At 64.0% G+C, this 115,343-nt stretch carries 100 protein-coding genes and 1 pseudogene (1 of these 101 cut by a window edge); 51 read left to right on the top strand and 50 right to left on the bottom strand.

Features of this window, described 5'->3' with window-relative positions:
* The 7 genes from BMW76_RS03985 to ugpQ form a co-directional block, all read right to left on the bottom strand.
* On the bottom strand, positions 1-1,130 hold the 5' portion of the coding sequence (locus tag BMW76_RS03985) for a sensor histidine kinase (protein WP_090863207.1). 994 nt of this gene lie to the left of the window's left edge; only the first 1,130 of its 2,124 coding nucleotides appear in the window; its start codon is at positions 1,128-1,130; its stop codon lies beyond the left edge, outside the window.
* Between the two features lie 3 nt (positions 1,131-1,133).
* Positions 1,134-2,414 (bottom strand): dicarboxylate/amino acid:cation symporter, encoded by a 1,281-nt coding sequence (locus tag BMW76_RS03980; protein WP_090863205.1) that lies wholly within the window; start codon positions 2,412-2,414, stop codon positions 1,134-1,136.
* Between the two features lie 383 nt (positions 2,415-2,797).
* On the bottom strand, positions 2,798-3,871 hold the full coding sequence (locus BMW76_RS03975; RefSeq protein ID WP_090863202.1) for an ABC transporter ATP-binding protein: 1,074 nt from the start codon (positions 3,869-3,871) through the stop codon (positions 2,798-2,800).
* A gap of 14 nt (positions 3,872-3,885) precedes the next feature.
* Positions 3,886-4,725, bottom strand: a complete 840-nt coding sequence (locus tag BMW76_RS03970; protein WP_090863199.1) for an ABC transporter permease — start codon at positions 4,723-4,725, stop codon at positions 3,886-3,888.
* Positions 4,722-5,663 carry an ABC transporter permease gene (locus BMW76_RS03965; protein WP_090863196.1) on the bottom strand — a complete coding sequence of 314 codons (942 nt, stop codon included), beginning with the start codon at positions 5,661-5,663 and terminating at the stop codon, positions 4,722-4,724. The genes BMW76_RS03970 and BMW76_RS03965 overlap by 4 nt, the downstream gene beginning before the upstream one ends.
* A 120-nt stretch (positions 5,664-5,783) precedes the next feature.
* The gene (locus BMW76_RS03960) at positions 5,784-6,890 is read right to left on the bottom strand and encodes an ABC transporter substrate-binding protein (RefSeq protein WP_090863193.1); all 1,107 of its coding nucleotides are present in this window, start codon (positions 6,888-6,890) and stop codon (positions 5,784-5,786) included.
* Positions 6,891-6,961: 71 nt separating this feature from the next.
* Entirely contained in the window at positions 6,962-7,726 is a 765-nt protein-coding gene (gene ugpQ / locus BMW76_RS03955) for a glycerophosphodiester phosphodiesterase (RefSeq protein ID WP_090863190.1), read from the bottom strand.
* A 311-nt stretch (positions 7,727-8,037) separates the two neighbouring features.
* Here ugpQ and BMW76_RS03950 point away from each other — a divergent pair, with 311 nt between their 5' ends.
* A complete protein-coding gene (locus BMW76_RS03950) occupies positions 8,038-8,811 on the top strand; it encodes a DeoR/GlpR family DNA-binding transcription regulator (RefSeq protein ID WP_090863187.1) in 774 nt (257 codons plus the stop codon).
* 178 nt (positions 8,812-8,989) lie between these two features.
* Here the strand turns inward: BMW76_RS03950 and lipA are convergent, their stop codons facing one another.
* The 3 genes from lipA to BMW76_RS03935 all read right to left on the bottom strand — a co-directional run bounded on the left by lipA (position 8,990) and on the right by BMW76_RS03935 (position 11,163).
* On the bottom strand, positions 8,990-9,979 hold the full coding sequence (gene lipA, locus BMW76_RS03945) for a lipoyl synthase (RefSeq protein WP_090863184.1): 990 nt from the start codon (positions 9,977-9,979) through the stop codon (positions 8,990-8,992).
* Between the two features lie 13 nt (positions 9,980-9,992).
* Complete coding sequence (gene lipB / locus BMW76_RS03940) at positions 9,993-10,760, bottom strand: lipoyl(octanoyl) transferase LipB (RefSeq protein WP_090863181.1); 768 nt, start codon at positions 10,758-10,760, stop codon at positions 9,993-9,995.
* A 76-nt stretch (positions 10,761-10,836) separates the two neighbouring features.
* A complete protein-coding gene (locus BMW76_RS03935; protein WP_090863178.1) occupies positions 10,837-11,163 on the bottom strand; it encodes a DUF2917 domain-containing protein in 327 nt (108 codons plus the stop codon).
* Positions 11,164-11,261: 98 nt separating this feature from the next.
* On the opposite strand from BMW76_RS03935, the gene BMW76_RS03930 reads away from it, so the two are divergent.
* A complete protein-coding gene (locus BMW76_RS03930; protein WP_090863175.1) occupies positions 11,262-12,284 on the top strand; it encodes a transcriptional regulator GcvA in 1,023 nt (340 codons plus the stop codon).
* 28 nt (positions 12,285-12,312) lie between these two features.
* Here BMW76_RS03930 and BMW76_RS03925 read toward each other — a convergent pair whose 3' ends face one another.
* From BMW76_RS03925 to BMW76_RS03885, 9 genes are all read right to left on the bottom strand, one after another.
* Positions 12,313-12,582 carry a DUF493 family protein gene (locus BMW76_RS03925; protein ID WP_090863172.1) on the bottom strand — a complete coding sequence of 90 codons (270 nt, stop codon included), beginning with the start codon at positions 12,580-12,582 and terminating at the stop codon, positions 12,313-12,315.
* An 89-nt stretch (positions 12,583-12,671) separates the two neighbouring features.
* Entirely contained in the window at positions 12,672-13,892 is a 1,221-nt protein-coding gene (locus tag BMW76_RS03920; protein ID WP_090863169.1) for a D-alanyl-D-alanine carboxypeptidase family protein, read from the bottom strand.
* Positions 13,893-14,269: 377 nt separating this feature from the next.
* Positions 14,270-14,914 (bottom strand): alpha/beta hydrolase, encoded by a 645-nt coding sequence (locus tag BMW76_RS03915; RefSeq protein WP_090863164.1) that lies wholly within the window; start codon positions 14,912-14,914, stop codon positions 14,270-14,272.
* Positions 14,915-14,955: 41 nt separating this feature from the next.
* A complete protein-coding gene (locus BMW76_RS03910) occupies positions 14,956-15,279 on the bottom strand; it encodes a (2Fe-2S) ferredoxin domain-containing protein (RefSeq protein ID WP_090863161.1) in 324 nt (107 codons plus the stop codon).
* 197 nt (positions 15,280-15,476) lie between these two features.
* A complete protein-coding gene (locus BMW76_RS03905) occupies positions 15,477-16,637 on the bottom strand; it encodes a VanZ family protein (protein WP_090863158.1) in 1,161 nt (386 codons plus the stop codon).
* A gap of 30 nt (positions 16,638-16,667) precedes the next feature.
* Complete coding sequence (locus BMW76_RS03900) at positions 16,668-17,294, bottom strand: ABC-type transport auxiliary lipoprotein family protein (protein WP_090863156.1); 627 nt, start codon at positions 17,292-17,294, stop codon at positions 16,668-16,670.
* Positions 17,295-17,312: 18 nt separating this feature from the next.
* Positions 17,313-18,275 carry an MlaD family protein gene (locus tag BMW76_RS03895; RefSeq protein WP_090863155.1) on the bottom strand — a complete coding sequence of 321 codons (963 nt, stop codon included), beginning with the start codon at positions 18,273-18,275 and terminating at the stop codon, positions 17,313-17,315.
* A gap of 76 nt (positions 18,276-18,351) precedes the next feature.
* Positions 18,352-19,242, bottom strand: a complete 891-nt coding sequence (locus tag BMW76_RS03890; protein WP_090863151.1) for an ABC transporter ATP-binding protein — start codon at positions 19,240-19,242, stop codon at positions 18,352-18,354.
* Positions 19,239-20,378 carry an MlaE family ABC transporter permease gene (locus tag BMW76_RS03885; protein WP_090863148.1) on the bottom strand — a complete coding sequence of 380 codons (1,140 nt, stop codon included), beginning with the start codon at positions 20,376-20,378 and terminating at the stop codon, positions 19,239-19,241. The genes BMW76_RS03890 and BMW76_RS03885 overlap by 4 nt, the downstream gene beginning before the upstream one ends.
* A gap of 170 nt (positions 20,379-20,548) precedes the next feature.
* On the opposite strand from BMW76_RS03885, the gene BMW76_RS03880 reads away from it, so the two are divergent.
* The 3 genes from BMW76_RS03880 to BMW76_RS03870 are packed head-to-tail and all read left to right on the top strand — an operon-like array spanning position 20,549 to position 22,611.
* Positions 20,549-21,454, top strand: coding sequence for a biotin--[acetyl-CoA-carboxylase] ligase (locus tag BMW76_RS03880; RefSeq protein WP_090863145.1), 906 nt, complete (start codon positions 20,549-20,551; stop codon positions 21,452-21,454).
* Positions 21,451-22,332: a type III pantothenate kinase gene (locus BMW76_RS03875; protein WP_090863142.1), complete on the top strand. Its 882-nt coding sequence runs from the start codon at positions 21,451-21,453 to the stop codon at positions 22,330-22,332. The genes BMW76_RS03880 and BMW76_RS03875 overlap by 4 nt, the downstream gene beginning before the upstream one ends.
* A gap of 39 nt (positions 22,333-22,371) precedes the next feature.
* Positions 22,372-22,611, top strand: a complete 240-nt coding sequence (locus tag BMW76_RS03870; RefSeq protein WP_090863139.1) for a hypothetical protein — start codon at positions 22,372-22,374, stop codon at positions 22,609-22,611.
* A gap of 48 nt (positions 22,612-22,659) precedes the next feature.
* Here BMW76_RS03870 and rfaE2 read toward each other — a convergent pair whose 3' ends face one another.
* From rfaE2 to BMW76_RS03840, 6 genes are all read right to left on the bottom strand, one after another.
* Positions 22,660-23,142 (bottom strand): D-glycero-beta-D-manno-heptose 1-phosphate adenylyltransferase, encoded by a 483-nt coding sequence (rfaE2, locus tag BMW76_RS03865; RefSeq protein WP_090863136.1) that lies wholly within the window; start codon positions 23,140-23,142, stop codon positions 22,660-22,662.
* A 188-nt stretch (positions 23,143-23,330) separates the two neighbouring features.
* Positions 23,331-24,209, bottom strand: coding sequence for a ferritin family protein (locus tag BMW76_RS03860; RefSeq protein WP_090863603.1), 879 nt, complete (start codon positions 24,207-24,209; stop codon positions 23,331-23,333).
* Between the two features lie 557 nt (positions 24,210-24,766).
* A complete protein-coding gene (locus tag BMW76_RS03855) occupies positions 24,767-25,540 on the bottom strand; it encodes a PhaM family polyhydroxyalkanoate granule multifunctional regulatory protein (RefSeq protein WP_090863133.1) in 774 nt (257 codons plus the stop codon).
* 289 nt (positions 25,541-25,829) lie between these two features.
* A complete protein-coding gene (locus BMW76_RS03850; RefSeq protein ID WP_407668884.1) occupies positions 25,830-26,681 on the bottom strand; it encodes an enoyl-CoA hydratase/isomerase family protein in 852 nt (283 codons plus the stop codon).
* 91 nt (positions 26,682-26,772) lie between these two features.
* Positions 26,773-27,981: an ABC transporter substrate-binding protein gene (locus BMW76_RS03845; RefSeq protein WP_090863127.1), complete on the bottom strand. Its 1,209-nt coding sequence runs from the start codon at positions 27,979-27,981 to the stop codon at positions 26,773-26,775.
* Between the two features lie 208 nt (positions 27,982-28,189).
* Positions 28,190-29,182, bottom strand: coding sequence for a fumarylacetoacetate hydrolase family protein (locus BMW76_RS03840; protein ID WP_090863124.1), 993 nt, complete (start codon positions 29,180-29,182; stop codon positions 28,190-28,192).
* Positions 29,183-29,346: 164 nt separating this feature from the next.
* Here BMW76_RS03840 and BMW76_RS03835 point away from each other — a divergent pair, with 164 nt between their 5' ends.
* The 7 genes from BMW76_RS03835 to BMW76_RS03810 all read left to right on the top strand — a co-directional run bounded on the left by BMW76_RS03835 (position 29,347) and on the right by BMW76_RS03810 (position 37,566).
* The gene (locus BMW76_RS03835) at positions 29,347-30,237 is read left to right on the top strand and encodes an IclR family transcriptional regulator (protein ID WP_090863601.1); all 891 of its coding nucleotides are present in this window, start codon (positions 29,347-29,349) and stop codon (positions 30,235-30,237) included.
* Positions 30,238-30,388: 151 nt separating this feature from the next.
* Entirely contained in the window at positions 30,389-31,606 is a 1,218-nt protein-coding gene (locus BMW76_RS03830) for a DUF3108 domain-containing protein (RefSeq protein WP_090863121.1), read from the top strand.
* Between the two features lie 221 nt (positions 31,607-31,827).
* The gene (gene pcaD / locus BMW76_RS03825) at positions 31,828-32,616 is read left to right on the top strand and encodes a 3-oxoadipate enol-lactonase (RefSeq protein ID WP_090863118.1); all 789 of its coding nucleotides are present in this window, start codon (positions 31,828-31,830) and stop codon (positions 32,614-32,616) included.
* A gap of 117 nt (positions 32,617-32,733) precedes the next feature.
* Positions 32,734-32,991: a BTH_I0359 family protein gene (locus BMW76_RS03820; RefSeq protein ID WP_087734231.1), complete on the top strand. Its 258-nt coding sequence runs from the start codon at positions 32,734-32,736 to the stop codon at positions 32,989-32,991.
* 326 nt (positions 32,992-33,317) lie between these two features.
* On the top strand, positions 33,318-34,391 hold the full coding sequence (locus BMW76_RS41770; protein WP_245763113.1) for a homocysteine S-methyltransferase family protein: 1,074 nt from the start codon (positions 33,318-33,320) through the stop codon (positions 34,389-34,391).
* 39 nt (positions 34,392-34,430) lie between these two features.
* A complete protein-coding gene (metH, locus tag BMW76_RS03815) occupies positions 34,431-37,178 on the top strand; it encodes a methionine synthase (protein WP_281248487.1) in 2,748 nt (915 codons plus the stop codon).
* 181 nt (positions 37,179-37,359) lie between these two features.
* Entirely contained in the window at positions 37,360-37,566 is a 207-nt protein-coding gene (locus BMW76_RS03810; RefSeq protein ID WP_090863115.1) for an acid-shock protein, read from the top strand.
* A gap of 228 nt (positions 37,567-37,794) precedes the next feature.
* Here the strand turns inward: BMW76_RS03810 and BMW76_RS03805 are convergent, their stop codons facing one another.
* A complete protein-coding gene (locus BMW76_RS03805; protein ID WP_090863112.1) occupies positions 37,795-38,121 on the bottom strand; it encodes a DUF1840 domain-containing protein in 327 nt (108 codons plus the stop codon).
* Between the two features lie 422 nt (positions 38,122-38,543).
* Between BMW76_RS03805 and argS the strand changes: the two genes are divergently transcribed.
* From argS to BMW76_RS03770, 6 genes are all read left to right on the top strand, one after another.
* Positions 38,544-40,328 (top strand): arginine--tRNA ligase, encoded by a 1,785-nt coding sequence (gene argS / locus BMW76_RS03795; RefSeq protein ID WP_090863106.1) that lies wholly within the window; start codon positions 38,544-38,546, stop codon positions 40,326-40,328.
* Between the two features lie 90 nt (positions 40,329-40,418).
* The gene (locus BMW76_RS03790) at positions 40,419-41,222 is read left to right on the top strand and encodes an SPOR domain-containing protein (RefSeq protein WP_090863103.1); all 804 of its coding nucleotides are present in this window, start codon (positions 40,419-40,421) and stop codon (positions 41,220-41,222) included.
* 152 nt (positions 41,223-41,374) lie between these two features.
* Complete coding sequence (locus tag BMW76_RS03785) at positions 41,375-42,013, top strand: thiol:disulfide interchange protein DsbA/DsbL (RefSeq protein ID WP_090863099.1); 639 nt, start codon at positions 41,375-41,377, stop codon at positions 42,011-42,013.
* A gap of 24 nt (positions 42,014-42,037) precedes the next feature.
* Positions 42,038-42,808, top strand: coding sequence for an SDR family oxidoreductase (locus BMW76_RS03780; protein WP_090863096.1), 771 nt, complete (start codon positions 42,038-42,040; stop codon positions 42,806-42,808).
* Positions 42,809-42,811: 3 nt separating this feature from the next.
* The gene (locus BMW76_RS03775; protein ID WP_090863093.1) at positions 42,812-43,624 is read left to right on the top strand and encodes a helical backbone metal receptor; all 813 of its coding nucleotides are present in this window, start codon (positions 42,812-42,814) and stop codon (positions 43,622-43,624) included.
* Positions 43,625-43,844: 220 nt separating this feature from the next.
* Positions 43,845-45,440 carry an ABC transporter substrate-binding protein gene (locus BMW76_RS03770; RefSeq protein WP_090863090.1) on the top strand — a complete coding sequence of 532 codons (1,596 nt, stop codon included), beginning with the start codon at positions 43,845-43,847 and terminating at the stop codon, positions 45,438-45,440.
* A 139-nt stretch (positions 45,441-45,579) separates the two neighbouring features.
* Here the strand turns inward: BMW76_RS03770 and BMW76_RS03765 are convergent, their stop codons facing one another.
* Positions 45,580-46,653, bottom strand: a complete 1,074-nt coding sequence (locus BMW76_RS03765; protein ID WP_090863087.1) for an MBL fold metallo-hydrolase — start codon at positions 46,651-46,653, stop codon at positions 45,580-45,582.
* A 203-nt stretch (positions 46,654-46,856) separates the two neighbouring features.
* Here BMW76_RS03765 and BMW76_RS03760 point away from each other — a divergent pair, with 203 nt between their 5' ends.
* The 7 genes from BMW76_RS03760 to BMW76_RS03730 all read left to right on the top strand — a co-directional run bounded on the left by BMW76_RS03760 (position 46,857) and on the right by BMW76_RS03730 (position 53,693).
* Positions 46,857-47,306 (top strand): MerR family transcriptional regulator, encoded by a 450-nt coding sequence (locus tag BMW76_RS03760; protein ID WP_090863599.1) that lies wholly within the window; start codon positions 46,857-46,859, stop codon positions 47,304-47,306.
* A gap of 197 nt (positions 47,307-47,503) precedes the next feature.
* Entirely contained in the window at positions 47,504-49,327 is a 1,824-nt protein-coding gene (aceK, locus tag BMW76_RS03755) for a bifunctional isocitrate dehydrogenase kinase/phosphatase (protein ID WP_090863597.1), read from the top strand.
* Positions 49,328-49,383: 56 nt separating this feature from the next.
* On the top strand, positions 49,384-50,160 hold the full coding sequence (gene can, locus BMW76_RS03750; protein ID WP_090863595.1) for a carbonate dehydratase: 777 nt from the start codon (positions 49,384-49,386) through the stop codon (positions 50,158-50,160).
* Positions 50,153-51,346 carry an acetyl-CoA C-acetyltransferase gene (locus tag BMW76_RS03745; RefSeq protein WP_090863084.1) on the top strand — a complete coding sequence of 398 codons (1,194 nt, stop codon included), beginning with the start codon at positions 50,153-50,155 and terminating at the stop codon, positions 51,344-51,346. Before can ends, BMW76_RS03745 begins: the two co-directional genes overlap by 8 nt.
* Before the next feature lie 50 nt (positions 51,347-51,396).
* A complete protein-coding gene (locus BMW76_RS03740) occupies positions 51,397-52,074 on the top strand; it encodes an SDR family oxidoreductase (protein ID WP_090863081.1) in 678 nt (225 codons plus the stop codon).
* A gap of 28 nt (positions 52,075-52,102) precedes the next feature.
* Positions 52,103-53,233: an acyl-CoA dehydrogenase family protein gene (locus BMW76_RS03735; protein WP_090863078.1), complete on the top strand. Its 1,131-nt coding sequence runs from the start codon at positions 52,103-52,105 to the stop codon at positions 53,231-53,233.
* A 13-nt stretch (positions 53,234-53,246) separates the two neighbouring features.
* Complete coding sequence (locus tag BMW76_RS03730) at positions 53,247-53,693, top strand: YchJ family protein (RefSeq protein WP_090863075.1); 447 nt, start codon at positions 53,247-53,249, stop codon at positions 53,691-53,693.
* A 420-nt stretch (positions 53,694-54,113) separates the two neighbouring features.
* Here the strand turns inward: BMW76_RS03730 and BMW76_RS40995 are convergent, their stop codons facing one another.
* Entirely contained in the window at positions 54,114-54,284 is a 171-nt protein-coding gene (locus BMW76_RS40995; RefSeq protein ID WP_177200296.1) for a hypothetical protein, read from the bottom strand.
* Between BMW76_RS40995 and BMW76_RS03725 the strand changes: the two genes are divergently transcribed.
* On the top strand, positions 54,235-55,518 hold the full coding sequence (locus BMW76_RS03725) for a dienelactone hydrolase family protein (RefSeq protein WP_090863073.1): 1,284 nt from the start codon (positions 54,235-54,237) through the stop codon (positions 55,516-55,518). The genes BMW76_RS40995 and BMW76_RS03725 overlap by 50 nt on opposite strands.
* Positions 55,519-55,574: 56 nt before the next feature.
* On the opposite strand, the gene BMW76_RS03720 is transcribed toward BMW76_RS03725, so the two are convergent.
* Both BMW76_RS03720 and BMW76_RS03715 read right to left on the bottom strand, forming a co-directional pair.
* Positions 55,575-57,434 carry an alpha/beta hydrolase family protein gene (locus BMW76_RS03720; RefSeq protein WP_090863070.1) on the bottom strand — a complete coding sequence of 620 codons (1,860 nt, stop codon included), beginning with the start codon at positions 57,432-57,434 and terminating at the stop codon, positions 55,575-55,577.
* A 36-nt stretch (positions 57,435-57,470) separates the two neighbouring features.
* Positions 57,471-57,743, bottom strand: coding sequence for an acyl carrier protein (locus BMW76_RS03715; protein WP_090863067.1), 273 nt, complete (start codon positions 57,741-57,743; stop codon positions 57,471-57,473).
* A gap of 867 nt (positions 57,744-58,610) precedes the next feature.
* Between BMW76_RS03715 and bioA the strand changes: the two genes are divergently transcribed.
* The 5 genes from bioA (at position 58,611) to BMW76_RS03690 (ending at position 63,661) form a co-directional block, all read left to right on the top strand.
* Positions 58,611-59,957, top strand: a complete 1,347-nt coding sequence (gene bioA, locus BMW76_RS03710) for an adenosylmethionine--8-amino-7-oxononanoate transaminase (RefSeq protein WP_090863593.1) — start codon at positions 58,611-58,613, stop codon at positions 59,955-59,957.
* A complete protein-coding gene (gene bioF, locus BMW76_RS03705) occupies positions 59,957-61,141 on the top strand; it encodes an 8-amino-7-oxononanoate synthase (protein WP_090863064.1) in 1,185 nt (394 codons plus the stop codon). Before bioA ends, bioF begins: the two co-directional genes overlap by 1 nt.
* The gene (gene bioD / locus BMW76_RS03700; RefSeq protein WP_090863061.1) at positions 61,138-61,857 is read left to right on the top strand and encodes a dethiobiotin synthase; all 720 of its coding nucleotides are present in this window, start codon (positions 61,138-61,140) and stop codon (positions 61,855-61,857) included. The genes bioF and bioD overlap by 4 nt, the downstream gene beginning before the upstream one ends.
* Positions 61,858-61,894: 37 nt before the next feature.
* On the top strand, positions 61,895-62,953 hold the full coding sequence (gene bioB, locus BMW76_RS03695; RefSeq protein ID WP_090863058.1) for a biotin synthase BioB: 1,059 nt from the start codon (positions 61,895-61,897) through the stop codon (positions 62,951-62,953).
* A 393-nt stretch (positions 62,954-63,346) separates the two neighbouring features.
* A complete protein-coding gene (locus tag BMW76_RS03690; protein WP_090863055.1) occupies positions 63,347-63,661 on the top strand; it encodes a hypothetical protein in 315 nt (104 codons plus the stop codon).
* A 46-nt stretch (positions 63,662-63,707) separates the two neighbouring features.
* Here BMW76_RS03690 and BMW76_RS03685 read toward each other — a convergent pair whose 3' ends face one another.
* Positions 63,708-64,310: an RBBP9/YdeN family alpha/beta hydrolase gene (locus tag BMW76_RS03685; RefSeq protein ID WP_090863591.1), complete on the bottom strand. Its 603-nt coding sequence runs from the start codon at positions 64,308-64,310 to the stop codon at positions 63,708-63,710.
* A 201-nt stretch (positions 64,311-64,511) separates the two neighbouring features.
* Here BMW76_RS03685 and BMW76_RS03680 point away from each other — a divergent pair, with 201 nt between their 5' ends.
* From BMW76_RS03680 to BMW76_RS03650, 7 genes are all read left to right on the top strand, one after another.
* Positions 64,512-64,958, top strand: a complete 447-nt coding sequence (locus BMW76_RS03680; protein ID WP_177200301.1) for a VOC family protein — start codon at positions 64,512-64,514, stop codon at positions 64,956-64,958.
* Between the two features lie 23 nt (positions 64,959-64,981).
* Positions 64,982-65,923, top strand: coding sequence for a 2-hydroxyacid dehydrogenase (locus tag BMW76_RS03675; RefSeq protein WP_090863053.1), 942 nt, complete (start codon positions 64,982-64,984; stop codon positions 65,921-65,923).
* A gap of 222 nt (positions 65,924-66,145) precedes the next feature.
* The gene (locus BMW76_RS03670) at positions 66,146-67,072 is read left to right on the top strand and encodes a hydroxymethylglutaryl-CoA lyase (RefSeq protein ID WP_090863050.1); all 927 of its coding nucleotides are present in this window, start codon (positions 66,146-66,148) and stop codon (positions 67,070-67,072) included.
* 20 nt (positions 67,073-67,092) lie between these two features.
* Positions 67,093-67,623 carry a YbaK/EbsC family protein gene (locus BMW76_RS03665; RefSeq protein ID WP_090863047.1) on the top strand — a complete coding sequence of 177 codons (531 nt, stop codon included), beginning with the start codon at positions 67,093-67,095 and terminating at the stop codon, positions 67,621-67,623.
* On the top strand, positions 67,620-67,868 hold the full coding sequence (locus BMW76_RS03660) for a DUF1289 domain-containing protein (RefSeq protein ID WP_090863043.1): 249 nt from the start codon (positions 67,620-67,622) through the stop codon (positions 67,866-67,868). Before BMW76_RS03665 ends, BMW76_RS03660 begins: the two co-directional genes overlap by 4 nt.
* Positions 67,865-68,335 carry a MaoC family dehydratase gene (locus BMW76_RS03655; RefSeq protein WP_090863038.1) on the top strand — a complete coding sequence of 157 codons (471 nt, stop codon included), beginning with the start codon at positions 67,865-67,867 and terminating at the stop codon, positions 68,333-68,335. Before BMW76_RS03660 ends, BMW76_RS03655 begins: the two co-directional genes overlap by 4 nt.
* Positions 68,332-69,252, top strand: coding sequence for an MBL fold metallo-hydrolase (locus BMW76_RS03650; protein WP_090863035.1), 921 nt, complete (start codon positions 68,332-68,334; stop codon positions 69,250-69,252). The genes BMW76_RS03655 and BMW76_RS03650 overlap by 4 nt, the downstream gene beginning before the upstream one ends.
* A 240-nt stretch (positions 69,253-69,492) precedes the next feature.
* Here BMW76_RS03650 and BMW76_RS03645 read toward each other — a convergent pair whose 3' ends face one another.
* Complete coding sequence (locus BMW76_RS03645; protein WP_090863031.1) at positions 69,493-70,392, bottom strand: DMT family transporter; 900 nt, start codon at positions 70,390-70,392, stop codon at positions 69,493-69,495.
* A 113-nt stretch (positions 70,393-70,505) separates the two neighbouring features.
* Between BMW76_RS03645 and BMW76_RS03640 the strand changes: the two genes are divergently transcribed.
* Entirely contained in the window at positions 70,506-70,991 is a 486-nt protein-coding gene (locus BMW76_RS03640; protein ID WP_090863028.1) for an Lrp/AsnC family transcriptional regulator, read from the top strand.
* A gap of 37 nt (positions 70,992-71,028) precedes the next feature.
* Here the strand turns inward: BMW76_RS03640 and BMW76_RS03635 are convergent, their stop codons facing one another.
* Positions 71,029-71,919: an alpha/beta fold hydrolase gene (locus BMW76_RS03635; RefSeq protein ID WP_090863025.1), complete on the bottom strand. Its 891-nt coding sequence runs from the start codon at positions 71,917-71,919 to the stop codon at positions 71,029-71,031.
* 276 nt (positions 71,920-72,195) lie between these two features.
* Between BMW76_RS03635 and BMW76_RS03630 the strand changes: the two genes are divergently transcribed.
* Positions 72,196-73,155: an NAD(P)H-dependent flavin oxidoreductase gene (locus BMW76_RS03630; RefSeq protein WP_090863022.1), complete on the top strand. Its 960-nt coding sequence runs from the start codon at positions 72,196-72,198 to the stop codon at positions 73,153-73,155.
* Positions 73,156-73,217: 62 nt separating this feature from the next.
* On the opposite strand, the gene icmF is transcribed toward BMW76_RS03630, so the two are convergent.
* From icmF to BMW76_RS03610, 4 genes are all read right to left on the bottom strand, one after another.
* Positions 73,218-76,592: a fused isobutyryl-CoA mutase/GTPase IcmF gene (gene icmF / locus BMW76_RS03625; protein ID WP_090863019.1), complete on the bottom strand. Its 3,375-nt coding sequence runs from the start codon at positions 76,590-76,592 to the stop codon at positions 73,218-73,220.
* Between the two features lie 141 nt (positions 76,593-76,733).
* The gene (locus BMW76_RS03620) at positions 76,734-77,672 is read right to left on the bottom strand and encodes a LysR family transcriptional regulator (protein ID WP_090863016.1); all 939 of its coding nucleotides are present in this window, start codon (positions 77,670-77,672) and stop codon (positions 76,734-76,736) included.
* A gap of 201 nt (positions 77,673-77,873) precedes the next feature.
* Positions 77,874-78,953, bottom strand: coding sequence for a porin (locus tag BMW76_RS03615; protein ID WP_090863011.1), 1,080 nt, complete (start codon positions 78,951-78,953; stop codon positions 77,874-77,876).
* A 516-nt stretch (positions 78,954-79,469) separates the two neighbouring features.
* Positions 79,470-79,856 carry a hypothetical protein gene (locus tag BMW76_RS03610; RefSeq protein ID WP_322789258.1) on the bottom strand — a complete coding sequence of 129 codons (387 nt, stop codon included), beginning with the start codon at positions 79,854-79,856 and terminating at the stop codon, positions 79,470-79,472.
* A 743-nt stretch (positions 79,857-80,599) separates the two neighbouring features.
* On the opposite strand from BMW76_RS03610, the gene BMW76_RS03605 reads away from it, so the two are divergent.
* The 8 genes from BMW76_RS03605 (at position 80,600) to BMW76_RS03570 (ending at position 89,361) form a co-directional block, all read left to right on the top strand.
* On the top strand, positions 80,600-81,622 hold the full coding sequence (locus tag BMW76_RS03605; protein ID WP_090863005.1) for a bile acid:sodium symporter family protein: 1,023 nt from the start codon (positions 80,600-80,602) through the stop codon (positions 81,620-81,622).
* Positions 81,623-81,926: 304 nt separating this feature from the next.
* Positions 81,927-83,765: an EAL domain-containing protein gene (locus tag BMW76_RS03600; protein ID WP_090863587.1), complete on the top strand. Its 1,839-nt coding sequence runs from the start codon at positions 81,927-81,929 to the stop codon at positions 83,763-83,765.
* A gap of 428 nt (positions 83,766-84,193) precedes the next feature.
* Positions 84,194-85,180 carry a LacI family DNA-binding transcriptional regulator gene (locus BMW76_RS03595; RefSeq protein WP_090863002.1) on the top strand — a complete coding sequence of 329 codons (987 nt, stop codon included), beginning with the start codon at positions 84,194-84,196 and terminating at the stop codon, positions 85,178-85,180.
* On the top strand, positions 85,177-86,451 hold the full coding sequence (locus BMW76_RS03590) for an AGE family epimerase/isomerase (RefSeq protein WP_090863000.1): 1,275 nt from the start codon (positions 85,177-85,179) through the stop codon (positions 86,449-86,451). The genes BMW76_RS03595 and BMW76_RS03590 overlap by 4 nt, the downstream gene beginning before the upstream one ends.
* Positions 86,452-86,469: 18 nt before the next feature.
* Positions 86,470-87,396: a carbohydrate kinase family protein gene (locus BMW76_RS03585; RefSeq protein ID WP_090862997.1), complete on the top strand. Its 927-nt coding sequence runs from the start codon at positions 86,470-86,472 to the stop codon at positions 87,394-87,396.
* A 175-nt stretch (positions 87,397-87,571) separates the two neighbouring features.
* Entirely contained in the window at positions 87,572-87,793 is a 222-nt protein-coding gene (locus BMW76_RS03580; protein WP_087734270.1) for a hypothetical protein, read from the top strand.
* A 102-nt stretch (positions 87,794-87,895) separates the two neighbouring features.
* Positions 87,896-88,141, top strand: a complete 246-nt coding sequence (locus tag BMW76_RS03575) for a hypothetical protein (protein WP_090862994.1) — start codon at positions 87,896-87,898, stop codon at positions 88,139-88,141.
* A 281-nt stretch (positions 88,142-88,422) separates the two neighbouring features.
* Entirely contained in the window at positions 88,423-89,361 is a 939-nt protein-coding gene (locus tag BMW76_RS03570; protein ID WP_090862991.1) for an ion channel, read from the top strand.
* A 50-nt stretch (positions 89,362-89,411) separates the two neighbouring features.
* On the opposite strand, the pseudogene BMW76_RS03565 reads toward BMW76_RS03570, so the two are convergent.
* Positions 89,412-90,028, bottom strand: a pseudogene (locus tag BMW76_RS03565) (glutathione S-transferase family protein).
* Between the two features lie 354 nt (positions 90,029-90,382).
* Between BMW76_RS03565 and BMW76_RS03560 the strand changes: the two are divergent.
* Positions 90,383-93,976 carry an indolepyruvate ferredoxin oxidoreductase family protein gene (locus BMW76_RS03560; protein WP_090862988.1) on the top strand — a complete coding sequence of 1,198 codons (3,594 nt, stop codon included), beginning with the start codon at positions 90,383-90,385 and terminating at the stop codon, positions 93,974-93,976.
* 65 nt (positions 93,977-94,041) lie between these two features.
* On the opposite strand, the gene BMW76_RS03555 is transcribed toward BMW76_RS03560, so the two are convergent.
* Positions 94,042-94,746, bottom strand: a complete 705-nt coding sequence (locus tag BMW76_RS03555; protein ID WP_090862985.1) for a copper homeostasis protein CutC — start codon at positions 94,744-94,746, stop codon at positions 94,042-94,044.
* A 36-nt stretch (positions 94,747-94,782) separates the two neighbouring features.
* Positions 94,783-96,057: a sensor domain-containing phosphodiesterase gene (locus BMW76_RS03550; protein WP_090862982.1), complete on the bottom strand. Its 1,275-nt coding sequence runs from the start codon at positions 96,055-96,057 to the stop codon at positions 94,783-94,785.
* Between the two features lie 84 nt (positions 96,058-96,141).
* Between BMW76_RS03550 and BMW76_RS41620 the strand changes: the two genes are divergently transcribed.
* Both BMW76_RS41620 and BMW76_RS03540 read left to right on the top strand, forming a co-directional pair.
* Positions 96,142-96,390 carry a hypothetical protein gene (locus BMW76_RS41620; RefSeq protein WP_218162525.1) on the top strand — a complete coding sequence of 83 codons (249 nt, stop codon included), beginning with the start codon at positions 96,142-96,144 and terminating at the stop codon, positions 96,388-96,390.
* Between the two features lie 66 nt (positions 96,391-96,456).
* Positions 96,457-98,121: a Na+/H+ antiporter gene (locus BMW76_RS03540; protein WP_090862975.1), complete on the top strand. Its 1,665-nt coding sequence runs from the start codon at positions 96,457-96,459 to the stop codon at positions 98,119-98,121.
* Positions 98,122-98,181: 60 nt separating this feature from the next.
* Here the strand turns inward: BMW76_RS03540 and BMW76_RS03535 are convergent, their stop codons facing one another.
* The 10 genes from BMW76_RS03535 to BMW76_RS03490 all read right to left on the bottom strand — a co-directional run bounded on the left by BMW76_RS03535 (position 98,182) and on the right by BMW76_RS03490 (position 114,335).
* Positions 98,182-99,489 carry a solute carrier family 23 protein gene (locus BMW76_RS03535; RefSeq protein ID WP_090862972.1) on the bottom strand — a complete coding sequence of 436 codons (1,308 nt, stop codon included), beginning with the start codon at positions 99,487-99,489 and terminating at the stop codon, positions 98,182-98,184.
* Positions 99,490-100,017: 528 nt separating this feature from the next.
* A complete protein-coding gene (locus tag BMW76_RS03530) occupies positions 100,018-104,934 on the bottom strand; it encodes a response regulator (RefSeq protein ID WP_090863585.1) in 4,917 nt (1,638 codons plus the stop codon).
* Positions 104,935-105,146: 212 nt separating this feature from the next.
* The gene (locus tag BMW76_RS03525; protein ID WP_090862968.1) at positions 105,147-106,730 is read right to left on the bottom strand and encodes a response regulator; all 1,584 of its coding nucleotides are present in this window, start codon (positions 106,728-106,730) and stop codon (positions 105,147-105,149) included.
* Positions 106,727-108,172: an ATP-binding protein gene (locus tag BMW76_RS03520; RefSeq protein WP_090862965.1), complete on the bottom strand. Its 1,446-nt coding sequence runs from the start codon at positions 108,170-108,172 to the stop codon at positions 106,727-106,729. The genes BMW76_RS03525 and BMW76_RS03520 overlap by 4 nt, the downstream gene beginning before the upstream one ends.
* Before the next feature lie 256 nt (positions 108,173-108,428).
* A complete protein-coding gene (locus BMW76_RS03515) occupies positions 108,429-109,598 on the bottom strand; it encodes an ATP-binding protein (protein ID WP_090862961.1) in 1,170 nt (389 codons plus the stop codon).
* Positions 109,583-110,008, bottom strand: coding sequence for an anti-sigma regulatory factor (locus BMW76_RS03510; protein WP_090862958.1), 426 nt, complete (start codon positions 110,006-110,008; stop codon positions 109,583-109,585). Before BMW76_RS03510 ends, BMW76_RS03515 begins: the two co-directional genes overlap by 16 nt.
* Positions 110,009-110,027: 19 nt before the next feature.
* Positions 110,028-110,384, bottom strand: a complete 357-nt coding sequence (locus BMW76_RS03505; protein ID WP_090862954.1) for an STAS domain-containing protein — start codon at positions 110,382-110,384, stop codon at positions 110,028-110,030.
* A 9-nt stretch (positions 110,385-110,393) separates the two neighbouring features.
* A complete protein-coding gene (locus tag BMW76_RS03500; RefSeq protein ID WP_090862951.1) occupies positions 110,394-111,257 on the bottom strand; it encodes an STAS domain-containing protein in 864 nt (287 codons plus the stop codon).
* A 256-nt stretch (positions 111,258-111,513) separates the two neighbouring features.
* On the bottom strand, positions 111,514-113,229 hold the full coding sequence (locus BMW76_RS03495) for a tannase/feruloyl esterase family alpha/beta hydrolase (RefSeq protein ID WP_245763111.1): 1,716 nt from the start codon (positions 113,227-113,229) through the stop codon (positions 111,514-111,516).
* Positions 113,226-114,335 carry an OpgC domain-containing protein gene (locus tag BMW76_RS03490; RefSeq protein ID WP_090862948.1) on the bottom strand — a complete coding sequence of 370 codons (1,110 nt, stop codon included), beginning with the start codon at positions 114,333-114,335 and terminating at the stop codon, positions 113,226-113,228. The genes BMW76_RS03495 and BMW76_RS03490 overlap by 4 nt, the downstream gene beginning before the upstream one ends.
* Positions 114,336-115,343: the final 1,008 nt, after the last annotated feature.

Below are 115,343 nucleotides of genomic sequence, written 5' to 3'. Positions count from 1 at the left end.
CCCGTCACGATCGTCGCGTAACGCGCGTCTGCATTGACGGGATCGATGGGCGCCATCGTGATGAGCCGCCAGTCCGGCTCGCCGATCGCGCGCGTCGACGCGAGAAAACGCGGCGCATAGCGTCCGCCGCCGATGCGCACGATCTGCGCACCGCCTTCGAGCGTACGCACGACCGTCATCGGCAGCGGCGCGATCGGCTGACGCGCGTACTGGCGCGTGTCGTAGATCGACGCGATCACATCGCTCGAAAGCGGCTTGACCGTGTGATATTTCCACGCAGGCACCGATGACAGAAAGATCACGCCATGATCGTCGGTGACGATCAACGGTTCGGACGCATCCGCGCCCTGGAACCATTCGAGATTCAGCTTGATGACGGCAACGCCCACAATCTTGTTATCGCGTCGTACCGGCTGCGAAATGTAGTAGCCCGGATCGAGCGATGTGGTGCCGATGCCGAAGAAGCGTCCGACCTTGCCCTTCTCGGCCTCGACGAAATACGGCCTGAACAGATATTCCTGGCCGATGAAGCTGTCGCGCTCATTCCAGTTGCTCGCCGCCACGCAGCGGCCCGCCGCCGTGATGATGTACGCGACATTCGCACGGGCGCGGCGATTGAGGTCTTCGAGGTATTGATTGGCGCGCGCGACGTTGTCCTCGTCCGGTGTCACGAGCACGTCCTGCACGAGCGGATGCTCGCCGAGCAGATAAGGAAGCGATTCGTAGCGCTCGAGCGTGCTTCTGAGCGCGTTCGTCGTGCGATCGGCGCGCACGGCGGCGTTGCGCCGCAGCGTATCGATGCCATGCTGCCACGTGATGTTCCACGTGAGCCCGCAGGCTGCCACGAGCCCGGCAACGAGCGCGAACAGGATCAGCAGGCGGCGCGTCACGATGGCGGAAGTCGTTCGATGGGGATCGCCTATTGTGGCATATCGCGTTGCATCGTCGCTTTCGTCGCGTGCATCGCGTTCGTTGAGCTGGTCGAGCCCATCGACTCCATCGCACGCATCGAAGCCGTCGGGCGCCTCGGCGCCCGCAAGACCATCGGATGCATCAGGCGGCGAGTCATCGGGCGCTGCCGCATTCGTTGCGAGCGGCGCCGCGTCATGTTGCCGCGGCGCCGCCTTCATGGCTCAGACCTCAGCCGCTTCGGTGACGGACACATCCCGACTCAACGCGGCGCGCAGCTTCGAGCGATCCAGTTCCTTTTCCCATGCCGACACCACAACCGTCGCCACGCCGTTGCCGACAATGTTCGTCAGCGCGCGGCATTCGCTCATGAAGCGGTCGATGCCGAGAATCAGCACCATGCCCGACAGCGGAATCGTCGGCACGACGGCGAGCGTCGCGGCGAGCGTGATGAAGCCTGCGCCCGTCACGCCGCTTGCGCCCTTCGACGTCAGCATCGTCACGGCGAGCAGCGTCAGTTGCTGGCCCCACGTGAGGTCGGTGTTGGTCGCCTGCGCGATGAAGAGCACAGCCATCGTCATGTAGATGTTGGTGCCGTCGAGGTTGAACGAGTAGCCCGTCGGCACGACGAGACCCACCACCGAACGCGAGCAGCCGAGCTTTTCGAGCTTCAGCATCAGTTGCGGCAGCGCCGCTTCCGACGAGCTCGTGCCCAGCACGATCAGCATCTCTTCCTTGATGTACGCGACGAAGCGCAGGATGTTGAAGCCCACCATCCGCGCGATGATGCCGAGCACGACGACCACGAACACGATCGACGTCAGATAGAACGTGCCGATCAGCTTCAGCATCGGCAGCAGCGAGCCGATGCCGTACTTGCCGATGGTGAACGCCATCGCGCCGAACGCACCAATGGGGGCGAGCTTCGTGATGATGCCGACCATGCCGAACAGAATGCTCGACAGGCTTTCGATGAAGCTCGTCACCGGTTTGCCGCGCTCGCCGATATGCGCGAGCACTGCGCCGAACAGCAGCGCGACCAGCAGGATCTGCAGGATTTCGCCTTGCGAGAACGCCGACACGAGCGTGTCCGGAATGATGTGCATCAGGAAGTCAACCGTCGTCTGGCCATGTGCCTTCGCGGCATACGACGCAACTTCCTTGCCGTTGAGCGTGGCGGGATCGACGTTGAAGCCGACGCCCGGCCGCAGCAGGTGCGTCGCGGCCAGGCCGAGAATCAGTGCGAACGTCGAGACGATTTCGAAGTACAGCAGCGCCTTGCCGCCCACGCGCCCGACCTTCTTCATGTCTTCCATGCCGGCGATACCCGTCACGACAGTACAGAAGATGATCGGCCCGATCACCATTTTGATGAGCTTGATGAAGCCGTCGCCGAGCGGCTTCATGTCGGTGGCGAGCGACGGATAGAAGTGCCCGAGCGCAATGCCGATGATGATCGCGACGATCACCTGCACGTAGAGGACTTTATAAAAGGGTTTCTTCACGATGGTGTTCCTGCAATGGAGTAAAGCCAGGGTGGACCGAAGGCCGGCCACGTAACGCATGAGGTACGGTCAGACGTTCGTCATGCGCGGTGAACAAGCCCGCGACAAGACGACGAAATCAGAGGGACCAGAACAGGAACTCGGGCATCGTTGTCTCCTATCGACCAGAGTTGGCGCGTGAGCGCGTTACTCTGCTTTGTAGTGGATGGGCCATTGCGGCCGCACGTCTACTTCGCAAGGTCGATGCCAGCGCCCGCAACGGGCATAGCGCATTGATTTACAAGGCCATTTCGCGTTGACGATAAAACGATGCTTCCGGGTTTCCGGAAATCCGGAATGTGGGCGTCCGGATTCCCGAACGCCCTTATCGACAGAACCCAGGGCTAACCCTGAACCCCTTCTTCGAGCACGAGCAGGTTCTCATGCGAGAAACCGAGCGCAACGGGCTGGCCGCGTTCGGGCAAACGGCGGTTCGGATCGTTGAAGATGTCGAGCGAAATCACTTCGTCCTTCACGCGTGTCCGGATGCGCACGATCGCGCCGAGGAAGCTCACCTCTTCGACCGTCGCCGTCAGCGTATTGCGACCCGCGGCGGGCGCTTCGAGCACGATCGCCTCGGGACGCAGCGCGAGCATCCGCTTCTTGCCTGCATCGCCGACGGGCAGCGTTTGCGTCGTGCGCAATTCCTGGCCGTCGACGGCCATGCGTCCCGTCGACGGATCGATCACATGTCCCGACAGGATGTTCAGCGTACCGACGAACGACGCGACGAAGCGCGTGCGCGGATAGTTGTAGATCTCGAGCGGCGTGCCGACTTGCTCGACGCGCCCCTCGTTCATCACGACGATGCGGTCGGAAATCGACAGCGCCTCTTCCTGATCGTGCGTGACGAAGATCGACGTGATGCCGAGCTCGCGTTGCAGCGCGCGAATGTCCTGCCGCAGCGAAATGCGGATCTTCGCATCGAGCGCGGAGAGCGGCTCGTCGAGCAGCAGCACTTGCGGCTTGCCCGCGAGCGCGCGCGCCAGCGCGACGCGCTGCTGCTGCCCGCCCGACAGTTGCCACGGATAACGTTCGCCGAGATGCGGCAGCTTGATCAATTGCAGCATCTCGTCGACGCGCTGTTTGATTTCGCTCTGCGGACGATGCGCGACCTTGAGCCCGAAGCCGATGTTCTCGGCGACCGTCATGTTCGGAAAGAGCGCATACGCCTGAAACACCATGCCGACCTTGCGCTGCCGCGTGCGCAGATGCGTGACGTCGCGGCCGTCGAGGCGGATCGTGCCGCGCGTCGGCGTCTCGAAGCCGGCGATCATGCGCAGCACCGTCGTCTTGCCGCAGCCCGACGGCCCGAGAAACGTGATGAATTCGCCGCGCTCGATCTGCATGTCGAAGTGATGCAGCGCCATGTTTGCGCCGAATGTCTTGTGCAGGCTGTCGATTTCAAGAAACGCCATGACGGTGCCTCGAATTAGGGCTTTTGCGCAGCGAGCGTGCGCACGGAGCCGAACACCTGGATCAGCCCCATCGACGCCCACGTGACGGCAAACGCGATGATCGCGAGCGCAGACGGCTCGTAGGCGCGGTTTGCGCCGATCAGTTGCAGATACGGACCGAATGCCGGACGGTCCAGCAAACTCGCAATCGTGAACTCGCCGATCACCACAGCAAAGGTGAGAAACGCACCGGACAGAATGCCGGAGCGGATGTTCGGAAAGATCACCTTGAAGAGAATGGTCGGCCAGTTCGCGCCGAGGCATTCGGCTGCTTCCGTCAGCGAACGGATGTCGACGGCGCGCAGCCCGGCATCGACGGCGCGATACATGTACGGCAGCGACAACGTCACATAGCCGAACACGAGCAGCAGATCGGTCGCGCGTTCGTTCGACGTCAGCGGCAAGATCGAGCTGCTGTTGTAGATGCGCAGATACCCGAACACGATCACGATCGCGGGAACGACCAGCGGCAGCAGCGTGATGAACTCGACGATGCCGCGCAGCTTCGGCAGACGCAACTGCACCCAGTACGCAGTCGGCACGACGAGCAGCACGCCGACGACGATCGTCAGCAACGCCATCAGAATCGAATAGCCGAACGACGCCTGAAAATGCGAGTCGGAGAGCACGACCTGGTACGCGTCGAAACTGTACGTGCCGCGCCGCATGCGCAGACTGAATTCAAAAGTCGCGAGCAGTGGAATCAGGAAGTACAGGGAACCGACGATCATCGCAGTCCATGCGCCAACACGCGACTGCGCGTTCGATTGTGCGTTCCTTTGCGTGTGCGATCGGCTGCCCGATTGCGTGCTCATCTGCGCCCCCTTTCGGCGCGCGAACGCAGCCAGATATAGCCGCCGTTCGACAGCCCCGTCACCAGAATCATGCCGAGTGCGAGCGCATAGCCGAGGTTCTGGTTGTGCAGCACGTCGCCGCGAATCTGTGCGTAGAGCAGGATCGTCACGATGTTCAGCGAGCTGCCCGTCAACGCATACGCCGTCGCGACCGCGCCGAACGAGTTCGCGAACAGCAGCAGCGTCGCGCCCAGCACGCTCGGCCACAGCACGGGCAAGGCCACATAGCGCCAGTACTGATACGCGGTGCCGCCCAGGCAATCGCACGCTTCGCGCCACTCGCGCTTGAGGCCGTCGAGCGCGGGCGTGATGATCAGCACCATCAACGGGATCTGGAAATACAGGTAGGTGATCGTCAGGCCCCAGAAGCTGAGAATGCTGAAGCCCGTCGAATAGAGATTGATGCCCGTGTACTTTTTCAACAGCACCGTGACCAAGCCGACGCGCCCCAACGTGCAGATGAATGCGAACGCGAGCGGCACGCCCGCGAAATTCGAAGCGACGCCCGAGAACGTGAGCAGCGTCGGCCGAATCCAGCCAGGCAGCCTGCCATGCACGGCCGCCCATGCGAGCAGCGAACCGAGCACCGCGCCGCCGAGCGCCGATGCCGCGCTCACCTTGAAGCTGATCCAGTACGCGTCGAGCGTGCCTTCCTGGAACAGGTCGCGCATGTTGGCGAGCGTGAAGTGGCCTTGCGCGTCCTGAAACGCGCCGACCATCAGAAAGCCCGTCGGCAGAATAAGGAACAGCAAGGCGAAGACGAAGAACGGCATCACGCCGATCCATGTCCATAGCGGCGACGACCGGCCCGGGCCGTCGACCTTCGGCGCGGGCGCCGGCACGGACGGAACCATCAGGTCCGCCTGACCGCCTGGCCCGGCTTCCGATGAAGCGCTCATCAACTTACCCTCGCTCACCCTCGAACAGACACGCTTGCCCTGTGTCGCGTGACATCATCGCCGTCGCGGCAGGCGATGCGGGCGGCGCAACGCGGCCCGCATCGCAACGTCATGCTGCGCTTACTTGACGTTCGCGCCGACAACCTGGTCCCACTGCTTCGTCACGACGTCCTTCGTCGCGTCCTGTTGCTGCAAGGTCGGGAACACAGCGCTCTTGTACGCGGACGCGGGCGGCAGTTTGTCGAGCAGCGTCTGTGGCACCTTCTTCTGCGAGACCAGCTCGTTATAGCGGATCGGATGGCAGTAGCCCGTCAGCCAGCCTATCTGGCCTTCGTCCGAATACAGGTATTCCATCCACAGCTTCGCCGCGTTCGGATGCGGCGCGTACGCGCTGATCGCCTGCACGTAGACGCCTGCGACGACACCCGTCTTCGGCACGACCACGTGCACCTTCGGGTTGCCCTTCAGCGTGTCGCGGTCGGCGAGCGCGTTGTAGTCCCAGCGCACGATGATGGGCGTCGTGCCTTGCGCGAGCGAAGCCGCCTTGCCGATCACGGGAACGAAGTTGCCGCTCTTGTTGAGATCGGCGAAGTACTTGAGGCCAGCCTGGCCGGCCTTGCTTGCGTCGCCCTTCGCGACGGAGAGGCCCGCTGCGTACACGCCCTGGATCGCCTGATTCGCCGAGCGCGGATCGCCCGCGAGCGACACGGCGTTCTTGTAGTCGGCCTTTTGCAGATCGCTCCAGTCGGTCGGTACCTTGTCGATCATGTCCGCGTTCACTTCGAACGCGAGCACGCCGTAGTAGTCGCCGTACCAGTAGCCTTCGGCGTCTTTCGAATCGTCCGGAATCGACTTCCACGTCGACACCTTGTACGGCTGCAGCAGACCTTGCGCCTTCGCGGCGGGACCGAACGAAAGACCGACGTCGATCACGTCGGGCGCCTGCGGACCCTTGTTGCCCTTGTTCGCCTTGATCGCTTCGATCTCGTCGCCGGAGCCCGCATCCGGATTCAGCTCGTTGATCTTGATTCCGTACTTCTTCTGGAATGCCGCAATCATCGGGCCGTAGCCGCACCAGTCGTGCGGCAGCGCGATCACGGTGAGTTGCCCCTCCTGCTTTGCGGCGGCAACGAGCGCATCGGAAGGCGCCGCTACCGCATTGCTCGCGGCCGTCACGCCGGCCAGCGCCGACATCGAAAGCAAACAACGTAACGTGGTCGGTTTCATGGTCTTCTCATCCTCTGCCGAAAATTGCTACGTTAGGAAAACGGGTTATCGACGTCTGTGTCTCTGCACACTTAGCTGACGACGTCCTCGCCGATCATATCGAGGCGATCGGTACAAATCATGTCGACGCCCCACTTCGCGAGTTCGCGTGCGCGCGCCGGATCGTTCACCGTGTACGCGAGCACGCGCAGCCCGGCATCGCGCATCGCGCGGACGTTCTGCTGGGTCAGATGCCTGTGGTTCGCATGCAGCGAGACGCACGCGAGTTCGCGCGCGATGCGCAGCCAGTCGCCGGGCAGTGCATCGAACAGCATGCCGCGCGGCAGCGACGGCACGGCATCGCGCGCGGCTTTGAGCGCGTCGAACGAGAAGGAAGAAAGAAGCGGCTTCCGTGCGCGCCACAAGTCCTTCGCGGCGAGCGCGACGAGACGCCCCGTGATCTCGTCGCGGCCCGGACAAGGTTTGATTTCGATGTTGGCTGCGATCGCTTCGCGCTCGCAGCGCGCCGCCACTTGCGCCAGTGTGGGAAGACGTTCGTCCTTGAAGCGCGCATCGAACCACGCGCCCGCATCGAGCGATGCGAGCTGTTGCCACGTGTGTTTCGCAGCGGGGCCGCGGCCATTGGTCGTGCGGTTGAGATCGTCGTCGTGCAGCAGAAAGACTTGATTGTCGCAGGAGAGCTTCGCGTCGAACTCGATCATCCTGTAGCCGAAACGGATGCACGCGTCGAAGCCTGAAAGCGTATTCTCCGGCGCCAGCTTGCCGCCAATTCGATGCGCGACGAGCCGTTGATAAGGCCAGTCTGCGGATAGTGCCTGATCGATCCCGTTGCTCATCGTGTGTGCCTTCACAATGATCTGATGGAACTGCAGCCTGCGTGGTGCGCCCGTCGATTGTGACGGCTTACCTTATTCTGAGGATCGCGAATGTTTGGTTTGTTTCAAGTCGGGCGCAAATGCCTCAGAATGCGAAGGCTAAATACAAATACCCAAACTTGCAAGCTCCCAAAAAAGTACAACCCAAAAGTACACACGCATCACGTCGTTATGCGCTTTGACATCGGTCCGACACAATGGATTGATAGTCATCCCGTACGTAGAAACGCGGCAGTCGCGCAACCTCAAAGAACAGGCGAGGAATATCACGCATGTGGCAGGAAGATCGTCATCAGAGAATACGCGCGCTGCTGTCCACACTCAATCGCGTATCGACGGAGCGCATCATGGCGGACCTCGGCGTATCGCGAGAAACGGTGCGGCGCGACCTGCTCGATCTCGAAGCGCTCGGCGAACTTCGGCGCGTGCATGGTGGCGCGATCAAGCCCGCCGACGAAGCGCCCATCGCCGAGCGTGCGCAGACACATGTGAAATCGAAGAAGGCCATTGCAAAGGCCGCGACGAATGTCGTTACAAGCGGACAGACGCTCTTCATCGACGCGGGCACGACGACCGCGGCACTCGCCGACGAACTCGCGAAGCTTGCGAACCTCACCGTGATCACCAACTCGATCGACGTCGCGATGAAGATGCGCGGCGCGCCCGAGCAGCGCGAATCGTGGGCCAACGAGGTCATTCTGTTGGGCGGTTCGATCAGCGACCGCGCGTTGTCGACGACAGGCGATACGACCATTCTCGACATCCAGCGTTATCGCGCGGACATCGCGCTGCTGTCACCCGTCGGCGTCGACCCGAAGTATGGTGCTACGAACTATGACCGCGCGGAAACGGAAGTCGCGCGCGCGATGGTCGGCAACGCGGACAGCGTCGTGATACTCGCGGACTACAGCAAGGTCGGGCAGCATAGCCGCATCGCGTATTGCGCGCCCGAAAAAATCGACCTGCTGATTACCAACCAGAAAGCGGCGGACGTCGCGGCATTTGCGCAATTGAAGCGCAAAGTGGGCAGGGTGATTCTCGCGTGACTTTGCAGTTGGTCCCGTCCGGTTTCGTGTCGCGTAACTTTGCCCAGTTGTATTTTTGTGCGCTTTGAAGATCGCGCCTTCGCAAGGTGTTCGCGCACGCCGCTGTGAACCGCGTCACAACAAAAAGCCCGCATTTGCGGGCTTTTCTGCTTCAACCGTTTTCTACTACAGCAAGCGTTCAGACCACGCCGGCATCGTGCGCCTGCACATCGGCGTGATAGCTCGAACGCACCATCGCGCCGACAGCCGCATGCGTGAATCCCATCTTGTACGCTTCTTCCTCGTACATCTTGAACGTGTCGGGATGCACATACGCGCGCACGGGCAGATGATGTTCCGACGGCTGCAGATACTGGCCGATCGTCAGCATATCGACGTTGTGCTCGCGCAGATCGCGCATCACCTGCAGGATTTCTTCTTCCGTTTCGCCGAGACCGACCATCAGGCCCGACTTGGTTGCGACGTCCGGATGCAGCGCCTTGAAGTCCTTCAGCAGCTTCAGCGAATGCGCGTAGTCCGAACCCGGACGCGCTTCCTTGTACAGACGCGGCACCGTTTCGAGGTTGTGGTTCATCACATCGGGCGGCGCGGCATTCAGAATGCCAATCGCGCGATCGAGACGACCGCGGAAATCCGGCGTCAGGATTTCGATGCGCGTTTCCGGCGACAGCTCGCGCGTCTTCTGGATGCATTCGACGAAGTGCGCCGCGCCGCCGTCGCGCAAATCGTCGCGGTCCACGCTCGTGATCACCACGTACTTCAGCTTCAGCGCGGCGATCGTGCGCGCGAGATTGCCCGGCTCTTCGGGATCGAGCGGATCGGGACGGCCGTGGCCGACGTCGCAGAACGGACAGCGGCGCGTGCACTTGTCGCCCATGATCATGAACGTCGCGGTGCCCTTGCCGAAGCATTCGCCGATGTTCGGGCAGCTCGCTTCCTCGCACACCGTGTGCAGATTGTGCTCGCGCAGAATCTGCTTGATCTCGTAGAAACGCGAATTGCCCGTCGCCGCCTTTACGCGAATCCAGTCGGGCTTCTTGAGTTTTTCGATCGGAACGATCTTGATCGGAATGCGCGCAGTCTTGGCTTGTGCCTTCTGCTTCGCGGTTGCGTCATAAGGCGCCGGAGTGGCGTTGGAAGCGGCGGGATTGGCGGTAACGTCAGTCATTCGTTCGTTCCAGTCAGGCGGCGATGGCGCCCGCCTGCGGTTGGCCGACGGCTGCGGGACGGCCGTCGATGTTGGCGATGAGGCTTGCTGCCAGGGTCCGGGCTACGTCGTCCCAGCCGGCTGCGACGCCGAGCGTCGCCATGTCGACTGTTTCCAGCCCCGCGTAACCGCACGGATTGATGGCGAGAAACGGCTGCAGGTCCATGCTCACGTTAAGACTCACACCGTGATAGCTGCAACCGTTACGGATCTTCAGGCCCAGCGCGGCGATCTTCGCGCCGACGTGCAGCCCTGCATCCGGCTGCTCTGGCGCGACATAGATACCCGGCGCGCCGGCCTTGCGTTCTCCGGCGAGATTATACGCCGCGAGGGTGTCGATTACGGCCTGCTCGATCCGCATCACCAGTTCGCGCACCATCAGCTTGCGGCGGCGCAGGTCCAGCAGCAGGTACGCGACCACCTGGCCGGGACCGTGATACGTGATCTGTCCGCCGCGATCGACCTTGACGAGCGGAATGCTGCTGTCGGCAGCGAGCAGATGCGCGGGGTCGCCGGCCTGGCCCAGCGTGAAAACGGGAGGATGTTCGACGAGCCAGATTTCGTCTGAGGTTTCCGGCGTGCGGGCGTCGGTGAACGCACGCATCGCGTCGAAGCTGGCCTGATAGTCCTCCGAGCCGCGCCAGCGCACCGTCACCGGCTGCGCGAGATACGCTTGCGCAGCGATGTCAGGCTGACTGGAACTCGGAGCGACAGGGGACGATGAAACCGGCGTGGCACACATGATTCCGGGAGTTTACCGAAAACCTGCGCGCCTCGCCGGCCCGGAGGACAATAAGCGGGATCGAAGCGCGGCGCGATCAGACGGTACGCCATCCCGAGCGAAGCCACGCGCCAAAGCGTTCGCTGACGCGGGCAAACCAGTTGAACGCCTTCTCGTTGGCACGCGTCGGCACGAGGAAGGCCACGCGCGCCTGCGAGCCCCGCTCGACCGACAGCCACAGCCGCTCGCCGCGCCGCAGACGCAGCGTCTTGCCCGGTTCGAGCCAGTAATCTTCGACATCGTCGCTGCGCGTCACCCACACCGCGCCGCCCGAGACGGCCAGCCGCGTGCTGCGCGTGACCTTCATCGGAACGGTTTCGCCCGCTACGATTTCAAACGTGATGCTAGAGGAAATTTCTCGCATGATGGCCTCGCCAAAAATCGTTTCATGGCTACAATCGTAGGCGTGGCAAGGGTTTACGCCAAACGATCATTTTTCACGGCTTTGTGAGAAAAATTGCGATGGATCTTCGTCAACTGCCGGCACTGAACGCGGTCAAGGCCTTCGAGGCTGCCGCCCGTCACGAGAGCTTTTCGCGCGCCGCCGACGAACTGTTCGTCACGCACGGTGCCGTGAGCCATCAAATCCGCGGGCTGGAGGAAGAACTGGGCGTGAAGCTCTTCGTTCGCGACGGCAAGCGCGTGCGGCTCACCGATGTCGGCCGCCGTTATGCCGCGCAGGTGCGCACGGCGCTGGTGTCGCTCGCGGAAGCCACGCGCGAGATTCGCGCCGGAGACCGCGACCGCCGACTCGTCGTGTCGATGCTGTCGTCGTTCGCGGCGCGCTGGGTGACACCGCGCATCGGCAGCTTCATCGAGGCAAATCCGCAGTGGGATCTCGAACTGCTGTCGACCAACGCGCTGACCGATTTCGCCCGCGATGACGTCGATGCCGCGATACGCTTCGGCTACGGCAACTATCCGGGGCTGCATACCGAGCTGCTTCTCGAAGAGGTGTTTTTCCCGGCCTGCTCGCCGACTTTCAACGGCGGCAATCTGCCGAAAACGCCCGCCGATCTCGCCAACGTGACGCTGCTGCGCTCAGATGACGAACTGTGGCGCCCGTGGTTCGACGCGGCCGGGCTCGCCGACTGGCCCGAGCCGAAGCGCGGCGTGCTGTATCAGGATTCGTCGAATCTGCTGCAGGCGGCCATCGACGGCCAGGGCGTCGCGCTGACGCGCCGCTCGCTGGCGATGCACGAAATAGCGGCTGGGCGGCTCCTGCGGCTTTTCGATGTCGACGCGCCGAGCCCGTGGCAGTACTTCTTCATCTGTCCGCCGCAGATGCTGCAGACCGCGCGCGTCAAGGCGTTCCACGACTGGGTGTTCGACGAAGTGGCGCGCTTCAGGAAGCTCTTCGAAAAAGTGTGCACCGAAAACGCGATGCGCTCGGCGATACAGAAGACGCAGGGAAACAAGGAGACGCAGACAGCACCGGACGCGTTGCACGTCCAGCTTCCAGCAGCGGCGCAGACGGAGCGCTAGCGCGCTGCCGTCTGTGCTTCAAAGCGCGTTACAGCACGACCTTCACCATCGGGTGGCCGGTCAGCGCCCGATAGATATCGTCGAGATGCTCGCGGTTCAGCGCGCGCACCGTTACCGTCAGGCCGGTATAGTTGCCGCCGCTCGACGGCCGCACTTCGACACGCGTCGCGTCAAAACCGCCGTCGAACCGGCGGATTACCTCGACGATCGTCGTCTGGAAATCCGGGTGCGACTTGCCCATCACCTTGATGGGGAAATCGCAGGGAAAATCTATCAATGATTCGTTCACGGGACTCATCCTCGACTCCTTCACTCACCGCACGCAATCACCACATATGATTGCGCGCGGAGAAAAAGTAAGCCGCAGATCCTGTTCTTGTTGCCGGCTTACTTCTTCTTGTTGAACATCAGCATCATCGAATCCCACACACGGCCGACGATGCCCGCCTGCGGCACAGCCTGCAGCGCGACCAGCGGAACCTGCGCAAGCGTCTTGCCGTCGGCGACGAACTTCACGCTGCCGACCTGCTGGCCTTCCGCGATCGGCGCGATCAGCGGATCGGCGTGCTCGACCTGCGGCTTGACCTTGTCGCCCAAGCCCTTCGGCAGCGTGATGTACTGATCGGACTTCACGCCGAGCTTCACCGTATCCTGCGAGCCCTTGTAGACGCGCGGCGTCTCGATGACCTGGTTGGACTTGTACAGACGCACCGCGTCGTACGCGGAATAGCCGTAGTTCAGCATTTTCAGGCTGTCCTGCACGCGGTCGTGCTCCTTCTGCTCGCCCATCATCACCGTGACGAGGCGGCGCGACGCATCGGGCACGCCCGCCAGCGGACGCTTCGCGGTCGCGATCAGGCAGTAGCCGGCCGCCTGCGTGTGGCCCGTCTTCAGGCCATCGACGGTCGGATCGATCCACAGCAGACGGTTGCGGTTCGGCTGCTTGATCTTGTTATACGTGAATTCCTTGACCGAGAAGATGTTGTAGTAATCCGGGTAGTCGCGGATCAGCCGCGCGGACAGGATCGCGAGGTCGCCCGCCGTCGTGTAGTGCTGCGCATCGGGCATGCCGTTCACGTCCGAAAAGTGCGTGTGCGTCATGCCGAGCTTTTGCGCTTCCGCGTTCATCAAGTTGACGAACTGCGATTCGCTGCCGCCGACCAGTTCCGCCAGCGCGATCGCCGCGTCGTTACCCGACTGCACGATCATCCCGTAGACGAGGTCGTGCACCGTGACGGGCTTGTTCGCCTCGATGAACATGCGCGATTCGTCCGTCTTCACGCGGCGCACCGCTTCGCTCGGATTGATCGTCTGGTCCATGGTGATCTTCTTCGTGCCCAGCGCCTCGAACACCAGATACGCCGTCATCAGCTTGGTCAGCGACGCCGGCTCGACGCGCTCATCCGGATTGCCCGACGCGAGCACCTGGTTGCTGGTTGCATCGACGAGCACCCACGAGCGCGCGTTCACGCCCGGCGGCGGCACCTGCGCGAACGCGCTGCCGGCGACGAGCGCAGCGGGCAGAACGAGCCCCAAAGCCAGCTTGCTGGCGACGGTTTGCGGAATGAAAGAAGCGAGGCTGGAATGGCCGGGGTTCGAAAGGCGCATAGGATCGGTTCGGACAGAAGTATGTTCTGGGCGCGCAAGGACGCGCAGTTCGGATGTTCGCGTGATGCCGGATTCGCAGGCGCCGCCGCGCGCAAGCGGTGCGGCGTCGATTTGACTACTCGTCAGACTATCGGTTCGCGCAGCGCGCCTCGCATCTCGCGCCGAATCCGCCATCCAGACCCACGGACAGGCGATTCGATCCACCAGACGGGCAACGCTGCGCCAAAAAAAGAGCGCTCATTATACAAGCGGCCGCCTGACAATTTGCCTTGAGTTTGTGGTGCCTCAACGAGTTTTTCCCGCAATTGCGCGGGTTTTATGACGACAAAGGGCGGCACGCGGCCGCCCTTGTTTTGTCATGCGCGAACGCGTGCGAATCAGCGCCACGCGTCGACGATGATCCGCTTGAGGATATGCAGCTTGCGATGCAGGAAATGCTCGGCGCCTGGAATCACGATGACGGGCAGTTCTTGCGGACGCGCCCAGTCGAAAACCGACTGGATGGGCACGGTGTCGTCGGTTTCGCCGTGGATGACGATCGTGTTTTCCGGCACGGGCGCGACATCCCAGCGGCTCGCCGCCGTGCCGACGAACACCATCCGCTCGATTTCCTTGCCCTCTTCGCGCAACCGCGCGGCGACGTGCGACAGCACGAACGTGCCGAACGAAAAGCCCGCGAGCACGAGCGGCAGATCGGCCTGGCCTGGCTGCGCGCGCATATGCTCGAGCACGGCGAGCAGGTCGTCGCGTTCGCCGATGCCGGCGTCATGCGTGCCTTGCGTTTCACCGACGCCGCGAAAATTCGAGCGGTACGTGACGTAGTTCAGCTGAACCAGCGTGCGCGCGATCGTCTGCGCGACCTTGTTGTCCATCGAGCCGCCGAACAGCGGATGCGGATGCGCGACGAGCGCGATGCCGCGCGGCGCGGCGTTGGCGTCGCGCGTCGCGTCGGGTGCGTCGAGCGCGACTTCGATCTTGCCCGCCGGGCCGTCGATCAGATACTTCTTCGTTTGTGCATTCATCTTGTGGTGTCGCTGTTGTCGCTATCGGGGCGCGGCGGGCATCAACGGTCCATCAGCAGACGCTCGACGATCTTGCCGTTCACGAGATGCGAATCGACGATCTCGTCGATATCGGATTGATCGACGTATGTGTACCAGACACCTTCCGGATACACGACGATGGTCGGCCCTTCCTCGCAGCGATCGAGGCAGCCGGACTTGTTGATGCGCACCTGGCCGGGGCCGGCGAGGCCGAGCTGCTTCACGCGTTTCTTCGCGTACTCCTGCATTTCCTGCGCGTTGCAGTTCGCGCAGCTCGGACGCGACGCGCCCGGCTCACGCTGGTTCAGACAGAAAAAGACGTGATACTTGAAGAAAGAATCCATGATGACTGGCGAGTGAAATCCGTTGACGTCGCGCCGCGTGCGGGTCGTGCAGCGCGCTGGGCAGCATGAGAAGAGGTTCCGTCGATTATAACGACGGGGCTCGAACGCCGCAGATCGCACGGCGCACGCCGCAGGCAAATCGCAGATCGCATGCCGATGTCCATGCGCGCTACGCGGCGATCCGCGATGCGCGCCCTTCACGCCCGCGACCCGCGCCTTCTCGCCAGCAATGCGTGTTCCGCCGACAGCCCGACCCACACGAGCACCGCATACGGCCACATCCATGCGAGCCAGCGCGCGAGTCCGTTGAAGTGCAGATAGCGCCCTTGCCGCCAGTCCGCGAGCACGACATCGAAATACGGATTGACGGGCAGCAGATTGACGAACACGAGCGAAACGGCGAGCGCCATCACGACGAGCGCCGCACGCGAACCGCGCGGCAGTTTCAGCGCCAGCAGCATCGCAACGAAACCGCTCGCGAGACCGATCAGCGCGCCCGGCGTCGCCCAGTTGAACGCGAGACCCGATTGCGATTGCAGGAACGTCGCACCCGCCTTGACGACGAGCGCCGCCACGACGAACGCGATCAGGAGCCGCGCGCGCGGTGCCCGCTCGCGCATCGGCAGCGACGCGAGCGCACCCGCCGCCAGCAGATTGAGCGCGGTGATGATGGCTTCCCACGCATCGTCGGGCAGCCACGACGCGACGAACGCGGGCCACGCCTGCACATGCCAGGCTGCGGGCGTCCATGCGAGCAGCGCGTCCTGCATCGTCGAATCGAAGCGCAGCCACAGATCGCGCGGCCACGCGCCAAGGCCGAACAGCAGCGGCGACGGATACATCGTCGCGAATGGCCACAGCGCCGCGAGTCCGATCACAGCCGTGCGATCGCGCTCGAACCACAAAAAACGGATGCGGCGCAGCATGCCGCGATCGAGCAGCGCGCCCGTCAGCGGCGACATCAGCGTCGCGCCGAGCAGCGCGCCGAGCGCATTCGCGGCGAGATCGAGGTTCGACGCGACGCGTGTCGGCAGCCAGGTCTGCACCGCCTCCATCACGCCCGACAGCAGCGTGCCGACCCCGAACGCGATCGCTACAGCCAGCGCACCGCGCCAGCGCGGATAGACAGCGAGCACGACGAGCGCGCCGAACGGCATGTAGCCGAGCACGTTCGTCACGACGTCAAAGGCCGTCAGAAACTGCGGAAAAGGATCGAAGAGATAGTCGAGCGGACCGATGCCGAGCGAGCGCCAGCCCATGAACGGATACCACGATCCATAGACGATGAGTGCCGCATAGAGCACGAGCGCCTGCCTCGCAAACGCCGACGGCCGGCGCTGCCACGGCTTGTCAGCCATCTGGCGCTCCCATGACCGCGCGCCCGTCCGTCATTGCTGCGCGACGAGCGCCTGCACGCCAAGCCACGCGGAAATCTGCGCGACGAGATCGTCGGTGGCGGCTGCGAGCGCGCGCGCGCCGCCCGCGGCGTCGGCCGAACTCGACGGCGCGCGCGCGAGGAACGTGCGCTGCCCGACCACCTTGCCGTCGACGAACAGCGTCGTGCGCGCAGTGACGGAGCCGTGGCTTTCCGACTGGCCGTCGAAGTCCTGTTCGAATTCGTCGAGGTCCACCCTCAGCACGGGAGCGTGCACGCCGTCACCGCCCGTGAGCACCGTGCCGCGCGACGACAGCGCATTGCGCAGCCGCTGCGTCAGCAGTTGCGCGGGCGGCATCGTCCAGTGGCTGGTCGCGTACGAGGCCGTCTGCTGCGAGTCCGCATACGTGAGGCGATAGATGAGCTTGTCGGAGTCGAGCGTGGCGGGCGCCGTGACATCGAGCACCTTGATCGCCGGCATCGTGCCCGTGCTCCCCGGCAGCGGCGCCGGGCCGAGGTCGTAGCGGATATCGGCGAGCGCGGCCGGGTTGCCCGCGCAACCGGCCAGCACGCCGAGCGCGAGCAGCACTCCGCCGAGCGCTGCGCGCGTGATGAAGAGTCGGTGATTCGAACGTGACATTGCGTATTCCTTTGAAATTCATTTTGCCGCGCGCACCGCCGGCCACACGAAGCCCGGCTCGCCCGGGCCGGGCGCAGCAGGCGGCGCGCCGAACAGCACGCTGTTCGGCGTGCTGCTGAACGTATCGGCGGCGCGGTCGACGGAGCGCACGGCCGTGCGCACGTCTTCTGCCAGCGAGTTGACGCGCGGCAGCGTGTCGTAGCCGACGCGCGCCGACACATCCTGCAGCGTCGCATTCATCGCCGTCAGCGCATCGCCTGCCTGCTGCGCGGCCGTGCCGACCTTGTTCAGCGTGACGTTGAGCGGACCGTCCGCGCGATTGAGGCTCGTGATCATCCGGTTCGTCGATACGAGCGTCTGGTCCAGCTGGTTCAACGTGCCCGGCAGCTTGCCCGCTGCCGGTCCCATTTGCGCCGTGAGCGTCGCGACGCCATCGGCTGCGTGTTGCAGGCTCGCCGCCGTCGCCATCAGCTGGGCGCGCATTTCCGGCGAAAGCAGCTCGTCGACGTCGCGCACGGTCTTTTCGAGCTCACGCAGCAGCACATCGCCGCGCGACTGCAACTGGTCGAGCAGGCCCGGACGCATCGGCATCTGCGCGACGTTCTTCGGCGACGACGCGAGCGGCCTCGTGTCGTGTCCCGTGTCGTCGAGCTGGATGAACGCGAGGCCCGTGACGCCCTGCAGGCCGAGACTGCCGAACGTCGAATGCGTGATCGGCGCGTTCTTGTCGACGAGGATGCGGATCAGGATCTGTCCCGGATGCGCGCGATCGAATTTGATCGACTGCACCTTGCCGACGTCGAGGCCGCGATATCGTACCGCAGCATCCGGGTACAAACCTGTGACATTGGTCCGCGCAATCAGATCGAAAGGGATGCGCACCGATCGGTCGACGTTGAAGAAAAACGCCGCCACACCGATCGCAATCGCCATCACGACTGTGAAGAGCCCGGCCCAGAAGGCGTGTGATTTGTTTTCCATGGTCAGGTTCCCTGGTTCGCAGCGGGTTGGCGGCCGGCTACGCGGGCGCTTTCACGACCGCGTGTGGTTGCCGGACTCACAGCGCGGTGCGCAGCGGAAGCGCTTCCGCCGCGGGCTCCAGCGCTTCGTGCGGCAGCTTCGCGCGCCGCTCCGGCGATAACCCCTGCAACGCGAGCCGCCCGCGCAGCCCGAGAAAATATTCGCGGATGAACGGATGATCGACGCCCGCCACTTCCTCGACGGGTGCCGCCACGACGACCTTGCGATCCGCGATCACGGCGACGCGCGTCGACAGCGCGACCATCGTATCGAGATCGTGCGTCACCATCACCACCGTGAGGCCGAGCGCGCGATGCAATGCGCTGATCAGCTCGACGAATTCGTCGGATGCCTGCGGATCGAGGCCCGCCGTCGGCTCGTCGAGGAACAGCAGCTCCGGTTCGAGTGCGATGGCGCGCGCAATGCCCACGCGCTTGACCATCCCGCCCGACAGCGCCGCCGGCATCTTCGACGCGTGCTTGCACGGCAGCCCGACCATTTCGAGCTTGAGCATCACGATGTCGCGCAGCAGGTCTTCGGGCACCTTGCCGAGCTCGCGCAACGGCTGCGCGATGTTGTCGAACACCGACAGCGACGAGAACAGCGCGCCGTGCTGGAACAGCATGCCCGAGCGCACGCGCATCAGCGCCGCTTCGTCGTCGTCGAGCCGGGCGATGTCCTCGCCGAACACCTTGATCGTGCCCGAAGTCGGTTTTTCGAGGCCGAGAATCTGGCGCATGAGCGTCGTCTTGCCCGAGCCCGAGCCGCCGACGATCGACACGATCTCGCCGCGCCGCACGTCGAAGTCCAGATGGTGATGGACGATGTTGCGGCCGTAGCGCGTGGTGAGATTGCGCACCTCGATCACGGTTTCCGCGATCTGCGGCAGCGGCTGGTCCCGTACGGCGGAGGTAAGCGGCGCGATCATGACAGCCCCACGTTCTGAAAGAGAATCGCGAACACGGCGTCGGCGAGGATGACGACCGTGATCGACGTGACAACCGATGTCGTCGTGCCCTCGCCGAGACTCTGCGAGTTGGCCTTGATGCGAAAGCCGAAGTGACAGCCGACGATCGCGATCAGCATGCCGAACACCACGCCCTTGCCGAGCCCGATCCACAGATTCGCGACGGGCACGACGCCCGGCAGTGCGCGCGCAAAGTACGACATGTCGATCTGCAACACGAGCTTCGCGGCCAGCGCGCCGCCCGTCAACGAGACGATGTTCGTCCACATCACGAGCAGCGGCATCGCGAGCGACAGCGCGAGCACGCGCGGCAAAATCAGACGCAGGCCGTGCGGAATGCCCATTACGCGCATTGCGTCGAGTTCTTCCGTCACGCGCATCACGCCGATCTGTGCAGTGATCGCCGAACCGGAGCGGCCCGCCACCAGGATTGCCGACAGCACGGGGCCCAGCTCGCGCAACACCGACATACCCAGAATGTTCACGATGTACTGGTTCGCGCCGAAGAGCCGCAGCTGCTGTGCGGACAGATAGCTGAGCACAATGCCGATCAGGAACGCGACGAGTGCGGTGATGGGCAGCGCCTGCGTGCCCGCGCTGTAGACGTTCGCCGAAAACTCCTTCCACGGCGCGAGCTTCGGGTTGCGCGCGATCGACAGCAGATCGAGAATCACGCGCCCGAACATCGCGACGCCGCCATACAGATGCTCGAAGAACGCGAAGATGCCGAGGCCGAGCTGCGTGAACGGATCGAAGCGGCGCACGGGCTCGGGGTTCTCGCGCACGGTGTCGAGCAGCGCGATGCGCTCGAAGATATCGCGCTGCGTATCGTTGAGCGCGACGAGATCGGCGGGCAGCTTGTAGCCCCACACGCGCCACAGCGCCTGGCCACCGACATGATCCATCCGCTCGACTTGCGACAGATCCCATTGCGCGACATGCGCGCGGCTGGCGATCAGTTCACGCAAACGCGGCAACGCCCTTTCGTGCACGCGGTCACGCGCCAGCGCGAGCGCAGTCCACTGACCGGACAGGCGCACGATCTTGCCCTGGCTGCCTGCCGCGACTTCGAGTCCGGGAGGAGTGTCGTAGTTCAAGGATCGCTGAAATGGGGTTATCGGATTAACGGGCATTGTAGCGAAGCCACCGCTATTGGGCCCTGGTGGTATGCCTCGTACCGGCGCGAGTTCTGGCGGGGCAGCCGGAGGATAGCGGAATGGGTCACGACCCGATCACGATGACAGACTCAGTGGCTAAAATACGGCTCATGAATACCCCTAACTCATCCAGCGCCTCGGGCGACTGGCGAATCGACCGGCAGCGCGCCGTTGCCTTGTTCGGTCCGGCCGCGCACGACTGGCCCATCGAGATCGTCGAAGAGACGGGCTCGACCAACGCCGACCTGATGGCGCGCATGAAAGCGCTGCCACGCGAACCGGGCGCGCTCGCGCGGCCTGTCGTGCGCGTCGCCTATCTGCAGACGGCGGGACGCGGCCGGCGCGGCCGCACGTGGTATGCGGAACCCGGCAATGCGCTGCTGTTCTCGGTCGCTTGCGTGCTGCCGCGGCCGCTCGAAGGACTCGCGGGGCTAAGCCTCGCCGTGGGCGTGGCGCTCGTCGACGGCTTGCGTTCGCTGCCCGTCGCGGGCCCTGGCCAGATCGCGCTGAAGTGGCCGAACGACGTGCTGCTCGAAGGCGACAAGCTCGCCGGCATCCTGATCGAAACGGCGTGGAGCACGGCGGACGCCAGCGCCGTCGTGATCGGTATCGGCACGAACGTGAAGGGCGCGGACGAACTCGCCGCGAAAGTCGGCGCGCTCAACGCGGACGTGCCCGCGCAGGCACGCGGCGCGGCGCCCACGGCCCTCTCGCGCGCGCTGCCGAACGCGAATCTCACCGATACCCTCGCCGCCGAGCTCAACGCGCTCGAACCGGCATTGCAGCGCTTCGGCGCGGAAGGCTTCGCGCCGTTCCGGCAACGCTGGAACGGCTGTCACGCCTACGCGGGGCGCGATGTCGTGCTGTTCGAGCAGGGCGTCGAGATCGGACGCGGCGTTGCGGCAGGCGTCGACGATCTCGGTCAGTTGCTGCTCGATACGCCATCCGGCCAGCAGGCGATCGCGACGGGCGACGTGTCGCTTCGTCTCGCGGACGAAGGCAGCGGCGTCGCATGAGTGGCGCACCGTATCTGCTGATCGACGCCGGCAATAGCCGGGTCAAGTGGGCGCTCGTTCAGGCCGATGGTACACAGACGCACTCGGGCGCGTTCGCGCATGGTGGCCAGTTGGTCAAGGGTACGGGCGATCCCTTGCAGTCAAGGCATGAGCCGGACTGGTCGACGCTGCCTGCGCCGGGTTCTGCATGGTTATCGAACGTCGCTGGCGACGCCGTCGCGCGCCGCATCGACGCATTCATCGACCGATCTTGGCCCGCTCTGCCACGCACGACGATCCGCTCGGCTGCGCAGCAGTGCGGCGTCACGAACCGCTACACGACGCCGTCGCAACTCGGCAGCGACCGCTGGGCGGGCATGATCGGCGCACGCGCGGCATTTCCGGGGGAACCGCTGCTGATTGCGACGTTCGGCACCGCGACGACGCTGGAAGCATTGAACGCCGACGGCGTGTTCGTCGGTGGATTGATCGCGCCGGGCTGGTCGCTGATGATGCGCTCGCTCGGCGAGCATACGGCGCAACTGCCGACACTCGACGCAATCGCCGCGCGCGGCCTGCTCGCCGGCGACGCCGACGGCGGCACCGCAAGCACAGGCGAACATGCGAATCGCGCCGCGTGGTTCGCGGTCGATACGCCGCGCTCGTTGTCGTCGGGATGCGCGTTGGCGCAGATCGGCTTCGTCGAGCGGATGTGGCGCGATCTGCAGGACGAATGGAAAGTACCCGTGCGGCTCGTCGTCAGCGGCGGCGCCTCGGGTGAACTCGCGCAGGCGCTGAGCGTACCGCATACGCGTCACGATTCGCTCGTGCTGGCGGGACTCGCGCTGATCGCGGCGGAGGCTTCGGCCAGTTCGCTACGGGACGCCCGCCCATCCTGAACACCGAAAACTGGACCGACAATGGTGGAGACCTCAACGATGCTGCGCTGGCTAATCGCCCTGCTCCTGCTCGCCAACATCCTCGCGTTCATCACGATGCGCGGGCTGTTCGGCCCGTCGCCCGCGGCGGGGCCTCGCGAACCGAATCATCTGGGCCGGCAGGTGCGTCCTGACCAGTTGCGCGTGTATCCGATGTCGGCGGCCGACTCGACGGATCTCGCCGTCGTCGGCGGACCCGCGCCCATCACGCCTGTCGCCGCTTCGGCGCTGAAGCAGTAAGAGCGGCTGGGTCGAAAACGCGCGGGCCGGATCGTCACCGCGTCGCCCTTAACCCTGCGCGCGCACTTTCTTGAGGAGCGCCGTCGTCGAACGGTCGTGTTCGAACGGAATCGCCAGCGCCTTGCCGCCCCAGCCGCGCACGAGTGCGGATTCCGGCAGTTTGTCCATGTCGTAGTCACCGCCTTTAACCAGCACGTCGGGCCGCAAAGCGTCGATCAGCGCAACGGGCGTCTGCTCGTCGAAACGCACCACCCAGTCGACGCTTTCCAGCGCCGCCAGCAGCGCCATCCGGTCGGCTTCGTTGTTGATCGGGCGGTCGTCGCCTTTGCCGAGCATACGCACCGACGCATCGCTGTTCACGCCGACGATCAGCGTCGCGCCCAGCGCCTTCGCGTCCGCGAGATAGGTGACGTGCCCGCGATGCAGGATATCGAAAACACCATTTGTGAAGACCACGGGTCCTGGCAGCGAAGGGCGAAGTTGTGCGAGGGCCTCACGCGTCGTGAGCTTGCGTTCGAAAGTAGCGGCCATGTGAGAAGTCGTTTAGCGGATGTGCGTCGAGTGTATTCGAATCGCCTCGTGCAGCCGCAGAAGGACTGAACGGCGGCGACGCGTGGATTTAAAGCCCAAAAGAAAACGGCCCGGCGGGTTTTCACCTGCCGGGCCGTGCCGTTTCTGTGCCGCGCGCGGTGCGTTCAGCCGACGGCGCGCCGCCCCTGTCAGGCCGGTTGCTGATGCGCAGCCACCGGCTGTTCAGCCTGGAGGCGCGTCACCACTTCCTTGCGATAGCGGTTCAGTTCCTGAGCCGTACCGAACGAGCGCTCGAACAGGATCGACAGGTTGTGCAGAATGCGTTCGACCACCTTCTTCTCCCAGCCGTCGTCGAAACGGATCTGCTCGTCGAGCCAGCGTTCGAGCCACTCCGGATCGGGCAGACGCGATTGCACGGTATCGCGCGGGAACAGCGACTGGTTCACGTGCAGATTCGTGGGATGCAGCGGCTTTTCGGTGCGACGCGCGGAAGCCATCAGCACGCCGATCTTGGCGAACGACGCGCGCGCGACATCGCCGAAATTCGTCAGCGCCTTTTTCATGTAGCGCAGATACGCGCCGCCATGACGGGCTTCGTCGCGCGAAATGGTTTCGTAGATGTGCTTGATGACGGGCTCGGTATGCCATTCAGCCGCGCGGCGATACCAATGGTTCAGGCGGATTTCGCCGCAGAAGTGCAGCATCAGCGTTTCGAGCGGCGGCGCCGGATCGAATTCGAAACGGACTGCGTGCAGTTCTTCTTCCGTCGGCACCAGATCGGGCTTGAAGCGGCGCAGATATTCCATCAGCACCAGCGAGTGCTTCTGCTCTTCGAAGAACCACACGCTCATGAATGCGGAGAAGTCGCTGTCGTGGTGGTTGTCGCGCAGGAACATTTCCGTGGCGGGCAGCGCCGACCATTCGGTGATCGCGTTCATCTTGATGGTCGCCGCCTGCTCGTCAGTGAGCAGCGACGCGTCGAATTTGTCCCAGGGAATGTCCTTCTCCATGTCCCATCGAACGGACTCGAGCGATTTGTAAAGTTCCGGATAAAGCATGGTGTTCATGATCCCACCCCTGTTCTGCGCAAGGCGACGTCTGTTATCTGTTGCTACTTTGCTGCGGATGAACGGAAATTCCGAAGCGTCGGGAACTTTCGCCGTCATCAGCGCAGCCTTCAATTTTACGCGGTAATCGGCTGCCAAGATGCAGGCTTTGGCAAAAGAACTACTGCGGCTCGTGATGCGCACACGGATTTCATGCCTCGAGTGCGCGGCCAACCGTGGGTGAGGGAGAACCTGTGCCTGAGGTCGTGCCAGCTTGCGGCCTGGACGGCAGCATGGGGTCCGCGATGGACGCTCCGGCACCGTATCGGCACCGGCATGGGCGGCGAATCTGTCGCTGATGCGACGTTGCTCGCGCGCTCCCGCAGGCCAGAAAAAGCTTACACGATGATAGCACGCGAGGCTGCACGGCCCTGTTCCCGGGCCGTCAGGACGCGCTTTGAATTGACGTAAAGCAACGCCGGCGCACGCTATCCACACGGATTCAACTGGATGTGCTAGCGCACCGCACGCGTTTTAAAGCGGTCGTATCGCTTTGCCGCGATACGACCGCCACGACCTCATTCGGACGCCGATGAAGTTTTCTTCGCCGCTGATCCGCCCGTTGCGCGCTTCGCAGCCGGGCGTTTCGCGGCGGGACGCGGCCCGTCCCCGTCGTCGGCGGCTTTCGCTTGCGCTGCGGCGTCCGCTTCGGGGCCGGAGTCTGGGGCATCGTCTGGTTCGAGATCGCTCGGTTCGATTCCCGCGCCCGCTTCCGATGCGCCTGTCGCCGTCGTCGCAGCCGGCTGCGCCATCGCGAACTGCGCGATCTGGTTGAACTGCGCCTGCAGCAGATTCCACCAGCCCGACGCATCGAACGCGGGCGGCGGCGTCGCCTCGCCAGCTTCCTGCGCGCTTGCGGCAGGCTGCGGCTCCGGCTGCTTCGGCTGCTCGGGCTGCTCCGGCTGCTTCGGCTGCACGTCGGCTGCGGGCTGCGTCATCGCCTGCTGCGCAAATGCGCCGAACGCGCGCAGCGTCGAGAGCGTCGCGCGCTGTACTTCGAGCGCCTGAATCGCCGATTGCAGCATGTTCAGATTGAGCTTGAGCCATTGCTCGACGGCGCGCATGTCGGTGATGCGCTTGTCGAGTTCCTCGACGTTGGTGAGCGGCGCCATCATGTCGGACATCATCGACAGCGATGGCACGATGCCCTGCGCCGCGCCCGGATGCGTGCCCGGAAACGCAGCGCCGAACGGCGTGAGACGCATCATGCCCCACATGCGGTCGAGCATTTCGGCGGGCGGGAAACCGGGAAAGCCTGGAAACGGTGGCGTCGAGCCTGGTGTGTCGGTCATTGCGGTTCTCCTTGATTTCCTGAGTTCGGTTCCAGCGTGCGGCATAGGCATGCTGTTCGATCATACCGCGCGCCGTTTGCGGCTGGCCCCGCGAATTGCTGCCGATTAAATGCCTCGTTGGGTGCCTGGTTGGGTGCCCGGTTGTGTGCCCGGTTGGGCGCACTTATCGTGCGCTTCTGCCGGTGATGGTTTTGCGTTTCCCTAAAGCAGCATTCGCCGATTCGCGGCCGCAAGGAATGCTCCTGCACCAGCATCGCCGACGATCAACGCAGTTGCCGCCGCGCCATCGTCAGAACGGCTCCTTGCCCGAAAAATCCGGCGCGCGCCGTTCGCGCAGCGATGCCACGCCCTCCTGCACGTCCGGTCCCGCGAAGCCCATGAATTCCAGCGCCAGCGATGTGTCGAACGCCGGCCCCGCCGAGCGCAGCCAGTTGTTCAACGCGTACTTGGTCCAGCGAATCGCCGTCTGCGAACCATTTGCGAGCTTGCGCGCGACTTCGAATGTCTTCGGCAGCAGATCGTTGTCGTCGACGGCGAGCGATACGAGGCCGATCCGCTCGGCTTCCTCACCGCTCACCGGCTCGCACAGCATCAGGTAGTACTTCGCTTTCGCCATCCCGCAGAGAAGCGGCCACACGATCGCCGCGTGGTCGCCTGCCGCGACGCCCAGACGCGTGTGCCCGTCGATGATGCGCGCCGATTTCGTCGCAATCGAAATATCGGCGAGCAGTCCCGCGACGAGCCCCGCGCCCACAGCCGGTCCGTGCATCGCCGACACGATCGGCTTGCTGCAATTGATCACGTTGTAGACGAGGTCGCGCGCTTCGCGCCATACGCGCGTGCGCACATCGAAGTCGTTGGCCATGTCTTCGACGAGACCCAGGTCGCCGCCCGCCGAAAAGCCCTTGCCCTCGCCGCGAATCACCACGACGCGCGTCTCCGGATCGCGATCGACGTCGCGCCAGATGTCGGCGAGTTCGCGATGCATGTTCGCGTCAGCCGTCGCGAGATTGCTCTTGTTCGTGCCCTCGCCGCTCATCACGATTTCGAGGATGCCGTGCGCATGCCGTCGCACGCGCAGCGACTTGTAGTGCGCGTAAAACGCGGGTTCGACCGATTGCGATTCCGATTCGTGAGACATGGCTGACATCCGTAAGAGCGACGCGTCGGCGTCGGAACACACTTCACGCACGCGGCGCAGCCGACGCTGCGCCGCGCGAGCACACCGCGTTCTAGCGCGGCTGATACACCCACTTCGCGCTGCGAATCTCAACCATCACGCGCGCGCGCTGATCGAGGCCCAGGTGATCCGTCGTGCTCATGTTGACGACGCCGTTCGTGTCGGCGAGACCGCGTGTCGCTTCGAGCGCATCACGCAACGCGCGGCGAAACTCGACCGTTCCGGGCGCGGCCGATTTCAGCGCGACGGGAATCGCGTTGTTCAGCAGCATGCTCGCGTCCCACGCATACGAGCCGAACGCCGATACGCTGCCCGGCCCGCGCAGCTTCTCAAAGTGCGCGATGTAATCGAGCGCGAGACGCTTCGAAGCATAGTCCGCGGGAAGCTGCGATGCGACAAGCACGGGACTCGCGGGCAGGAACGTGCCGTTGCAATCGGCGCCGCACACGCGCAGGAAGTCGTTATTGCCGACGCCGTGGTTATGGTAGATCTTGCCCTTGTAGCCGCGCGAAATCAGCGTCTTCGGCGGCAGCGCGGCCGGCGTGCCCGCCGCGCCCACGACGACGGCATCCGGGTTCGCCGCCATGATCTTGAGGATCTGACCGGTGACGCTGGGGTCGGTGCGGTTGAAGCGCTCGTTGGCCACCACGCTGATGTGATGGATCTGCGCGAACTTCGCGACTTCCGCGTAGAACGTCTCGCCGAGCGCATCCGCCTGGCCGATGTACGCGAGCGTCTTCACGCCGTGCTGGCTCGCGTGCTCGGTAATCGCGGACGCCATCATCGCGTCCGTTTGCGGCGTCTTGAACATCCAGTGCCGCTTCGCATCGACGGGCTCGATGATCTTCGCCGACGACGCCAACGAAATCGCAGGCGTTTCACCTTCGGCGATCACGTCGATCATCGCAAGCGAGTTCGGCGTGATCGACGAGCCGATGATCGCATCGACATGATTTTCGGAGATCAGCTTCTTCGTGTCCTGCACGGCTTGCGTGGTATCGGATGCATCGTCGAGCACGATGTATTCGATCTTCTGGCCGGCGACTTCTTTCGGAAAGAGCGTCGAGGTATCGCGCGCGGGAATGCCGAGCGATGCGGCCGGTCCCGTCAGCGACAGCACGAGGCCGATCTTCACCTGCGCGAATGCGAGTCCAGGCAGAAGAGAAAGCGTGGCGCCGAATACTGTGCGCCGGCCTGTGGCGCGAGAGTTCGTAAAGCGCTCGCGCAAAGTTGAAAATGCAAACGTCCCGTATCGCGGCATGCCGTGTCTCCTTTTTTGTGCGTTCTGCGATGCTGCGTGGCTTGCGCTGTCCGGCCATCGGAACATCAGCGGCTGCGAGACTCGATGGCTCCGCGCGAGCGTCAGTGTAGCGGCGCGCGCGGCGCTATCGGCATCGGGCGAAACCCTTTCGGTTCGCTCGACTCGATGCATGCATGACGCGCTTCGGCACGTCATGCACGATGCCCTCTCACTGCGCGTCTTCGAGCGGCGCAACGGCCTGATCGATCGAACCGAAAATCGACTTGCCTGCTTCGTCGAACATCTCGATCTTCACCGTGTCGCCGAACTTCATGAACTCGGTTTGCGCCGCTCCGTGCTCGATCGTTTCGAGGCAGCGCTTCTCGGCGATGCAGCAGTAGCCGCGCTTCGCATCCTTGTTCGAGACCGTGCCCGAGCCGACGATCGCGCCCGCGCGCAAGTTGCGCGTCTTCGCCGCATGGGCGATCAGCTGGCCGAAGTTGAACACCATGTCGGTGCCCGCATCCGGCTGGCCGATCTTCCTGCCGTTCCAGTGAACGATCATCGGACGATGCACGCGGCCTTCGCGCCATGCGTCGCCGAGTTCGTCGAGCGTCACGGCAACGGGCGCGAACGACGTCGCGGGCTTGCTCTGGAAGAAGCCGAAGCCCTTCGCCAGTTCGGCGGGAATCAGGTTGCGCAGCGACACGTCGTTGACGAGCGTCACGAGCCGGATGCTCTTCAACGCCTGCTCGGGCTTCGTGCCCATCGGCACATCGCCCGTAATGACGGCGACTTCCGCCTCGAAATCGATGCCGAACGCTTCCGACGCGCACACGATGTCGTCCTTCGGTCCAATGAAATCGTCACTGCCGCCCTGGTACATCAACGGATCGGTCCAGAACTCGGGCGGCATTTCCGCGCCGCGCGCGCGGCGCACCAGCTCGACGTGGTTCACATACGCGGAGCCGTCCGCCCATTGGAACGCGCGCGGCAACGGCGCCATGCATTCCTTCGCGTCGAATGAAAACGTGTTGCGCGCGCGGCCTTGATTCAACTCGTCGTACAGGTCGCGCAGTTGCGGCGCGTAGAAGGTCCAGTCATCGAGGACGCGCTGCATCGTTGGCGCGATGGTGTCGGCGATGGCGGCCGTATGCAGGTCGCGCGAAACGACGATCAGTTGACCGTCGCGCGTGCCGTCCTTCAGCGTGGCAAGTTTCATGGCGGGAAAGCGTATGGATGACGATAAGAGGAATGTATTCTACGATGGTGAATCGGCGCGGCCCAAGCGGACGCCTCATGCGGGCTTTTGCACATCGCGACGCGCGCCTGGTTTGCGTCGTTTGCCCGCTGCCGTTTTCACATTCACTGCCCGACCCGTTGCCTATGTCACCGACTGCCCGTTCAACTTCGATCCGCCAGGATGCCGAATCCGCCGAACCGCTCGATTCCGTCGACGACGATGCCGTCGATCAGCGCGAAGCCGGCGAGGAAAAACTGCGCTCGGGCATCCAGTCCATCGAAGTGGGCTTCCGTCTGCTCGAGGTGCTCACGCACGAACCGCGCGCGATGATGCTGCGCGACCTCGCGCAGCGCGCAGGCATGAGCCCGGCGAAAGCGCACCGCTATCTGGTGAGTTTCCAGCGCCTGGGCGTCGTCGCGCAGGACCCGCTGACGGGTCGTTACGAACTCGGCGGCTTCGCATTGCAACTGGGGCTCGCGCGGCTTGCACGCGTCGACGGCGTGAAGCTCGCGCGCGTTGCACTCGCCGAACTGCGCGACCGGCTCGACATGACGGTGGGCATCGCTGTGTGGGGCAACCAGGGGCCGACCGTCGTGCACTGGATGGAATCGAGTTATCCCGCGAAGGCATCGCTGAAACTCGGCGATGTGATGCCGATGCTCAGTTCCGCGACGGGGCTGCTGTTCGCCGCCTATCTGCCGCGTGGCAAGACGGCCGCGATGATCGAACGCGAGCTCGCACAGACGCAGCGTTGGGCGACGGCCAACACACCGACCACGCCGGAGGACGTCGAGCGCGTGCTCGAAGACGTGCGCGCGCATGGCGCGGCCCGCGTCGAAGGCATGTTGCTGCCGACCATACACGCGTTCTGCACGCCCGTCTTCGATTCGAACGGCGATCTCGCGCTCGGGCTGATCGCGCTGGGTCACGAGGGCGCATTCGACATCGCGTGGGGCGGCGCAGTCGATACCGCCCTGCGCGAGTGCGCGCAGAAGCTGTCATACGAACTCGGGTATAGTCCGGCGCCCCGATAGACCGATAGAGCTTCAATCACACGATGAGCCGCGCGACGAGGCGCACGACAACCCGCACGAAGCCCCCCGACAACCCGCACGATGAACGCGTGACGGCGGCGCCCGGTCGAAACGTCTTTAACCGCGTTCTGCGTTCAACATACTGCTTCCCATGTCGTCTCCATTCGCTGTCCGCACCGTTTCGTCGCATGCGCAACTCGCCGCAGCGCAGCGCCGTTCGTCGCGGCTGCGGTGGACGGGCGTGCTCGCGGCTGTCGCCGGCGCGCACCTGATCGCCGCACTGTGGTTCGAACGGCATCACGACACGTTCAAACCGGTCGCGCCGGAGCATGTTCCCGTGCAGGTCGCGCTGCTCAAGCCCGAGCGCATCGAAACGCAGGCTGCCGGCTCTCCGCCGCCCGCCATCGCGAAGCCCGCTCCGCCCAAACATGGTGCTCAGGCGCCGCGCGAGCATGTGCTGACGGCGACACGTCCGCAACCGTCGAAAGTGCCCGCGACTAACGAAGCCGCCAGTGCGCCTGTCGGTGCTTCGGCCGCTTCGGATTTAGTGGCCTCCGCTGCGGCAGCCCTGGCCGCCGCGAACCATGGACCCGGCATCGGCCAGGGCAACACGCCACAAGCGACGCCTGGCGTGAAGTTTTCCGTGCCGCCATCGGGCGATCTGCAATACGACACGTTCTACAACGGCGTGCGCAATCAGCCTGGCACGATTCACTGGACGAGCGATGGCCGCTCGTACGATATGGTCGTCTCGGTGCCTCTACCGTTTGTCGGCACGTTCAGCTATTCGAGCCACGGGCGCGTCGACGCATTCGGTCTCGCCCCCGATCAGTACGTCGAAAAGCGCGGCCGTCGCGGCGAAGATGTGACCACGTTCCATCGCGATACGAAGCAGATTGGCTTCACGCGCACGCCCGCTACATTGGCGCTGCCCGACGGCGCGCAGGACCGCTTCAGCATGGTGATGCAACTGGCGAGTCTGGTGCGCGGCGACCCGGATGCCTATCAGCCAGGCGTCACGCGGCAGTTCTACGTGACGGATAACGATAGCGGCGAGATCTGGCCTATCGAGACGATAGGCGACGAAACCGTGCGCACCGGGCAAGGATCGATCGATGCGCGGCATTTCATGCGGCTGCCGCGCCGCGAAAACGATCGCCGGCGCATCGACGTGTGGCTCGCGCCGTCGCTCGGCTGGCTGCCGGCGCGCCTCGTGCAGACGGAGCCGAACGGCACGCAGATCGAACTCGTATGGCGCGGCAAGCTCGCGCCGCCGGATGTCAACGACGCCTCTTCTTCGGACGACAGCTCGTCGGGCAGCGCCCAACCCTCCGTCACCGATCCCGGCGCGGGACCGGAAAAGCCCTGATGCAAGCAGGCTCTTGGCGCTGCGGGATACTTAACAATCGAGGCCGCACTCGTCTTCAGAAACTTCTGCCGCGTGCATGAATCGCACGACGAGCAGCGCTCATCACACGAACGTTTCATGCGCATCCCATGATGCGAATTGAACGACCCGGCGAACGACCCGGATCGCATGAGCGGTTGATTCACTCGTTCTTTCATTGCGACAACATTTATGGAGTCCGCATGCAAACCAATGTGAATGGCATCGATACGCGCTACATCCTGAGCAATGAAGGTGGAGGCCCCTGGCTCACGTTCGTTCATCAGCTAGGCGGCGATCTGTCGATATGGGATCAGCTCGCCGGTTTCTTCCGCGACGAGTACACGGTATTGCGCTACGACGTGCGCGGTCACGGGCAAACGGCCGTATCCGACAAGCAGTTCAGCGTGGCGGATCTGTCACAGGATCTGCGCGCGCTGCTGGATGCGCTTGGCGTAAAGAAGACGCATCTGGTCGGCATGTCGATGGGCGGCATGATCGCGCAGCAGTTCGCGCTCGATAACCCCGATCGCGTGGATACGCTGACGCTGACCGACACGCACGCCGCCACGCCATCCGACGGCCGCGCGCTCTGGGAGCAGCGCGCGGCAATGGTGCGCAACGAAGGCGTCGGCGCGCTCGCGCAAGCGACAATGGAACGCTGGCTGACGGCCGGCTTTCGCGATGCGCATCCCGAAGTCGTCGAACAGATTCGCGAGGTATTCGAGAACACTTCGTCTGAAGGTTATGCGCATGCGTGCCTTGCACTGCGCGATTTCGACGTGAGCAGTAGACTGAAGGAGATCACCCTTCCCACTCTCGCAGTGGCTGGACGCCACGATGCAGGCACGCCACCTGCTGCTACACAGGCAATAGCGGATGCCATCCGGGGAGCGAGATTCGAACTGCTAGACGCGGCTCACCTCGCACCGATTGAGCAATCACAACGTTTTACTGCTTTGCTTGAATCGTTTTTGCAGAAACTGGTCTAACAGACAGGTCCGGAATCTTTAACGCGTCAAGCCGGACCCACCCCTTGAATTCCAAACCATGGGCTCCATCTACGGTGCAACACTGGCCCGGAGCCATCGGAAAGAAGGAGTGTCGCCATGCAAATGATCTACAACAGCCCCAACTATTGTGTCGTCGAATTCCCGCCGCAGGACGGGCATATCGCGATGAGGTCCGGTGGGTATGAGATCGTCGACAAGAACACGCAGCGCGAGATTTACATCGACGGCGTGATGGCAGCCAGTTTTCGCGAGCACGTGCAAAAGCTCATCGAAGACGAACCGACGCTAGACGAAGTGGACGAATTTCTCGGTCAATTCGACAGCCTGATGAATCAGCCGGTCATTCTTCACTGACCCATCGGCGCAACTGACGCCAACTCCAGGCGACACGTCCCCAATCGACCCCGCCCGGCTTGCCCGGCGGGGTTTTTCGTTTTTGGCCCTTTCGCTTTTGTCCGCGAGGTGCCCGTCTCGCGGCGCGCCGCGCCAGGCAAGGCGAGCGCGCCGCGCAAACAGCGAAAGATATACTGCCCGCGCTCCATTGGCAGCAACCGGCGGGCCTTGCGCCCCAAGCACGGGCCGCAAAGCCGCGTCGCGCGGCGAGTTCGCGGCCATCCGGCTACAATATTGAGTTTCCTGAAAAAGTCGGCAGAGCCTGCCGGCACGAGCGCGATCAGACCATGAACCAGCCCGCCAAGTCAGCCCCATCAGTCGCCAACGCCGGCGCCGCGTACACGCGCGGCGCGGCCCTGCCCGCGTTGCTCGAATCGCGCATCCTGATTCTGGACGGCGCGATGGGCACGATGATCCAGCGCTACAGGCTCGACGAAGCCGCCTATCGCGGCGAGCGCTTCAAGGACTATGCGCGCGACATCAAAGGCAACAACGAGTTGCTGTCGATCACGCAGCCGCAGATCATCAGCGAGATTCACGAGCAGTACCTGGCTGCGGGCGCCGACATCATCGAGACGAACACGTTCGGCGCAACGACCGTCGCGCAGGCCGACTACGGAATGGAAGAGCTCGTCGTCGAGATGAACCGCGAATCGGCGAAGCTCGCGCGTGCTGCATGCGACAAGTATTCGACGCCTGACAAGCCGCGCTTCGTTGCCGGCGCAATCGGGCCGACGCCGAAGACGGCGAGCATCTCGCCCGACGTCAACGATCCGGGCGCGCGCAACGTCAGTTTCGACGAACTGCGCGCCGCGTACTACGAGCAGGCGAAAGCGCTGATGGAAGGCGGCGCGGACCTGTTCCTCGTCGAAACGATCTTCGACACGCTGAACGCGAAGGCCGCGCTCTTCGCGCTCGACGAGCTGTTCGACGACACGGACGAGCGCCTGCCCATCATGATCTCGGGCACGGTGACGGACGCATCGGGCCGCATTCTGTCGGGACAAACGGTCGAAGCGTTCTGGAATTCGCTGCGCCATGCGAAGCCGCTCACGTTCGGCCTGAACTGCGCGCTGGGCGCCGCGCTGATGCGTCCGTACATCGCGGAGCTGGCGAAGCTGTGCGACACCTATGTGTCGTGCTATCCGAACGCCGGCCTGCCGAATCCGATGAGCGACACCGGCTTCGACGAACTGCCCGCCGATACGTCGGGCCTCCTGAAGGAATTCGCGCAAGCCGGTCTCGTGAACATCGCGGGCGGCTGCTGCGGCACGACGCCGGAACATATCGCCGCAATCGCGAAGGCGCTGAATGAAGTGAAGCCGCGCAAGTGGCCGAGCCAGTATCGCGACGCCGCCTGAAGCACATCAACGCTGCACGGCCGGCCGCCCGCAGAACCCATTGAAGCAACGACGAAACACGCAAAGACCATGACCGATCACACGATGCGCCTCTCCGGCCTCGAGCCGTTCAACGTCACTTCGGGGACGCTCTTCATCAACGTCGGCGAACGCACCAACGTGACGGGCTCGAAGGCATTCGCGCGGATGATCCTGAACGGCCAGTTCGACGAAGCGCTGGCCGTCGCGCGCCAGCAAGTCGAAAACGGCGCACAGGTCATCGACGTGAACATGGACGAAGCGATGCTCGATTCGAAAGCGGCGATGGTGCGCTTCATGAATCTGATCGCGTCGGAGCCGGACATTGCACGCGTGCCGGTCATGATCGACTCGTCGAAGTGGGAGGTGATCGAAGCGGGCCTGAAATGCGTGCAGGGCAAGGCGATCGTCAACTCGATCTCGCTGAAGGAAGGCGAAGAGAGCTTCCGCCACCAGGCGAAGCTGATCCGCCGTTACGGCGCGGCGACCGTCGTGATGGCATTCGACGAACAGGGCCAGGCCGACACGTTCAAGCGCAAGACGGAAATCTGCAAGCGCTCGTACGACATTCTCGTCAATGAAGTGGGCTTTGCGCCCGAAGACATCATCTTCGATCCGAACATCTTCGCCATCGCGACGGGCATTGAAGAGCACAACAACTACGCCGTCGACTTCATCGAAGCGACGCGCTGGATCAAGCAGAACTTGCCGTATGCGAAAGTGAGCGGCGGCGTGTCGAACGTGTCGTTCTCGTTCCGCGGCAACGACCCGGTGCGCGAGGCGATCCACACCGTGTTCCTCTACCACGCGATTCAGGCGGGCATGGACATGGGCATCGTCAACGCGGGCCAGCTGGGTGTGTACGCGGACCTCGACGCCGAATTGCGCGAGCGCGTCGAAGACGTGGTGCTGAACCGCCGCGAAGACGCAACCGACCGCCTGCTCGAAAGCGCCGACAAGTTCAAGACGGGCGCAGCGAAGAAAGAAGAGAACCTCGAGTGGCGCAACCAGGGCGTCGAGCAGCGTCTCGCGCATGCGCTCGTGCACGGCATCACGAACTTCATCGTCGAAGACACGGAAGAAGCGCGCGTCAAGATCATGCAAGGCGGCGGCCGCCCGATCAACGTGATCGAAGGCCCGCTGATGGACGGCATGAATATCGTCGGCGACCTGTTCGGCCAGGGCAAGATGTTCCTGCCGCAAGTCGTGAAGTCCGCGCGCGTGATGAAGCAGGCCGTCGCGCATCTGATTCCGTTCATCGAAGAAGAAAAGCGCCAGCTCGCCGAAGCGGGCGGCGACGTGCGCGCGAAAGGCAAGATCGTCGTCGCGACCGTGAAGGGCGACGTGCACGATATCGGCAAGAACATCGTTTCCGTCGTGCTTCAGTGCAACAACTTCGAAGTGGTCAACATGGGCGTGATGGTCCCGTGCAACGAGATTCTCGCGAAGGCGAAAGTCGAAGGCGCGGACATCATCGGTCTGTCGGGCCTGATCACGCCGTCGCTCGAAGAAATGGCCTACGTCGCGTCGGAAATGCAGCGCGACGATTACTTCCGCGTGAAGAAGATTCCGCTGCTGATCGGCGGCGCGACGACTTCGCGCGTGCATACCGCCGTGAAGATCGCGCCGCACTACGAAGGCCCTGTCGTGTACGTGCCGGATGCGTCGCGGTCGGTGTCGGTGGCGTCGAATCTACTGTCCGACGAAGGCGCAACGAAGTATCTCGACGAGCTGAAGGCCGACTACGACCGCATCCGCAATCAGCACGCGAACAAGAAGGCCCAGCCGCTCGTCACGCTCATAGAAGCCCGCGCGAACAGGACGAAGATCGACTGGAGCGCGTATCAGCCTGTGAAGCCGAAGTTCATCGGCCGGCGCGTGTTCAAGAACTTCGATCTGAACGAACTCGCGAACTACATCGACTGGGGCCCGTTCTTCCAGACGTGGGATCTAGCCGGTCCGTATCCCGCGATTCTCAACGACGAGATCGTCGGCGAATCGGCACGCCGCGTTTTCTCGGATGCCAAGTCGATGCTCGCGCGCCTGATCCAGGGCCGCTGGCTCACGGCGAACGGTGTCATCGCGCTGCTGCCCGCGAACACGGTCAACGACGACGACATCGAAATCTACACGGACGAGTCGCGCAGCGAAGTCGCGCTGACGTGGCGCAACCTGCGCCAGCAAAGCGTGCGTCCCGTGGTGGACGGCGTGATGCGGCCGAACCGGTCGCTCGCCGATTTCATCGCGCCGAAGGATTCGGGCGTCGCCGACTATATCGGCATGTTCGCGGTCACGGCGGGCCTGGGCGTCGACGCGAAGGAAAAGCAGTTCGAGCAGGATCACGACGACTACAGCGCGATCATGCTGAAGGCGCTCGCCGATCGCTTCGCGGAAGCATTCGCCGAAGCGATGCATGCGCGCGTGCGCCGCGACCTGTGGGGCTATGCGCAAGGCGAAAATCTGTCGAACGACGATCTGATCGGCGAGAAGTATCGCGGCATCCGTCCCGCGCCCGGCTATCCGGCCTGCCCGGATCACCTCGTCAAGCGCGACATGTTCACCGCGCTGCAAGCCGACGAGATCGGCATGAGCGTCACCGAATCGCTCGCGATGCTGCCCGCCGCGAGCGTCTCAGGCTTCTATCTCGCGCATCCCGACAGCACTTATTTCTCGGTCGGCAAGATCGGCCAGGATCAGTTGGAGGACTACGCGCGGCGCATGTCGCTGTCGAAGGCGGACGCAGAGCGCGCGCTCGCGCCGCTGCTCTGAGCGGAAGCGGCGGACGGCAGGACTATATCGCTGGCCAGAGGCTGAATATTTTCAGTTGAAAGGCCCAGCGAATATTTTCGGCTTTGTAGACTGAAAACGCTTCATCCTGCCGAACCTGCCAGACGCGACCGTAAAAACGCGTCGACTCAACGACTTGCAACCGTCAACGGAGAGAAATCGTATGAAGAAGCTGACGCTGATGTTGATCGCGTTATCGCTCGCCGCCGTCGCGCCGCTCGCTGGCGCGCAACCTCAGGCCCCCGGCGGATCAAGCTCAGTGAGTTCGTATTCGCCGCCCACCGTCACTCACGTGAAGAAGCCCAAAAAGAACAAGATGAAGAAGGGCGCATCCGCTCCCGCGACCGTGCCGGAAGGCGCAAGCCAGTAACGCGCGAGGGCTGCGTCACGGCGAAAAACGCAACAAAAAAGCCCATCGCGAGATGGGCTTTTTTGTGGGCTGGAAGCGGCAGATGCGCGCTCGGCCCGGAATCGGATTCCGGGTATGCGCGGCCAAATACGACGCCGCGCAAGACAGCGCGCGCTGCACCGAGCGGGAATCACATGACAAAGGACAAAGCCGCCTCAGCGCAGCCTCACCGGTGCGATCGAAAGCCGCTCAGATCCCCCAGACGATGTCCGTATTTTCCTTCTGCGCAGCGCGCAGCATATCGAGGAACGGAAATGCGCGTTGCGCGAGGCCAATCGGAATCTCGTGAGTGTCGTGGCCTTCCTCCCCTTCGTGGAAGTGGCCTTCATGCTCGGCGCGTTCCTGCTTGTCGGTCACGATTGCTGCTTCGAGCTTCGAGATCGCAACGCCGAGTTCGTCGTGATTGATTACACCGCGCGGGCCGAGCCGCTTGCCGATGATTCCCAGCAGATATTGGGCGAGATTCTCCAACATCACCACATCGGGGGCGGAGCGGCACTTGAAAGTAATCAGCATGACTGTTCCCTTTTCGTTATGTTGGCTTCTCCCACGGCCGGCCGCATGATGCTCGTCACGGTCAGCCGCACGGGTTCCGTTGGCGCGCCGGCTGCTTGCTCGGGTGTTGCCGGTGGCCACGGCCCCTGCTGGGCATCTCATTGGACATATTAGCACCTGCTAAAATCCGGCTTGACGGAAAAAGCTCGCCGCCGTGCGTCCGGGCACGCTGCATTCGCCGTGCCGCTTCGCCGCAGCGCGTGTCCGGCTATTCGGCACGGCGCGCGCCGCGAAGCGATCGCCGCCCTGGCGCGCCGCCGCAGCGTCACGCTCGCGACGCGCATCCGGCGCCCAAGCGCGTTGCACGCCGTCACCGGCCTGTTTCCGCGCCGTTCGCGGCGCTGCCCGCTTCATCGGACTGCCTCACTGGACTCGCAACAAGCATGCTGCCTGCACACAAACAAACTCTCGAAACCCTGCTGACCGACGTCGTCAAGCAGGTCGCCCAGGCCACTCAAGGTGAATCCGAAGCCGCGTTCGTCGCGCCGGCCATCACGCTCGAACGACCGAAAGTTGCCGCGCACGGCGACGTCGCTTGCAACGTCGCGATGCAGATCGCCAAGCCGCTGCGCAGCAACCCGCGCCAGCTCGCGCAACAGATCGTCGATGCGCTGCTCGTGCATCCGCAGGCCAAGGGCCTCGTCGATAGCGCCGAAGTGGCCGGTCCGGGCTTCATCAACTTGCGTCTGTCGGCTGCTTCGAAGCAGGCCGTGATCGCCGCGATCTTCGAGCAGCGCGACGCCTTCGGCCGCTCGGCGCGCGACGCGGGCAAGCGCGTGCTGGTCGAGTTCGTGTCGGCGAACCCGACGGGCCCGCTGCACGTCGGACACGGCCGCCAGGCCGCGCTCGGCGACGCGATGTCGAACGTGCTCGCGTCGCAGGGCTATGCCGTGCATCGCGAGTTCTACTACAACGACGCGGGCGTACAGATCGGCAACCTGGCGATCTCGACGCAGGCGCGCGCCCGTGGCCTCAAGCCCGGCGACGCGGGCTGGCCCGAAAGCGCGTACAACGGCGAATACATCGCCGACATCGCGCGCGACTACCTGAACGGCGAAACCGTATCGGCAAGCGACGGCGAGCCCGTCAAGGGCGCAGGCGACGTCGAGAATCTCGAAGCGATCCGCCGTTTTGCCGTCGCCTATCTGCGTCATGAGCAGGACATGGACCTGCAGGCGTTCGGCGTGAAGTTCGACCAGTACTACCTCGAATCGTCGCTGTACAAGGAAGGCCGCGTCGAGAATACGGTGAAGGAGCTGATCGACGCCGGCAAGACCTACGAGCAGGACGGCGCGCTGTGGCTGCGCACCACCGACGACGGCGACGACAAGGACCGCGTAATGCGCAAGTCCGATGGCACGTACACGTACTTCGTGCCCGACGTCGCCTATCACGAGACGAAGTGGCAGCGCGGCTTCACGAAGGTCATCAACATCCAGGGCTCGGACCACCACGGCACGATCGCGCGTGTGCGCGCCGGTCTGCAAGGGCTCGGCATCGGCATTCCGAAGGGCTATCCCGACTATGTGCTGCACAAGATGGTCACGGTGATGCGCGACGGCCAGGAAGTGAAGATCTCGAAGCGCGCGGGCAGCTATGTGACGGTGCGCGATCTGATCGAATGGTCGGGCGGCGCGCTGCCGGGCCAGGAAGCGGCGCCCGATCTGCTCGACGAAGAGACCATCCGCCGCGGCCGCGACGCCGTGCGCTTCTTCCTGATTTCGCGCAAGGCCGATACGGAGTTCGTGTTCGACGTCGACCTCGCGCTCAAGCAGAACGACGAGAACCCCGTGTACTACGTGCAGTACGCGCACGCGCGCATCTGCTCGGTGATCAGCGAATGGAAGTCGCGCTATGCCGCGGACGAAGCGCTGCTGCCGTTCGTCGATCTGTCGCCGCTCGGCAGCGAGCGCGCGATGGCGCTGCTGCAAAAGCTCGCTGAATTCCCCGACATGCTGACCCATGCCGCCGACGAACTCGCGCCGCACGCGGTCGCGTTCTACCTGCGCGATCTCGCCGGCGAATTTCACTCGTTCTACAATGCCGAACGCGTTCTCGTCGACGAAGAAGCGCCGCGCAATGCGCGCATCGCGCTGCTCGCGGCGACGCGCCAGGTGCTGGCGAACGGCCTCGCCGTGATCGGTGTGTCGGCACCCGCCAAAATGTAATCTCCACGCGCTTTAATTAAGACGTCAGGCGGATGGCCGTCGCTATAATCGACGGTCATTCCAGATTTCCTTTTGCAGGTGAAACAGACGATGGCAAAACCACGCCGCACAACGAAGCAATCGAAACAGACCGGGGGCACTTTTCTCGGTATCGTGCTGGGCCTGATCGTCGGCCTGGCCATCGCGGTGGTGGTGGCGCTCTACATCACGCGCGCGCCCACGCCGTTCGTCGCGAAGGTCGCGCCGCCCGCCGCATCCGATGCCGGTGCAAGCCAGCCGCAGTACGATCCGAATCGTCCGCTGCAAGGCAAGAGCCCCGGCCAGCCGGTGCCGCAAGCCGCGCAGCCCGCGCCGCCCAACACCGCGCCCGGCCAGACCACGAACCAGTCGCAGACTTCGGGGATGCTCGAAGAGCCGCAGATCGTCGAAGTGCCGCCGTCGAACAACGGCGTCGCCGTCCCGCCGAAGCCCGCTCAGGACAATGGCGCGAACGCGAACAACGGCGCGAGCAACAGCAACACGATGGCGATGAACCAGCCGCGCAAGCCGCCGCAAGCGACCAGCGCGCCGGGCATCGCGAACAACGCACCGAATCAGCCGAAGGCCGGCTCGACGCCGAATGCGAACGGCACGCCGCCCTCCGCCGCCGACGTGAACACGGGCTATCTGCTGCAGGTCGGTGCGTACAAGACGGCTGCCGATGCGGAACAGCAGCGCGCGCGGCTCGCATTCCAGGGCTTCGAATCGAAGGTCACGCAGCGCGATGCCGGCGGTGTGACGTACTATCGCGTTCGTATCGGCCCGTTCTCGAAGTTCGAGGAGATGAACACCACGCGTCAGCGCCTGTCCGATGCGGGCGTCGACACCGCCGTCATCCGCTTCACCAAGCAGTGATTCTCACGCAGTAACGGGTTGTCACGCGCCGCCGCTGAACCTTCAGCGCGCGGCGCGAGTCTCATGTGCGGCAGACGCCTGCCGTCGAACCGTTGCGGTCGCGCCGCGCCAAAGCCCGCCACCGTTACTTCCCCTGATTGGGTTCACAAAACATGAAAAAACTGCTGAGCATTCTTTTCCTCTCTCTCGGCCTCGTCGCGAGCGCGGCGCAAGCAACGCCTGCCGCGCCCGTCGCCGGCAAGGACTTCACGGTGCTGTCCACGCCGCAGCCCGTCCAGGAGCCCGCCGGCAAGATCGAAGTCATCGAATTCATGTGGTACGGCTGCCCGCACTGCAACGAATTCGATCCGTACCTGGAATCGTGGGTCAAGAAGCAGGGCCCGGACGTCGTGTTCAAGCGCGTGCCCGTCGCGTTCCGCGACGATTTCATTCCGCACTCGAAGCTCTATCACGCGGTCGACGCGCTCGGCCTCGCGAACCAGCTCACGCCGACCATCTTCCACGAGATCCACGTCAACAAGAACTATCTGCTGACGCCGGAAGAGCAGGCCAAATTCCTCGCGAAGAACGGCGTCGATTCGAAGAAGTTCATGGACGCATACAACTCGTTCTCAACGCAGAGCGCGGTCCAGCGTGACAAGAAGCTGATCGAGGACTTCCGGATCGACGGCGTGCCGACGCTGGCCGTGCAGGGCAAGTACGAAACGGGTCCCGCGCAGACGAACAGCCTGCCCGGCACGCTCCAGGTGCTCGATTACCTGGTCGGCCAGGTTCGCGCGAAGAAGATGTAATTCCATTCACGCGCGACGGCCGGTATGAGTACACCGCTAAAGGTTTTCATCACCGGCGCGTCGAGTGGCATAGGCGAAGCGCTCGCCGCCGGATATGCGCGGCGCGGCGCGATTCTCGGCCTCGTTGCCCGTCGCGGCGACGCTCTCGCCCGCTTCCGGCAGTCCCATCCCCAGAATGCGATCTCCGTGTATTCCGTCGATGTACGGGACGCGGATGCGCTCGGTCGTGCCGCGCAGCAGTTCATCGCGGAACACGGCTGCCCCGACATCGTGATCGCGAACGCGGGCATCAGCCACGGCGCCGTGACGGGCCACGGCGATTTGCAGGCGTTTCGCGACGTGATGGACGTGAACTACTTCGGCATGGTCGCGACGTTCGAGCCATTCGCTTCGGCGATGATCGCTGCGCGCAAGGGCACGCTCGTCGGCATCGCCAGTGTCGCGGGCGTGCGCGGGCTGCCGGGCTCGGGCGCGTACAGCGCGTCGAAGTCTGCGGCGACGAAGTATCTCGAAGCGCTGCGCGTCGAGATGCGGCCGCTCGGCGTATCGGTGGTCACGATCGCGCCCGGCTATATCCGCACGCCAATGACCGAGCGCAATCCGTACCCGATGCCCTTCCTGATGGACGCGGACCGCTTCGCCGAAAAGGTCGCCGATGCGATCGCCCGGAAAACGCGCTTCGCGATCTTCCCGTGGCAGATGCGTTTCGCGGCGATGCTGTTGCATGTGCTGCCGCGCTGGCTGTACGACGCCATCTTCGAAAAGGCCCCGCGCAAGCCGCGCGCCGCCCGCTGAATCATGATCTCGCGTGCTGTCGATGCAGCCGGTATCGAGCACGCGAAAGCGGGCAGCGGCGCGCGTATCGTGTCGCTGGTGCCGAGCATCACCGAACTTCTCTTCGCATTGAAGCTCGACGCGCAGATCGTCGGGCGAACGGGCTTTTGCGTCCATCCGCGCGACAAGGTGCGCAAGGTGCCGAAAATCGGCGGCACGAAGGCGGTGAAAATCGATGCCGTGCGCGCGCTGCAACCCACTCATGCAATCGTCAATATCGACGAGAACGAGCGCGGAACCGTCGAACGGCTGCGCGAGTTCGTGCCGCATATCGTCGTCACGCATCCGCTTGCGCCGACCGACAATCTCGCGCTGTACGCGCTGCTCGGCACGATTTTCGACCGTGAGAACGAAGCGCAACAGTTGGCCATCGCGCTTCAGACGCAACTCGATGCAGCCGCTTCGCGCGCATGGCCACGGCAAAACGTGCTTTACGCGATCTGGCGCGAGCCGTGGATGACGGTCGCGCGCGACACCTATATCTCGGCGATGCTGCGCCTCGTCAATTGGCAAACGTCGCCGGCCGTGCAAGGCGGCGATAAAGGCGCGGCCCGTTATCCGTCGTTCGATTTCGACGCCGCGTGGCTCGATGATGTCGATCGCGTGCTGCTGTCGAGTGAGCCGTATCGCTTCACGCAGCAGCATTGCGACGCGCTCAAACAGGATGCGCGCCTCAAAGGCAAACGTATCGAGCTGATCGATGGCGAGATGGTGTCGTGGTACGGCTCGCGCGCAATCGACGGCATCGCGTATCTTTTGCGCTACGCCAGCCGCTAGCGCGAACGCGCAACCATATCGTTATGCGGATTCAATTGTTGTCGCTGCCGTAAGCGTTCGATAAGCTTGCGCCAGAGTCGGCAGAATATGACGCACTGCGCCGGCGCTGAATCCGTTTCAGAATGAAAATGCGTGAAGTACCTGCCCGGAGCGCGCGCAGTGCACGACAGAATGCACGACGCCGCCCCGCCACGAAGAATTCGAAATTCCGGGAGATCTTATGCGTTTCAAGCTGCTCGCCGCCACGACGCTGACGGCCCTCGCCATCGCACCTGCGCTGACCATCGCAAAACCGCTTACCGTTTGCACCGAATCGAGCCCCGACGGGTTCGACGTCGTTCAGTACAACTCGCTCGTCACGACCAACGCATCGGCGGATGTGATTTTCAACTCGCTCGTGTCGTATGACGAAGCGGCGAAGAAAGTCGCGCCGTCGCTCGCCGACAAGTGGGACGTGAGCGCCGACGGCCTCACGTACACGTTTCATCTGCATCCGAACGTGCAGTTCCAGACCACCGATTACTTCAAGCCGACGCGTCCGCTGAATGCCGACGACGTCGTCTTCACGTTCGACCGCATGCTCGACGACAACAATCCGTGGCACAAGGTGGCGGGCGCGAGCGGCTTTCCGCATGCGCAGTCGATGGGGCTCGTGAAGCTGATCAAGTCGGTATCGAAGGTCGACGACAACACGGTGAAGTTCGAACTGAACGAACCGAACGCGACCTTCGTGTCGATCCTCACGATGGGTTTCGCGTCGATCTATTCGGCCGAATACGCGGACCAGTTGTTGAAGGCCGGCAAGCAGGCCGATCTGAACGCAAAGCCGATCGGCACTGGGCCGTTCGTGCTGAAGAGCTATACGAAGGACTCGATCATCCGCTATGAGGTGAACCCGTCGTACTGGGGCCCGAAACCGAAGATCGACCGGCTGATCTACGCGATCACGCCCGATGCCGCCGTGCGCGCACAAAAGGTGAAGGCGGGCGAATGCCAGATCGCGCTGTCGCCGAAACCGCAGGACGTCGCGGATGCGAAGAAGGACAAGTCGCTCGCCATCGTGGAAACGCCCGCGTTCATGACCGCGTTCGTCGCGCTCAATACGCAGAAGAAGCCGCTCGATAACCAGAAGGTGCGCGCCGCGCTCAACATGGCGTTCGATCGCACGTCGTACCTCAAAGCCGTGTTCGACAACACCGCGACGCCCGCGAACAATCCGTATCCGCCGAACACGTGGAGCTACGACAAGGCAGTGAAGCCGTGGCCGTACGACACCGACAAGGCCAGGAAGCTGCTCGCCGAGGCAGGCTACCCGGACGGCTTCTCGACGACGATCTGGGTGCGTCCGACTGGCAGCGTGCTGAATCCGAATCCGAAGGCGGGCGCCGAAATGCTACAGGCCGACTTCGCGAAGATCGGCGTGAAGGCAGAGGTGAAGGTGATCGAATGGGGCGAGCTGATCAAGCAGGCCAAGCAGGGACAGCACGACACGCTGTTCATGGGCTGGGCCGGCGACAACGGCGACCCGGACAACTATCTGTCGCCGCTCTTCAGCTGCAATGCGGTGAAGTCGGGGATCAACTTTGCGCGCTACTGCGACCCGGAGCTCGACAAGCTGATCGAGCAAGGCAAGCAAACCGCCGATCAGAGCAAGCGCACGAAAGCGTATCAGGCCGCGCAGCAGATCATCCACGATGAGGCGCTGTGGATTCCGCTCGGTTATCCGACGGCGACCGCCATCACGCGGACGAACGTGCACGGGTATCACGTCAGTCCGTTTGGTCGGCAGAATTTTGGGGCGGTGGTGGTGCAGTAGAAGCCGTCGTTCACGAAACGGTCTGCATTTGGCGGCCCGAGCGCAATCGCGTTCGGGCCGTTTTGCATTCGGCAGCGGCCGGGATGTGCGATCACGCAAGCGCGCGAGTGTTAACGGCGCACGCGATAAGCCAGCGCTCTTATTGCATATCGAACCGGATCACCCCGTCCGCGCCCTGCACGCGCTTCATTTCCCCTTCGAGCCACAACAGATGCAGGTGCGCGAGTGCTTCGCCCATCGCAAACGTCATCTGATGGATATCGAGTTCGCGCTTGAACATGATCGGGACAATGTCCGCCGCGCTGCACGGCTTCTGCGCACAAGCGGTGCGCACTTCAGCCAGGCGTGCCGCGTGATGGTCGCGCAACTGAAGGACGCGCGTATGCAGCCCGCGAAACGGCTTGCCGTGGGACGGCAGCACTAGCGTGTCCGCGGCCATCGTTTCATAGCGGCCGAGCGAACCGAGATACAGCGCAAGCGGATTGCCTTCCGGCTCGATATCGAACACCGATACGTTCGTCGAAATGCGCGGCAGCACCATATCGCCGGAGATCAGCACGCGGTCCGCTTCGGCGTGCAATGCGCAATGCTCGGGCGAATGACCGAAGCCCGTCACGACGCGCCATGTGCGCCCGCCGATCGTCAGCGCATCGCCTTCACGCATGCGCCGGTATTGGCGCGGCACCGACGGCACCAGGTTCGAGTAGTAGCTCTGGCGATTGCGCAGCTTGTCCAGCGACGCTTCGTCCGTCAGCCCATGCCGCGCGAAATGCCGCGCCGCGCCCTCGCCGCCCGCATTCGAGCCGTCGCCTGCCGCCATCACGCGGCCGAGCATGTATTCGCCGAGCGTGATCCACAGACGCACATTCCAGCGCTTCTTGTCGCCGCCTTCGCACAGCCAGTCCGCGAGACCCAGGTGATCCGGATGACAGTGCGTGACGATCACGCGCAGCACGGGAAGACCTTCGAGCATCGTATCGAACAGCGTCTCCCAGTTCGCGCGGATTTCGTCCGAAGCGATCCCGCAATCGACGATCGTCCAGCCCTGCTGCCCGTCGATCTCGTCGCGCAGCAGCCAGAGATTGATGTGATCGAGCGCGAATGGCAGCGGCATGCGCAGCCAGTAGACGCCGGGCGCGACCTCCTGTGTCGTGCCGGCGGCGGGCATCCTGTCGGCGAAAGGGTATTCGAGTTGGTGTTCGAGAGCATTCATCGCGGGGCTTTCCTCCGTCGGCGGCGCGACGCATCGGTGAACCGGTGAATGGCGAACCGTATGCGCCGTGCAGCGCGGGTTGCGCTTTATTCAGGTTGACGATAACGTAAACGTCGATTCTAACGTTCAATCCGTTTTTGTGCCCGGCCGGGCGAAAAGCCCGACAGACCGGACATGCCGGACGATTCGATGAACAGCCGATGATGAACACGCAATACACGATCACCGAACTGGCCCGCGAATTCGACGTGACGCCGCGCGCGATCCGTTTCTACGAGGACCAGGGTTTACTCTCGCCGAGCCGCGAAGGATCGAGCGGACTGCGCCGCGTGTACTCGGGCCGCGACCGCACGCGGCTCAGGCTCACGCTGCGCGGCAAGCGGCTGGGCTTTACGCTGTCGGAAATCCGCGCGTTGCTGGATCTGTACGATTCGCCGACGGACACCGTTCCCCAGTTGCAGGCGTTTCTAGCGACGGTGATCCGGCATCGCGAAGTGCTCGAACGTCAGCGCGAAGACCTGAACGCGACGCTCGAAGACCTCGCGCAATACGAAGCGCAAGCGCGCGTGCTGCTCGAAAGCGGCATGCGCCGCAATGGCTATGACGAAGCGGCACAACTCGCGCACGCAGAAGCATCGAAAGAAAAAACCTGAGCAGGAGATCGGGCGACATACACGATAGTTGGCGCGGCTTTGCGTGAAGATGTGCCGAACGCCCCGCAACACGCTTCAAAAGACGATGCGTCGGCGCTGCGCCCGAAGGCCTGATGCGGCCTGAAGGCGTCTCGCAGGCTCACCCGGGCGATACAATCGCGGGTGTCTTCACGACATTGAATGAATGCACGGTCGACATGAATCACTTTCCCAAACTGCTGTCGTCACAGATCGGCTTCGACGTCGCGGAGACGCTGCTCGAGGGCTTCGACCGGCATTACCACATCTTCCGTGAAGCCGCGATTCGCGCGAAAGACCTGTTCGAAGCCGGCGACTGGCATGGCCTGCAAAAGCTCGCGCGCGATCGCATCGCGTCGTATGACGATCGCGTGCGCGAATGCATCGAGAAGCTCGAAGACGAATACGACGCGGAGAACATCGACGACGACGTGTGGCAGCAGATCAAGCTGCACTACATCGGTCTCTTGACGACGCACCGCCAGCCCGAATGCGCAGAGACGTTCTTCAACTCGGTGTGCTGCCACATCCTGCACCGCTCGTACTTCAACAACGATTTCATCTTCGTGCGGCCCGCGATCTCGACGGAGTACATCGAGAACGACGAGCCCGCCGCGAAGCCGACATATCGCGCGTATTACCCCGGCAAGGACGGGTTGGCCGTCACGCTGGAGCGCATCGTCACGAACTTCCAGCTGAACCTGCCGTTCGAGAATCTCGCGCGAGATGTCGACTGCGTGATCCAGTCGTTCCGCGACAACTTCGGCACCTTCAACAATGAAGCACCGAATTTCCAGATTCACGTGCTGTCGTCACTGTTCTTCCGGAACAAGGCGGCGTACATCATCGGCCGCGTGATAAACGGTGACGCGATGGTGCCGTTCGCGCTGCCGATCCATCACGTGAAGCCGGGCCTGCTCGCAGTCGATGCGCTGCTCTGCCGGCGCGACCAGTTGCTGATCATCTTCAGCTTTTCGCATTCGTACTTCCTCGTCGATATGGAAGTGCCGTCCGCGTATATCGAGTTTCTCGGCAGCATCCTGCAAGGCAAGCCAAGGGCGGAAATCTATACGTCGGTGGGCTTGCAGAAGCAAGGCAAGAATCTCTTCTATCGCGATCTGCTGCGGCATCTGAAGCATTCGAGCGATCTGTTCATCGTCGCGCCCGGCATCAAGGGCATGGTGATGCTCGTGTTCACGCTGCCGTCGTTTCCGTACGTGTTCAAGCTGATCAAGGATTCGTTTCCGCCGCCCAAGGACACGACGCGCGAAAAGGTGCAGAACAAGTATCAGCTCGTGAAGCGTCACGACCGTCTGGGCCGCATGGCCGATACGCTCGAATATTCGAGCGTCGCGTTGCCGCTGTCGCGCCTCGATGACGCGCTCATTCGCGAACTGGAAAGGGAAGCGCCGTCGATGCTCGAATACGAAGGCGACAATCTCGTCATCAAGCATCTGTATATCGAGCGCCGCATGGTGCCGCTCAACATCTTCCTGCAACACGGCACCGACGCCGACATCGATCATGGCATCAAGGAATACGGCGACGCAGTGAAGGAACTGATGCAGGCGAACATCTTCCCCGGCGACATGCTGTACAAGAACTTCGGCGTGACGCGGCATGGGCGCGTCGTGTTCTACGACTACGACGAGATCGAATATCTCACCGACTGCAACGTGCGCGCCGTGCCGCCGCCGCGCCATGAGGAAGACGAGATGTCGGGCGAGCCGTGGTACACGGTCGGACAGCACGACATTTTCCCGGAGACGTACGGCACGTTTCTGCTCGGCGATCCGCGCGTGCGCGAATCGTTCATGAAGCATCACGCGGATTTCTTCGAGCCATCGCTGTGGCAAAGGAACAAGGACTCGATTCTCAAGGGCGAATTGCCCGACTTCTATCCCTACGACCGCAGCCTGCGCTTTTCCGTCCGCTATCCGGAACGGTTCGCTGCGGATCGCGCCGCCGATGCGGATCTGGCGCGCGCCGTGCGCGTCGCATGAACGCACAGCGTCCGCCATCGGACAAACAGACACAAGCTATCTACGTCGAAACGATCATGAACACGAACACGCCTTCCGCCCCTCATCCTCTTGCGCATCTGTTCCAGAACAACGATGCGTGGGTCGCACACAAGCTCGAAGAAGACCCCGAATTCTTCTCGCGGCTCGCGCATCAGCAGGCGCCCGAATATCTGTGGATCGGCTGCGCGGATTCCCGCGTGCCCGCCAATGAAATCATCGGCCTGCCGCCGGGCGAAGTATTCGTCCACCGCAACATCGCGAACGTCGTCGTGCATACGGACCTGAACTGTCTGTCGGTGATCCAGTTCGCCGTCGATCTGCTGAAGGTCAAGCACATCATGGTCGTCGGCCACTATGGCTGCTCGGGCGTCGGCGCGGCGCTGCTCGGACGGCGCGTCGGTCTCGCCGACAACTGGCTGCATCACGTGCAGGACGTGCGCACGAAGCATGCGGCGCTGCTCGAGGAATGGCCGATGGGCGAAGCGCGGCATCGGCGTCTCGTCGAACTGAACACGATCGAGCAGGTGGTCAACGTGTGCCGCACGACGATCATCAACGACGCCTGGGCGCGAGGCCAGGACCTCACCGTTCACGGCTGGGTGTACGGCGTGCATGACGGCCGTGTGCGCGATCTCGGCATGACGGTGAAAGAGCCGGCAGCGCTCGAAGGAATCTATACGAATTGCGTCGCGGCCGTATCGGCGAGCCGCGCGCATACAGCAGACAACGACATGGTCGCCGCCGATGCCGCGCAGCTCGGCGGTGTGGCCGCTGTCGTCCACGGAGTCATCAAGGAGCTGAAACATGAGTGAGACAAACCACGACCCGATCGTCATCGTTTCCGTCGCGCGCACGCCGATGGCGGCGTTCCAGGGCGAGCTCGCATCGCTGACGGCGCCGCAGCTCGGCGCCGTCGCGATCAAGGCGGCCGTCGAGCGCGCGGGCCTCAAGCCCGAGCAGATCGACGAAGCCGTGATGGGCTGCGTGCTGCCCGCCGGCCAAGGCCAGGCGCCCGCGCGTCAGGCCGCGCTCGGCGCGGGCCTGCCGCTGTCGACGGGCTCGACGACCGTCAACAAGATGTGCGGCTCCGGCATGCGCGCCGCGATGTTCGCGCACGACATGCTGACGGCCGGTTCCGTCGACGTGATCGTCGCGGGCGGCATGGAGAGCATGACGAATGCGCCGTATCTGCTGCCGAAGGCGCGCGGCGGAATGCGCATGGGCCACGGCCAGGTGCTCGATCACATGTTCCTCGACGGCCTCGAAGACGCCTATGACAAAGGCCGTCTGATGGGCACGTTCGCCGAGGAATGCGCGGCGTCGTTCGACTTCACGCGCGAGGCACAGGACAAGTTCGCCATCGAATCGCTGATGCGCGCGAAACGCGCGAACGAAGACGGTTCGTTCGCGTGGGAAATCGCGCCCGTCATCGTCGAAGGCAAGAAAGGCAGCGTCACCGTCGAGCGCGACGAGCAGCCGTTCAAGGCGAACCTCGACAAGATCTCGACGCTCAAGCCGGCGTTCAGCAAGACGGGCACGGTGACGGCCGCGAACTCGTCGTCGATCAGCGACGGCGCGGCAGCGCTCGTGATGATGTGCGAATCGACGGCGAAGAAGCTTGGCGTGACGCCGCTCGCGCGCGTCGTCGGCCACTCGACGTTCGCGCAGGAGCCGGCGAAGTTCACGACGGCGCCCGTCGGCGCGATCCGCAAGCTGTTCGACAAAAACGGCTGGAAGGCGGCGGACGTCGATCTGTACGAGATCAACGAGGCGTTCGCCGTCGTCACGATGGCCGCGATGAAAGAGCACGGCCTGCCGCACGACAAGGTGAACGTGAACGGCGGCGCCTGCGCGCTCGGCCACCCGATCGGCGCATCGGGCGCGCGCATTCTCGTCACGCTGATCGGCGCGCTGAAGAAGCGCGGGCTGAAGCGCGGCGTCGCGAGCCTGTGCATCGGCGGCGGCGAAGCGACGGCGATGGGCATCGAGCTCGTCTAACTCTTGTTCCAACGACAGCGCGCGGCAATCCGCGCGCAAGAGGACACGTCATGAAGACCGTGTTGATCGTAGGCGCGTCGCGCGGCATCGGCCGCGAGTTCGTGAAGCAATACCGGCACGACGGCTGGCGCGTGCTCGCCACCGCGCGCGACGACGAATCGCTCGGCGAACTCGTCGCGCTCGGCGCCGAAGCCTTTTCGCTCGACGTCACCGATCCCGAGGAAATCGCCGCGCTCGGCTTGAAGCTGGATGGCGAGCGGCTCGATACGGCCGTGATCGTATCGGGCGTGTACGGGCCGCACACGGAAGGCGTGGAGACGGTCAGCGCGCAAGACTTCGACTTCGTGATGGCGACCAACGTGCGCGGACCGATGCAGCTGATCCCCGTTCTGCTCCCGCTCGTCGAGGAAGCGCGCGGCGTGCTCGCCGTGCTGTCGAGCCGCATGGGCAGCATCAACGAGACGACGGGCACGACGGGCTGGCTGTATCGCGCGAGCAAGGCGGCGCTGAACGACGTGCTGAAGGTGACGTCCGTGCAGACGCGCACGGCCACCTGCGTCTCGCTGCATCCGGGCTGGGTGCGCACGGACATGGGCGGCGCCAGCGCCGCCGTCGATCCGGCGCACAGCGTCAAAGGCATGCGCGAAGTGCTGGCGCAGGCGGCGAGCACGCCGCATCACTTTCATGGCCGCTTCTTCCAGTACGACGGCACCGCGCTCGAATGGTGAGCATCACACTAACCGGAGAGGCATTCGCATGCTGCTCGATCAGGACCATCTGATGATCCGCGACGCGGTTCGCACCTTCGTGCGCGAAGCCGTGACGCCAAACGCCGCGCAATGGGACCGCGACCGCGCGTTTCCCGCCGACGTGCATCGCCAGCTTGCGGAGCTCGGCGCGTATGGCGTGCTCGTGCCTGAAGAGTACGGCGGCGCCGGGCTCGACGCGCTCGCGCTCGCCGTGATACTCGAAGAAATCGCGGCAGGCGACGGCGGTACGTCGACGGCGATCTCCGTCAACAACTGCCCCGTGTGCAGCATTCTGCTGACGTATGGCAACGAAGCGCAGAAGCGCGACTGGCTCACGCCGCTTGCACGTGGAGAGATGCTCGGCGCGTTCTGCCTCACCGAGCCGCAGGCGGGCTCGGATGCGTCCGCGTTACGCACCACGGCCACGCGCGACGGCGACTTCTACGTGCTCAACGGCGTCAAGCAGTTCATCACGAGCGGCAAGAACGGCAACGTCGCGATCGTGATGGCCGTCACCGACAGGAGCGCCGGCAAGCGCGGCATCAGCGCATTCATCGTGCCGACGAATATGCCGGGCTACGTCGTCGCGCGCCTCGAAGACAAGCTCGGCCAGCATTCGTCGGACACCGCGCAGATCGTCTTCGACAACTGCCGCGTGCCGGCCTCGAATCTGATCGGCGCGGAGGGCGAAGGATATCGGATCGCGCTGTCGGGCCTGGAGGGCGGGCGCATCGGCATCGCTGCGCAGAGTGTCGGCATGGCGCGCGCGGCGCTCGATGCAGCCCTCGCGTACGCAAGGGAGCGCGAGAGCTTCGGCCAGCCGCTGTTCGCGCATCAGGCCGTGCAGTTCCGTCTCGCCGACATGGCGACGCAACTCGAAGCGGCACGCCAGTTGATCTGGCACGCGGCATCGCTGAAGGATGCGGGCCAGCCCTGTCTCACGGAAGCGGCAATGGCGAAGCTCTTCGCGTCGGAAGCGGCGGAGCGGATCTGTTCTGCCGCGTTGCAGATTCACGGCGGCTACGGCTACTTGAGCGATTTCCCCGTCGAGCGCATTTATCGCGATGTGCGCGTGTGCCAGATCTACGAAGGCACGAGCGACATCCAAAAGATCCTGATTGCGCGCGGGCTGAACTGAACACCAATCTTTCATGACAGCACCAGCGAAGAAACGCCCTGTCGATTGTCCTTGCGGCGGCGCCGCGCCGGATCGGCGCGAAACCGGCAAGCCACCGCGTTTCGCCGACTGCTGCGGCCGCTACATCGACGGCGGCGCCGCCGCGCCTACCGCGCTCGAACTGATGCGCTCGCGCTATAGCGCCTACGTGCTCGGCGAGGCCCGATACTTGCGCGACACGTGGGCGGCGCAAACCTGTCCCGCCGATCTCGACGTCGACGCCGATGCAACCGATGCGCCGCGCTGGCTGGGTCTGCAGATCAAGCGCTACACACCGCTCGACGATGCGCACGCCGAAGTAGAGTTCGTCGCGCGCTACAAAGTGGGCGGACGAGCGCATCGGCTGCATGAATCGAGCCGTTTCGTCAGGGGTGAAGATCAGCGCTGGCGTTATGTCGACGGCGATGTGAGCGATCGCTGACACTCAGGCTTCGATAACCGCGCGATAGCGTCCGCAGCAAGTGTTCACATCACTCAAAAAGGGGCGGATTCCACAACAAAATCATGGTGTTGGATCGACACCACGTCCCTCATAAACGCTTCCTCTACGAATCCGCCAACGGCCCGCGCAGAGCCGTTGCACACGCATCGAGGCACACTCGCAATTGGTTCCGCAAGGGGTTTGTACTGAATTGCACAAATATAAATTGTCGTGCCAGTATGAGTCCCACAGATGTTGCAGCGCTCCGTAGCGAGGTGGCGGACCACCGCTCCCGCAGGATGTCCAGATGCATCGCCGGCTGATACTTCGGTCCGGCAGGCAGCCAGGGACATCGCGAGGCGCTCACCCGACGCGTGGGGTCGCGTCTATCGGCTTCGGTTCATCCAAATGCTGTCCTGGTCAGTCTGCCTGCGCGACGAGCGCAGCGTATATGGATTTTTGGGCCTTGATTTGGCGTGTAATCGCGGTGCAATCAGCCCGTAAGGGAAGTTTCAGGCGTTTTTGAAAGTAGGTGTTGCGGATGGCGTTCAGCAAAGTTCTGACAGTTTGTGCGATGTCGGCGGCCTTCATGGCCTGCGCTGTTTCGTTCGCGCACGCCGATCCGCTCGCACAAGCCGATGGCCCGCTGAGCCGCGCAAACGTGCAGCGCCTCGCGCTCGACGACGGCTATCTGCCCGTCGTCAAGCTGAGCGAGCAGATCATCCGCATTCCCGTCGGCGCCGACGGCAACGTCACCCTCGAAACGACAGTCTACAAACCGGACGGCCCCGGCCCGTTCCCGATGCTGGTCTTCAATCACGGCAAGATTCACGGCGATCCGCGCACACAGACGCGCAGCGATCCGATGTCGCTTGCGCGCGAGTTCGTGCGCCGCGGCTATGTCGTCGTCGCGCCGAACCGTCAGGGTTTCGCCGATTCGGGCGGCACGTACATACAGGACGGTTGCGACGTGACGCGCAACGGTCTGAGCCAGGCCGCCGACGTCGCCGCGACTGTCGACTACATGTCGAAGCAAAACTACGTCGACGCGCAGCACGTCATCGTGGCAGGCACGTCGCACGGCGGTCTCGCGACGATCGCCTACGGCATGGACCCTGCACCCGGCGTGCGCGCGCTGATCAATTTCTCTGGCGGCCTGCGCCAGGACGCCTGCTCCGACTGGCAAGGCAATCTGGCGCGCGCATTCGGCACGTACGGCGAGAAGACGCATGTGCCTTCGCTGTGGCTGTACGGCGACAACGATTCGATCTGGCCGTCGTCGCTGGTTTCGCGGATGTACACCGCTTACACCGAACATACGCATGCGTCGGGCGTCAGCGCGAAGATGGTCGATTTCGGCTCGTACAAGAACGACGCGCATCGTCTCGTCGGCGATCGCGACGGCGTGCGCATCTGGTGGCCGTCCGTGGAAGCGTTCCTCGCGCGCGTCGGCATGCCGACAGGCGTCCAGTATCGCGTCGCCGAGCCGACGCAGCCGAAAGCAACGCACTTCGCGTCAATCGATTCCGTCGACGCCGTGCCTTACGTCGATGAGGCCGGCCGCGCCGGATATCGCAACTTCCTGCACCAGTATCCGAGCCGCGCGTTTGCAGTGTCGAATTCGGGCGCGTGGTCGTGGGCGGAAGGCGGCGACGATCCGATGTCGGTCGCGGTCTCGAACTGCCAGAAGCAGAGTTCGGACCCGTGCCATCTCTACGCGGTGAACGACAACGTCGTCTGGAAAGACCCGTCGACTCAAACGGCCGACGCGGACAACGAATCCGCGCCTAAGGACGGCGGCAAGCCGGCTCTCGCCAGCCGCTGATTCCGCTGCGCTGCGCGCGTCAGTGCTTCTCTCTACGCATCGCGCGCCAGCGTCAATCATCCGACCTGCTCCGCCTTCCCGATACGCGCCGTGATGGTGTCCATCATGCGCGTCTCCCCTTGCAGCGACAAAGGCATCGGCGCCTGAATCTGCTCGCGCAGGAATTGCTCGAAGAGGTTCACCGTCGCGTCGCGCGCCGCCGTGGAAAAGAGCGCGTGATCGAGCCTGTCGATGATCGTCACGCTGGTCCGCGCGAGCTTCGTCAGCTCGCTGCCGCGCGGGCCGAAATGCAGCCCTAGATCGTCGAGCCCCGCATCCATCGCGCCATACACGAGCGCCGTCCGCGCGTTCTTGCGCGCGAGCCCGGCGGCCAGCCGGCGCACGTCCCCCGCCTGCGTCCGCAACCCGAACACGCGCTCGAGCGGCGCCGCGAGCGCCACGGCAAGCCGCTGACCGATGCGGCTCGCGACGTGGCTCGCGATCGTCCCCGCGTCGCTTTTGCCCGTCAGCAGCCGCCGCCATTTCGCGAGGCTGCGCATCGAGCGCGAGTACACGCGCATCGGCGTGTGGCGTACGCGCGCATCCGAGCGCGTCTGCGGCCACACAAAATACGGCAGATTCACGCCCATGCAGCCGACGACATTCGGATGCGCGAGCGCCGCCTGCAGCGAAACATAGGCTCCCGTGCACACGCCGAACACCACGACGCGCGAATGACCTTGCGCGGCGAGCCAGTCGACGGCCGCGAGCGTGTCGTCGACGGCGTGATGCGCGTAGATCTCGTCGAACGTCAGCGAAGGATCGCGCACGCGACTATCGCCCAGCCCGCCGATATCGATCCGCAACGTGGGCACGCCCACGTTCGCGAGACGCTGCGCGAGCAGCACGGAAAGCCGTCCATCGCCGACGTGATGAACGCCGCCCGTATTGGGCAGCAGCACGGCGGGCGCATCGTCGAGCGCGCGGCGCGGACGGCACGACATGCCGAACAATCCGTCGCCGAAAACCACGGGCACGCCATAGCCATCGGCGAACGGAAGTTGCAGCGGCGCGCGCGCCGGCAGCACGTCGCCCGGAGCCGGAGGCAGCCGCGTGGCACGAGGCTGCGTGTGGAGCCACGTCAGCACGCTGTCGAACGCGTCGCGCGGTGTCGTGCTGAAGCGCGGATCGACGAGCAGCCGGTTATACGACGCGAACGTCTGCACGTCGACGTGCGCGCCCAACCGACGATAGTGCACGGCGAGCCGCTCGACGCGCGGATTGTCGTACACGTCCTGCAACAGGATGCGCGGCGCGGGCGCGCGTTCGCCGCTCAACGTGAGGTCCAGCGCGCGCAGCCGTTCGAGCGTCTCGCCGTAAAGGCGAAAGCCATATGCGCCGATCGAGCCGTCGTCGGACTCGCGCACGCTGTCCATGCCGTCGGGCGTCGTCAGCCAGGTCTGATGCTGCAGTTCGAGTTCACGGATATATGCGCGTCCCGATATAACGGGCGCGAGCAGCACGATCTGCTCGACACCGCCGATGCGCTGCGCCGCCAGCGCGGCCAGCGCCGCGCCCAGCCGCAGTCCGCACAGCACGAGCCGCTGCACGCCTGTCGCCGCGCGCAGCCGCACCGCTGCCGCTTCGATGCTCGCGAGCCACGCGCCGATACGGTCGGGGTCCTGCTCGACGCCGATTGAATCGCCAGTGCCGGGATAGTCGAAACGCAAGGCTGGCATTCCGCACAGCGCGAGCGCTTCGGCGAGCTCCCGCCAGCCGCGATGCGCGCACAGCGCGTCGTAGCCGAACGGACTGCACAGCACGACGCCGACGCGTGCCGTCTGACGGGCGCGCGCGTCGGCCGCTTCGTGCAGCCAGCCGAAGCACCCGTCGAACACCACGGGCTGCATGGTATGCGGGCGCATCATCGCGGACATGTCGTCCGTCGCGAGGGAGAGAGGCGAACATCTGCGTCAGCGGCCATGAACGGCCGCCTGCTCGCGTGAGGTTTTCGGCAACAGGCGGCCGAGTTCATCGGCCAGCGCGCCGATGCTCTGGAACAGCTCGCGCGATATCGCTTGCGCGGGTATCTGAACGCCGAACACCTCTTCGACTTCCAGCATCAACCGCACGGCTCCCATCGACGACAGCCCCGCTTCGTAGAGGTCGTCACCATCGCCAAGCGTTTCGACGGAAACATCGAGGCATCCCGTTCGCGCAAGGATGCGGCGCAAAGTTGTCTTCATCGGTGCTCCCAATATTGCGAAGTCGTCTGCACGCGCGATGCGTCGAGGCATCGGCGAGTATTTGGAGCGGACTGCTCCCCCGTGGTCGTCGACGGCTGGGTGATCGCCGCGTACCGGTCGCGCTGCCGTTCTCATGCGTGCATGAAGCCCCCATGACAGCACCGCGAACCACTAGCCTGCTTACAACAGCGTAAGCAAAATGATAGGTATCGCTTACAGCCGCTTATGTGCGCTATCCCTCGCAAGAATTTAGGTGCGGATTAACTTCACACGATATTCGTCCACACGCGGAAGAACGCCTTGGCGACTCGATCCGGAAGACCGTCGACGGGACAAAAGGCGCAGATCGTCAGCATTCCGGATATCTCCGCCTGACCATAGGCTCATTAACGTGCGCACCTTCTACCGTATTCCGCGACACCGGCAAAAAATGCACTGACGCAGCCGGGATTTTTTTCGCAGGGGCGCTAAGACTTTGCCGTCGTCATCTACGGTCTTCTGCGGACTTTCTGACGGAATGGCTGCGAGTTGTCGCCAACCACGGAAAATCGCGCGCGCACCCTTGAAAACACGGTGTTTTCCGATAGTGCATCGCAGCGGATATCGCGCTAATCTCACTCCCGCTGTCGCAAGGAAGCGCACCGTCGAGGCACCGCGAACGGGTGCCACGCGTCGCGGCGACAGCACATCCGGCGTGCCCAGGACGCCCGCGATCGTCGAGCACCGACGATGCCGCCGCATGTTCCCGTCGCCGGATTCAAGGCGGACGTTCACCGTCCCGATTCGCCAGCAGCATTTGCATGACCGACACGCGAGACGCGCCGCGCCCAACGCCCGCGCCTTGCCCGGTTCATGGTCGGAGTTGTTTTGAATACACAAGTAACGGAAGACTGGGTCGCCCGCAGCCTGCGCGCCGTGTGGCATCCCTGCACGCAGATGAAACATCACGAGCGCTATCCGCTCGTGCCCGTTTCGCGTGGCGCCGGCGCGTGGCTTTACGATCGCGACGGACATCGCTATCTCGACGCGATCAGTTCGTGGTGGGTCAACCTGTTCGGCCACGCGAACCCGCGCATCAACGCCGCGCTGAGAGATCAGCTCGACACGCTCGAGCACGTGATGCTCGCCGGCTGCACGCACGAGCCCGCCATCGAGCTGGCCGAACGTCTCGGCGCGCTCACACAGAATACGCTCGGTCACGCGTTCTTCGCGTCCGATGGCGCGTCGGCCGTCGAGATCGCGCTCAAGATGAGCTTCCACTCGTGGCGCAATCGCGGCTACGACTACAAGCGCGAGTTCGTCTGCGTCGCGAACAGCTATCACGGCGAGACGATCGGCGCGCTCGGCGTCACGGATGTCGCGCTCTTCAAGGATGCGTACGATCCGCTGATCCGCAACGCGCATGTCGTCGCGTCACCGGATGCGCGTTTCGCGCGCGACGATGAAACGGCCGCAGACGTCGCACAACGCGCGCTCGAAGACGTGCGCTCGCTGTTCGAAGCGCGCTCGAACAACATCGCCGCATTGATCGTCGAACCGCTCGTGCAGTGCGCGGCGGGCATGGCGATGCACGACCCGTCGTACATCGCGGGCTTGCGCGCGTTGTGCGACCGCTATGGCGTGCATCTGATCGCCGATGAAATTGCCGTCGGCTGCGGACGCACGGGCACCTTCTTCGCGTGCGAACAGGCGCACGTGTGGCCGGATTTCCTGTGCCTGTCAAAAGGAATCAGCGGCGGCTATCTGCCATTGTCGATCGTGCTGTCGCGCGACGAAATCTTCGCGGCCTTCTACGACGACGACACCACGCGCGGCTTCCTGCATTCGCATTCGTACACGGGCAATCCGCTCGCGTGCCGCGCGGCGCTCGCGACACTCGATCTGTTCGTCGCCGATAACGTGCTCGGCGCGAACGCAACGAAGTCGGCCGCGCTGCGTGCGGCGCTCGAACCGCTCGCGCAGCATGCGCATGTGCGCAATCTGCGTCAGCGCGGCACGATCATCGCGTTCGATGCCGAAATCGACGACACCCACGCCGCCAGGACGTTCTCACGCCGCTTCTTCGAAAACGCGCTGAAGCGCGAACTGCTGCTGCGCCCGATCGGCACGACGGTGTATCTGATGCCGCCGTACATCCTCGACGAAGAAGAAATTGCGCTGCTCGCCGAACGCACGCGCGCGGCCTTCGAAGCGACCTTGGCGGAGGCGCGCTGATGCAGTTGCTCGACACGCTCGAACAAGGGCTGAAGGATATCGACGCGCTTGGCCTGCGCCGTCGCCGCCGTACCATCGACTCGCCGTGCTCCGCGCACATGACCGTCGACGGCCGCGACATGATCGGCTTCGCGAGCAACGACTATCTCGGGCTCGCCGCGCATCCGCTGCTCGTCGCCGCGATGACGGAAGGCGCGCGCCGCTACGGCGCGGGCAGCGGCGGGTCGCATCTGCTGGGCGGCCACTCGCGCGCGCACGCGCAAGTCGAAGACGATCTCGCGGCCTTCGCGGGCGGCTTCGTCGACAGTCCGCGCGCGCTGTACTTCAGCACCGGCTATATGGCGAATCTCGCGACGCTCACGGCGCTCGCCGGACGCGGCACGGCGCTGTTCTCCGACGCGCTCAATCACGCGTCGCTGATCGACGGCGCACGCCTCTCCCGCGCCGAGATCCAGATCTATCCGCACGCGGACGCCGAAGCATTGAGCGCAATGCTCGATGCGTCGGACGCCGCCGTCAAGCTGATCGTCACCGACACCGTGTTCAGCATGGACGGCGACGTTGCGCCGCTCGCGCGTCTGCTCGAACTCGCGGAAGAACATGGCGCGTGGCTCGTCGTCGACGATGCGCACGGCTTCGGCGTGCTGGGTCCGCAAGGACGCGGCGCCGTCGCCGAGGCCGCGCTGCGCTCACCGCATCTGATCTCGATCGGCACGCTCGGCAAGGCGGCGGGCGTGTCGGGCGCGTTCATCGTCGCGCACGAAACGGTGATCGAATGGCTCGTGCAGCGCGCGCGGCCGTATATCTTCACGACGGCATCGGTGCCCGCTGCCGCGCATACCGTGTCGGCGAGCCTGCGTATCATCGAAGGCGTCGAGGGCGACCAGCGCCGCGCGCATCTGCGCTCGCTGATCGAACGCACGCGCGAGATGCTCAAGCGCACGCCGTGGCTTCCCGTCGATTCGCAGACGGCCGTGCAGCCGCTCGTGATCGGCGCGAACGAGGCGACGCTCGATGTGGCCGCGTCGCTCGATCGCGCGAATCTCTGGGTGCCTGCGATCCGTCCGCCGACAGTGCCCGAAGGCACGTCGCGTCTGCGCATTTCGCTGTCGGCGGCGCATTCGCACAGCGACCTCGATCAGCTCGAACATGCGTTGATGAAGACGGCGGAAACACTCGCATGAGCCGCGCACTGTCTCTCTTCGTGACGGGCACCGATACGGAAATCGGCAAGACGCTGGTGTCGGCGGCGCTGCTGCGCGGCTTCGCACGCGACGGCTTGCGCGCAGCCGCGATGAAGCCTGTTGCAGCGGGCGCCTCGATGGCGGACGGCGTGCTGCACAACGAAGACGCCGATCAGCTGGATGCCGCCGCGAACGTGCTGCTGCCGCCCGACATCCGCACGCCGTTCATGTTGAAGGAACCGGCCGCGCCGCACATCGCCGCCGTGCAGGAAAACGTCACGCTCGACATCACGCGCATCGTCGATGCGCACCACGCGGCGGTACAAATGGCCGATGTCGTCGTCGTGGAAGGCGTCGGCGGCTTTCGCGTGCCGCTCACCGATGCACACGATACCGCCGATCTCGCCGTCGCGTTGAATCTGCCCGTGGTGCTCGTGGTGGGCATGCGGCTCGGCTGCATCAGCCATGCGCTGCTGACGGCGGAAGCGATCGTCGCGCGCGGACTGCCCATCGCGGGCTGGGTCGCGAACCGCGTCGATCCCGCAATGCAATTCGCCGACGAGAACATCGCCGCGATCCGCGAGCGGCTCGACCGCCAATACCGCGCGCCGCTGCTCGGCAGCGTGCCGCATCTGAGCCCTGCGTCGCCGGACATCGCCGCGACGCATCTCGACACCGCCCGACTGTTGCAGACGCTGCGTGCCGCGCAGCGCTGAAGGTCTTCGAAAAAACGAATCATCAAGGATGGACCCCATGAGCCATATCAACACCGCCCCTCTGCCCGTCACGCCGTCTCAGGCAGCGGCCGCCGCTGACTCAGCCGCCGCGCGCTGGCGCGTCGCGGATGTCGTCGCGCTGTACGAACTGCCGTTCAACGATCTGCTGTTCCGCGCCCAACAGGTGCATCGCGAGCACTTCGATGCGAACACCGTGCAGCTGTCCACGCTGCTGTCGATCAAGACGGGTGGCTGCGAGGAAGATTGCGCGTACTGCCCGCAATCCGTGCATCACGATACGGGACTGACGGCCGAAAAGCTGATGGACGTCGAAGACGTGCTGGCGGCCGCGCGCGTGGCGAAGGAAAACGGCGCGACGCGCTTCTGCATGGGCGCCGCGTGGCGCAATCCGAAGGACCGCCACCTCGAACCGATCAAGGACATGATTCGCGGCGTGAAAGGGATGGGCCTCGAAACCTGCGTGACGCTCGGCATGCTCGAAACACATCAGGCGCAAGGTCTGCGCGAGGCGGGGCTCGACTACTACAACCATAATCTCGATACGTCGCCGGAGTTCTACGGCCAGATCATCTCGACGCGCACCTATCAGGATCGACTGGAGACGCTCGAGCGCGTGCGCGACGCGGGCATCAACGTGTGCTGCGGCGGAATCGTCGGCATGGGCGAATCGCGCCGCGAACGCGCGGGCCTGATCGCGCAGCTCGCGAACATGGAGCCGTATCCGGAATCGGTGCCGATCAACAATCTCGTGCAGGTCGAAGGCACGCCGCTCACGGGCACGGAAGCGCTCGATCCGTTCGAATTCGTGCGCACGATCGCCGTCGCGCGCATCACGATGCCGCGCGCGATGGTGCGCCTGTCCGCAGGCCGCGAGCAGATGGACGAAGCGCTGCAGGCGATGTGCTTTCTCGCCGGCGCGAACTCGATTTTCTATGGCGATCAGTTGCTGACGACCAGCAACCCGCAGGCGGAAGCCGACCGCAAGCTGCTGGAACGGCTCGGCATTCGCGCGGAAGCCGCGCAGCAGATGCCGCTCGAACGCAGCGGATGCGAGCATGGTTGCGACGGGCATTGAACGTCGGGTCTGTGCCCTCGGGTCTGTGCCCTCGGGTCTGTGCCCTCGGGTCTGTGCCCTCGGGTCTGTGCCCTCGGGTCTGTGCCCATTAGCCGGCGCGATTGAACTGCATCATTCAGGAAAAGCCGCTTCGCATAATCGAAGCGGCTTTTTTCGTTGTTCTCGCGTTCAAGAAAAACCGCGACCCGGCGCACGACTTTAGGACATACCGAGAGCGATTCCTACGCCTTCCGGCCAGGTTTTCCGACACGTCGATTGCACGTACGATCGGTTCACAGAGTGGCTCGTGAATCGTGGATTGCCACGCTGCGGCACAACTTGCACTCGTCGGTCTGTCGAGTGTCTGATCAAACAAAACCCTGCGTAGGAAGGAATTTGCTTAGGATGATGCGAATGGAAACGATGGAAAAACCTGTCGCGAAGCGCCACTTCCACGCGCTTCGCCTGATTCACGGCGGTATCAACATGGAGGCACGAATGACTCGGGCTGAAACGACGATCGAACACATTCTCCAGGACCTCGAAGACCTCAAGCGTGAAGTGCGCGAGCTGAAGGTCTATGTGGATGAACGCTTCCGCCTGTTCGAAGCGAAGATGGATGCGCGTTTCAGCGCGCTGGAATCCTCCATGCGCACCGAGTTCCGTCTGTTGTGGGCCGCGAACTTCGCGCTCGCCGGAATCCTCGCCAAAGGCTTCCACTGGATCTGAGCGCAGCGGCACTGCGCCCGCCGCGCTCATGCGTGTCCCAGTGCGCTCAGTTCGATGCCTGCAAGTCCGGCTCCGGCGCTTCGTCACGGAACCGCAGCGGCGCGGCGCAATGAGCGAGCGTGTCCACAAAGTATTTCGCGCGCGGCCACGGTCCAAAGCCCGCCGCTGTGTTGATGTGGCCCGCGTCGCCCAGATTGACGAACGCACTGCCCAGATGCCGCGCCAGTTCGCGCGCATCGGCAACGGGCATCCATGGGTCCGTCTCGCTGCCGATCAGAATCGACGGCACGCCAAGGCGTCGCGCGTCGAACGCCCCCGCGAACTCGAATTTCTTCGGGCTGGCCGGCGCGACGAACAACACACCCGCGATATCGGCCACGTGCACGCCTTGCAGTAACGCATGCACGGTCGCAAGACACCCGAAGCTGTGCGCGGCGAGCACGAACGGTCCGCGCTCGCTCGCGAGCAGTTCGCGCACGGCCTTGGCCCACTGGGCGAGGTTCGGCGCTTCCCAATCCGCCTGCTCGACGCGCAGTGAGCGCGAAAACTGGCGCTCAAGCCAGCTCTGCCAATGCGCGCCCTCGCTGCCATGCAGGCCCGGCACGGTCACGAGCCGTGGCGGCCAGATCGATCGGGTGCACGAAAACATGATTCTTTCCTCGTCGCCGAAATCCTGGAAATCATTGTCGCGTGCGCAACGGACCGCTTGAACCAATTTTTCGTGCTTTACATATCCCCACGCGCTGCACCGGCCCGCGTTCGGACGCTGGCCCCGCTTCACGCCCGCCGGAACGCGCGCGAACGGCGGCGAAAAAGTAGAATGAAGCCTATCCATAAGAGGAGTGGCCCCATGTCGCAGACTTCGTCCGCAACGCCACGTGCGCTGCAGCCCTTTCATCTGGCATTTCCCGTCACGAGCCTCGAGAACGCGCGCGCGTTCTATGGCGATCTGCTCGGCTGCGCGGAAGGCCGCAGTTCGCCGGAATGGGTCGACTTCGATTTCTTCGGCCACCAACTGGTCGCGCATCTTTCGCCGGAAGAAGCGGGCCACAAGAGCGTCAATCAGGTGGACGGCGACAATGTTCCCGTGCGTCACTTCGGCGTCGTGCTGACCATGGACGACTGGCATGCGCTCGCGGAAAAGCTCCGCGCGGCGGGCACGACGTTCATCATCGAGCCGCATATTCGCTTCAAGGGCGAAGTCGGGGAACAGGCGACGATGTTCTTTCTCGATCCGTGCGGCAATGCGCTCGAGTTCAAGGCTTTCGCGGACATCAGCCGGCTGTTCGCCAAGTGACGGCAACGCTCACCCTCTCACGCATGAAAGTCCTGTTCTATACGCCGCAATCCGATACCGCCGCCTGGCTGCACGACCTGTCGCGCGCGCTGCCCGATGTCGACTTGCGCGAGTGGCAACCGGGCGACGATGCCCCTGCCGATGTCGCAGTCGTCTGGCGGCCGCCGCGTGAAATGCTCGCGGGCCGCAACGATCTGCGCGCGATCTTCAACATGGGCGCCGGCGTCGATGCGATTCTTGCACTCGAACGAGAGTATCCCGGCACGTTGCCGCGCGGCGCGCAACTCGTGCGTCTCGAAGACACGGGCATGGCGCAGCAGATGGCGGAATACGTGACGCACGCCGTGCTGCGCTACATGCGCCGTTTCGACGAGTACGATCTGCTTCAGAAAGAGCAGCGCTGGCATGTGCTCGATCCGCATCCACGCGAGACGTTCACGATCGGCGTGCTCGGCCTGGGCGTGCTCGGCTCGCATGTCGCCCGAACGCTGGTGTCGCTCGGGCTTCCGGTGCGCGGCTTCAGCCGCGTCGCGCGCCAGATCGATGGCGTGGAAACGTTCGCCGGCGATGCGGAGTTCGATGCGTTCCTCGACGGAGTCAAGGTGCTCGTCAACCTGCTGCCGCACACGCCTGAAACGCACGGCGTGCTGAACAAGGCCAGCCTTTCGAAGCTCGCGCGCGGTGCATACCTCGTCAATATCGCACGCGGTGCGCATCTCGTCGAACAGGATCTGCTCGATGCGCTCGACGAAGGCCAGATCGCGGCCGCGACGCTCGATGTGTTCGTCGACGAACCGCTGCCGGCGCATCATCCGTTCTGGACACATCCGCGCATCGCGATCACGCCGCATATCTCGGCATTGACGCTGCGCGAAGAAAGCGTCGTGCAGATTGCGCAGAAAATCGGCGCGTTGAAACGCGGCGAGCCGATCGGCGGAATCGTCGACATCGCACGCGGGTATTGATTTCGCCCACGTTAGAAGCAGAACAGCCGCTTCATGCTGGAGCAATCGTTTTGCATGGGCGGAGTAAGCATGGGACGGGAGTAGGTGCTCTGCATGGGGCTGGAGTAGGTGCTAAAGCACTAACTCCAGCCGACAGCTAAAGCGCCTACTTTGGTCGACCGCCTTGCATGGGACCAGAGTAAGGCGCTAAAGCGCCAACTCTGGTCGACACAGGAGACAAACATGGCTGTGCCACAAGCAGTAAAGATCGTCGAAGTCGGTCCGCGCGATGGACTGCAGAACGAGAAGGAATTCGTGCCGACCGCGGTCAAGATCGAATTGATCAATCGGCTGTCGGCGGCCGGGTTCAGAAATGTCGAATCGGCTTCGTTCGTCTCGCCGAAATGGGTGCCGCAAATGGCCGACGGCGCCGACGTGATGGTGGGCATCGAGCGCAGGCCCGGCACGATCTTCTCAGTGCTGACGCCGAACATGCGCGGCCTCGAAGGCGCCATCGCCGCGCGCGCCGACGAGATCGTGATCTTCGGCGCTGCCAGTGAAGCGTTCTCGCAGAAGAACATCAATTGCAGCATCGCGGAAAGCATCGAACGCTTCGTGCCCGTCGCGCAAGCCGCAAAAGAAAAAGGCTTGCGCGTGCGCGGCAGCGTATCGTGCTCGCTCGGCTGTCCGTACCAGGGTGAAGTGCCCGTGGCGTCCGTGGTCGACGTGGTCGAGCGCTTCGCCGCACTCGGCTGCGATGAGATCGATATCGCCGATACGATCGGCGTCGGCACGCCGAAGCGCACGCGAGAAGTATTCGCGGCCGTCACGCAGGTGTTTCCGCGCGAACGTCTGTCGGGCCACTTCCACGATACCTACGGCCAGGCGCTCGCGAACATCTACGCCGCGTTGCAGGCAGGCATCGAGATCTTTCACGCATCGGTGGCGGGGCTCGGCGGCTGTCCGTATGCGAAGGGCGCGACGGGCAACGTCGCAACGGAAGACGTGCTGTATCTGATGAACGGACTCGGCATCGAGACGGGCATCGATCTCGCGCAAGTCGTCGAGATCGGCGATTTCATTTCGACTTCGATCGGCAAGCCGAACGTATCGCGCGCGGGCAAGGCGCTGCTGGCGAAAGCGCGCAGCGAAAAAGCCACCTGCGTGTGACGCATCAAAGGAACAAAAACATGACGGACAACGCAACAGTTCAAACGCCCCAAGCGACTGCGTTTGATTCGCTGCCTGATTCGGCGCGCCGCGTCTCGCTGCTCTTGCGCGAACGCGGCCACGCCGGCCAGATCGTGATGCTGCCGGAAACGGGCAAGACGTCGGCGGAAGCGGCGGCGGGACTCGGCTGCTCGATCGCGCAAATCGCCAAGTCGATCCTCTTTCGTCGCCGCGAAGACGATGCGCCCGTCTTGATCGTGGCGAGCGGTGCGAATCGTGTCGACGAGAAGAAGGTCGCTGCGCAGGTCGGCGACATCGCGCGCGCCGATGCGAAGTTCGTTCGCGAGAAAACGGGCTATGCGATAGGCGGCGTGTGCCCCATCGGCCATGCGACGCAGCCCGTCACGCTGATCGACGCCGATCTCTTCACGCTCGACAGCCTGTGGGCCGCCGCCGGTCATCCGCACGCTGTGTTCAATCTCACGCCGCAGGAGCTCGCTGCGCTGACGGGCGCGCCCGTCGTCGATGTGGCGCTGCGCGAGACGGCATGACAGCCGACACGGTTCGCACTCACGACACGGCGCAAAGCATCGCGCCTGTTCCTTCGCCCTGCATCAACGTGTGCCGGATGGACCCGACGAACGGCCTGTGCGAAGGCTGTCTGCGCACGATCGACGAAATCGCGAACTGGTCTTCGTTCGACGATGCCGCCAAACGCGCAGTCTGGGATGAGATCGAACGACGTCACGCCGATCTGATGGCAAAGCAACGACAGCGGCGCGAGGCAAGCGAATGAACATACCGCCGCGCGTCGTCACGATCGGCGAGACGTTCAGCGCGACGCTGAGCGTGTCGGCTGATTCGATCAAATCGTTCGCGACGATCGTCAACGATCTGAACCCGCTGCATCACGATGATGCGTATGCCGCGCAGAGTCGCTTCGGCGGCCTGATCGCGTCGGGCACACAACCTACCGCGCACTTCATGGCGCTGCTCGCCACGCATTTCTCGACGTACGCGCAGCCGCTCGGACTCGAATTCGACATGAAGCTGAAGAAGGCCGTCCACAGCGACGACACGCTGACGATGACATGGCGCATCGTCGGCGCGTTCTGGAAGGCGAGCCTCAATGGCGATTTGACGCAACTCGAAGGCAACGTCGTCAATCAGCGCGGCGAAACGGTGCTGATCGGCAAGTCAACCATACTCGTAATGCCGAAGCCACACGCGCCGTTGAATGTCGAACGGAAAGCCGGCACATGATCGCGCTGCCACGCTCGGTACGCGTGTTCGAACGCGGCTGGCTTTCGTCGAACAACGTGCTGTTGATCGACGATGCGTGCGCGGCACTCGTCGACACCGGCTACGCGTCGCACGCCGATCAGACGGTGGCGCTCGTTCGGCATGCGCTCGATGGAAGGCCGCTCGATCTGATCGTCAACACGCATCTGCATTCGGATCACTGTGGCGGCAACGCCCGGCTGCAAGCAACGTGGCCTTGCCGCACGCTGATTCCATCGACGGAAGCGGACGCCGTGCGCGAATGGGACGAGACGCGCCTGACATTTCGCGCGACCGGCCAGTTCTGTGAAGGTTTCACATTTTCCGGCACGATGACGCCGGGCACGCGACTCACGCTCGGCGCGCTCGACTGGGAAGTGCTCGGCGCGCCGGGACATGATCCGCATTCGCTGATGCTCTACTGCGCCGAGCAGCAGTTACTGATCAGCGCGGACGCGCTGTGGGAAAACGGCTTCGGCGTGATCTTTCCGGAGCTCGAAGGCGAAAGCGGCTTCGCGGAACAGCAAGCCGTGCTCGAACTGATCGGCACGCTCGACGTAAAGACGGTGATACCGGGCCACGGCGCGCCGTTTTCCAACGTGCGGTCTGCGCTTGATCGCGCGTTGTCGCGGGTCGCGTGGCTGCGCGCCGATCCCGCGCGCAATGCGAAAAACGCACTGAAGGTCCTGATCGTGTTCAAGCTGCTCGACGCGCGCACGCTGTCGTTCGACGCCTTGTTGCGCATGCTCGACGATGCGAGCGCGATGCGCGCCGCCGCGTCGATGCTGACGCCGCGTAGCGCATGGCCAGCGCTGCTGCGCGAATTGATCGAGGGTATGGCGGATGAGAACGGGCCGCTGCGCTTCGACGGCGCGCAAATCAGTGCGCGCGCGGCATGATTGGCTGAAGAATAGGAGCGCCGTCGAAAGATAACGGCGATGGGCGCGAACGAGCGTACAAAAAGAAAGCCGCTCGGCTTTCAGTTCGAGCGGCACAATTATTTTGACGTGATCAGCGTCGAGAAAATGATACCTGCGCGAAGCTTTCGGACGCATCGGTGATTTCCCTACAGAATCATGACGTCCGACGAATCAGATCGCCCGCTTATTCGGAATCCGTAGCATCGGTATGAACTGCCGTTATAGCGAATAGCGGCGCGTCGGCACGATGCGCCAGCCAAGATTCACACCCGCCGCCGCGAGAAGAATCAGCACTGCGCCAAGCACCTGAATCCACGCGAGTTTCTGCCCAAACGCCACGCGGTCGACGACGATCGCCACGACGGGATAGATGAACGATAGCGCGCCCGTCATCGCCGTCGGCAGCTTCTGGATCGCGCCGTATAGAAGCACGTACATGATCCCCGTGTTGACGACGCCGAGCGTGACGAGTTGCAGCCAATGCGTGCCCGTCGAAGGCAGCGCGTCATACTGCACGAACGGCGCGAGTACGATCACGCCCGTCGTCACTGTGATCAGCGCGATAAGGTGCGGCGGCGTGTTCTTCAAGTGCTTTGTGATGATCGACGAGACCGCGTACAGGAATGCGGCGCCCACGGCATAAGCGACGCCTTGCAGATACTGCCCCGGCATCGCGAGCACGGCCGGCTCGACTTTCACGACGAACACGAGCCCGACGAACGCAACCAGCAGCCACATGATCGTCGACGCCGTCACGCGTTCGCGGAACACCAGCGCGCCGAGCGCGACGAGCATGAACGGCTGGGTGCTATAGACGGTCGTCGCCATCGAGATCGACGCGCGCGAGTAGGCGGCGAACAGCAGCACCCAGTTCACGACGATGGCGGCACTGCTGAGCGTCGCCAGCAGGATCATCCTCCACGAGAACAGCGTGCGCTTGAGCAGCCCGAGCACAGCACAGATCAGAAGCAGCGTCACGCCGCCGAAAAGACATCGGAAGAACGCGACGTTCAGCGCCGATTGCTGCGACGAAACGACCAGCCAGCCGATCGTTCCGGACATCAGCATCGCAAGCGTCATCTCGACCGCGCCGCGCCGCACTTCGTTGTTTGATGCCATTTGAAACGCTCCAGAAGAATCACATCTTGCGAGCAGTGTAGTTAATCCGAAGCGGCGGATACATCTCTAAAATGAGGCAATCAATAGAATCAACCTAAAAAGCGAAGGCCAAAATGACGAAGCGCCTTACTCCTGTTTCGAAGCAGATGCCGGCGCCTGCGACGCTCGACGATACCGATCGCCTGCTGCTCGCCGCGCTCGCCGACGATGCGCGTCAGCCCGTCAGTGAACTCGCGCGCAACGTCGGCCTGTCGGCGCCGGCTACGGCCGACCGCTTGCGCCGCCTCGACGCTCAAGGCGTGATCGAGCGCTTCACGGTGCAGATCGATCCGCGCACGCTGGGCTACACGCTGCAGGCAATCGTGCGGGTGAAGCCGTTGCCTGGCCAGTTGCATCTGGTGGAAGAGGTGATTCGCCGCATTCCGGAGTTCGTCGAATGCGACAAGGTGACGGGCGACGATTGCTTTATCTGTCGGCTGTACTTGCGCACGATCGATCAACTCGACGAGATTCTGTCGAAAGTGACCGAGCGCGCCGAAACGAGCACGGCCATTGTCAAGTCGACGCCCGTGCCGCGTCGCTTGCCGCCGCTCACCTGAATTAGCGAGCGGCGCACGTCCTTTAATCGTTCAGGAATCAAAGCTCGACGGCTTCGAAAAACGCCAGCATTTCCGCGACGAGTTCGGCGGGCGCCTCTTCGGGAATGTAGTGGCCGCAAGGCAGCGAACGGCCGCTGACGTCGCGCGCGACCTTGCGCCATTCGGCAATCGGCTCGAAGCATTTCTCGATCACGCCCTCTGCGCCCCACAGCACGCGCAACGGACAGCCGATCTTGTGACCGCACTCGATATCGGCGCGGTCGTGATCGAGATCGATCGTCGCGGATGCGCGGTAGTCCTCGCACATCGCGTGCACGGCGCCCGGTTGGCGCAGCGCATTGCGATATTCGGCAAGCACTTCCGGCGCGAACGGCGCGAGGCCCGCGTGACGGCTGCCCATCACGCGGTCGACGTACACATCCGGATTTGTTTCGATCAACGTTTCGGGCAACGGCTCCGGCTGAATCAGAAAGAACCAGTGGAAATAAAGCGTCGCGAAAGTGCGGTCGGTGGCTTCGTACATCGCGAGCGTCGGCGCGATGTCGAGCAGCATCAGACGTTCGACGGCGCCGGGGAAATCGAGAGCCATCCGGTGCGCGACGCGCGCGCCGCGATCATGCGCGCACACGAGAAACCGCTCGTAGCCGAAGTGACGCATCACGGCGACCTGGTCGGCGGCCATCGCGCGTTTCGAATACGGCGCGTGCGTCGCATCGCTCGGTGGTTTCGCCGATGCGCCGTAGCCGCGCAGATCGGTGGCGATCACGGTGAAATGCGCGGCAAGCTCAGACGCGCAGCGATGCCAGATCAGATGGCTCTGCGGATGACCGTGCAGCAGCAGCAAAGGCGGCCCCGCTCCGCCCTTGACTCCATGAATATCGACGTCACCGGCCTTGACGCGAAACGGTGTGAAGTCCTTGAAGGGCATGTCGGTTCTCGTTGTCGTTGTGGGTCTGGGCATTGTAGAAGGCTGGTGCGGGCGCGCGAGTGGGATAGCCCACGCTTTCGTAGAACCTGAACACTCCTTCGAACGTCTCGGTGCGAGCAGCGAGTGCGACACTCGCATATAATCGAACGACCGTTCTTAAACGTACGTCGTGAACGGTCCGCGCTGCAAACATCGTGCGCAAGGCGCGGGCCGCGGCCGCTACACTCATATCGCCGGACGCCGATGGCGTCGGCACTCGATCAGGAGACTCGCACCATGGCATTGCCCGCCGTCCTGCAGCAACTTGCGCTGCCCGTCGTCGCTTCGCCGATGTTCATCGTCAGCTATCCCGAGCTCGTGCTCGCGCAGTGCAAGGCGGGGATCGTCGGATCGTTTCCCGCGCTCAATGCGCGCCCTGCCGAACTACTGGACGAATGGCTTACGCAGATTCAGGCCTCGCTCGCCGAGCACAAGGCGGCCAATCCGGATGCCATCATCGGGCCGATTGCCGTCAATCAGATCGTCCATCAGTCGAACGCGCGGCTCGAACACGACATTCGCGTGTGCGTCGAGCACAAGGTGCCGATCTTCATCACGAGCCTGCGCGCGCCCGCGAAGGAGATCGTCGATGCCGTGCACAGCTATGGCGGCATCGTGCTGCACGACGTGATCAATCTGCGCCACGCGCAGAAGGCACTCGATGCCGGCGTCGACGGGCTGATTCTCGTCGCCGCGGGCGCGGGCGGCCATGCGGGGATGACGTCGCCGTTTGCGCTCGTCGGAGAAGTGCGGCGCATTTTCGACGGGCCGATTGTGCTGTCGGGCTCGATCGCCAACGGCGGCTCCATTCTCGCCGCGCAGGCAATGGGCGCCGATCTCGCGTACATGGGCACGCGCTTCATCGCGACGAAAGAAGCGCATGCCGTCGAAGGCTACAAGCAAGCGATCATCAACGCGAATTCCGCCGACATCGTCTACACCAACCTCTTTACCGGCGTGCACGGCAACTACATTCGCGAGAGCATCGTGAACGCGGGTCTCGATCCCGATGCATTGCCCGAGTCCGACAAGTCGAAGATGAATTTTGGCAGCGACAAGGCGAAGGCATGGAAGGACATCTGGGGCGCGGGCCAGGGCGTGGGGCTGATGCACGACGTGCCGAGCGTCGCCGAACTGGTCGGGCGGTTGAAGCAGGAGTACGACGCGGCCAAGTCGCGCCTCGCCATCGGCCGCTAAGGCTGTTGATGCCGCGCGTCGGGCGGCCGTCCATTCCGACGCGCGGCCTTCGTATCAACGCATCACATATTCCGCCGATACTGTCCGCCCACTTCGAACAGCGCGTGCGTGATCTGTCCGAGCGAACAGACGCGCACCGCATCCATCAGCACGGCGAACACGTTTTCATCGTCGATGACGGCCTGCTTCAGGCGCTCGAGCATCGCGGGCGCTTCGTCTTGATGCCGTGACTGGAACGCGCGCAGCCGTTTCAGCTGTCCCTGCTTTTCGTCTTCCGTCGAGCGTGCGAGCGCAATCGGCGTCGGCGCGTCGTGCGCACGCGCGCCGAGGAACGTATTCACGCCAACGATCGGATACGAACCATCATGCTTGCGATGCTCGTACAGCATCGACTCGTCCTGAATGCGTCCGCGCTGATAACCCGTTTCCATTGCACCCAGCACGCCGCCGCGCTCCGTCAACCGGTCGAACTCCGCGAGCACGGCGGCTTCCACGAGATCCGTCAGTTCGTCGATGATGAAGCTGCCCTGGTTCGGATTCTGGTTCTTCGCGAGTCCCCATTCGCGATTGATGATCAGCTGGATCGCAACGGCGCGGCGCACGGAGTCTTCCGTCGGCGTCGTGATCGCTTCGTCGAACGCGTTCGTGTGCAGCGAGTTGCAGTTGTCGTAGATCGCGATCAGCGCCTGCAACGTCGTGCGGATATCGTTGAAGTCGATTTCCTGCGCGTGCAGGCTGCGCCCCGACGTCTGCACGTGATACTTCAGCTTCTGGCTGCGCTCGTTCGCGCCATAGCGGTCGCGCATCGCAACCGCCCAGATGCGCCGCGCGACACGGCCAAGCACCGTGTATTCCGGGTCCATCCCGTTCGAGAAGAAGAACGACAGGTTGGGTGCAAAGTCGTCGATGGCCATGCCGCGCGCGAGATACGCCTCGACATACGTGAAGCCGTTCGCGAGCGTGTACGCGAGCTGCGAGATCGGATTCGCGCCCGCTTCGGCGATGTGATAGCCGGAGATCGACACCGAATAGAAATTGCGCACGCCGTGCTCGACGAAGTACGCCTGAATGTCGCCCATCACCTTCAGACTGAATTCCGTCGAGAAGATGCAGGTGTTCTGGCCTTGATCCTCCTTCAGGATGTCGGCCTGAACCGTGCCGCGCACGTTCTCCATTGCAAAGCGGCGCGCATCGTCGAGTGCCTGTTGCGACGGCTCGCGCCCTTCCTGTTGCGCCCTCGCATGCGCGAGCGCGATCTGCTGATCGATCGCGACGTTGAAGAACATCGCGAGTATCGTCGGCGCGGGACCGTTGATCGTCATCGATACCGACGTTTCGGGCGCGCACAGATCGAAGCCGTCGTAGAGCACTTGCATGTCGTCGAGCGTCGCGACGGATACGCCCGAATTGCCGACCTTGCCGTAGATGTCGGGCCGCTCGTCCGGCTCTTCGCCGTAGAGCGTAACGGAGTCGAACGCCGTCGACAGACGTTTCGCGGGCATCCCTTCTGACAGCAGCTTGAAGCGCCGATTGGTTCGGAACGGATCGCCTTCGCCGGCGAACATGCGCGTCGGGTCTTCGTTTTCGCGGCGGAAAGGAAACACGCCGGCAGTGAACGGGAAATAGCCGGGCAGATTGTCGAGCATCAGCCAGCGCAGGATTTCGCCGGGGTCCTTGAACCCTGGCAGCGCGACCTTGCGAACTTTCGAGCCCGACAAGGTTTCGACGGTGAGCGCCGTGTGGATTTCCTTGTCGCGGATCTTCACGATATGTTCGTCGCCGGAATAGGCGGTCACGATCCGCGGCCACGAATCGAGCAGCGCCCTTTCGCGCTCGCCCATCTGCGACGTGCGCGCGTCGATCAGCGCATCGAATGCGTCGGCATTTTGCGCGCCGCCGTCCGCTTCATCGAGCATGCGCCGCGCTTCTTCGAGATGCCAACGCTCGCGCGCGAGCTGCGACTGCGCTTCGACGCGCTCGCGATAACCGCGCACCGTCAGCGCGACATCCGACAGATACCGCACGCGCGCCGGCGGCACGATCGCGTTGCGGCCCGTCGAGTGACGCACGCCTTCCATCGTGGGCAGCCGGCCGTCGCTCTCGCGCAGTCCGTGTTCGCGCAGCGCTCTTGCGATATGTTGGTACACAGCCGTCATGCCATCGTCGTTGAAGCGCGACGCTATCGTACCGAACACAGGCATCTCGTCTACCTTTGACGCAAACTTTTGATGGTTACGCTGCACCTGCTTTGCGACGTCGCGCAGCGCATCGGCGGCGCCCTTGCGGTCGAACTTGTTGATCGCGACGAAATCCGCGAAATCGAGCATATCGATCTTTTCAAGCTGGCTCGCCGCGCCGAACTCGGGCGTCATCACGTACAGCGACTTGTCGGCGTGCGGCACGATTGCGGCATCGCCCTGACCGATACCCGATGTCTCGACCACGATCAGATCGAAGCCCGCCAGCTTGCACGCGGCAATCGCGTCGGGCAGCGCATCGGAAATCTCGCTCGACGCCTCGCGCGTCGCCAGCGACCGCATGAAGACGCGCGCCCCGCTTCCCCAGTCGCCCGTCGCATTCATGCGAATCCGGTCGCCCAGCAGTGCGCCGCCGGACTTGCGGCGCGACGGATCGATCGCGATCACGGCGATGGTCAGCGAGTCGCCATAGTCGAGGCGAAAGCGCCGGATCAGTTCGTCCGTCAGCGACGACTTGCCCGCGCCGCCCGTCCCCGTGATGCCGAGCACCGGGACATTCGCCTGTTCGGCTTGCTGGTTGAGCTGCGCGCGAATCGAGTCGTCGAGATCGCCCGTTTCGAGCGCCGTGATCAGTTGCGCGAGCTTGCGGAATGCGGCGACGTGACTTGCGTCGCGATGAAGCGCGCCCGCAAGGTCGCGGGTCAGTTGCGCCGGCGATGCATCGGATCGCGCGGCACTGCGGCAGCGCGCGATCATGTCGTCGATCATGCCTTGCAGCCCGAGTCGCTGCCCGTCGTGCGGCGAGTAGATGCGCTCGACGCCATAGCGCTCCAGTTCCGCGATTTCATCGGGGACGATCACGCCGCCGCCGCCGCCGAACACCTTGATCCGCTCGCCGCCCCGCTCGCGCAGCAAATCAACCAGGTAGCGGAAGTATTCGACGTGACCGCCCTGGTAGCTCGACACCGCGACGCCGTCCGCGTCTTCCTGCAAGGCGGCCGTCGCGACTTCTTCGACTGAGCGGTTGTGGCCGAGATGGATCACTTCGACGCCGCTCGCCAGGAGGATGCGCCGCATGATGTTGATCGACGCGTCGTGGCCGTCGAACAGCGCGGCCGCCGTGACGAAGCGCAGACGTCTTGACGACTGCGCGTCGGGCGCGCCTGGCGCGGAGGATTGTGAAGCCTGCTCCGAAGGCGCGTCGTCGCCGATGCGCTGCGGCGTGGAAAGATCGGTCATGTCTCCCCCGGATCGAATCGTCAGGTTCGTTCGTCCCTACTTCGCGGGTACTGCCTGCAACCAGTATAACGATACGACCCGATCGCCCGAGTGGCGTTCAGCAGAGGCTGATGCGTCGCCGCTGTGCCCGGATTCCAGAACTCACTGCACCGCCAGCGCGCGAATCTCATCGAGCGTCGGCCAGAGCGTCTCGCTGGCAAAGCGCTCGGCGATGAAATCGACAAACGAACGCACCTTCGCCGACAAATGCCGGCGGCTCGCGTACACGACGTGAATCGGCAGCTCTCGCGGCGGCAGTTCATCGACGAGCAGCGGCACGAGACGGCCCTCGGCCAGATCGTCGCCGATCACTTCCGTGCCGAGCAGCGCGAGCGCCGCGCCCTGCAACACGACGACACGCTGCGCTTCCAGATGATTGACGATCAGATTACCCGACACCTTCACGCGCGCATTGCCCGTGTTCGCGCCCGCCACCAGTTCCAGTGCGGACACGCCCGCGTACTGGATGAAGTTGTGCGCGGCGAGATCGGCGACGCGCTTCGGCGCGCCATGCCGCTCGATGTATTCCGGCGATGCGCACAGCACGAGGTGCGCGGTCGCCACCTGCCGCGCGATCAGCGACGACGACTTGAGCCCCGTGGGCGACGCGCGGATCGCGACGTCGAAGCCTTCGTCGATCAGTTCCACCACGCGATCCGACAGCGTGATATCGACGGTGACTTGCGGATGCTGCGTCGCGTAGTCGGCGACGGCGCTCATCACGTGACGCAGGCCGAACGCCGACAGCGATGACACGCGCAGCCGCCCTTGCGGCACGACGCTCGCCGCGCCCACCGCCTGCTCGGCTTCGTCCAGTTCGCTCAGCACCTGACTCAGCCGCTCGTAGTACTCGCGCCCGGCTTCCGTCGGCGCGACGCGGCGCGTGGTCCGGTTCAAGAGGCGCGCGCCGAGCTGCTGTTCGAGATGCATCACGTGTTTGCTCGCCATCGCTGCGGACATGTCCATTTTCTCCGCCGCGCCGACAAAGCTGCCGACCTCGACGACGTGGCGAAACACTTTCATGCTGACGAGGGTATCCATGGCGGTCGCTCGGGACAGGAATGAATCGGGCTGATTCCCGGGACTTTATCAAGGAGCCGTCGACAATGTGCGGCTGTGCGGTCTCGGCTCAGAAAAAAGCCCCGCCTTCCGTGAGGAAGACAGGGCGTTGTGGACAGACTCCTTGAAGGCGTCGCCGTCGATGTCGTCGAGCAATGCGCAGATCGGCGCCATCTGCGCCGATCAGAACTTCGCGCGGATGCCGACGCCGGCCGTGTAGCCCGACGACTGGCTCGTGTATTTGTCGTAGAGGTACGCCGCGTACACGTCGGTGCGCTTGGACAGCGGGTAGTCGTAGCCGAGCGCCGCCGACTGGTGCATCTGGTCGAGGCCGCCCGCGTCGCGCGAGTATGCGTACGACGCCATCACGGTACCCGTGCCGAGCGGCACCGACACGCCGCCTTGCGCCGTGTTCACGTGCCAGCTGCCGACGTCCTGGTCGTTCTTCGTGTACATGTACTGGCCGTAGAACTTCACGAACTTCAGGTCGTACGACAGGCCGAGCTGCGCAACCGACTGGCTCTTCAGGCCCGCAACCAGCGAGCCGAGGTCGGCCGGCGTGCTGTTGAAGTTGACGTACTGATAGACGCCCGTCGCCGCGAACGGACCGTGGAAGTACAGGAACTGCGCGCTGTACTTCTTCGAGCTGTTCTGGCCAGCCGTATTGCCGAACGCGTACATCGCGCTGCCCGACAGGCCGTTGAAATCCGGCGTCGAGTACTGGACCGCGTTGTTCCAGCCGGAATCGCCGACCACGCCCATGTCCGTCGTGTAGGTCGGGAACGTGCCCAGGCCGAGGAACACGTGATAGACCATCGGCGAGAAGACGTACGAGTCGATGAACGGGTTGAACAGAATCGTCGACACGAACAGATGCGTCGTCAGACGGCCCGCCGTCACCGTGCCGAACGGCGACTCGACGCCGACATACGCGTTACGGCCGAAGAAGGTGTCGCCGTCGAAGCGGCCGAACTTGCCGTTCTGCGCGCGGAAGAAGTCCTCCAGCGTAAAGATCGCCTTGTAGCCGTTGCCCAGATCTTCCGAACCCTTGAGGCCCCAGTACGACGTCGACATACCGCCGCCCGACACGTTCCACGCCGTCTGGCTGCCCGGGAACTTCGTTGCGCCGACCCATTCGTCGACCTGGCCATAAAGCTGCACGCTCGACTGCGCGAACGACGAAGCCGACGCGACGGCCAGCAATGCGCCGACGGCGCCCGCCTTCAAGGTTGTTCTCAGCGCACGGCTGACGGATGTTTTCATGGGTTCTCCTGTCTTTGTCAAAAGGGTGCGGCTGTGCGGCGGGGCGCTCGCCGGTCCGGTGTCTGTTATCCGTCTGAATCGTCGAGCCAATCTGGGCTCGACAAATCTTTGCGGACCATTTTTGCGGACAAAAATAGCTGTACTTATTGCCGGTATATCGGACTGAATAGTTTGGTCGACTTTCGGCTTGATACTCGTTGCCGATGCACCTTGTTTCCGCAGTGCCGCAAATCTGCGCGCCCGCCTTAAGGCGCGCGCATTCTATAGCACCGGAACCGATGCGAAGCGCATTCAAGCGCCGGATGACGCGCTGCCGCAACGAAGACGAGATTTGATGACGAAACTGTGAACGCTGACGAGCGTTTTCAAAAATGTGTGGCGTACTTACGTCACATCAGCTGGGGATGAATCGCTCTGGAGAAGGGAGGCTTGGGACGGCTGCGCGCGAGAATGAGGGATTCGATCCAGCCTTATGAGCAAGGCCGAAAGGCGTGACAGGACTGGCGGGAGAAAAGCTCAGTTGCGATACGGCGACGGCGCCGGAATACGCGAGTCGGCGGGAGGACGGGGAATCTGGCGAGTGACGCCGCGTTCTTCGTTGTACCGCGCAACGTCGTCGCGGATGGAGCCGACGTGCGCCGATTGCGCATTGGCCGGTGGCCTCGGCGCGGGACGGGAATCGGTGCTGATGGGCGTGATCGCGCCGGCGTATTGCGTGCCGACGTATTGCGCCGACGGACGGTTGCGGTAGACGTCGTACGGAAGCGTCATGCGTTGCATGGTGTCACGGCTCGCGCTGCCGCCAATGTGGCCGGCATACGCGTCGCTCGCGTCCGTTCGGCTGTTTGCGTCGACGCGCACGCGCTGCGCGTCGTTTCTTGCATACCGGCTGCCGTGAGTCATGTCAGGCGAAACGTTTGCGCGCGGCACCTGGTTTCCATGGATGGCACCGCCAAACGATGAGACACGATGAACCGCCCCGCCGCCGAAGAAGCCATGCCCTTCGTGCGACGCGAACGGCGGCTTAGCATAAGCGAGCGAAGTCAGCGCAACGACCAGCGCGCTCGTCCCCCACCATTTGATCCTCGACAGCCCTACATGCACCATGTTTCACCTGCCCGACGATCCACCTGAAAGCCCGCCGTTCGAGCTGCGGCTGGGCTTGTTCCGGGACTGGCGCGACGGCGCGGCAAAACCTGCCACGCGCGATGTCCCAACGGCCTTCGAACAGTAATTTATTGGCGCCCCCAAGGGGTGTCGAGCCAAAAAATGTTAGGTCTGCGGCACTCTTGTAACGCATTGTTACTGCGACGCTTTTTCACCACAAATCGCTTGCGGAACCCTCCGAAAAGGCGCTGAAAACAGGTTGTTCGAACACCTGAATTCGTCTGAACAGACGCGCGCCAATGCATCCAAAAAACGGGGCATGCGGGCAATCTTGCCGAGACGGAAATCGGCTTCCTCCGCGCATCCCACGAATGCGCGCGCAATCATTCTCACAAGACGCGCATTTAATGCGTTTCGGTAATTAATCAATTCGGCAAATGAATTTGCTTTTTTAATCGCTTTGCGTTGACAATAGTTCTTTGGCGTTCGCCGGCCGGCCACGGCAAGGCAACCGCCTGGTCAGCATCGAGATTTGAAAGATGGCCCGTCCGAAACTCCTTCCCGACAATTTCACGCTCTGCCTGATGGGCACCGTGATTCTCGCCAGCCTGTTGCCCGTTCATGGCGAAGCGGCGAAGGCGTTCAACTGGGTCACGGACATCGCTGTCGGGCTGCTGTTCTTCCTGCACGGCGCGAAGCTGTCGCGCGAGGCGATCGTCGCCGGCGCGACGCACTGGCGGCTGCACATCGTCGTGCTACTAAGCACGTTCGCGCTGTTTCCGGTACTCGGGCTCGTACTCAAACCGCTTCTTTCGCCGCTCGTCACGCCTGCGCTCTACGCCGGCATCCTCTTCCTCTGCACGCTGCCGTCGACGGTTCAGTCTTCGATCGCGTTCACGTCGATTGCGAAGGGCAACGTGCCCGCGGCCGTATGCAGCGCGTCGGCCTCCAGCCTGCTCGGCATCTTCATCACACCTGCCCTCGTCAGCATGATCGTGACGAACCAGGCGGCGAGCGGTGGTTCGCCTTGGCATACGGTATGGAATATCGTGCTGCAGCTGCTCGTGCCGTTCGTCGCCGGGCAGTTGCTGCGGCCGATGATCGGCGGATGGATCGAGCGCAACCGCGCCGTGCTGAAATTCGTCGACCAGGGCTCGATTCTGCTGGTCGTGTATGCCGCGTTCAGCGAGGCCGTCAACGAAGGGCTGTGGCGTCAGATTCCGCTCGCCGCGCTGGGCGGGCTGCTGGTCGTGTGCGCAGTGCTGCTGGCGCTCGCACTCCTCGTGACGATGATGGTCAGCAAGCGTCTGGGCTTCAGTCGCGCCGACCAGATCACGATCATCTTCTGCGGCTCGAAGAAAAGTCTCGCGTCCGGCGTGCCAATGGCCAAGGTCATTTTCGCGACGCACGCGGTCGGCGCCGTCGTTTTGCCGCTGATGCTGTTCCATCAGATCCAGCTGATGGTCTGCGCCGCGCTCGCGCAACGCTGGGGGGCGCGCGACACCAGCGCCGAAAAGCGCGCTGCAAAAAAAGGCGCGACAGCCGCTGTTGCGCGCCGCTAGGCCCGCGTTCGATCCGTACAGGATGTGATTCATAAGCGCTCTCCCTGAGTGCATGTCGTGAAGGCCGCCTCCGGGCGGCTTTTTCGTTGGCGTTTCGCTATTTCAGCGCGCCGCCCGCATGTTGTCGCGTCAACCGAATGTCATAGGACAAAAGCACAGGATCACGACCTTTGCGCACCTTTTTTTCAGCCGTGAAAGCGTTTCCGTCGCGCATTGCACGCGGCGTCGACTGTCACTAAAAATTCACTTAATTCCGTATGAATAATGCCGATATGCCGACGGTCGAATGCTCCGGTCGTTTGTCATGTCCCAACGCTCGTCTTCCCCAACCGTAGCGCCGCGCATCGAAGACCTGATCGCACGGCGCGACCTGTCTGCCGTCTTCCAGCCCATCGTCGATTTCGACGACGGCGCCATTCTCGGCTATGAGGGCCTGATTCGCGGACCGGCCGGCACGCCGCTCGAAACGCCGTACGCGCTGTTCGCTCGAGCTGAAGCCGAAGGCAGCGTGATCGCGCTGGAACGCGCGGCCGCGCGCACCTGCATCGAGGCGTTCGCGCAGCTCGCGTACGAAGGCAAGCTGTTTCTGAACTTCAGCGCGGGCGCGATCCGCCAGTTGGCCGACGACCGCGACGGCACGTTCGTGATGTTGCGAAACATGGGCGTCGACGCCGAGCGCATCGTGATCGAGCTGACCGAGCAGAGCGCGATCCCCGACGTCACCAGCTTTCTGCCCGCGATCTCCATCTTGCGCATGGCGGGCGCGCAGTTCGCGCTGGACGATTACGGCACGGCGAACGCGAGCATGAATCTGTGGGTGCGCCTGCAGCCGGACGTCGTGAAGATCGACCGCTTCTTCATCCACGACATCGCGTGCGATCCGCTCAAGTTCGAAGCCGTCAAGGCGATGCAGCATTTCGCCGCGGCGAGCGGCGCGAGGCTCGTGGCCGAGGGCATCGAAAAGGAAGCGGATCTGATCGTCGTGCGGGACATGGGCATCGGCTGCGGACAGGGCTATTTCTTCGGCAAGCCGCATGCGCGCCCGCCGCGCGCCGTCGCCGACGACGCCCGCGAAGCACTGCGCGCCGGCCACATCGCCGTGTTCCCCGAAGCGACGCGTGCGGTCAGCGCATCGCCTTCGGGTGGCATGGCGTCCGCGAAAATGATCATGCACGCGCCGGCGCTGCCACGGCACGCGACGAACAACGACGTCCTCGATCTCTTCAACCGGATGCCGAACCTGCATGCCGTCGCCGTCGTCGAGCAGAACGAGCCTGTCGCGCTGATCAACCGCCGCGCGTTCATGGACCGCTACGCGCTGCCCTATCACCGCGAGCTCTTCGGCAAGCGGCCGTGCATGCTGTTCGCGAACGCGTCGCCCGTCGTGATCGAAAAGTCGATGACAGTCGAGGACATGGCGAAGCTGCTGGCCAGCGACGACCAGCGCTACCTCGCTGATGGCTTCGTGATCACCGACCAGGGCCGGTACGTCGGCCTCGGCACGGGCGAGAGCCTCGTGCGCGCGGTGACGGAAGTGCGCATCGAGGCGGCCCGCTACGCGAATCCGCTCACCTTCTTGCCGGGCAACATTCCCATCAGCTCGCACATCGGGCGCCTGCTCGGCAACGACTCGGGCTTTTACGCGTGCTACGTGGACCTGAATCACTTCAAGCCTTTCAACGACCAGTACGGCTACTGGCAAGGCGACGAAGTGCTGAAGTTCGCGGCGCACGTGCTGGCGGAGGTCTGCGATCCGACGCGCGACTTTCTCGGGCATGTCGGCGGCGACGACTTCCTGATCCTGTTCCAGAGCGAAGACTGGCGCGAGCGCGCGCAACGCGCGATCCACGTCTTCAACGAAGGCGCGCAGCGCTTCTACGCACCCGCGGACCGGCTGGCGGGCGGCATCCACGGCGAGGACCGCCGCGGCAATCCAACGTTCTTCGGCTTCGTGACAATGGCGATCGGCTGCGTGCACGTCGAGCCGCAGACAGGCAAACAGCTACATAGCAGCGAGGACATCGCCTCGGTCGCGGCGCTCGCCAAACGCCGCGCGAAGAGCGAGGCGTCCGGCCTCGTGCTGATCGGATTCGAGGAAAGCGAGGCGCTGCTGCGAGGACGGACGGCGGCCGCCGTCGACTGAGCTTCGAAGCCGGCTGACTTTTCGCGTCAAAGCGTCGCCGCAGGCAGCCCGCGCCCGACGCGACGGCCCTATCGAGCCGACATCCATTCGGCCGACATTCTTCTGTCATCACGAGCAGTCACCTTCAGGCAAGGTGCCGACTGCCCGCTCCCCCATTCCCTGATTCGTCTCGCATCGAGCCAGTGACAAGCCCGGTCCACCGCGCACGCATACTGCCGTCGGAATATCCGGCGGGCCGCGCCAATCGGCGATTCGAAGAATCGTTTAGTGAATTTTACTAAACAAACATTTAGCCTCCAGTAAGCCTATCTACGGGTATCTACGCGTATCTAAAGCCCGCTGATGGGGGTTTTCCCGCAGCGTTTTACTATACAATCACCCGAACTTGGACTTCGCTGCGGCGCGTCTGTGCGCGGCCGCTTCTCTCGATGGCTACAACGATCCGCGACGTCGCCCGCGCAGCCAGCGTATCGATCGGCACGGTCTCCCGAGCGCTGAAGAACCAGCCGGGCCTGTCGGAATCGACGCGCGAGCGCATCGTCGAAACGGCGCGCCGGCTCGGATACGACTCCGCGCAATTGCGCCCGCGCATTCGCCGGCTCACGTTCCTGCTGCATCGGCATCACAACAACTTCGCGGTCAGCCCGTTCTTCTCCCATGTGCTGCACGGCGTCGAAGACGCCTGCCGCGAGCGCGGCATCGTTCCGTCCGTGCTGACGGCGGGTCCGACAGAAGACGTCGTCCAGCAGATGCGCCTGCACGCGCCGGATGCGATCGCCGTCGCGGGCTTCGTCGAGCCGGAAACGCTCGCGACGCTCGCCGCGATGCAGCGCCCGCTCGTGCTGATCGATCTGTGGGCGCCGAATCTGCGCTCGGTGAATCTCGACAACCAGGCGGGCGCCGCGCTCGCGATGCAACATCTGTTCGCGCAGAAGCGCACGCGCGTCGCGTTCATCGGCGGCTCGCTCGCGCACTACAGCATCGCGCAGCGCGCGCTCGGCTACCGGCGCGCGTTCTTCGAAGCGGGACTGCTGTTCGATCCGTCGCTCGAAGTCACGATCGACGCGGGCCTCGACCCCGACGCAGGCGCCGCACTTGCGATGGAGCAGCTGCTCGATCGCCCCGGCCCGCGCCCCGACGCCGTCTTCGCGTACAACGATCTCGCCGCGCTCGCCGCGCTGCGCGTGTGTCTCGCGCGCGGCCTGCGCGTGCCCGAAGACATCGCGATCGTCGGCTTCGACGACATTCCCGCCGCCGCGCATGCGCGCCCGCCCCTCACGACGATCGCCGTCGACAAGGAAGCGCTCGGCCGACGCGGCGTCGAACTCCTGCTCGAAGATGCGCCGTCCGCACTCGATATTCGCGTACCCGTCCAACTCGTTGTCCGTGCCAGCACTTCGGTGAATACGCCATGAAACAACCCGACACGACTCTTTCGAACGACAACGCCAACCACAAGGCGCCGCCCGTCTCCAACTTCCGCGACAGCGCTTTCCTGCTGTCGCACATCGAGGACACGCTGCGCTTCTACGCGCCGAACGTGCTCGACCCGAGCGGCGGTTTCTTCCACTTCTTTCGCGACGACGGCACGATCTACAACCGCGCGACGCGCCATCTCGTCAGCAGTTGCCGCTACGTCTTCAACTATGCGATGGCGTACCGTCAGTTCGGCGATCCGCAACATCTGGAATACGCCCAGCATGGCCTGAAGTTCCTGCGCGACGGCCACTGGGACCCGCATCATCAGGGCTACGACTGGGAGATCGACTGGCGCGACGGCCACAGGCGCACGCTCGACGCGACGCGCCACTGCTACGGTCTCGCGTTCGTGCTGCTCGCGTATTCACACGCGGCAATGGCGGGCATCGAAGAAGCGAAGCCGATGATCGCCGCGACGTTCGAGCTGATGGAGCACCGCTTCTGGGACGCCGCGACGGGTCTCTACGCCGACGAAGCCACGGCCGACTGGCGCGTGAGTACCTATCGCGGACAGAACGCGAACATGCACACGACGGAGGCGCTGCTCGCCGCCTACGAAGCGACCGGCCATCTCGTGTACCTCGACCGCGCGGAGCGCGTCGCGACCAATATCACGCTGCGCCAGGCGAAGCTCTCGCAAGGGCTCGTGTGGGAGCACTTTCACGCTGACTGGTCGGTGGACTGGCACTACAACGAGGAAGACAGCTCGAACATCTTCCGTCCGTGGGGTTTCCAGCCCGGCCACCAGACAGAGTGGGCGAAGCTGCTGCTGATTCTCGAACGTCATCGTCCGCTGCCGTGGCTGCTGCCGCGCGCGATCGAGCTGTTCGACGCCGCAATGACGCACGCGTGGGACCACGATCACGGCGGCCTCTACTACGGCTTCGGCCCGGACCGCACTGTGTGCGATCACGACAAGTACTTCTGGGTTCAGGCCGAAACGTTCGCGACAGCGTCGCTGCTCGGCAAGCGCACGGGCAACGAGCGCTTCTGGGACTGGTACGACGAGATCTGGCGTTATAGCTGGACGCACTTCGTCGATCATCGCTATGGCGCGTGGTATCGCATTCTCACGTGCGACAACCGCAAGTACAGCGACGAAAAGAGCCCCGCCGGCAAGACCGACTATCACACGATGGGCGCATGCTATGAAGTGCTGCATCATGGGCTGCAGCCCGCGTTGCAGCCTTCGAGCAAGTCCGAATAACCCTGTACGGTGAGCATCATGAGCGCAAGCCCCGAATTTCCCGCTGATTTTCCCGACTTCGTATCCGCCGGCGACATCCTCACCGATCTCGTGCGCACGGGTCCTTCAACGTGGCTGTCGGTGCCCGGCGGCGCCGGCTGGAACGTCGCGCGCGCCGTCGCGCGGCTCGGCCTGCCGACGGCGTGCGCCGGCTCACTCGGCGTCGACAACTTCTCCGACGATCTGTGGAACGCCAGCGTGGCCGCCGGTCTCGACATGCGCTTCATGCAGCGCGTCGAGCGCGCGCCGCTGCTCGCGGTCGTGCATCAGACGCATCCGCCCGCGTACTTCTTCATGGGCGACAACAGCGCGGATCTCGCGTTCGATCCGTCGAAGCTGCCGGAAGGCTGGGTGTCGCATGTGAAGTGGGCGCACTTCGGCTGCATCAGCCTCGTGCGCCAGCCGATCGGCGCGACGCTCGCGAAGCTCGCGGCCGACCTGCGCGCGCGCGGCGTGAAGATCAGCTTCGATCCGAACTACCGCAACCTGATGGAGCACGGCTACGAGCCGACGCTGCGCCACATGGCGTCGCTCGCCGATCTGATCAAGGTGTCGGACGAAGATCTACGCCTGCTGTTCAAGACGGGTGACGAAGCGTCCGCCCTCGCGCAACTGCGCGCAATGAACCCGAAGGCGATCGTGCTCGTCACGCGAGGCTCGGATAAGGCGACGCTGATCGACGGCGAGCGCATCGTCGAAGCGCAGCCGCCGCGCGTGGCCGTCGCCGATACCGTCGGCGCGGGCGACGCGTCGATCGGCGGCCTGTTGTTCAGCCTGATGACGGCGCCGCAACGCAAGTGGGAAGAGCATCTGGCGTTCTCGCTCGCGGCAGGCGCGGCGGCCTGCCGTCACTCGGGCGCGCATTCGCCGACGCTCGATGAAGTGGTATCGCTGCTGCAGGATTGATCCGGAAGAAGTTGCCGCGAGAAGCCGTCGGAACGCGCGCCGAACCTGCAACTTCACCCGTCTGTGCAAGGGCGCTCGACGGCGCGCGAGAGCCGGACGCACGCCCCGAAGCATCGACATGTGAGCGTCGAAATCGCGTGCTACGATGGAATCTCCCCCTTGCAGGAGATGCATCATGGAGGACGTCACCTACACCAAAGGTCTCTACACGGCGACGGCGACGACCCGCCCGTTGGATGGCGGGAAGTATCAGGGCGTGGTTTCGCTCTCGCGCGACGAAGGCGACGAGACAGAGGACACGGTCTACGAAGTCGAAGCCACCTCGGCAACGGCCGACGAAGCGCTCGAAGAAGCGAAGGCACTGGCCCACAGAATCCTCGGCGAGATCGAACTATAAGCATTGGCTCATGCACCGGGATGCATGCATCGAGGCAGACGTGGCGCGTCCGCCGCGCGCCGCGCCGATGGCCCTCTTCGACTTGAACAGGCGGAGGCGATCATGGCAGAACCGCTCTTCCTTTACGGCGTGTATGCGATACACGTTCGTCCGCTCGAACTTCAAGGTGCGCGCTGGGACGCGGAGTACGAAATCCGGCATCGCGATCATCCCGTGCAGCGCTGGACCACGGTAGGTGGCGACTCCGGCTTTGCAACCGAGGCGGAAGCGATCGAGACGGCGCATCAGCAAGCCGTCGCCGATATCGAGCACGGTGCGGGCGTGCCGAAGCCGCGGACATTTCCCTGACACGACGCGCGCGTGTCGCCGGCTGGCGCGGTCTGCACAAACCGCGCATCACGGCGATCGAGCTGGCGGTCGTCTGCGTGCGCGCATCCCGGCGCGTGCAGTTCTCCTCTGACGTGCCCACACACCGGGCCTGGCAGCACGGCTCGCCCCCATCACGCGGCCCTGCGCGTGACGGCAACGCTACATGTATCGAACGGATTCACGCGCTACACTACGCGCGGCAGCGGGTGCCGCACGCGCGCGCCGTAACGCTGCAGAACACCCACGTCAGCAGAACAAGAATGAGCGCGACCCCGCCCGATTCCAAAGATCACCCGCAACACCAAGGCCGAATCCTCGACCGGAAGATTCGCATGCGCTCGCATGTTGTCGTCGCGCACGGTCTGCCGCTGCGCGTGTGGCAGGACCTCTACCATCGTGCGCTGACGATCAGCTGGCCCGTCTTTTTTGTGTCGCTCGCCGTCCTGTTCCTGCTGCTGAACTCGTTCTTCGGATTGCTGTACGAACTCGGCAGCGCGTCGATTGCCAATCAGAACCCCAAGGGCTTCGTGGGCGCGTTCTTCTTCAGCGTCGAAACGCTCGCGACGGTCGGCTATGGCGACATGCATCCGCAGACGCTATACGCGCACCTCATTGCGACGCTCGAAATCTTCGTCGGCATGTCGGGCATCGCGCTCGCCACCGGTCTGATCTTCGCGCGCTTCTCGCGCCCGCGCGCCAAGATCATGTTCTCGCGTTACGCGATCGTGCGTCCCATCGACGGCCGCACCACGCTGATGGTGCGCACGGCGAACGCGAGGCAGAACGTGATCGTCGAGGCTCGCGCGCGGCTGCGGCTGATGCGCGTCGAGCAGTCGTCGGAAGGCTACGTGCTGCGCAGGATCTACGACCTCGGCCTCGTGCGCGACCAGCAGCCGATGTTCTACCTCGGCTGGAACCTGATGCACGTGATCGACGAAGCGAGCCCGCTGTATGGCGAAACGCCCGAGAGCCTCGCCGAACAGGATGCGTCGCTGCTGATTACGATAGAAGGCTCCGACGAAAACACCTCGCAGACGATGCAGGCGCGCTTCTCGTGGCCCAGCGACGACATCCGCTGGCAGCACCGTTTCGTCGATCTGATCCGCGAAGAGAACGGCGTGAGCCATATCGACTACACGCATTTCGACGATGTCGTGCCGCTTGCGGCACACGAGATCCAGCAGCAGCCGACGGGCTGACGGTTCGGCACGAACCGCGCGGCCCGCGCGACCCGATCAGCGCACGGATTTCAATGATGCAGCTTCAGCGCGTCGATTTCCCGCTGCTCGACGGCCATCGCCCGCGCGTGCGCGTCGCGCGCCATAGCCCGCTCGACGTATTCGCCGATCCGCCCCGACGCTTCGACCAGCTTCGCGACGAACGCGATCTGCAACGTGCTGGCCAGCAGCAGATCGGCGGCCGTAAAGCGCTCGCCGGCAGCCATTCGCCTTCGTCGAGCGCCGTGTCGATCGCCAGTTTCACGCGTTCCAGATTGCCCCAGCCGAAGCTGAACGAATTGCCCGACGCGCCCGTCAGCTTTTCGGCCATCGCCGGTTCGAGACAACCCGGCGTGAAGAAAAGCCATTGCAAAAGACGCCCGCGCAACGGATCGTCGATGGGCGCGCCGAGCTTCGACTCCGGAAAGCGATCGGCGAGATACAGCAGCACCGCGCCCGATTCGGCGACCTGCACGCCGTCGTCGTCGAGCGCGGGCAGCTTGCACATCGGATTGATGTGATGGAAATCGGTCGTGTCCTGCTCGCCTGCGCGAAGGTTCACGCGCACCAGTTCATACGGCGCGCCGATCTCCTCGAGCATCCACAGCGCGCGGAAAGCCCGCGTCTTCGGCCAGTAATACAGTTTCATCGCCCCTCCCTATGCCTTCGGTGCACATCGGTCGGCATAGCGTAACCCAACGGCGGGCTGTGTGAACCTCGTCCGGATGGCCAGGCGTCCCGACAAAAGCTGCCGCGCCAAGCCCCGCGTAAAGCATCGAAAAAGGCCGCTTTTACCGAAGCGGTGGATCTATCTCAAAACAACGCGGAATGCCAGGAATCCTCTCGGCACAGATTGATCAACTGCAAAAAGTAGAAAGAATTCTCTCTAATTGACGCGAAAGAATGGAGTCTCTTTCGCTGCGACGGCAACGAGCGCGCAACAAGCGCGCAACGAGCACGATTTGTCGGCGGCGAAACGCATAACAGCAACGGAGACTCCACGATGACCGCTCGTCTGCCCATCGACGGCACCCCGGCACTCGCCGACTACCGCCTCTCGGACAACCTCACTGCCACGCGTGGCCGCATCTTCCTGACGGGCACGCAGGCGCTCGTTCGCCTCGCGCTGATGCAGCGCCAGCTCGACAAGGCACGCGACTTCAACACGGCCGGCTTCATCAGCGGCTATCGGGGCTCGCCGCTCGGCATGGTCGACCAGCAGTTGTGGAAGGCGAAGAAACTGCTCGACGCGAACGACGTGCGCTTTCTGCCCGCAATCAACGAGGAACTCGGCGGCACGGCCGTGCTCGGCACGCAGCGAGTCGAGGCGGACCCGGAGCGCACCGTCGATGGCGTGTACGCGATGTGGTACGGCAAGGGCCCGGGCGTCGACCGCGCCGGCGATGCGCTCAAGCATGGCAACGCGTACGGCTCGTCGCAGCATGGCGGCGTGCTGGTCGTGGCGGGCGACGATCACGGCTGCGTGTCGTCGTCGATGCCGCATCAGAGCGACTTCGCGATGATCGCGTGGCATATGCCCGTCGTGAATCCGTCGAACGTCGCGGACATGCTCGAATTCGGCCTGTACGGCTGGGCGCTGTCGCGCTACTCGGGCGCGTGGGTCGGCTTCAAGGCGATTTCGGAGACGGTCGAATCGGGCTCGACGGTCGATCTCGACGCGCTGCAAACGCAATGGACGACGCCCGAAGACTTTCGGGCGCCCGCCGGCGGCCTGCACAACCGTTGGCCCGATCTGCCGAGCCTCACGATCGAACAGCGTCTGCACGCGAAGCTCGACGCCGTGCGTCACTTCGCGCGCGTCAACAGCATCGACAAATGGATCGCGCCGAGCCCACACGCGAACATCGGCATCGTGACGTGCGGCAAGGCGCATCTCGACCTGATGGAAGTGCTGCGCCGGCTCGATCTCACCGTCGCCGATCTGGAGCAGGCGGGTGTGCGCATCTACAAGGTGGGCCTGTCGTTCCCGCTCGAAATGACGCGCATCGACGCGTTCGTGTCCGGTCTTTCCGAAGTGCTCGTGATCGAGGAGAAGGGCCCCGTCGTCGAGCAGCAGATCAAGGACTATCTGTACAACCGCAAGGAAGGCGCGCGGCCTATGATCGTCGGCAAGCACGCGGAAGACGGCTCCATGCTGCTGTCGTCGCTCGGCGAATTGCGCCCGTCGCGCATTCTGCCCGTGTTCGCAAACTGGCTCGCGAAGCACAAGCCCGCGCTCGATCGCCGCGAGCGCGTCGTCGATCTCGTCGCGCCGCAAATCCTGTCGAATGCCGCCGATGCCGTGAAGCGCACGCCGTATTTCTGCTCGGGCTGCCCGCACAACACATCGACGAAAGTGCCGGAAGGATCGATCGCGCAGGCCGGCATCGGCTGTCACTTCATGGCCTCGTGGATGGAACGCGATACGACGGGGCTGATCCAGATGGGCGGCGAAGGCGTCGACTGGGCCGCGCATTCAATGTTCACGAAGACGCGCCACGTGTTCCAGAATCTCGGCGACGGCACGTACTTCCACTCGGGCATTCTCGCGATCCGCCAGGCCGTCGCGGCGAAGGCGACGATCACCTACAAGATCCTCTACAACGACGCCGTCGCGATGACGGGCGGCCAGCCCGTCGACGGCAGCATCTCCGTGCCGCAGATCGCGCGCCAGGTGGAAGCGGAAGGCGTGTCGCATTTCGTCGTGGTCAGCGACGAGCCGGAAAAATACGACGGCCATCATGGCCTTTTCCCGAAGGGCACGACGTTCCATCACCGCAGCGAACTCGACAAGGTGCAGCGCGAGCTGCGCGACATCGACGGCGTAACGGTGCTGATCTACGACCAGACGTGCGCGGCTGAAAAGCGCCGCCGCCGCAAGAAAGGCGAGTTTCCCGATCCCGACAAGCGCCTCTTCATCAACGAAGAAGTGTGCGAAGGCTGCGGCGATTGCGGCGTGCAGTCGAACTGCCTTTCCGTCGAACCGGTGGAAACGCCGCTTGGCCGCAAGCGCCGCATCGATCAGTCGTCGTGCAACAAGGACTATTCGTGCGTGAACGGCTTCTGTCCGAGCTTCGTGACGATCGAAGGCGGCAAGCTGAAAAAGGCCGCAGGCGTCGCGTTCGATGCGGCTGCGCTGGCCGCGGGCGTCGATGCATTGCCGTTGCCCGCGACGCATCTCGACGCCGCGCCGTACGACATTCTGGTGACGGGCGTCGGCGGCACGGGTGTCGTGACGGTCGGCGCGTTGATCAGCATGGCCGCGCATCTCGAAGGCAAGAGCGCGTCGGTGCTCGACTTCATGGGCTTCGCGCAGAAAGGCGGCTCGGTGCTGTCGTTCGTGCGCTTCGCCGCGCGCGACGAATGGCTGAACCAGGTCCGCATCGATACGCAACAGGCCGACGTGCTGCTCGCCTGCGACATGGTGGTCGGCGCGAGCGCCGATGCGTTGCAGACCGTGCGTCATGGCCGCACACGCATCGTCGTGAATACGCATGCGATTCCGAATGCGTCGTTCGTGCAGAACCCGGACGCGAATCTCCACGCGGATGCGCTGATCGACAAGATGCGTCACGCAGCGGGCGAAGAGCGTATGTCGTCGTGCGATGCGCAAGCGCTCGCGACGCGCTTCCTCGGGGACACGATCGGCGCGAACATCCTGATGCTCGGCTTCGCGTGGCAACTTGGTCTCGTGCCCGTTTCGTTCGCCGCGATGATGCGCGCGATCGAACTGAACAACGTCGCCGTGCAGATGAATCAGCTTGCGTTCTCGATTGGCCGCATGGCCGCCGCGGACGCCGCCGGACTCGAAGCGCTGTGGTCGCAGCGTCATGCTGCACAGCGTCCCGCCGCATCGCTCGAAACGCTCGATACGTTGATCGCGGACCGCGAAGCGCGGCTGCTCGCTTATGGCGGCGCGGCATACGTGAAGCGTTATCGCGCGCTGGTCGACGCGGCGCGTCAGGCTGAGCGCAGAGTGGATGCTACTCACGCAGAACGCTTGAGCCGCGCCGTTGCGACGACGTTCTATCGGCTGCTCGCCGTGAAGGACGAATACGAAGTCGCGCGCCTGCACAGCGATCCCGCTTTCCGCGCGGCGTTGGAAGCGCAGTTCGAAGGCGTTGCAGGCAAGGACTTCGGCGTGAAGTTCAATCTCGCGCCGCCGACGATCTCACGCGCAAGACACGGCGCGAAGCCGCAGAAGAAGACGTTCGGCCAATGGATGTGGCCCGTGTTCGGCGTGATGTCGAAGTGGCGCGGGCTGCGCGGCACGATGCTCGATCCGTTTGGACGCACCGTCGAACGGCGGATGGAACGCGAGCTTTCCAACGACTACGAAACGACGATGCAGCGTGCGTTCGCGATGCTCAACAACGTCACCGCCGACGACATCGTCAAACTCGCGGATCTGCATGCCCGCGTGCGCGGCTATGGTCACGTGAAGCTGGCGAATCTCGCAGCGGTGAAACGCAGCGAGCGCGAACTGGCCGCGCGTCTGCATATCGAAGCGGCCACGGGCGCGGCCGTCAACGCAGCGCTCGAAGAAGCGAAGGGCGCGGGAACGTTGCGTGGCATTCCCGTGGTCGTTGCGAAGTGATGTGATGATCGAACGCGTGTGCCGTTTTTAGGCGCGGCACACGCTGACAGCGCTGACAGCATGAATCACAAGCCGTCCAGCAAAACTCTCACGCGCCGCACCTTTTCTTCGTCGACGGGCGCGAGGCCCTTGCCGTCGATACGCACGCCCGAGCCGAAGTGAACGGCTGCCACTTGCGTCGCGCACACGAAATCCGCGACGCGATCGACGGTCAATCCCGCACCCGCTAATACAGTGCAATGCGTACGATCGGCGCGCCCCACGAGCGAGCCGATTTCCGCTGTGGCATCGAGCACGGAAGGCTTGCCGCCCGACGTCAGCACGTTCGTGACGGCATCGAAGCCGAGCAACACGTCGAACGCTTCGTGCAGATCGCGCGCTTCGTCGAACGCGCGATGAAACGTGATGGGCGTGCCGTCGGCGGCCTCTACAACGCGCGCCAGGCCATCGCGGTCCACTTCGCGCGACGCCGTCAGCATCCCGATCACGACGGCATTCGCACCCGCCGACTTCGCCGCGCGCACGTCGCGCAGCATCACGGCGAAATCGCCGGCCTCGTAGACGAACGAGCGGCTATGCGGCCGCACGATCACGTTCACGGGAATCGGCACAGCCGCCACCACCGCCTCGATCAAACCGATGCTCGGCGTCAGCCCGCCCTCGCCCATCGCGGTGACGAGTTCGAGTCGATCCGCGCCGCCGCGCGCAGCCGCTTTTGCATCCGCGAGCGTCGTCGCGATCACTTCGAGCAGCACACGTTCGCTGGCCATATCAAAGAGTCATGTCGTGACGAAAGCGACATGATCTCAGAAGCGCGGCTCCTCGAACCAGTCGATGTCGCCGCACAGCACACAGGTACGGTTGCCGATCTGAGTCGCCACCGACAGCGTCACGCACGGCACCGCCTCGTTGATCGACAGATAAGGCCGCGTCACGTGAACGCGTTCGGGCGCGTCGATCGCCGCGCGGAAATACGGACGGCGCAGCCAGTTCGCGCCCTGCGCATCGGATAGCGGCAGAAAGCGCGTTTCGTGCGTCGCGCGATCGGCGCGCAGCACCACGTTGCGTCCGGCCTGCCGCCCTTTGTCGTCGAGCAGATAGCAGCGCGCCGCATGATCGAGCGCGAGAAAATTCCAGCACACCTCGTCGAGCGGTTCGCCTGCGGCGAGCCGTTCCGCTGCGCGCTCGAATGCGCGAATGTACGGCGCGAGCCGCGACGCGTTGCGCCGCTCGCGCTCCTCCGTTTGCGACTGGTAACGCTCGGTCAGCTCGCTGATGCACGCCGTCGCATGCACCGCGTCCGCGAGCCCCGGGTGCGGACGTGCGAAGTAAAAGCCCTGCACGAAATCGACGTTACAGGCGAGCGCCATGTGCGCTTCGTGCTCCGTCTCGACGCCTTCGATCAACACCAGCTTGCCCGCCTCGTGCAGCAGCGCGACGAGCCCCGGCAGGATCGACGCCATGTCCGCGCGATGCGCGGCCTGCGACAGCATGATGCGGTCGAGCTTCACGATATCGGGATTCAGTTGCCAGATGCGCTCGATGTTCGAATGGCCCGCGCCGAAATCGTCGAGCGCAATCAGGAAGCCGCGCTCGCGAAACTGGCGCACGGCATCGGCGAGCCGCTCGATGTCCTGCGCGCTCTGTTCGAGCACTTCGAGCACGATGCGTCGCGGCGACAGGTTCAGCCGCCGCAGATTCGCGAGCAGCGCCGCCGAATGATACGAGTCGATCAGCACGCCCGGATGGACGTTGAGAAAAAGCCACTCGCGCTCGGCGCCAAGCACGTTGAAGTTCTCGAGATGCAGCGACTGCGCGAGCCTGTCGACGTGCAACACCTCGCCGACGCGCGCGGCCTCGCCGAACACGTCGACGGGCGACACCACGCGATCGAACGGGTCGTGCGCGCGAAGCAGACCTTCGTAGCCCACAGCGCGCATGTGCGAGAGGCTGAATATCGGCTGAAAGACGCTCGTGAGCGTCAGGTCGCCGTGCTGTATCGAATAGCGCTGCAGGCCCGAGGTCACGCTGAGCTCGAATCCGTGCGGCACCACTGTTCTTTCCTGTTGCGCAATGGTCATGCAGTCCTCTCACGCAAGAGTCCGGTACGCGCGTCGCGAATGCAAAAGCGCGACGTCCGTCCTCAAAATGTGCGTCATCGGCTCATGATAAGCAAGCTCCATGCGCACGGTAGCGCACGCATCATCGAAAGCTGCATCGGGCGCTGCACCGCGCGCAGTGCGTATGCGTCGCGCGAGGGCGTGCGATGCACCGTCGCGGTGCGCGAGGCTTTCGGCTATCTTGCGATGTTCGCGGCGGGAATTCACATGATCGGGCTAAACTTCGGGCTGATCGAAACGCCGGACTGCAGCGTCCAGATCTTGCGCGTCATGCTTCGGAAGGTATCGCTCTGAAGAGCCGTTCCGATCTATGCCTCGAAGCTTCGCGCGCTTCCGCCCGTTGTCCACATCCCGCTTCCGATGGAAATCGTCTTTACCGTTCTAATCCTGCTGCTTGCCGTTGCCGCTTCCGGCGTCGTCGTGCGGCTGGTGCCGCTCAGGCTGCCGTTGCCGCTCGTGCAGATCGCATTCGGCGCGCTGCTCGCGTGGCCGCGCCTCGGCTTGCATGTGACGTTCGATCCCGAGCTCTTCATGATGCTGTTCATTCCGCCGCTGCTGTTCGCGGACGGCTGGCGCATACCCAAGCGCGAGTTCTTCATGCAGCGCCGCGCGATCCTGATGCTCGCGCTCGGCCTCGTATTTATGACGGTCGTCGCCGTCGGCTATTTCATTCACGCGATGGTGCCGTCGATGCCGCTGCCCGTCGCCTTCGCGCTCGCCGCCGTGCTCTCGCCGACGGACGCCGTCGCGCTGTCCGGCATCGCGGGCCGCAACCGGCTGCCCGAGCATCTGATGCACATCCTCGAAGGCGAAGCGCTGATGAACGACGCGTCGGGCCTCGTCGCGTTGAAGTTCGCGGTGGCCGCCGCGCTGACGGGCGTGTTCTCGCTGCGCGATGCATCGGTGAGCTTCGTGATCATCGCGCTCGGCGGACTGGCGACGGGCGCGGCCGTTAGCTGGCTGTTCAGCTACGCGTCGACGCGCATTCTCAATCTCACGGAGGAAGGCGACCCCGCGCCCGGCGTCGTGATGACGCTGCTGATTCCATTCGCCGCGTATCTGTTCGCCGAGCACTTCGGCTTCTCTGGCATTCTGGCCGCCGTCGCAGCGGGCATGACGATGAACTACTCGACGTTCGCCAGCACGAGCCCGGCGTCGGCGCGCGTGCCGGCGAGCGTCACGTGGACGATGATCGAGTTCATCTTCAACGGCATGGTCTTCATTCTGCTCGGGCTGCAGCTTCCACATATCATCGGCCGCGCGCTGCTCGATGCGCATGCCGTCGAGAGCGGCTCCGAGCTGCGGCTGATCCTCTATGTCGGCGCCGTTTCAATCGCGCTCTACGCGCTGCGTTTCGTGTGGGTGTGGCTGCTGCGCTGGTTCGCGAGTCGCGGTGCCGCGAAACACGGCGTCGCGAACGCGGTGCCGGGACTGCGCACCGTGTCGATGATGACGATCGCGGGCGTGCGCGGCGCGGTGACACTCGCGGGCGTGCTGTCGTTGCCCGTCGCGTTGTCGAACGGACAGCCGCTGCCGGGACGCGATCTCGCGATCTTCATCGCGTCGGGCGTGATTCTCGTGTCGCTCGTCGTGGCCGTGGCCGGCTTGCCGTTGCTGATGAACGGCGCGCGACGCCGCGCCGATCCGCACGCGGCCGAGGAACGCGCGGCACGCATTCAGACCGCGCAGGCGGCGATTCGCGCGATCGACGAATTGCACGAAACGTTGACGGCCGATCTCGACGAAGCAGCATCGGCGCATGCCGCCGATGTGACGGCGCGCGTGATGGGCATCTACCGCAGGCGCCTCGCGACGCTCGACGACGACATCGGTCCCGCCGACAAGGCGCGGCGCAGCGAAGAACTGGAGTTTCAGATGAAGCTCGCGGCGATGCGCGCCGAGCGTGCGACGCTGCTCGACATGCGCGGCACGCTGCGGATCAACGACGACACGATGAACAAGCTGATGCGCGAAGTCGATCTGTCGGAGACGGCACTGCTTACGCGCGGCAAAGAGAAAGACTGAAGCGGGCGGCGTGTGAGCCGGGAGACTCGAGGCGCCCGTTCTTTGGTGAGTGACGAAGCGTCAGACGGCCGGCTCTTGCGGACCTTTGCGGCGCAGCAGCGCGTAAAGAATGATCGCGCCGAACGTCGCCGTGCCGATGCCGCCGAGCGCGAAGCCGCCGAGCTTCAGCGAGAAGTCGCCTGCGCCGAGCACGAGCGTCACGGCCGCCACGATCAGGTTGCGGTTATCGGAGAAGTTGACCTTGTTGACGACCCAGATGCGCGCGCCCGTCACCGCGATCAGCCCGAACACGACGATCGACACGCCGCCCAGCACCGGGCCCGGAATCGTCTGGATCACCGCGCCGAACTTCGGCGAGAAGCCGAGCACCAGCGCGATCACGGCGGCGATCACGAACACGAGCGTCGAGTAGATCTTCGTGACGGCCATCACGCCGATGTTTTCCGCGTATGTCGTCACGCCCGTGCCGCCCGCGAAGCCCGACACCACGGTCGCAAGACCGTCGCCGATGAACGCGCGGCCGATGTAGCCGTCGAGGTTCTGCCCCGTCATCGCGCTCACGGCCTTGATGTGCCCGAGGTTCTCCGCGACGAGAATCACCGCGACGGGCGCGAGCAGCGTCATCGCCTGGCCGTTGAAGACGGGCGCCATGAAATGCGGCATGCCGAACCACGACGCGTTGGCGACGATCGAAAAGTCGATCGGCTTGCCCATCCCCATGCCGTTCGTGACGACGGCGTAGATCGCGTAGGCGATCAAGAGGCCGACGAGAATCAGCAGACGCTGCAGCATGCCGTGCGCGAACACGGCCACGGCACCGACGCACAACACCGTCACGAGCGCCATGTACGAATCGAACGCGCTGCCGCTCACGCCCTTGACGGCGATCGGCGCGAGATTCAGGCCGATCACCGCGACGATCGAGCCCGTCACGACGGGCGGCATCAGCGTTTCGATCCACGCCGTGCCGATGGCCGATACGATCAGCCCGATGATGATGTAAGCGACGCCGCACGCGATGATCCCGCCGAGCGCAACGGGAATGTTCGGGTTCGGCCCTTGGCCCGTATAGCCCGTAATCGCGATCACGAGACCGATGAACGCGAAGCTCGAACCGAGATAGCTGGGCACGCGGCCGCCGACCAGCACGAAGAACAGCAGCGTGCCGATACCCGACATGAAGATGCACAGATTGGGATCGAAGCCCATCAGCAGCGGCGCGAGCACCGTCGAGCCGAACATCGCGACGACGTGCTGGACGCCCATCGCGAGCATCGACGGGCCGGGCAAACGCTCGTCGATGTTGACGACGCGTCCTTCGACGCCCTTTGGCTGGACGCGCCAGCGCGGAAAATAGGAATCGGCCATCGCGGGGGGCTCTCCTCTATTGGCGTAGATCTTGTGTTGGGTGCGCCGCCGCGTGTGCGGCGCGGTCCAGGATGGGATTCTTGAACTACGCGCGAGTGTACGGAGAGCGTCTGGCGCTGACAAGCCGCGCAAAATGTGCGGGCGCAACGGCGTCGCCGGGTGTTGTATCGAAGCGAAAAGACGGCGATGACCGTCTTCAAACGCTGCGTCCGGTCGGCTGTTGCGGCCGCCGCTTTTTCGAGCAAGCCCAATTGCGCGCTCGCTCGGAACACCGCAGGCTTCCCATGCGGGCCGCTTTCTCGAATGAGAGCTTTGGGAGTTATCTGATATGAGAACGGATGCCGCCCTCTCTACACTGCAACGGCTGCGTGACCCCGATTGATTGAGTAGCGCTAGCGATGTTGTAACTCTCCGACTTTCCGCTCATGCTCCCCGGCATGAGCGGTTTTTTTTCGCCTTTCGCCTTTAGCTTTTGCGTGTCCTTACGGCAAGCCGCCTTGCTCGCGACGAAGCATCCACCTAAGCCGTTCAGTCAGCGCTCCCGCGCAACGCGTCGATCAGTTCGAGCGGATCGAAGGGCTTGCGCAATTGCGCCGCTTCCTGCAATTGCGACTGCTGTTCGGCTGACAGCGGCGCATCCGAGCCCGTGACGAAAACCACGCGCATGTCTGGCTGCCGCGCCCTCGCATTGAGGGCAAGCTCGATGCCCGACGTGCCCGCCAGCCCCACATCCGTCAACAGCACGTCGAACGTTCCGTCGTTCAGCATCTGTATTGCCCGTTCCGCGTCCTGCGCTTCGGCGACGTCGAGTCCGAACGTGCGCAGCAGTTCCGCCGTGCTGACGCGAACCAGTTCGTCATCCTCGACGAACAGAACGCGCAGATCACGAATCGCATCGAACGTCTCGTTGCCGCCGCGATCGACCAGCCGCACGGTCTGCGAGTCTTCCGCCTGCAACGTGACTGCATCATCCGGGCGTGCATACTGCGCGCGCAACGTGTGGTGCAGCTTGCGCGCGAGCGCGTCCTTCGAATAGGGCTTGCTGAGCAGTTCGACGCCTTCGTCGAGACGCCCCGCGTGCACGATCGCGTTGTCCGTGTAGCCCGACGTGAACAGCACCGCGATGCCTGGCTGCCGCTCGCGTACCTTGCGCGCCAGTTCGGTGCTGCGCATCGACCCAGGCATCACGACATCGGTGAAGAGCAGGTGAATCGGCACGCCGCTCTCGACGATGGCAAGCGCGCTCTGCGCATCCTTCGCCTTCAACACGCGATAGCCCAGCGACGCCAGCATCTCGACGACCGTGGTGCGCACGTCCTCGTCGTCTTCGACGATGAGGATCGTTTCGGCGCCGCCTTTCGCCGGACCGGCGTCGACATCCGTTTCGAGGTCTTCTTCCTCGCGCGCACGAGGCAGATAGAGGCGGATCGTCGTGCCGTGCCCCAACTCGCTATAGATCTTCACGTGGCCGCCCGACTGCTTGACGAACCCATAGACCATGCTCAGGCCCAGCCCCGTGCCCTGGCCTTCGGGCTTCGTCGTGAAGAACGGTTCGAACACGTGCTCCTGCACATCGGCCGACATGCCGGAGCCCGTATCCGTGACGGCGACCATCACGTACTGGCCCGGCGTCACTTCGGCATGGCGCCTCGCGTACGCATCGTCGAGCGATGCGTTGCCCGCTTCGATGGTGAGCTTGCCGTGGCCGTCCATCGCGTCGCGCGCATTGATTGCGAGATTGAGCAGCGCATTCTCGACCTGAAACGGATCGACGAGCGTATTCCACAGGCCGCCCGAAACGATCGTCTCGATCTCGATGCCGTCGCCGAGCGCGCGGCGCAGCATGTCGTCGAGGCCGCGCACGAAACGCCCGAGGTTCACCACTTTCGGCGCGAGCGGCTGACGCCTGCCGAACGCGAGCAGTTGCGACGCGAGCTTCGCGCCGCGCGCGACGCCCGCGAGCGCATTGCGCACGCGTTGCTCGGGCCGCTCGGAACCGGCGACATCGTCGGCGAGCAGTTGCAGATTGCCGCCGATCACCTGAAGCAGATTGTTGAAGTCGTGCGCGACGCCGCCCGTCAGATTGCCGATCGCCTCCATCTTCTGCGCGACGCGCAACGCTTCTTCCGCGTGACGCAACGCCTCCTGCGTTTCGCGATCGCTCGTCACGTCGCGGCCAACGCCGTGAATCCGCTTCGTATCGGGATCGAGCGAGAACGTCCACGCGATCCAGCGCCACGAACCGTCGATATGCTTCAGGCGGCTCTCGAAGCGCACAGGCATGCCCGTGCGGCGCAAGTCGCCAATACACACGTTCACCATCGCGAGATCGTCGTGATGGATCAGCGCGAAGTACGACTGTTGCGCGAGCCAGTGCATGTCGTGGCCGAGCAGGCGCTTCCAAGACGGGCTCACGCGCTGCAACTCGCCGTCGAAGCCCACGACCACCAGCAGCTCCTCGATGAAGTCCCACAGACGGTCGCGATCCGCGACCGCTTCCGCGACGCGCGCTTCCAGCGTTTCGTTCAGCTCGCGCAGCGCCTCTTCGGCCTTCGTGCGCTCGTCGATTTCGCGTTGCGCGGCCTGATACAGGCGCGCGTTGTCGATGGCCGTCGCGGCCTGCGCGGCGATGCCTTCGACGATGCGCTCGGCGCGCGCGGTGAACACGCCCGGCTTCGGATGGCCGAAGAAGAGTCCGCCGAGCACCTCGCCCGTGCGCGACAAGACGGGCGCGGCGAGATAGCTGCGTACTTCGAGATGGCCTTCGGGCATGCCGCGATCCGGCGGATTGTGGCCGTAGCGCGGATCTTTCGTCACGTCGTCGACGCGCACGACGCCTTCGCCTTTGAACGTCGGCGCAAAGACCCCGGTGTTGCGCGGCATCGGAAACTTCGCGAACGTGTCTTTCGGCACGCCAGAGAGCGTGTACAGCATGTAGCTGCCGCCCTTGTCGTCCTGCACGTTGTGGAAGAACGCGCCAAAGGCCGCGCCCGTGAGTTCCGTCGCCGCATCGACGACGATTTGCACCGCGCGGTTCAGATCGAGTTCAGCCGCGACGGCCGTACCGATGCGATTGAGTATCTCGAGCGTGCGCGACTCCTCGCGCAGGCGGTTGCCCGTCTCGCGCCTCAGCCGCGCGAGCTGCAGATTGCCGGCGACGCGCGCGAGCAGTTCGCGCGCCGCGAACGGCTTGATCAGATAATCGTCGGCGCCCGATTCGAGGCCGCCCAGTTTCGCCTCTTCGCCCGCACGCGCCGACAGCAGCAGCACGGGCGTCTCGCGCAAGCGGGCATCGGCACGCAGTTCGCGCAGCAGGCCGAAGCCGTCGAGCTTCGGCATCATCACGTCCGATACGACGAGATCGGGCAGCCACACGCGGGCGGCGGCGAGCGCTTCTTCCCCGTCCGCCGCGAGGCACACCTCGTGGCCCGCCGCCGTCAGGATGCGCCGCATGTAGTCGCGCAGATCGCCGTTGTCGTCGACGATGAGCAGCTTGCCCGTGATCGCGCTGGCGTTGTCCGCTGTCGCCGCGCCTTGAGTGAAGTCTACGAGTGCGCTCGCATCGTCATCGTCGGCGGGGTTGTGCGCGCCGGGCAGCCAGCGCAACGCGGCATCGGCGTAGCTCTGCGCCTGCGCGCTCGTCGTGGCACGAGCGCCATCGCTCGACGCGGCGTCCATCGACGCGACGGGCGGCAGCACCACGGTAAAGCGCGTGCCCACGCCCAGTTTGCTTTCGACGTGTATCGCGCCGTCATGCAGACGCACGAGTTCATGCACGAGCGCAAGCCCGATCCCGCTGCCTTCGACGGTGCGGCCCATCGCTCCTTCGACGCGATGAAACCGCTCGAAGAGCCGCGCAATTTCGTGCTCGGGAATGCCGATGCCCGTATCGGCGATGCTCGCTTCGATGCTGCCGTTCTCCGCCCTCTTCACGCTGACGGTGATCGTGCCTTCGAGCGTGAACTTGAATGCATTCGACAGCAGGTTCAGCACGACCTTTTCCCACATGTCGCGATCGATGGGCACGAGATGCGGCAGCGGCGCGCAATCGACGCAAAGTGTCATGCCCGCTGATTCGATCGTCGAGCGGAACAGCGACGCGAGGTCGGCGGTGAAGGCGGCAAGGTCGGTCGGCTGCGGATGCATCTCCATGCGCCCCGCCTCGATGCGCGAGAAATCGAGCAGCGCATTCACGAGCTTGAGCAGCCGCAAGCCGTTGCGATGCGTGACTTCGATCAGCGGCCGGTCCGGCGCGTTCGCCGCCTGCGACCTCGCGAGCAGTTCTTCGAGCGGACCGAGCATCAGCGTGAGCGGCGTGCGGAACTCGTGGCTGATGTTCGAAAAGAAGGCCGTCTTTGCGCGATTGATTTCCGCGAGCGCTTCCGCGCGCCGCCGCTCTTCTTCAAACGCGTCCGCATAGCCGAGCGCCGCGCCGATCTGCCGCGCGACCAGCATCAGGAACGAGCGGTAGTTGTCGTCGACGAGCCGGTACGGATTGAGCCCGATGACCAGCACGCCGCCGCGTCCCGTTTCGCCCGCTGGCTGCACGGGCAGCACGGCCGCTTGCACCGTCGGCCGCTGCCATGCGCCAGAGGGCAGCGGCGTGGCGAAGCGTTCCGCCAGATCCGTGACGATGGCTAGTCGCTGGCTGCGCAACACGTCGATGAAGGGCCACGCGGGATCGCGCGCGGCGTCCATCGAACGCGGCGCGGCGGGATGATCGGCGGAAATGCCGCTCGCGCCGACCAGCGACGCGACCGTGCTGCCCGGCTCGGCCTGATAGAACAGCGCGAAGGTGATGTCGTGCGGATCGCTCTTCAGCGCGAGCACGCTGCCCTCGCAGACGTCGCGCCACGACAGCGCGTCGCGTGTCGCCGCGCCGATCTCGCGCAACAGCCGCAACTGCCGTTCGCCGAGCACGCGCGCGGTATCGTCGCTGTTCGCGCAGATGATGCCGCCCGTGCCGCCGCTGTCGTCGGGAATCGGGCTGTACGAGAACGTGTAGTACGTCTCTTCCGGATAGCCGTTGCGCTCCATGATCAGGAGCTTCTGTTCGTCGAACGTGCCTTCCGTACCCGTCAGCGCCGTTTGCAGCAGCGGACGGATATCGTTCCAGATTTCGCGCCATACGACCGAGGTCGGCTGCCCGAGCGCGGCGGGATGCTTGCCGCCGATGATCGACTTGTACGGATCGTTGTAGAAGACGATCAGATCCTGTCCCCAGCCGATCCAGATCGGCTGGCGCGACGTCAGCATGATGCGGATCGCCGTCTTCAGGCTTTGCGGCCATGCTTCGGGCTCGCCGAGCGGCGTTGCACGCCAGTCGTAGCCACGCATCAGGCTGCCCATCTCTCCGCCGCCCGCGAGAAAGCTCGGGGCCGTGCTGCCCGCAAGCGCCGCATCCGCCTCAGGGCGCGCGCTCGCCATCGTGTTGTCCGGTTTCATCGACGCAGCCTCACCTGTCCCGCCGTATTGCCCGCGCGCATGCATGCTGTCATTGCCGGATGCGCCGTTCGCCCGTGCCTGCCGTTGTTGCTTACTGCCTGCCTGCTGCCTGCCAACTGTTCGTCAACTGCGCTGCTGTATCCCTCGTTCCCCGTGCCCGTTGTTTGATATGCGGCTTGTTTCTTCCTGTTTTGAAGTCGTTTCGTTCTAACTCACTCCGTCACATCCGAACGCGCGGGCGTCCCCGGATTGCGCGGCGCGCCAAGCGCGTCCGCTGCGATCACGCGCTCGATATCGTCGAGCGAAGCCGGCTTCACGAGGTGATGATCGAAGCCTGCATCGTGCGTGCGCTGCCGGTCGCTGTCCTGTCCGTAGCCCGTCAGTGCAATCAGCAATGCGTTCGCCGACGCGGGCTCGGCGCGCAACGCGCGCGCGACCTGATAGCCGTCGATGCCCGGCAAGCCGATATCGAGCAGCACCACTTCCGGCCTGAACTCGGGCGCGGCCGCGAGCGCCGCTGCGCCGTCGTACAGCACGCGAACTTCGTGCCCGAGCATTTCGAGCAGAATCGACATCGACTCGGCACCATCGACGCTGTCGTCGACCACCATCACGCGTCGCTTCGAACCGGGTGTGCGCGCGGAAGACTCCGCGCCTTCGTCGCGCGTGTCGCCGCATGCGCGCACGCGCTCTTCCCGTTGCTGCGCGACGGGCAACGTGACGACGAACTCCGAGCCCATGCCCGCGCCCGCCGAAAACGCTTCGATCGTGCCGCCGTGCAGTTCGCTGAGCGTCTTCGCGAGCGACAGTCCGATGCCCAGCCCGCCTTCGGAGCGCACGAGCGAATCTTCGGACTGCATGAACAGATTGAATACGTCGGCGAGCTCGTTCGGCGGAATGCCGATGCCGTTGTCGCGCACGCGAATCGCGATGCTGCCGTCCGTCTCGCTCACATCGAGTTCGATCACACCGCCCTCCGGCGTGTACTTCGCCGCGTTCGACAGGAGATTGCCGATCACCTGCGCGACGCGAATCGCGTCGCCGCGAATCATGCACGGCTCGTCGGGCATGCTGACGCGCAGCGTGTGGTGCTTTCTGTCGATGAACGGCTGGTTCGTCTCCACCGCCGTCGCCACGGCCGCCGCGATGTCGACGCATTCCAGCTGCAGCGAAATCTTGCCGTGCGTGATACGCGACACGTCGAGCAGATCGTCGACGAGCCGGCTCAGATGCTCGACCTGCCGGCGCGCGATCATGCGCGCATCGCGCACCGCGGCGTCGTTTGCGTGATGACGTGGGTCCATCAGCTCGACGGCGTTGCGGATCGGCGCGAGCGGGTTGCGCAATTCGTGCGCGAGCGTCGCGAGAAACTGGTCCTTGCGGCGATCGGCGTCGCGCAGCGCTTCCTCCGCGCGATGCAGCCGCAACAGCGCGCGCACGTTGGCGACGAGTTCCGCGGGCTCGATCGGCTCGGTCAGATAGCTGTCCGCGCCGCCGTCGAGCGCGCGGACCTTGTCGAACGTCTGCACGGCGGCAGCCGACGTTTGCAGGATGAGTGTGGAGCGCGTCTGCGGATCGCGCTTGAGGATCGAGCACACTTCGATGCCGCTGATGTCGGGCAGCTTCACGTCGAGCAGCACGAGCGCGGGCTTGTGCGCGCGCACCTGATCGAGCGCGCCCTGGCCCGACGCCGCCTCGATCACCTCGAGACCGGCGTGCACGAGCACGCGCGTTTTCGCGTAGCGCGCGCCGTCGTTATCGTCGACGTTGAGAACGAGGGGAGCGGCAAGCGTCATGACGCGCCTCCGTGCGCGACGGCCGCTTTGCCCGCCGCACCGCCTGCCGCGCCGTCCGTACCCGATGCGGCGACAGCTTGCGCCTTCACCGGCAACGTCGCGTAGAAGGTCGAGCCGACGCCCGGCGCGCTGTCCACGCCCGTATAGCCGCCGAGCAGCGCAGCGAGCTTGCGGCATAGCGGCAAACCGAGGCCCGTGCCCTTTACGCGCTGCTGCAGATGGTTCTGCACCTGGCCGAACTCTTCGAAGATCACTTGCTGGTGCTCCTCAGCGATACCAATGCCCGTATCGGACACGAAAAACGTCACCTGTTCGCCGCCCGCCTCCAGCCGCGCGCTCACGCGAATCTCCCCGCACTCGGTAAATTTGAGTGCGTTGGAGACGAAATTACGCAGTATCTGCGTGAGCTTGGCTTCGTCGTTGAAGATGGGTGGCAAACCGTATGCGTCCTCGAAGATCAGCTTCACGGCGGGGTTGGTCAGCAGCGGCGTGAGCATTGCGCGCAACGCCGCGAAGAGTCCCGAAGCCGTGAACCAGACGGGCGTCACATCGGTTCGGCCCGCTTCGATCTTGGCCAGATCGAGCAGATCATTAACAAGTTCGGACAGATCCTCAGCCGATTTGCGGATGAGTAGCACCTGGCGTTCCTGCTCCGCCGAAAGTTCGCCGTCGAGCCGGTTCAGCAACAGATTCGACAGCGCGCGGATCGAGCTGAGCGGCGTGCGCAGTTCGTGGCTCATGTTGGACAGGAAGCGCGATTTCATCGTGTCGGCGCGGCGCAGTTCGTCGGCGCGCTCGTCGAGTTCCGCGTACAGCGCGACCACGCCGCGGTTCGTCGCTTCGAGTTCCTGAGTGAGACGCACGAGTTCGTCCTGGCGGTCGCGCAGTTCCGTCAACGTCGACAGCAGCTCGCGGTTCTGTTCGTGCACTTCGTCGATCGAATGACGCGCGCCGGCCTTGCTGTCTTGCAGCGCGTTCTGCTGAACGAGGGCACGCACGATGCCGTCGATGTCGGTCGCGGTCACTTCCTGCCGATCGTTTGGCAGGTAGCGCGCCATCGATACCGTCGTGCCGCGTTGCGCCGACGACTCGATCGCGCAGTGGTCCATCAGCCGACGGCTGCCGGCGATGCCGAGGCCCAGGCCCGTCGACGACCGGTACGTGCCGTCGAGCACCGATTCGAGGTCGCGGATGCCCGGCCCCTTGTCGCGCACGTCGATCCGAAACGCCTGTGGCTTCGCCGCGCCGTCGAAGGCGAACGACACTTCGCCGCCATGCGCGTATTCGAAAGCGTTGCGCGCGATCTCCGATACCGCACTTGCGATGCGTGTCTGGTCGAGCAGAGAGAAGCCGAGTTCAGCGGCAATCGAGCGCGCCTTGCGGCGCGCCGCGACGACGTCTTCCTCGGTATCTAGCTGGATCCGCAGTATGAGGGTCGTCATGCGTGAAATTTACTCCTGTCGACAGGAGTTGGCGCTTTAGCGCCGTACTCCGGTCCCATGCAAAGCTGTCGATCAGAGTTGGCGCTTTAGCTGTCGGCTGGAGTTAGTGCTTCAGCTGTCGGCTGGAGTTAGTGCTTCAGCACTTACTCCAGCCCCATGCAGAGCTCTTACTCCAGCCCCATGCAGAGCTCTTACTCCAGCCCCATGCAGAGCTCTTACTCGAGCCACATGCAGAGCACTGCTCCGATCCCGCGTCTCACTCAGGTCCCATGCAAGTCGATTGCTGATCCGCCTTGACGACGACCACCGTCGCGTCGTCGCGGCGGCGGGAGAAATCGCGGTACAGCACGGCGGCAATCATCACGGCCGGCTGCAGATGCAAGCCCGGATACGCGGCCAGATCCCAGCGGGTGCCGATGCCGTCCGAATGCAGGATCAGCAGCGCGTTGCGTGTCCACGGTACTTCGAATTCCTGCGAATCGCGCATCGTATGACCGACGATGCCGTTGCGCGACGAGAGCTGCCAGCTGTTGCGCGCGCCGCTCGTCGAAGTGTTCGTGCCGTGCCCCGACGCGTTCATGCCGAGCCCCGCCCTGCCGCTGACGGATGCAGGGCGCGCGACGTTGAAGACCGACGCGGCGACGTTGCCTGTGCCCGCGAACGTGAGCTGCGCGCGCGCAAGATCGAGCCGCGCGATGGCGACGGCCGCGCCGCGCGTCGGACGCAGCGCGCTGTGCGCGAGCTGCATCAACGTGGCGGGCGAACGTCCGGCGCGTTGGCGTACGACGTCGATCGCGCTCGCTGCCGCCACGTGCGCATCCGGACCGTGACCGAGACCATCGGCGACGGTGATCGTCAGGCCGTTCTGATCGGCATCGACGCCCCACGCGTCGCCGCATATGGATTCGCCCGGATAAGGCACGCAGATGCCGCCGATGTCCGTGCCCGATGCCGGGCGGCCCGCGCCCGTGGCCGCGCGAGCATTCGCGCCGCGGCTGCGCACGACGGCGCGCAGCACGGTCCCGAGACGCGGCTGCGAGTACACGCACAATTCGTCCGACAGACGATTGATCGCACCGAGTCCCGTACCGTGCGAACCGGCCGTCGAGCGTCCGTCGTGAAAGGCGTGACGCACGTCCTGCATGCCTGGGCCCTTGTCGACGGCGATGATCTCGACGCCGTCGGCGAGCGCGCCCGTCGCATCCGCAGGCAGCGCGCGCACGAGCAGTTCGCCGTGCTGCGCATGCTTGAGAATGTTGGTCGCGGCTTCCGTCACGATCAGCGCGACGCGGCCCGTATCGGTTTCATTGAGCGCGCCTTTCTGCGCCGCGTCATTCGCGCCACGGCGCGCGAACGCGACGCTGCTTGCGTCGGCGATTTCGAACGACGTGTGCATCCCGCGCAGACCGCTCAGCGAAGTTTCCATTTGGTGATCGACACCGTCGTGCCTTTGCCTGGTTCCGACCGGATCTCGAACTCGTCGCACAGACGGCGCGCGCCGCCGAGCCCGAGACCGAGGCCCGTTCCGCTCGTGAAGCCGTCCTGCATCGCGCGATCGACATCCGCGATGCCCGCGCCCTTGTCGACGAACGTGAGCCTGAGCCCTTTTCGCGCGCCGTTGATGAGCACGTTCAACGTCGCGTCGCCGCCTCCGCCATGCATTAGCGTGTTGCGTGCCAGCTCGCTCGCGGCCGTGACGAACTTCGTCTGGTCGACGAGTGAGAAGCCTTGCGCAATGGCCTCGTCGCGCACGAGCTGGCGGAGCTTGACGATCTCCTGGTCCGAGCGCAGGCCGACTTCGAGCGTCGACGCCACCACTAGGCCGAATGAGTCCATGTGCGAGCGCCCCGATTCATCAGCGCTGCCGCTGCTGAAGCAGCGCCATGCCTCGCTCGACGTTGAGCGCCGTGCGCACGCCGTTTAGCGGGAGCCCGAGTTCGACCAGCGTGATCGCGACGGCAGGCTGCATGCCGACGACGACCGTCTGCGCATCGAGCACCGTCGCCATCGCAGCCGTGTTGCCGATCATGCGGCCAATGAACGAATCGACGATGTCGAGCGCCGAGATATCGATCAGCACGCCCTTCGCCTTGTCCTTCACGATGCGCGCCGTCAGATCGTCCTGAAGCGCGATCGCGAGGCGGTCGTGCATGTCGACCTGGATCGCGACGATCAGGCAATCGCCCAGCCGCAGAATTGGAATGCGGTCCATGTCGCCACCTTAGCTGGCGGTACGCGCCGAAATGCTCGACCCGCTCTTTCGCAGCGCAACGACGAATGCATCCGCAAGCGTCGACTTCGTGATCACGTTCGTCAGATCGACGCCGAGATGCACGATGGTCTGCGCGATCTGCGGACGAATGCCGCTGATGATGCAGTCCGCACCCATCAGACGCGCGGCCGCCACCGTCTTGAGCAGATGTTGCGCGACGAGCGTATCGACGGTGGGCACGCCCGTGATGTCGATGATCGCAATCGCCGCGCCCGTTTCGACGATCTTCTGCAACAGGCTTTCCATCACGACCTGGGTGCGCGCCGAATCGAGCGTGCCGATGAGCGGCAACGCGAGAATGCCTTCCCAGAGTTGCACGACGGGCGTCGACAGTTCGAGCAACTCTTCCTGCTGACGCGAGATGATCGCTTCGCGGCTGCGCTGGAACACTTCCGTCGTGTAAAGGCCGAGTGCGTCGAGCAACATGTTCACGGTCCAGCTCACGTCGGCGAGTTCTTCCGGTCGCGCGGCGAACTCGATGCGAAGGCGCGAATAAAGCGGCTGCTTCAGCGAGAACACGAACGTTGCCGTTTCGGCGGGCGTGAAGCCCTGGCGCGCGCGGTGCGAGGACACGTCGGCGAGAAACGCGCGCACGGGTTCCCATTCGGGACGGCTCGCGTCGAGCGTTTCGGCGTTCGCAAGCGTATCGGAGAAGACGTTCAGGAAGCTGCGGAACTGATCGTTCATCTCCGCCTCCGTCGTCAGGCCACGGCGCAGCGCGATCGATAGATGCTGATTCAACCAGTCGGCGAGCAGCGTATCGCGATGACGCGTCAGCATCTCGACGAGGGCTGCCGTTTTCGATGCGTTCATAGGATCTCCGGGAACAGTGCTGTAAATATTGCTTGGTCGTTAGTGTGCAAACTGTTCACGCGCATCCGATTTCGCAAACATTACCGGATCACGCGTCGATGACTACAGTGAGCAGCGCCTGTTGCATGATCGATCAATACTACAGGGCGCGCCATGCAAGTGACGATACAAACGAGGGCGGAAGTGTGCGATGCGTGACACGCGATTCAGCATTGCGTCATGCTCGCATTGATGCGATGCAAAACAATCGGCGAGATCAGGGCTCGCTGCACGCGAAGTTGTTGGCGTTGTTCAGATTGCCCTTGCCCAGATAGCGCGGAAACATCGGATAGCGGCACAGCGGACGCGAACGTCCGTTGGTCGCCGCGGCGATATCGGTGGCGAGCAGCGTCTCCGGCGCGACGCCGCGCGTGACCCAGTTGTCGAGCGCGCCGAGCAGATCGACGGAAGGAATGAACACGCCGCTGCCGTGCTGGAAGCCCGGCACCATGTACAGACGCATGAATGCATTCACGCGCTCGTCGCCGTACTGATCGACGAGCCGGTCGTAGTACGCGATGGTCTGGCTCGGGCTGATGACTTCGTCGGCGAGGCCCTGCATCGTGATCAGCTTGCCGCCCTTTTCGATGAACCGGCTCAGGTCAGGATTCATCGCGCCGATCGTCTGCGACAGCGCGACGACCTGCTTCTGATACTTGCCCGGATGCAGCACGTCGAATTTCATCGAATCGAATGTGGCGTCCTGCGCGACGAAATAGCGGATATAGCCGTCGCCTTGCGCGAACAGATAGCCGTTGCTGCCGAATGTCGGCGACGTCTGGCGCACCGGGTCGTGGCCGAGTCCGAGCACGCCCGTGAAGCGCGTGCCCTGGAATACGTTGTAGCCGCGATAGGCGCTCACGTCGTAGGCGAGCTTGTACGGCAAGCGCAGTCCGTCGCGCAGGACGAACAGCGTCGAGAGTTGCGCATCGCTGAGACAGCCGCCTTCCGGCGCGTACGACGTGCCGCGGTGGCAGCGCAACGCGTCGACGATTTCCGCTTCATGTCTGCGGCATTCGACGACATCGCTGACGATGCCATCCGGTGCGCCGTCGAGCTTGTCGCAGACTTCGAGCGACTTCTGATACACGCGCTCGAGCAGCGCGGGGGGAACGAAGCCGCCGGGCGTCGCGTATTCGGCCTGGCCGACGCGCACACCGATGAGCCGCACGCCCGAGAAGTTCAGCGCGGGCGAGTCGGCGATTACGCCGTCGTAGTCGTCGGGGAAGCGCTGCATCACCGTGTAGCCTTCGCGCCCGCCCGTCGAGCCGCCCGCGAAGTACATGCGTCCCGGCGGATGGCCGTACATGCGCACGATCACGGCGAGCGCCGCGTCGTGCGTCTTCTTCAGATGCGCGTAGCCGAAGTTCACGACGGCTTCGTCGACGAGACCGAACACCGCGAGCGCCGAATTGCCGACGTGTCCCGAGTCGTCGCCGAAGGTCACATAGCCTTGCGCGAGCGGCGCGCGTACCGGCGAGAACGGCATCACGCCGATGCCCGTCACGACAAAGCCGTTGTAGCCGCCGCCGCCCACCTGCAATGCGCGGCTGTTCCAGTTCTTCGGCAGATTCACGTCGAAGCGGATGTCAGGCGTCGTGCCTTTCATCGCACGAATGACGCCCGTGATCCGGCAGAAATCGCCTGCGCCATTGCCGGACGTCTGCGCGGAGATCATCGTTGCCGTTTCGATGTGCGCGCCGTGCGTGGGCAGCGCGATCGAGTCGGCGTCGATCCAGACGCCGCCCAGGTCCGTGCAACGGGTGGCGAATGGCGGATCATTCTGCTTCTGCGTCGGGTTCTGGCCGGCCGGCGAGGCGTTCGTCGCGATGGCGGCTGCCAATGCCGATTGCGCGCTGTAAATGATCGCGTAAAGGAACACCGCGCGTGCGAGCCCGAGCGCCGCACGCGGCCATGCGATACCGCGCTTCATCGGCAGTCGGCTCCGTGGACGGCCGCGCGCGTCTGCGCCGGGCCCCTCCATTCGTTCCAGGTGCGCGCGAGCAGCAGCACGGCGATGATCGCGACGAGATCGCCCGCGAACGCGGCGAGCCCGTGGCTCAGGCCGTGGATGTTGCGCGGCGTCGCCGTATCGACGATCAGCGAAATCAGCGTGCCGCCGACGAAACAGACGAGGCCCGTCCGGCCGACCGTGATGACGGCGGGCATCCGGTGCGCGAGATTCGCGATGTGGCCCGTGCGGACGAGTACGGCGGCGACCCAGGCAATGGCGAGGAAGTTGATCACGCGGTCAATCGACAGGTTCTGTTTCAGATGGCCGGGCAGCGGCTGCGTCAGGATGAAAAGCTTGACAATGGCGAAGGCTAGCACGGCTGCGATGGCTATAGCCGTGAGCCAGCGGCCGGCTTTCGACAGCTGGAAGCGGTCGGACACTGGCTGCACACGGCAAAGGATACCGATGACGAACATCAGTTGCCAGGCAAAGGGATTGAAGGACCAGTCGCTGACGTCGTCGATCGCGAAGAAATTCGCCAGTGGAATGGCGAGCGCCCACGTCGCGAGGCTTGGTATCAGCGCCGATACCGCCGATCTTCGCGCGAGCGGCACGATGAACGGGACCGCGATCGCGAAGAGCACGTACATCGGCAGGACGCTGGACAGATAGGGCTGGCGTCTGAGGGTCGCGATGTTGATGGCCTCTCCGATCGGCGCCGATGAGAAAGATGACCAGTCTGTCAGGTCGACCATCGGACGATTCAGATGCAGGAACTGAAGGATCGCGCCCGATAGCAGCGTGAGTAGCGCTGTCAGCAGATAGGCCCGGTAGATTTCCCAGCCGCGCTTGTAGAAGCGGTTTTGGGCGGATCTTTGGCCATTTTTGGTCAGCACGGCATCGTAGGCTGCTGCGGATGCATATCCCCCGAGGCAGACGAAAACTTCAGCCGAATCGCATATGGCGTAGGCGTGCAGCATCAGGTGCTGCAGGACGCCGCCTGGAATGTGATCCAGCACGATCACGATCAGCACGATCCCTCGGAAGAAATCCACTTCGATCGAGCGTGAGGTGCGGGTTTGCATTCGAGGGCTCTGTTGGGGCTGGCTCGTGCTTAAGGGTCGTGGCGTGATGCGGCTGTTGGGCCGTTGGGGCGTTGCTCATGACGGCTTTTGTGACGCTTCACGTGGCGCGCGTCGGGTTTACGTGCAGTAAGAACTGTTTTGATTCAGAACGTTCCTGGGTTTACCCGTTGTTGTGAGAATGAATTGCGGTGGGAAGGGAGTTGAAATTTTGGGGGTTGTGTACGCGTGTTTCCGGGCGTGTTTGGTGGTGACGTCTGGGTGCGCTCGTGCGTCGGGATGCGCAGCTGATCTGTCAATTAGTACGAGTGCCGTCGTTTATTCTGCCAAGGCTTGGGTCCCGTACTGAAGCGGTCAACTGACCGGAGGACCGAGGCGCGATAGAAATGCAAGCCGGACGGAATTGGGGGTATGTCAAGTCATTCTTGGCGTCACATTTGGACGGCGCTGCGAAGAGCGCTTGGGCGGAGGAGGATCAAACAATCCCGCTGATGCCCCGCGGGCGGGGAAAGGGCCTATCCATGATCTTTGGGAGGCCCCCATACAATGGCTTCGCACCTGCTCATTGGAGGGATCCAATCAAATTCCCGACCAATTCGGCGTCCGGGGCGCCTCTTTCCGGATAAATGTGCTGCGCTCTCCATCGCACGAAAGCCCTGCCTAACAAGTGCGAGAAATGTCACCACCTTTATCAAACTGGGGTGACTGGACTCGCACCCGTCTATCTCCGAGAGGTGCGCAGTGGATTGCTTGTGACCACGAAGACGTCGCCTCGTAGAGATGGAGACTACTGGATACGTCGGCGCATGGAGTAGGCCGCCGTAACGAGCAAAGAGCCCTCAAGGCTAGTAACAGAATGCCCCGTCTCGACGCGTACTTCACGGCGGATATATTGAAGATGTCGCCTCGATGATAGGCGTTGAAGTGCCAACGCTGAACGGCGCAGTTAGCAAGTTCTCTGATCGATCGAACTGCTTGTTTGCCTAGACGTCCACTGTAAACCAAGAAAAG

The sequence above is a fragment of the Paraburkholderia diazotrophica genome (assembly GCF_900108945.1).
GTDB classification, from domain to species: domain Bacteria; phylum Pseudomonadota; class Gammaproteobacteria; order Burkholderiales; family Burkholderiaceae; genus Paraburkholderia; species Paraburkholderia diazotrophica.
This window is presented reverse-complemented; position numbering and strand designations above follow the sequence as displayed.

What these genes read in the sequence shown, in the direction of transcription:
- BMW76_RS03975 (WP_090863202.1), bottom strand. Translation starts at nt 3,871, where the DNA reads ATGGCGTTTCTTGAAATCGACAGCCTGCACAAGACATTCGGCGCAAAC.
- BMW76_RS03970 (WP_090863199.1), bottom strand. Translation starts at nt 4,725, where the DNA reads ATGAGCACGCAATCGGGCAGCCGATCGCACACGCAAAGGAACGCACAA.
- BMW76_RS03965 (WP_090863196.1), bottom strand. Translation starts at nt 5,663, where the DNA reads ATGAGCGCTTCATCGGAAGCCGGGCCAGGCGGTCAGGCGGACCTGATG.
- BMW76_RS03960 (WP_090863193.1), bottom strand. Translation starts at nt 6,890, where the DNA reads ATGAAACCGACCACGTTACGTTGTTTGCTTTCGATGTCGGCGCTGGCC.
- ugpQ (WP_090863190.1), bottom strand. Translation starts at nt 7,726, where the DNA reads ATGAGCAACGGGATCGATCAGGCACTATCCGCAGACTGGCCTTATCAA.
- BMW76_RS03950 (WP_090863187.1), top strand. Translation starts at nt 8,038, where the DNA reads ATGTGGCAGGAAGATCGTCATCAGAGAATACGCGCGCTGCTGTCCACA.
- lipA (WP_090863184.1), bottom strand. Translation starts at nt 9,979, where the DNA reads ATGACTGACGTTACCGCCAATCCCGCCGCTTCCAACGCCACTCCGGCG.
- lipB (WP_090863181.1), bottom strand. Translation starts at nt 10,760, where the DNA reads ATGTGTGCCACGCCGGTTTCATCGTCCCCTGTCGCTCCGAGTTCCAGT.
- BMW76_RS03935 (WP_090863178.1), bottom strand. Translation starts at nt 11,163, where the DNA reads ATGCGAGAAATTTCCTCTAGCATCACGTTTGAAATCGTAGCGGGCGAA.
- BMW76_RS03930 (WP_090863175.1), top strand. Translation starts at nt 11,262, where the DNA reads ATGGATCTTCGTCAACTGCCGGCACTGAACGCGGTCAAGGCCTTCGAG.
- BMW76_RS03925 (WP_090863172.1), bottom strand. Translation starts at nt 12,582, where the DNA reads ATGAGTCCCGTGAACGAATCATTGATAGATTTTCCCTGCGATTTCCCC.
- BMW76_RS03920 (WP_090863169.1), bottom strand. Translation starts at nt 13,892, where the DNA reads ATGCGCCTTTCGAACCCCGGCCATTCCAGCCTCGCTTCTTTCATTCCG.
- BMW76_RS03915 (WP_090863164.1), bottom strand. Translation starts at nt 14,914, where the DNA reads ATGAATGCACAAACGAAGAAGTATCTGATCGACGGCCCGGCGGGCAAG.
- BMW76_RS03910 (WP_090863161.1), bottom strand. Translation starts at nt 15,279, where the DNA reads ATGGATTCTTTCTTCAAGTATCACGTCTTTTTCTGTCTGAACCAGCGT.
- BMW76_RS03905 (WP_090863158.1), bottom strand. Translation starts at nt 16,637, where the DNA reads ATGGCTGACAAGCCGTGGCAGCGCCGGCCGTCGGCGTTTGCGAGGCAG.
- BMW76_RS03900 (WP_090863156.1), bottom strand. Translation starts at nt 17,294, where the DNA reads ATGTCACGTTCGAATCACCGACTCTTCATCACGCGCGCAGCGCTCGGC.
- BMW76_RS03895 (WP_090863155.1), bottom strand. Translation starts at nt 18,275, where the DNA reads ATGGAAAACAAATCACACGCCTTCTGGGCCGGGCTCTTCACAGTCGTG.
- BMW76_RS03890 (WP_090863151.1), bottom strand. Translation starts at nt 19,242, where the DNA reads ATGATCGCGCCGCTTACCTCCGCCGTACGGGACCAGCCGCTGCCGCAG.
- BMW76_RS03880 (WP_090863145.1), top strand. Translation starts at nt 20,549, where the DNA reads ATGAATACCCCTAACTCATCCAGCGCCTCGGGCGACTGGCGAATCGAC.
- BMW76_RS03875 (WP_090863142.1), top strand. Translation starts at nt 21,451, where the DNA reads ATGAGTGGCGCACCGTATCTGCTGATCGACGCCGGCAATAGCCGGGTC.
- BMW76_RS03870 (WP_090863139.1), top strand. Translation starts at nt 22,372, where the DNA reads ATGCTGCGCTGGCTAATCGCCCTGCTCCTGCTCGCCAACATCCTCGCG.
- rfaE2 (WP_090863136.1), bottom strand. Translation starts at nt 23,142, where the DNA reads ATGGCCGCTACTTTCGAACGCAAGCTCACGACGCGTGAGGCCCTCGCA.
- BMW76_RS03860 (WP_090863603.1), bottom strand. Translation starts at nt 24,209, where the DNA reads ATGAACACCATGCTTTATCCGGAACTTTACAAATCGCTCGAGTCCGTT.
- BMW76_RS03855 (WP_090863133.1), bottom strand. Translation starts at nt 25,540, where the DNA reads ATGACCGACACACCAGGCTCGACGCCACCGTTTCCAGGCTTTCCCGGT.
- BMW76_RS03850 (WP_407668884.1), bottom strand. Translation starts at nt 26,681, where the DNA reads ATGTCTCACGAATCGGAATCGCAATCGGTCGAACCCGCGTTTTACGCG.
- BMW76_RS03845 (WP_090863127.1), bottom strand. Translation starts at nt 27,981, where the DNA reads ATGCCGCGATACGGGACGTTTGCATTTTCAACTTTGCGCGAGCGCTTT.
- BMW76_RS03840 (WP_090863124.1), bottom strand. Translation starts at nt 29,182, where the DNA reads ATGAAACTTGCCACGCTGAAGGACGGCACGCGCGACGGTCAACTGATC.
- BMW76_RS03835 (WP_090863601.1), top strand. Translation starts at nt 29,347, where the DNA reads ATGTCACCGACTGCCCGTTCAACTTCGATCCGCCAGGATGCCGAATCC.
- BMW76_RS03830 (WP_090863121.1), top strand. Translation starts at nt 30,389, where the DNA reads ATGTCGTCTCCATTCGCTGTCCGCACCGTTTCGTCGCATGCGCAACTC.
- pcaD (WP_090863118.1), top strand. Translation starts at nt 31,828, where the DNA reads ATGCAAACCAATGTGAATGGCATCGATACGCGCTACATCCTGAGCAAT.
- BMW76_RS03820 (WP_087734231.1), top strand. Translation starts at nt 32,734, where the DNA reads ATGCAAATGATCTACAACAGCCCCAACTATTGTGTCGTCGAATTCCCG.
- BMW76_RS41770 (WP_245763113.1), top strand. Translation starts at nt 33,318, where the DNA reads ATGAACCAGCCCGCCAAGTCAGCCCCATCAGTCGCCAACGCCGGCGCC.
- BMW76_RS03810 (WP_090863115.1), top strand. Translation starts at nt 37,360, where the DNA reads ATGAAGAAGCTGACGCTGATGTTGATCGCGTTATCGCTCGCCGCCGTC.
- BMW76_RS03805 (WP_090863112.1), bottom strand. Translation starts at nt 38,121, where the DNA reads ATGCTGATTACTTTCAAGTGCCGCTCCGCCCCCGATGTGGTGATGTTG.
- argS (WP_090863106.1), top strand. Translation starts at nt 38,544, where the DNA reads ATGCTGCCTGCACACAAACAAACTCTCGAAACCCTGCTGACCGACGTC.
- BMW76_RS03790 (WP_090863103.1), top strand. Translation starts at nt 40,419, where the DNA reads ATGGCAAAACCACGCCGCACAACGAAGCAATCGAAACAGACCGGGGGC.
- BMW76_RS03785 (WP_090863099.1), top strand. Translation starts at nt 41,375, where the DNA reads ATGAAAAAACTGCTGAGCATTCTTTTCCTCTCTCTCGGCCTCGTCGCG.
- BMW76_RS03780 (WP_090863096.1), top strand. Translation starts at nt 42,038, where the DNA reads ATGAGTACACCGCTAAAGGTTTTCATCACCGGCGCGTCGAGTGGCATA.
- BMW76_RS03775 (WP_090863093.1), top strand. Translation starts at nt 42,812, where the DNA reads ATGATCTCGCGTGCTGTCGATGCAGCCGGTATCGAGCACGCGAAAGCG.
- BMW76_RS03770 (WP_090863090.1), top strand. Translation starts at nt 43,845, where the DNA reads ATGCGTTTCAAGCTGCTCGCCGCCACGACGCTGACGGCCCTCGCCATC.
- BMW76_RS03765 (WP_090863087.1), bottom strand. Translation starts at nt 46,653, where the DNA reads ATGAATGCTCTCGAACACCAACTCGAATACCCTTTCGCCGACAGGATG.
- BMW76_RS03760 (WP_090863599.1), top strand. Translation starts at nt 46,857, where the DNA reads ATGAACACGCAATACACGATCACCGAACTGGCCCGCGAATTCGACGTG.
- aceK (WP_090863597.1), top strand. Translation starts at nt 47,504, where the DNA reads ATGAATCACTTTCCCAAACTGCTGTCGTCACAGATCGGCTTCGACGTC.
- can (WP_090863595.1), top strand. Translation starts at nt 49,384, where the DNA reads ATGAACACGAACACGCCTTCCGCCCCTCATCCTCTTGCGCATCTGTTC.
- BMW76_RS03745 (WP_090863084.1), top strand. Translation starts at nt 50,153, where the DNA reads ATGAGTGAGACAAACCACGACCCGATCGTCATCGTTTCCGTCGCGCGC.
- BMW76_RS03740 (WP_090863081.1), top strand. Translation starts at nt 51,397, where the DNA reads ATGAAGACCGTGTTGATCGTAGGCGCGTCGCGCGGCATCGGCCGCGAG.
- BMW76_RS03735 (WP_090863078.1), top strand. Translation starts at nt 52,103, where the DNA reads ATGCTGCTCGATCAGGACCATCTGATGATCCGCGACGCGGTTCGCACC.
- BMW76_RS03730 (WP_090863075.1), top strand. Translation starts at nt 53,247, where the DNA reads ATGACAGCACCAGCGAAGAAACGCCCTGTCGATTGTCCTTGCGGCGGC.
- BMW76_RS03725 (WP_090863073.1), top strand. Translation starts at nt 54,235, where the DNA reads ATGGCGTTCAGCAAAGTTCTGACAGTTTGTGCGATGTCGGCGGCCTTC.
- BMW76_RS40995 (WP_177200296.1), bottom strand. Translation starts at nt 54,284, where the DNA reads ATGAAGGCCGCCGACATCGCACAAACTGTCAGAACTTTGCTGAACGCC.
- BMW76_RS03720 (WP_090863070.1), bottom strand. Translation starts at nt 57,434, where the DNA reads ATGTCCGCGATGATGCGCCCGCATACCATGCAGCCCGTGGTGTTCGAC.
- BMW76_RS03715 (WP_090863067.1), bottom strand. Translation starts at nt 57,743, where the DNA reads ATGAAGACAACTTTGCGCCGCATCCTTGCGCGAACGGGATGCCTCGAT.
- bioF (WP_090863064.1), top strand. Translation starts at nt 59,957, where the DNA reads ATGCAGTTGCTCGACACGCTCGAACAAGGGCTGAAGGATATCGACGCG.
- bioD (WP_090863061.1), top strand. Translation starts at nt 61,138, where the DNA reads ATGAGCCGCGCACTGTCTCTCTTCGTGACGGGCACCGATACGGAAATC.
- bioB (WP_090863058.1), top strand. Translation starts at nt 61,895, where the DNA reads ATGAGCCATATCAACACCGCCCCTCTGCCCGTCACGCCGTCTCAGGCA.
- BMW76_RS03690 (WP_090863055.1), top strand. Translation starts at nt 63,347, where the DNA reads ATGGAAACGATGGAAAAACCTGTCGCGAAGCGCCACTTCCACGCGCTT.
- BMW76_RS03685 (WP_090863591.1), bottom strand. Translation starts at nt 64,310, where the DNA reads ATGTTTTCGTGCACCCGATCGATCTGGCCGCCACGGCTCGTGACCGTG.
- BMW76_RS03680 (WP_177200301.1), top strand. Translation starts at nt 64,512, where the DNA reads ATGTCGCAGACTTCGTCCGCAACGCCACGTGCGCTGCAGCCCTTTCAT.
- BMW76_RS03675 (WP_090863053.1), top strand. Translation starts at nt 64,982, where the DNA reads ATGAAAGTCCTGTTCTATACGCCGCAATCCGATACCGCCGCCTGGCTG.
- BMW76_RS03670 (WP_090863050.1), top strand. Translation starts at nt 66,146, where the DNA reads ATGGCTGTGCCACAAGCAGTAAAGATCGTCGAAGTCGGTCCGCGCGAT.
- BMW76_RS03665 (WP_090863047.1), top strand. Translation starts at nt 67,093, where the DNA reads ATGACGGACAACGCAACAGTTCAAACGCCCCAAGCGACTGCGTTTGAT.
- BMW76_RS03660 (WP_090863043.1), top strand. Translation starts at nt 67,620, where the DNA reads ATGACAGCCGACACGGTTCGCACTCACGACACGGCGCAAAGCATCGCG.
- BMW76_RS03655 (WP_090863038.1), top strand. Translation starts at nt 67,865, where the DNA reads ATGAACATACCGCCGCGCGTCGTCACGATCGGCGAGACGTTCAGCGCG.
- BMW76_RS03650 (WP_090863035.1), top strand. Translation starts at nt 68,332, where the DNA reads ATGATCGCGCTGCCACGCTCGGTACGCGTGTTCGAACGCGGCTGGCTT.
- BMW76_RS03645 (WP_090863031.1), bottom strand. Translation starts at nt 70,392, where the DNA reads ATGGCATCAAACAACGAAGTGCGGCGCGGCGCGGTCGAGATGACGCTT.
- BMW76_RS03640 (WP_090863028.1), top strand. Translation starts at nt 70,506, where the DNA reads ATGACGAAGCGCCTTACTCCTGTTTCGAAGCAGATGCCGGCGCCTGCG.
- BMW76_RS03635 (WP_090863025.1), bottom strand. Translation starts at nt 71,919, where the DNA reads ATGCCCTTCAAGGACTTCACACCGTTTCGCGTCAAGGCCGGTGACGTC.
- BMW76_RS03630 (WP_090863022.1), top strand. Translation starts at nt 72,196, where the DNA reads ATGGCATTGCCCGCCGTCCTGCAGCAACTTGCGCTGCCCGTCGTCGCT.
- icmF (WP_090863019.1), bottom strand. Translation starts at nt 76,592, where the DNA reads ATGACCGATCTTTCCACGCCGCAGCGCATCGGCGACGACGCGCCTTCG.
- BMW76_RS03620 (WP_090863016.1), bottom strand. Translation starts at nt 77,672, where the DNA reads ATGGATACCCTCGTCAGCATGAAAGTGTTTCGCCACGTCGTCGAGGTC.
- BMW76_RS03615 (WP_090863011.1), bottom strand. Translation starts at nt 78,953, where the DNA reads ATGAAAACATCCGTCAGCCGTGCGCTGAGAACAACCTTGAAGGCGGGC.
- BMW76_RS03610 (WP_322789258.1), bottom strand. Translation starts at nt 79,856, where the DNA reads ATGACTCACGGCAGCCGGTATGCAAGAAACGACGCGCAGCGCGTGCGC.
- BMW76_RS03605 (WP_090863005.1), top strand. Translation starts at nt 80,600, where the DNA reads ATGGCCCGTCCGAAACTCCTTCCCGACAATTTCACGCTCTGCCTGATG.
- BMW76_RS03600 (WP_090863587.1), top strand. Translation starts at nt 81,927, where the DNA reads ATGTCCCAACGCTCGTCTTCCCCAACCGTAGCGCCGCGCATCGAAGAC.
- BMW76_RS03595 (WP_090863002.1), top strand. Translation starts at nt 84,194, where the DNA reads ATGGCTACAACGATCCGCGACGTCGCCCGCGCAGCCAGCGTATCGATC.
- BMW76_RS03590 (WP_090863000.1), top strand. Translation starts at nt 85,177, where the DNA reads ATGAAACAACCCGACACGACTCTTTCGAACGACAACGCCAACCACAAG.
- BMW76_RS03585 (WP_090862997.1), top strand. Translation starts at nt 86,470, where the DNA reads ATGAGCGCAAGCCCCGAATTTCCCGCTGATTTTCCCGACTTCGTATCC.
- BMW76_RS03580 (WP_087734270.1), top strand. Translation starts at nt 87,572, where the DNA reads ATGGAGGACGTCACCTACACCAAAGGTCTCTACACGGCGACGGCGACG.
- BMW76_RS03575 (WP_090862994.1), top strand. Translation starts at nt 87,896, where the DNA reads ATGGCAGAACCGCTCTTCCTTTACGGCGTGTATGCGATACACGTTCGT.
- BMW76_RS03570 (WP_090862991.1), top strand. Translation starts at nt 88,423, where the DNA reads ATGAGCGCGACCCCGCCCGATTCCAAAGATCACCCGCAACACCAAGGC.
- BMW76_RS03560 (WP_090862988.1), top strand. Translation starts at nt 90,383, where the DNA reads ATGACCGCTCGTCTGCCCATCGACGGCACCCCGGCACTCGCCGACTAC.
- BMW76_RS03555 (WP_090862985.1), bottom strand. Translation starts at nt 94,746, where the DNA reads ATGGCCAGCGAACGTGTGCTGCTCGAAGTGATCGCGACGACGCTCGCG.
- BMW76_RS03550 (WP_090862982.1), bottom strand. Translation starts at nt 96,057, where the DNA reads ATGACCATTGCGCAACAGGAAAGAACAGTGGTGCCGCACGGATTCGAG.
- BMW76_RS41620 (WP_218162525.1), top strand. Translation starts at nt 96,142, where the DNA reads ATGATAAGCAAGCTCCATGCGCACGGTAGCGCACGCATCATCGAAAGC.
- BMW76_RS03540 (WP_090862975.1), top strand. Translation starts at nt 96,457, where the DNA reads ATGGAAATCGTCTTTACCGTTCTAATCCTGCTGCTTGCCGTTGCCGCT.
- BMW76_RS03535 (WP_090862972.1), bottom strand. Translation starts at nt 99,489, where the DNA reads ATGGCCGATTCCTATTTTCCGCGCTGGCGCGTCCAGCCAAAGGGCGTC.
- BMW76_RS03530 (WP_090863585.1), bottom strand. Translation starts at nt 104,934, where the DNA reads ATGAAACCGGACAACACGATGGCGAGCGCGCGCCCTGAGGCGGATGCG.
- BMW76_RS03525 (WP_090862968.1), bottom strand. Translation starts at nt 106,730, where the DNA reads ATGACGCTTGCCGCTCCCCTCGTTCTCAACGTCGACGATAACGACGGC.
- BMW76_RS03520 (WP_090862965.1), bottom strand. Translation starts at nt 108,172, where the DNA reads ATGACGACCCTCATACTGCGGATCCAGCTAGATACCGAGGAAGACGTC.
- BMW76_RS03515 (WP_090862961.1), bottom strand. Translation starts at nt 109,598, where the DNA reads ATGGAAACTTCGCTGAGCGGTCTGCGCGGGATGCACACGTCGTTCGAA.
- BMW76_RS03510 (WP_090862958.1), bottom strand. Translation starts at nt 110,008, where the DNA reads ATGGACTCATTCGGCCTAGTGGTGGCGTCGACGCTCGAAGTCGGCCTG.
- BMW76_RS03505 (WP_090862954.1), bottom strand. Translation starts at nt 110,384, where the DNA reads ATGGACCGCATTCCAATTCTGCGGCTGGGCGATTGCCTGATCGTCGCG.
- BMW76_RS03500 (WP_090862951.1), bottom strand. Translation starts at nt 111,257, where the DNA reads ATGAACGCATCGAAAACGGCAGCCCTCGTCGAGATGCTGACGCGTCAT.
- BMW76_RS03495 (WP_245763111.1), bottom strand. Translation starts at nt 113,229, where the DNA reads ATGAAGCGCGGTATCGCATGGCCGCGTGCGGCGCTCGGGCTCGCACGC.
- BMW76_RS03490 (WP_090862948.1), bottom strand. Translation starts at nt 114,335, where the DNA reads ATGCAAACCCGCACCTCACGCTCGATCGAAGTGGATTTCTTCCGAGGG.